This is a genomic window from Enterobacter sp. MG-EB028 (assembly GCF_056673305.1).
Window position 1 is genome coordinate 1,486,111 of the sequence record NZ_CP195079.1, and the last position, 114,480, is coordinate 1,600,590.

Annotated in this window: 106 protein-coding genes and 1 riboswitch (2 of these 107 cut by a window edge); of the genes, 56 read left to right on the forward strand and 50 right to left on the reverse strand. The window is 58.1% G+C overall.

The annotated features are described in order from the left end of the window. Positions 1-1,210, reverse strand: partial view of a putative acyl-CoA thioester hydrolase gene (locus ACR42C_RS07040; protein ID WP_316380469.1) — the 5' portion only. The gene continues 74 nt to the left of window position 1, outside the view; only the first 1,210 of its 1,284 coding nucleotides appear in the window; its start codon is at positions 1,208-1,210; its stop codon lies off the left edge, out of view. 224 nt (positions 1,211-1,434) lie between these two features. Between ACR42C_RS07040 and hutI the strand changes: the two genes are divergently transcribed. The 5 genes from hutI (at position 1,435) to hutH (ending at position 7,677) form a co-directional block, all read left to right on the forward strand. Next, the gene (gene hutI, locus ACR42C_RS07045) at positions 1,435-2,655 is read left to right on the forward strand and encodes an imidazolonepropionase (RefSeq protein WP_479984918.1); all 1,221 of its coding nucleotides are present in this window, start codon (positions 1,435-1,437) and stop codon (positions 2,653-2,655) included. After that, positions 2,652-3,590: a formimidoylglutamase gene (gene hutG, locus ACR42C_RS07050; RefSeq protein ID WP_395313852.1), complete on the forward strand. Its 939-nt coding sequence runs from the start codon at positions 2,652-2,654 to the stop codon at positions 3,588-3,590. Before hutI ends, hutG begins: the two co-directional genes overlap by 4 nt. A 19-nt stretch (positions 3,591-3,609) precedes the next feature. Further along, positions 3,610-4,344 (forward strand): histidine utilization repressor, encoded by a 735-nt coding sequence (locus ACR42C_RS07055; protein ID WP_116343358.1) that lies wholly within the window; start codon positions 3,610-3,612, stop codon positions 4,342-4,344. A 127-nt stretch (positions 4,345-4,471) separates the two neighbouring features. Continuing rightward, positions 4,472-6,160: a urocanate hydratase gene (hutU, locus tag ACR42C_RS07060; protein ID WP_166710495.1), complete on the forward strand. Its 1,689-nt coding sequence runs from the start codon at positions 4,472-4,474 to the stop codon at positions 6,158-6,160. Next, entirely contained in the window at positions 6,157-7,677 is a 1,521-nt protein-coding gene (hutH, locus tag ACR42C_RS07065; RefSeq protein ID WP_479984919.1) for a histidine ammonia-lyase, read from the forward strand. The genes hutU and hutH overlap by 4 nt, the downstream gene beginning before the upstream one ends. A gap of 103 nt (positions 7,678-7,780) precedes the next feature. Here hutH and ACR42C_RS07070 read toward each other — a convergent pair whose 3' ends face one another. Then, positions 7,781-8,257: a kinase inhibitor gene (locus ACR42C_RS07070; RefSeq protein ID WP_479984920.1), complete on the reverse strand. Its 477-nt coding sequence runs from the start codon at positions 8,255-8,257 to the stop codon at positions 7,781-7,783. 48 nt (positions 8,258-8,305) lie between these two features. Beyond that, positions 8,306-9,595 (reverse strand): adenosylmethionine--8-amino-7-oxononanoate transaminase, encoded by a 1,290-nt coding sequence (gene bioA / locus ACR42C_RS07075; RefSeq protein WP_479984921.1) that lies wholly within the window; start codon positions 9,593-9,595, stop codon positions 8,306-8,308. 86 nt (positions 9,596-9,681) lie between these two features. On the opposite strand from bioA, the gene bioB reads away from it, so the two are divergent. Genes bioB through bioD form a run of 4 tightly spaced genes read left to right on the forward strand, consistent with a single transcriptional unit; the run spans position 9,682 to position 13,309 of the window. Further along, entirely contained in the window at positions 9,682-10,722 is a 1,041-nt protein-coding gene (gene bioB, locus ACR42C_RS07080) for a biotin synthase BioB (RefSeq protein ID WP_116343363.1), read from the forward strand. Continuing rightward, positions 10,719-11,876: an 8-amino-7-oxononanoate synthase gene (bioF, locus tag ACR42C_RS07085; RefSeq protein WP_479984922.1), complete on the forward strand. Its 1,158-nt coding sequence runs from the start codon at positions 10,719-10,721 to the stop codon at positions 11,874-11,876. Before bioB ends, bioF begins: the two co-directional genes overlap by 4 nt. Further along, complete coding sequence (gene bioC, locus ACR42C_RS07090) at positions 11,860-12,615, forward strand: malonyl-ACP O-methyltransferase BioC (RefSeq protein ID WP_316380461.1); 756 nt, start codon at positions 11,860-11,862, stop codon at positions 12,613-12,615. Before bioF ends, bioC begins: the two co-directional genes overlap by 17 nt. Beyond that, positions 12,608-13,309: a dethiobiotin synthase gene (bioD, locus tag ACR42C_RS07095; RefSeq protein WP_192982878.1), complete on the forward strand. Its 702-nt coding sequence runs from the start codon at positions 12,608-12,610 to the stop codon at positions 13,307-13,309. Before bioC ends, bioD begins: the two co-directional genes overlap by 8 nt. On the opposite strand, the gene ACR42C_RS07100 is transcribed toward bioD, so the two are convergent. Beyond that, positions 13,272-13,994, reverse strand: a complete 723-nt coding sequence (locus tag ACR42C_RS07100; protein WP_116343367.1) for an ABC transporter ATP-binding protein — start codon at positions 13,992-13,994, stop codon at positions 13,272-13,274. The two genes, bioD and ACR42C_RS07100, sit on opposite strands and share 38 nt — an antisense overlap. Positions 13,995-14,745: 751 nt before the next feature. Here ACR42C_RS07100 and uvrB point away from each other — a divergent pair. After that, positions 14,746-16,761 carry an excinuclease ABC subunit UvrB gene (gene uvrB, locus ACR42C_RS07105; RefSeq protein ID WP_316380460.1) on the forward strand — a complete coding sequence of 672 codons (2,016 nt, stop codon included), beginning with the start codon at positions 14,746-14,748 and terminating at the stop codon, positions 16,759-16,761. Between the two features lie 71 nt (positions 16,762-16,832). Here the strand turns inward: uvrB and yvcK are convergent, their stop codons facing one another. Beyond that, positions 16,833-17,741: a uridine diphosphate-N-acetylglucosamine-binding protein YvcK gene (gene yvcK, locus ACR42C_RS07110; RefSeq protein ID WP_316380459.1), complete on the reverse strand. Its 909-nt coding sequence runs from the start codon at positions 17,739-17,741 to the stop codon at positions 16,833-16,835. Positions 17,742-17,966: 225 nt separating this feature from the next. Next, positions 17,967-18,101: riboswitch (molybdenum cofactor riboswitch) on the forward strand. Here yvcK and moaA point away from each other — a divergent pair. From moaA to ACR42C_RS07140, 6 genes are all read left to right on the forward strand, one after another. Beyond that, positions 18,089-19,078 carry a GTP 3',8-cyclase MoaA gene (gene moaA, locus ACR42C_RS07115; RefSeq protein WP_320721200.1) on the forward strand — a complete coding sequence of 330 codons (990 nt, stop codon included), beginning with the start codon at positions 18,089-18,091 and terminating at the stop codon, positions 19,076-19,078. Its footprint overlaps the riboswitch before it by 13 nt. A gap of 24 nt (positions 19,079-19,102) precedes the next feature. After that, positions 19,103-19,615, forward strand: a complete 513-nt coding sequence (moaB, locus tag ACR42C_RS07120; RefSeq protein ID WP_320721199.1) for a molybdenum cofactor biosynthesis protein B — start codon at positions 19,103-19,105, stop codon at positions 19,613-19,615. Between the two features lie 3 nt (positions 19,616-19,618). Further along, positions 19,619-20,104 (forward strand): cyclic pyranopterin monophosphate synthase MoaC, encoded by a 486-nt coding sequence (moaC, locus tag ACR42C_RS07125; protein WP_320721198.1) that lies wholly within the window; start codon positions 19,619-19,621, stop codon positions 20,102-20,104. Further along, entirely contained in the window at positions 20,097-20,342 is a 246-nt protein-coding gene (moaD, locus tag ACR42C_RS07130; protein ID WP_320721197.1) for a molybdopterin synthase sulfur carrier subunit, read from the forward strand. The genes moaC and moaD overlap by 8 nt, the downstream gene beginning before the upstream one ends. Position 20,343: 1 nt before the next feature. Beyond that, the gene (moaE, locus tag ACR42C_RS07135; RefSeq protein ID WP_479984923.1) at positions 20,344-20,796 is read left to right on the forward strand and encodes a molybdopterin synthase catalytic subunit MoaE; all 453 of its coding nucleotides are present in this window, start codon (positions 20,344-20,346) and stop codon (positions 20,794-20,796) included. Between the two features lie 64 nt (positions 20,797-20,860). Then, on the forward strand, positions 20,861-21,568 hold the full coding sequence (locus ACR42C_RS07140) for a Bax inhibitor-1/YccA family protein (RefSeq protein WP_320721195.1): 708 nt from the start codon (positions 20,861-20,863) through the stop codon (positions 21,566-21,568). An 89-nt stretch (positions 21,569-21,657) separates the two neighbouring features. Here the strand turns inward: ACR42C_RS07140 and ACR42C_RS07145 are convergent, their stop codons facing one another. The 3 genes from ACR42C_RS07145 to ACR42C_RS07155 are packed head-to-tail and all read right to left on the reverse strand — an operon-like array spanning position 21,658 to position 24,616. Next, a complete protein-coding gene (locus ACR42C_RS07145) occupies positions 21,658-22,620 on the reverse strand; it encodes a YbhN family protein (protein ID WP_316379980.1) in 963 nt (320 codons plus the stop codon). Continuing rightward, on the reverse strand, positions 22,620-23,858 hold the full coding sequence (gene clsB, locus ACR42C_RS07150; RefSeq protein WP_320720632.1) for a cardiolipin synthase ClsB: 1,239 nt from the start codon (positions 23,856-23,858) through the stop codon (positions 22,620-22,622). Before clsB ends, ACR42C_RS07145 begins: the two co-directional genes overlap by 1 nt. Next, positions 23,855-24,616 (reverse strand): endonuclease/exonuclease/phosphatase family protein, encoded by a 762-nt coding sequence (locus tag ACR42C_RS07155; RefSeq protein WP_116343376.1) that lies wholly within the window; start codon positions 24,614-24,616, stop codon positions 23,855-23,857. The genes clsB and ACR42C_RS07155 overlap by 4 nt, the downstream gene beginning before the upstream one ends. A gap of 133 nt (positions 24,617-24,749) precedes the next feature. Here ACR42C_RS07155 and ACR42C_RS07160 point away from each other — a divergent pair, with 133 nt between their 5' ends. After that, on the forward strand, positions 24,750-25,160 hold the full coding sequence (locus ACR42C_RS07160) for a YbhQ family protein (protein WP_115874544.1): 411 nt from the start codon (positions 24,750-24,752) through the stop codon (positions 25,158-25,160). Here ACR42C_RS07160 and ACR42C_RS07165 read toward each other — a convergent pair. From ACR42C_RS07165 to cecR, 5 genes are read right to left on the reverse strand one after another with little or no spacing between them, the layout of a single operon-like run. Beyond that, complete coding sequence (locus tag ACR42C_RS07165; RefSeq protein ID WP_479984924.1) at positions 25,122-26,228, reverse strand: ABC transporter permease; 1,107 nt, start codon at positions 26,226-26,228, stop codon at positions 25,122-25,124. The two genes, ACR42C_RS07160 and ACR42C_RS07165, sit on opposite strands and share 39 nt — an antisense overlap. Positions 26,229-26,237: 9 nt before the next feature. Next, the gene (locus tag ACR42C_RS07170; protein WP_163330773.1) at positions 26,238-27,371 is read right to left on the reverse strand and encodes an ABC transporter permease; all 1,134 of its coding nucleotides are present in this window, start codon (positions 27,369-27,371) and stop codon (positions 26,238-26,240) included. Then, positions 27,361-29,100 (reverse strand): ATP-binding cassette domain-containing protein, encoded by a 1,740-nt coding sequence (locus ACR42C_RS07175; protein WP_479984925.1) that lies wholly within the window; start codon positions 29,098-29,100, stop codon positions 27,361-27,363. Before ACR42C_RS07175 ends, ACR42C_RS07170 begins: the two co-directional genes overlap by 11 nt. After that, positions 29,093-30,088, reverse strand: coding sequence for a secretion protein HlyD (gene hlyD / locus ACR42C_RS07180; RefSeq protein WP_479984926.1), 996 nt, complete (start codon positions 30,086-30,088; stop codon positions 29,093-29,095). The genes ACR42C_RS07175 and hlyD overlap by 8 nt, the downstream gene beginning before the upstream one ends. Continuing rightward, positions 30,085-30,762: a transcriptional regulator CecR gene (gene cecR, locus ACR42C_RS07185; protein WP_116343381.1), complete on the reverse strand. Its 678-nt coding sequence runs from the start codon at positions 30,760-30,762 to the stop codon at positions 30,085-30,087. Before cecR ends, hlyD begins: the two co-directional genes overlap by 4 nt. A 205-nt stretch (positions 30,763-30,967) precedes the next feature. On the opposite strand from cecR, the gene rhlE reads away from it, so the two are divergent. Further along, positions 30,968-32,350: an ATP-dependent RNA helicase RhlE gene (rhlE, locus tag ACR42C_RS07190; protein WP_320720630.1), complete on the forward strand. Its 1,383-nt coding sequence runs from the start codon at positions 30,968-30,970 to the stop codon at positions 32,348-32,350. Between the two features lie 97 nt (positions 32,351-32,447). After that, complete coding sequence (gene dinG / locus ACR42C_RS07195; RefSeq protein ID WP_116343383.1) at positions 32,448-34,625, forward strand: ATP-dependent DNA helicase DinG; 2,178 nt, start codon at positions 32,448-32,450, stop codon at positions 34,623-34,625. Here the strand turns inward: dinG and ACR42C_RS07200 are convergent. The 5 genes from ACR42C_RS07200 to ACR42C_RS07220 all read right to left on the reverse strand — a co-directional run bounded on the left by ACR42C_RS07200 (position 34,612) and on the right by ACR42C_RS07220 (position 39,981). Continuing rightward, positions 34,612-35,115, reverse strand: coding sequence for a fimbrial protein (locus ACR42C_RS07200; RefSeq protein WP_116343424.1), 504 nt, complete (start codon positions 35,113-35,115; stop codon positions 34,612-34,614). The two genes, dinG and ACR42C_RS07200, sit on opposite strands and share 14 nt — an antisense overlap. Before the next feature lie 5 nt (positions 35,116-35,120). Next, positions 35,121-36,110: a fimbrial protein gene (locus ACR42C_RS07205; protein ID WP_479984927.1), complete on the reverse strand. Its 990-nt coding sequence runs from the start codon at positions 36,108-36,110 to the stop codon at positions 35,121-35,123. A 22-nt stretch (positions 36,111-36,132) separates the two neighbouring features. Continuing rightward, positions 36,133-38,676, reverse strand: a complete 2,544-nt coding sequence (locus ACR42C_RS07210) for a fimbria/pilus outer membrane usher protein (protein ID WP_479984928.1) — start codon at positions 38,674-38,676, stop codon at positions 36,133-36,135. Between the two features lie 24 nt (positions 38,677-38,700). Beyond that, positions 38,701-39,375 carry a fimbrial biogenesis chaperone gene (locus ACR42C_RS07215; protein WP_116343385.1) on the reverse strand — a complete coding sequence of 225 codons (675 nt, stop codon included), beginning with the start codon at positions 39,373-39,375 and terminating at the stop codon, positions 38,701-38,703. A 69-nt stretch (positions 39,376-39,444) separates the two neighbouring features. Beyond that, entirely contained in the window at positions 39,445-39,981 is a 537-nt protein-coding gene (locus tag ACR42C_RS07220) for a fimbrial protein (RefSeq protein ID WP_061098798.1), read from the reverse strand. A gap of 256 nt (positions 39,982-40,237) precedes the next feature. Between ACR42C_RS07220 and ybiB the strand changes: the two genes are divergently transcribed. Beyond that, positions 40,238-41,200, forward strand: a complete 963-nt coding sequence (gene ybiB, locus ACR42C_RS07225) for a DNA-binding protein YbiB (RefSeq protein ID WP_479984929.1) — start codon at positions 40,238-40,240, stop codon at positions 41,198-41,200. Between the two features lie 115 nt (positions 41,201-41,315). On the opposite strand, the gene ybiJ is transcribed toward ybiB, so the two are convergent. The 3 genes from ybiJ to mcbA all read right to left on the reverse strand — a co-directional run bounded on the left by ybiJ (position 41,316) and on the right by mcbA (position 42,517). Continuing rightward, on the reverse strand, positions 41,316-41,576 hold the full coding sequence (ybiJ, locus tag ACR42C_RS07230) for a DUF1471 family protein YbiJ (RefSeq protein ID WP_014883102.1): 261 nt from the start codon (positions 41,574-41,576) through the stop codon (positions 41,316-41,318). Positions 41,577-41,862: 286 nt separating this feature from the next. Then, on the reverse strand, positions 41,863-42,129 hold the full coding sequence (locus ACR42C_RS07235; protein WP_116343387.1) for a DksA/TraR family C4-type zinc finger protein: 267 nt from the start codon (positions 42,127-42,129) through the stop codon (positions 41,863-41,865). Between the two features lie 121 nt (positions 42,130-42,250). Continuing rightward, on the reverse strand, positions 42,251-42,517 hold the full coding sequence (gene mcbA, locus ACR42C_RS07240; RefSeq protein WP_163330782.1) for a DUF1471 family periplasmic protein McbA: 267 nt from the start codon (positions 42,515-42,517) through the stop codon (positions 42,251-42,253). 243 nt (positions 42,518-42,760) lie between these two features. Between mcbA and rlmF the strand changes: the two genes are divergently transcribed. After that, complete coding sequence (gene rlmF / locus ACR42C_RS07245; RefSeq protein ID WP_163330783.1) at positions 42,761-43,672, forward strand: 23S rRNA (adenine(1618)-N(6))-methyltransferase RlmF; 912 nt, start codon at positions 42,761-42,763, stop codon at positions 43,670-43,672. Positions 43,673-43,715: 43 nt separating this feature from the next. Here rlmF and ybiO read toward each other — a convergent pair whose 3' ends face one another. The 6 genes from ybiO to rhtA form a co-directional block, all read right to left on the reverse strand. Beyond that, positions 43,716-45,929 carry a mechanosensitive channel protein gene (gene ybiO / locus ACR42C_RS07250; RefSeq protein WP_479984930.1) on the reverse strand — a complete coding sequence of 738 codons (2,214 nt, stop codon included), beginning with the start codon at positions 45,927-45,929 and terminating at the stop codon, positions 43,716-43,718. A gap of 124 nt (positions 45,930-46,053) precedes the next feature. Further along, a complete protein-coding gene (glnQ, locus tag ACR42C_RS07255) occupies positions 46,054-46,776 on the reverse strand; it encodes a glutamine ABC transporter ATP-binding protein GlnQ (protein WP_116343390.1) in 723 nt (240 codons plus the stop codon). After that, positions 46,773-47,432 carry a glutamine ABC transporter permease GlnP gene (glnP, locus tag ACR42C_RS07260; RefSeq protein WP_003858462.1) on the reverse strand — a complete coding sequence of 220 codons (660 nt, stop codon included), beginning with the start codon at positions 47,430-47,432 and terminating at the stop codon, positions 46,773-46,775. The genes glnQ and glnP overlap by 4 nt, the downstream gene beginning before the upstream one ends. 84 nt (positions 47,433-47,516) lie before the next feature. After that, positions 47,517-48,260 carry a glutamine ABC transporter substrate-binding protein GlnH gene (glnH, locus tag ACR42C_RS07265; protein WP_014831177.1) on the reverse strand — a complete coding sequence of 248 codons (744 nt, stop codon included), beginning with the start codon at positions 48,258-48,260 and terminating at the stop codon, positions 47,517-47,519. Positions 48,261-48,621: 361 nt separating this feature from the next. Next, complete coding sequence (gene dps, locus ACR42C_RS07270) at positions 48,622-49,125, reverse strand: DNA starvation/stationary phase protection protein Dps (protein WP_008501171.1); 504 nt, start codon at positions 49,123-49,125, stop codon at positions 48,622-48,624. Positions 49,126-49,424: 299 nt separating this feature from the next. Beyond that, positions 49,425-50,312, reverse strand: coding sequence for a threonine/homoserine exporter RhtA (rhtA, locus tag ACR42C_RS07275; RefSeq protein ID WP_116343392.1), 888 nt, complete (start codon positions 50,310-50,312; stop codon positions 49,425-49,427). Between the two features lie 355 nt (positions 50,313-50,667). On the opposite strand from rhtA, the gene ompX reads away from it, so the two are divergent. Continuing rightward, on the forward strand, positions 50,668-51,186 hold the full coding sequence (gene ompX / locus ACR42C_RS07280; RefSeq protein WP_014883110.1) for an outer membrane protein OmpX: 519 nt from the start codon (positions 50,668-50,670) through the stop codon (positions 51,184-51,186). Between the two features lie 550 nt (positions 51,187-51,736). On the opposite strand, the gene ACR42C_RS07285 is transcribed toward ompX, so the two are convergent. Beyond that, positions 51,737-53,317: a phosphoethanolamine transferase gene (locus tag ACR42C_RS07285; protein ID WP_479984931.1), complete on the reverse strand. Its 1,581-nt coding sequence runs from the start codon at positions 53,315-53,317 to the stop codon at positions 51,737-51,739. 269 nt (positions 53,318-53,586) lie between these two features. Further along, complete coding sequence (gene mntS, locus ACR42C_RS07290) at positions 53,587-53,715, reverse strand: manganase accumulation protein MntS (protein WP_014831181.1); 129 nt, start codon at positions 53,713-53,715, stop codon at positions 53,587-53,589. A gap of 183 nt (positions 53,716-53,898) precedes the next feature. Here mntS and mntR point away from each other — a divergent pair, with 183 nt between their 5' ends. From mntR to ACR42C_RS07335, 9 genes are all read left to right on the forward strand, one after another. Beyond that, a complete protein-coding gene (gene mntR / locus ACR42C_RS07295; protein WP_023335001.1) occupies positions 53,899-54,372 on the forward strand; it encodes a manganese-binding transcriptional regulator MntR in 474 nt (157 codons plus the stop codon). Further along, positions 54,369-55,478 (forward strand): anion transporter, encoded by a 1,110-nt coding sequence (locus tag ACR42C_RS07300; protein WP_163330786.1) that lies wholly within the window; start codon positions 54,369-54,371, stop codon positions 55,476-55,478. The genes mntR and ACR42C_RS07300 overlap by 4 nt, the downstream gene beginning before the upstream one ends. A 101-nt stretch (positions 55,479-55,579) precedes the next feature. Beyond that, complete coding sequence (locus ACR42C_RS07305) at positions 55,580-56,674, forward strand: HlyD family secretion protein (protein WP_316379989.1); 1,095 nt, start codon at positions 55,580-55,582, stop codon at positions 56,672-56,674. After that, a complete protein-coding gene (locus ACR42C_RS07310) occupies positions 56,671-58,242 on the forward strand; it encodes a DHA2 family efflux MFS transporter permease subunit (protein ID WP_028012453.1) in 1,572 nt (523 codons plus the stop codon). The genes ACR42C_RS07305 and ACR42C_RS07310 overlap by 4 nt, the downstream gene beginning before the upstream one ends. Next, on the forward strand, positions 58,242-59,765 hold the full coding sequence (locus ACR42C_RS07315) for an efflux transporter outer membrane subunit (RefSeq protein WP_163330788.1): 1,524 nt from the start codon (positions 58,242-58,244) through the stop codon (positions 59,763-59,765). Before ACR42C_RS07310 ends, ACR42C_RS07315 begins: the two co-directional genes overlap by 1 nt. Positions 59,766-59,867: 102 nt before the next feature. Beyond that, positions 59,868-60,908 carry an aldo/keto reductase gene (locus tag ACR42C_RS07320; protein WP_479984932.1) on the forward strand — a complete coding sequence of 347 codons (1,041 nt, stop codon included), beginning with the start codon at positions 59,868-59,870 and terminating at the stop codon, positions 60,906-60,908. A gap of 150 nt (positions 60,909-61,058) precedes the next feature. Then, positions 61,059-62,435, forward strand: a complete 1,377-nt coding sequence (locus ACR42C_RS07325; RefSeq protein ID WP_163330790.1) for a glycoside hydrolase family 1 protein — start codon at positions 61,059-61,061, stop codon at positions 62,433-62,435. Between the two features lie 51 nt (positions 62,436-62,486). After that, positions 62,487-63,809 carry a PTS sugar transporter subunit IIC gene (locus tag ACR42C_RS07330; protein WP_163330791.1) on the forward strand — a complete coding sequence of 441 codons (1,323 nt, stop codon included), beginning with the start codon at positions 62,487-62,489 and terminating at the stop codon, positions 63,807-63,809. A gap of 15 nt (positions 63,810-63,824) precedes the next feature. Next, complete coding sequence (locus tag ACR42C_RS07335; RefSeq protein ID WP_479984933.1) at positions 63,825-64,541, forward strand: GntR family transcriptional regulator; 717 nt, start codon at positions 63,825-63,827, stop codon at positions 64,539-64,541. A gap of 42 nt (positions 64,542-64,583) precedes the next feature. Here ACR42C_RS07335 and ldtB read toward each other — a convergent pair whose 3' ends face one another. Continuing rightward, positions 64,584-65,504, reverse strand: coding sequence for a L,D-transpeptidase (ldtB, locus tag ACR42C_RS07340; protein ID WP_008501186.1), 921 nt, complete (start codon positions 65,502-65,504; stop codon positions 64,584-64,586). Between the two features lie 222 nt (positions 65,505-65,726). On the opposite strand from ldtB, the gene ACR42C_RS07345 reads away from it, so the two are divergent. Beyond that, complete coding sequence (locus tag ACR42C_RS07345) at positions 65,727-67,322, forward strand: ABC-F family ATPase (RefSeq protein WP_479984934.1); 1,596 nt, start codon at positions 65,727-65,729, stop codon at positions 67,320-67,322. Positions 67,323-67,413: 91 nt separating this feature from the next. On the opposite strand, the gene ACR42C_RS07350 is transcribed toward ACR42C_RS07345, so the two are convergent. Both ACR42C_RS07350 and ACR42C_RS07355 read right to left on the reverse strand, forming a co-directional pair. After that, positions 67,414-69,777, reverse strand: a complete 2,364-nt coding sequence (locus ACR42C_RS07350) for a glycoside hydrolase family 31 protein (protein ID WP_479984935.1) — start codon at positions 69,775-69,777, stop codon at positions 67,414-67,416. 17 nt (positions 69,778-69,794) lie between these two features. Next, positions 69,795-71,096 (reverse strand): MFS transporter, encoded by a 1,302-nt coding sequence (locus ACR42C_RS07355; protein WP_116343402.1) that lies wholly within the window; start codon positions 71,094-71,096, stop codon positions 69,795-69,797. A gap of 288 nt (positions 71,097-71,384) precedes the next feature. On the opposite strand from ACR42C_RS07355, the gene ACR42C_RS07360 reads away from it, so the two are divergent. Beyond that, a complete protein-coding gene (locus ACR42C_RS07360) occupies positions 71,385-72,458 on the forward strand; it encodes a LacI family DNA-binding transcriptional regulator (protein WP_479984936.1) in 1,074 nt (357 codons plus the stop codon). Here ACR42C_RS07360 and ACR42C_RS07365 read toward each other — a convergent pair. The 4 genes from ACR42C_RS07365 to ACR42C_RS07380 all read right to left on the reverse strand — a co-directional run bounded on the left by ACR42C_RS07365 (position 72,455) and on the right by ACR42C_RS07380 (position 78,179). Beyond that, complete coding sequence (locus ACR42C_RS07365; protein ID WP_479984937.1) at positions 72,455-73,711, reverse strand: DUF1479 domain-containing protein; 1,257 nt, start codon at positions 73,709-73,711, stop codon at positions 72,455-72,457. The genes ACR42C_RS07360 and ACR42C_RS07365 overlap by 4 nt on opposite strands. 149 nt (positions 73,712-73,860) lie before the next feature. Next, the gene (locus ACR42C_RS07370; RefSeq protein WP_479984938.1) at positions 73,861-74,676 is read right to left on the reverse strand and encodes a Cof-type HAD-IIB family hydrolase; all 816 of its coding nucleotides are present in this window, start codon (positions 74,674-74,676) and stop codon (positions 73,861-73,863) included. A gap of 166 nt (positions 74,677-74,842) precedes the next feature. Beyond that, a complete protein-coding gene (locus ACR42C_RS07375) occupies positions 74,843-77,275 on the reverse strand; it encodes a formate C-acetyltransferase/glycerol dehydratase family glycyl radical enzyme (RefSeq protein ID WP_479984939.1) in 2,433 nt (810 codons plus the stop codon). 4 nt (positions 77,276-77,279) lie between these two features. Then, positions 77,280-78,179: a glycyl-radical enzyme activating protein gene (locus tag ACR42C_RS07380; protein ID WP_479984940.1), complete on the reverse strand. Its 900-nt coding sequence runs from the start codon at positions 78,177-78,179 to the stop codon at positions 77,280-77,282. A 128-nt stretch (positions 78,180-78,307) separates the two neighbouring features. On the opposite strand from ACR42C_RS07380, the gene fsa reads away from it, so the two are divergent. Then, positions 78,308-78,970, forward strand: coding sequence for a fructose-6-phosphate aldolase (fsa, locus tag ACR42C_RS07385; protein WP_008501195.1), 663 nt, complete (start codon positions 78,308-78,310; stop codon positions 78,968-78,970). A gap of 89 nt (positions 78,971-79,059) precedes the next feature. On the opposite strand, the gene moeB is transcribed toward fsa, so the two are convergent. Further along, the gene (gene moeB / locus ACR42C_RS07390; protein ID WP_479984941.1) at positions 79,060-79,812 is read right to left on the reverse strand and encodes a molybdopterin-synthase adenylyltransferase MoeB; all 753 of its coding nucleotides are present in this window, start codon (positions 79,810-79,812) and stop codon (positions 79,060-79,062) included. Between the two features lies 1 nt (position 79,813). After that, a complete protein-coding gene (moeA, locus tag ACR42C_RS07395; RefSeq protein ID WP_479984942.1) occupies positions 79,814-81,046 on the reverse strand; it encodes a molybdopterin molybdotransferase MoeA in 1,233 nt (410 codons plus the stop codon). Positions 81,047-81,234: 188 nt separating this feature from the next. Between moeA and iaaA the strand changes: the two genes are divergently transcribed. Genes iaaA through gsiD form a run of 5 tightly spaced genes read left to right on the forward strand, consistent with a single transcriptional unit; the run spans position 81,235 to position 87,457 of the window. Further along, complete coding sequence (gene iaaA, locus ACR42C_RS07400; RefSeq protein ID WP_479984943.1) at positions 81,235-82,173, forward strand: beta-aspartyl-peptidase; 939 nt, start codon at positions 81,235-81,237, stop codon at positions 82,171-82,173. An 11-nt stretch (positions 82,174-82,184) separates the two neighbouring features. Continuing rightward, complete coding sequence (gene gsiA, locus ACR42C_RS07405) at positions 82,185-84,056, forward strand: glutathione ABC transporter ATP-binding protein GsiA (RefSeq protein WP_479984944.1); 1,872 nt, start codon at positions 82,185-82,187, stop codon at positions 84,054-84,056. 23 nt (positions 84,057-84,079) lie between these two features. Then, positions 84,080-85,618, forward strand: a complete 1,539-nt coding sequence (gene gsiB, locus ACR42C_RS07410; RefSeq protein ID WP_116343412.1) for a glutathione ABC transporter substrate-binding protein GsiB — start codon at positions 84,080-84,082, stop codon at positions 85,616-85,618. Positions 85,619-85,623: 5 nt separating this feature from the next. Then, on the forward strand, positions 85,624-86,544 hold the full coding sequence (gsiC, locus tag ACR42C_RS07415; protein WP_116343413.1) for a glutathione ABC transporter permease GsiC: 921 nt from the start codon (positions 85,624-85,626) through the stop codon (positions 86,542-86,544). Position 86,545: 1 nt separating this feature from the next. Further along, entirely contained in the window at positions 86,546-87,457 is a 912-nt protein-coding gene (gene gsiD / locus ACR42C_RS07420; RefSeq protein ID WP_163330804.1) for a glutathione ABC transporter permease GsiD, read from the forward strand. A 108-nt stretch (positions 87,458-87,565) separates the two neighbouring features. On the opposite strand, the gene rimO is transcribed toward gsiD, so the two are convergent. Then, positions 87,566-88,891 carry a 30S ribosomal protein S12 methylthiotransferase RimO gene (rimO, locus tag ACR42C_RS07425; protein ID WP_032639113.1) on the reverse strand — a complete coding sequence of 442 codons (1,326 nt, stop codon included), beginning with the start codon at positions 88,889-88,891 and terminating at the stop codon, positions 87,566-87,568. A gap of 216 nt (positions 88,892-89,107) precedes the next feature. Here rimO and bssR point away from each other — a divergent pair, with 216 nt between their 5' ends. Beyond that, entirely contained in the window at positions 89,108-89,491 is a 384-nt protein-coding gene (gene bssR, locus ACR42C_RS07430) for a biofilm formation regulator BssR (protein WP_116343416.1), read from the forward strand. Positions 89,492-89,599: 108 nt separating this feature from the next. Continuing rightward, on the forward strand, positions 89,600-90,718 hold the full coding sequence (locus ACR42C_RS07435) for a PQQ-dependent sugar dehydrogenase (protein WP_163330805.1): 1,119 nt from the start codon (positions 89,600-89,602) through the stop codon (positions 90,716-90,718). Here ACR42C_RS07435 and ACR42C_RS07440 read toward each other — a convergent pair whose 3' ends face one another. Further along, positions 90,719-91,345, reverse strand: coding sequence for a glutathione S-transferase family protein (locus ACR42C_RS07440; RefSeq protein ID WP_316380003.1), 627 nt, complete (start codon positions 91,343-91,345; stop codon positions 90,719-90,721). Between the two features lie 241 nt (positions 91,346-91,586). Between ACR42C_RS07440 and dacC the strand changes: the two genes are divergently transcribed. Then, positions 91,587-92,792, forward strand: coding sequence for a serine-type D-Ala-D-Ala carboxypeptidase (dacC, locus tag ACR42C_RS07445; RefSeq protein WP_116343419.1), 1,206 nt, complete (start codon positions 91,587-91,589; stop codon positions 92,790-92,792). 67 nt (positions 92,793-92,859) lie between these two features. On the opposite strand, the gene deoR is transcribed toward dacC, so the two are convergent. The 3 genes from deoR to ACR42C_RS07460 form a co-directional block, all read right to left on the reverse strand. Continuing rightward, on the reverse strand, positions 92,860-93,618 hold the full coding sequence (gene deoR, locus ACR42C_RS07450; RefSeq protein WP_116343420.1) for a DNA-binding transcriptional repressor DeoR: 759 nt from the start codon (positions 93,616-93,618) through the stop codon (positions 92,860-92,862). Positions 93,619-93,686: 68 nt separating this feature from the next. Next, positions 93,687-94,295 (reverse strand): undecaprenyl-diphosphate phosphatase, encoded by a 609-nt coding sequence (ybjG, locus tag ACR42C_RS07455; RefSeq protein ID WP_166710568.1) that lies wholly within the window; start codon positions 94,293-94,295, stop codon positions 93,687-93,689. A gap of 7 nt (positions 94,296-94,302) precedes the next feature. Further along, entirely contained in the window at positions 94,303-95,031 is a 729-nt protein-coding gene (locus ACR42C_RS07460; RefSeq protein WP_479984945.1) for a phosphatase PAP2 family protein, read from the reverse strand. A gap of 168 nt (positions 95,032-95,199) precedes the next feature. Between ACR42C_RS07460 and ACR42C_RS07465 the strand changes: the two genes are divergently transcribed. Continuing rightward, on the forward strand, positions 95,200-96,432 hold the full coding sequence (locus ACR42C_RS07465; RefSeq protein WP_479984946.1) for an MdfA family multidrug efflux MFS transporter: 1,233 nt from the start codon (positions 95,200-95,202) through the stop codon (positions 96,430-96,432). A 493-nt stretch (positions 96,433-96,925) separates the two neighbouring features. Here the strand turns inward: ACR42C_RS07465 and ACR42C_RS07470 are convergent, their stop codons facing one another. Continuing rightward, complete coding sequence (locus ACR42C_RS07470) at positions 96,926-97,738, reverse strand: Cof-type HAD-IIB family hydrolase (RefSeq protein ID WP_479984947.1); 813 nt, start codon at positions 97,736-97,738, stop codon at positions 96,926-96,928. Next, positions 97,728-98,942: an MFS transporter gene (locus tag ACR42C_RS07475; protein WP_116341074.1), complete on the reverse strand. Its 1,215-nt coding sequence runs from the start codon at positions 98,940-98,942 to the stop codon at positions 97,728-97,730. The genes ACR42C_RS07470 and ACR42C_RS07475 overlap by 11 nt, the downstream gene beginning before the upstream one ends. 80 nt (positions 98,943-99,022) lie before the next feature. Here ACR42C_RS07475 and ACR42C_RS07480 point away from each other — a divergent pair, with 80 nt between their 5' ends. After that, positions 99,023-99,574 carry a TetR/AcrR family transcriptional regulator gene (locus ACR42C_RS07480; RefSeq protein WP_126786583.1) on the forward strand — a complete coding sequence of 184 codons (552 nt, stop codon included), beginning with the start codon at positions 99,023-99,025 and terminating at the stop codon, positions 99,572-99,574. 21 nt (positions 99,575-99,595) lie between these two features. Here ACR42C_RS07480 and arsC read toward each other — a convergent pair whose 3' ends face one another. The 4 genes from arsC to ACR42C_RS07500 form a co-directional block, all read right to left on the reverse strand. Further along, positions 99,596-100,027, reverse strand: a complete 432-nt coding sequence (arsC, locus tag ACR42C_RS07485) for a glutaredoxin-dependent arsenate reductase (RefSeq protein ID WP_116341070.1) — start codon at positions 100,025-100,027, stop codon at positions 99,596-99,598. 12 nt (positions 100,028-100,039) lie between these two features. Beyond that, positions 100,040-101,329 carry an arsenic transporter gene (locus ACR42C_RS07490; protein ID WP_479984948.1) on the reverse strand — a complete coding sequence of 430 codons (1,290 nt, stop codon included), beginning with the start codon at positions 101,327-101,329 and terminating at the stop codon, positions 100,040-100,042. 40 nt (positions 101,330-101,369) lie between these two features. Further along, positions 101,370-101,690: a metalloregulator ArsR/SmtB family transcription factor gene (locus ACR42C_RS07495; RefSeq protein ID WP_320720613.1), complete on the reverse strand. Its 321-nt coding sequence runs from the start codon at positions 101,688-101,690 to the stop codon at positions 101,370-101,372. A 253-nt stretch (positions 101,691-101,943) separates the two neighbouring features. Continuing rightward, positions 101,944-103,629 carry an aspartate:alanine antiporter gene (locus ACR42C_RS07500; RefSeq protein ID WP_014169303.1) on the reverse strand — a complete coding sequence of 562 codons (1,686 nt, stop codon included), beginning with the start codon at positions 103,627-103,629 and terminating at the stop codon, positions 101,944-101,946. Positions 103,630-103,908: 279 nt separating this feature from the next. Between ACR42C_RS07500 and ACR42C_RS07505 the strand changes: the two genes are divergently transcribed. Next, a complete protein-coding gene (locus tag ACR42C_RS07505) occupies positions 103,909-104,277 on the forward strand; it encodes an inner membrane protein YbjM (RefSeq protein WP_479984949.1) in 369 nt (122 codons plus the stop codon). 30 nt (positions 104,278-104,307) lie between these two features. Here ACR42C_RS07505 and ACR42C_RS07510 read toward each other — a convergent pair whose 3' ends face one another. Further along, positions 104,308-104,577 (reverse strand): GrxA family glutaredoxin, encoded by a 270-nt coding sequence (locus tag ACR42C_RS07510; protein ID WP_006809455.1) that lies wholly within the window; start codon positions 104,575-104,577, stop codon positions 104,308-104,310. Positions 104,578-104,761: 184 nt separating this feature from the next. Between ACR42C_RS07510 and nfsA the strand changes: the two genes are divergently transcribed. The 11 genes from nfsA to ACR42C_RS07565 all read left to right on the forward strand — a co-directional run. Continuing rightward, positions 104,762-105,484, forward strand: coding sequence for a nitroreductase NfsA (gene nfsA / locus ACR42C_RS07515; RefSeq protein ID WP_479984950.1), 723 nt, complete (start codon positions 104,762-104,764; stop codon positions 105,482-105,484). Positions 105,485-105,553: 69 nt separating this feature from the next. Beyond that, the gene (gene rimK, locus ACR42C_RS07520; protein WP_029739445.1) at positions 105,554-106,456 is read left to right on the forward strand and encodes a 30S ribosomal protein S6--L-glutamate ligase; all 903 of its coding nucleotides are present in this window, start codon (positions 105,554-105,556) and stop codon (positions 106,454-106,456) included. 63 nt (positions 106,457-106,519) lie between these two features. Beyond that, positions 106,520-106,996, forward strand: a complete 477-nt coding sequence (locus tag ACR42C_RS07525; protein WP_003858385.1) for a YbjN domain-containing protein — start codon at positions 106,520-106,522, stop codon at positions 106,994-106,996. Positions 106,997-107,347: 351 nt separating this feature from the next. Further along, on the forward strand, positions 107,348-108,460 hold the full coding sequence (gene potF, locus ACR42C_RS07530) for a spermidine/putrescine ABC transporter substrate-binding protein PotF (RefSeq protein ID WP_479984951.1): 1,113 nt from the start codon (positions 107,348-107,350) through the stop codon (positions 108,458-108,460). A 102-nt stretch (positions 108,461-108,562) separates the two neighbouring features. Further along, a complete protein-coding gene (gene potG / locus ACR42C_RS07535; RefSeq protein WP_045630953.1) occupies positions 108,563-109,696 on the forward strand; it encodes a putrescine ABC transporter ATP-binding subunit PotG in 1,134 nt (377 codons plus the stop codon). Positions 109,697-109,705: 9 nt separating this feature from the next. Then, positions 109,706-110,659 carry a putrescine ABC transporter permease PotH gene (gene potH / locus ACR42C_RS07540; RefSeq protein ID WP_116341058.1) on the forward strand — a complete coding sequence of 318 codons (954 nt, stop codon included), beginning with the start codon at positions 109,706-109,708 and terminating at the stop codon, positions 110,657-110,659. Further along, positions 110,656-111,501: a putrescine ABC transporter permease PotI gene (potI, locus tag ACR42C_RS07545; RefSeq protein WP_061098748.1), complete on the forward strand. Its 846-nt coding sequence runs from the start codon at positions 110,656-110,658 to the stop codon at positions 111,499-111,501. Before potH ends, potI begins: the two co-directional genes overlap by 4 nt. 65 nt (positions 111,502-111,566) lie before the next feature. Beyond that, the gene (locus ACR42C_RS07550) at positions 111,567-112,040 is read left to right on the forward strand and encodes a YbjO family protein (RefSeq protein ID WP_116341056.1); all 474 of its coding nucleotides are present in this window, start codon (positions 111,567-111,569) and stop codon (positions 112,038-112,040) included. A 40-nt stretch (positions 112,041-112,080) separates the two neighbouring features. Continuing rightward, positions 112,081-113,208, forward strand: a complete 1,128-nt coding sequence (gene rlmC / locus ACR42C_RS07555) for a 23S rRNA (uracil(747)-C(5))-methyltransferase RlmC (protein WP_479984952.1) — start codon at positions 112,081-112,083, stop codon at positions 113,206-113,208. 72 nt (positions 113,209-113,280) lie between these two features. Further along, complete coding sequence (locus ACR42C_RS07560; protein ID WP_116341052.1) at positions 113,281-113,988, forward strand: response regulator transcription factor; 708 nt, start codon at positions 113,281-113,283, stop codon at positions 113,986-113,988. After that, positions 113,972-114,480: the start of a sensor histidine kinase gene (locus tag ACR42C_RS07565; RefSeq protein ID WP_479985181.1), read on the forward strand. Its footprint extends 961 nt past the window's final position; the window shows 509 of its 1,470 coding nt (coding positions 1-509); it begins with the start codon at positions 113,972-113,974; its stop codon lies beyond the right edge, outside the window. Before ACR42C_RS07560 ends, ACR42C_RS07565 begins: the two co-directional genes overlap by 17 nt.

A 114,480-nucleotide genomic window follows, 5' to 3' on the forward strand; every position in this document is an offset into this window, starting at 1 on the left:
CGTCGTTCAGGTTGCGCTGCACGTTCCCTTTATCATCCATCGTACCGGTATTGCCGGAGAACGGACGTTTGGAGACAGCGCCATCAGCCCACGGCTTCGCCACGTTAAAGCCTTCGTTGATCACGCTGTCGCGGATAACGACCTGGCCGTTAGTGGCAGAGTCCACGTCCAGAGAGCGGCCCAGCTGCGCCACGCCGTCACCGGCCGCGTTGAAGCGGCTGTTCACGGCCAGGAAGCCGTAGAACAGGTTAGACTGAGTTGCTGGCGCAAACACGTAGCCTTCCTGCTGGGTACGGGAATTCACCACGCGGAAATCAGTGTTATCAAACACTACCGCGCCGCGACCGGACACCAGATCCACGTCACCTTCAACGTAGCTGTTGGTCACCAGCGTACGGGTCAGGCGGTTATTCTGCAGGGTGTTCTGCACGCCGCTGTTGGTCACGAAGAAGGTGTTCTGACGACCCAGAATGTTGACGTTGTTAATCTGCACCTTATCGCCATCGCTACGCAGCGCAACGGCCTGGTGGTTACCGGCATCTACGCTGTCGCCCAGGGTATTCTGGATGGTCAGGTTCTGCAGCTGCAGGCCGTTATTTTGAGACCAGAATACCGCCGAGCACATCACGCCAACGGTGGCGGAACGCTTGCTCTGGCAGTTATCAAACATATACCACGCCGGTTTGCCCGGCATATATTTGCCGGCCGGGTTCACCAGGTGACGCCAGGTGTTGTTGTCAATTTCGGAATCAATCGCCAGGCCAATTTTTACGTCGATCGCTTTTTCGCCCAGACCGTAAATCGTAATGCTGCCCGGGGCCGCCGGAACATACACGGTGCCTTCATATTCACCCGGCAGGATCGCGATGTACTGGCGAGACGCGCTGTGTTTAGTAATGGCCGCGTCAACCGCAGCCTGAATGGAGGTGTGCGTAACGCCCTGCGCACCCGCCGGGCCAACCACGAAGTCAGGCTGTTTGGGCAGGTTAATTGAAGACGGTGTCCACGGCGCGGCGTTAGGATCCATTGCCGAGAAGTAGTGGGCACGGTCGAAGTTCTTCGCTTCATCTGCGGACAAAATCGGGCGGGAAGCAGTACCGGGCGCTACCTGCTCAGAAGGTCGCTGATCCGGTGGTGTTGAACTGCATGCGGATAATGTCACGCCAAAGGCGAGCGCTAACGCCAGACGGGAAATCCTGGAAATGTTCAAGGTGAAGCTCCTGGGTATGCAAGTCTTTACGGGATAGACGAAATAGCCTGCTTTTTTATACTAAGTTGAGCGAAACGGGAAGATAAAAAGGGTAAAAGTTGCATTTTTTGCCATGAGGTGACGGGAAAGTCATCACAAATAAATAACATTTTCCCTCAAGGCGGTTGACAGCAGACGACGTATGCAAATAAATGTCTATACAACCCATGACAAGTGGAATGCCCATGCAGCTTCATCCTGACGACGTAATATGGCGAAATGCGCGACTGGCAACAATGGTTCCCGACACATCCGCGCCCTATGGCCTGAAAGAGCAGCACGCCCTGGTCGTGCGCGGTCAAACTATCCTTGCCGTGATCCCTGAATCTGACATTCCTGCCGGACACCGTCACGTCGTCGATCTTGAGGGACGTCTGGTCACGCCAGGCCTGATTGACTGCCATACCCACCTGGTGTTCGGCGGCGACCGCGCGGCGGAGTGGGAGCAGCGTCTGAACGGCGTCTCTTATCAAACCATCAGCGCCCAGGGGGGCGGGATTAACGCCACCGTGACGGCAACGCGCGGCAGTTCCCCGGAAACCCTGCTGACACTGGCGCAGCAACGGCTCCAGCGTCTGATGAATGAAGGTGTGACGACCGTTGAAATCAAATCGGGATACGGACTCAACGCCGAGGCCGAAGAGAAGATGCTGCAGGTTGCCCGCCAGCTGAGCCTCAATAATCCGATCGATATCAGCGCAACGCTGCTGGCCGCACACGCCGTACCAGCGGAATACCGGCAGGATCCGGATGCGTACCTCACGCTGGTCTGTGAGCAGATCCTGCCCACGCTGTGGCAAAAAGAGTTATATGAAGCAGTAGACGTGTTTTGTGAAAACGTCGGCTTTACCCCGTCGCAAACCGAGCGCCTCTTCCAGGCCGCGACCGCGCTCGGAATCCCGGTGAAGGGACATGTTGAACAGCTGTCGAATCAGGGCGGCGCGGCGCTGGTGAGCCAATATAACGGGCTGTCGGCCGATCATATCGAATATCTCGATGACGCAGGCGTTCAGGCGATGGCGGAAAGCGGCACGGTTGCGGTATTGCTTCCCGGCGCGTTCTATTTTCTTCAGGAGCGCCAGCGTCCGCCGGTTGAACGGCTCAGAAAACAGGGGGTCCCGATGGCCGTCGCCACCGACTATAACCCCGGCACCAGCCCGTTTGCCAGCCTGCACCTGGCGATGAATATGGCCTGCGTCCAGTTTGGCCTCACACCGGAAGAGGCCTGGGCTGGCGTCACGCGGCATGCGGCGCAGGCGCTGGGGCGCGGTGCTACCCACGGGCAGCTGCGGGCGGGGTTTGTCGCTGATTTTATCGTCTGGGATGCTCGCCACCCGGTGGAGATGGTCTACGAGCCGGGGCGCAAGCCGCTTTATCAACGCGTTTTCCGTGGGGAGGCAGTATGAGGTTATGGCGGCCCGTAGCCGAAACCGTCTGGCAGGGGCGCGACGACAGCGCCGAGGCCAGCAATGCAACGCGCATTTTCCAGACGATACACCATCAGGCGCAGTTTACGCCGCTTTCATCCGGCATTGCGCTGATAGGCTTTGAATGTGATGCAGGGGTTAAACGCAATCAGGGCAGGCCTGGCGCCGTACAGGCTCCTGATATCCTGCGCAAAGCGCTGGCAAATATGGCAAGCCATCAGGGGCACGAACGGCTGGCGGATATGGGCTCGGTGTACGTTGAGGGCGATGAGCTGGAAGCGGCACAGCAGGCGTTAAGCGATGCCGTCACGGCCTGCCAGCAGTCCGGGATGCGCACGCTGGTGTTTGGCGGCGGGCACGAAACCGCCTGGGCGCATGGTCGGGGAATTCTGGATGCGTTCCCTGGAGAGCGTGTGACGGTGATAAATCTGGATGCGCATCTTGACCTGCGCAAGGCCGACCGGGCGACGTCCGGTACGCCGTTTCGTCAGTTGGCTAACTACTGCGATGAACGCGGGAGCGAGTTTCGCTACGCCTGCTTTGGCGTCAGCCGCGCGGCGAACACCCAGGCACTGTGGGATGAGGCCGAACGCCTGAACGTCAGGCTGGTAGAGGATCTCCATTTCAGGCGCGAGGCCCTACCGGCGCTGGAAAAGGTGCTGGCGCAGGCCGATCGCGTCTACCTGACGATCGATCTGGACGTTCTGCCCGCAAGCGAAATGCCTGCCGTTTCCGCCCCGGCCGCGTTAGGAGTCCCGGCGCTGGATCTGCTGCCGGTTATCGAACAAATCTGCCGCAGCGGTAAGCTGCAGGCCGCCGATCTGGTAGAGTTTAACCCGCAGTACGATCGGGACGGACAGGGCGCAAAGCTCGCCGCCCGTCTGGCCTGGCAAATTGCTCACTGGTGGGCATAACACTATTTAAGGAGTCATGATGTTTTCACGCTCGCCCCTGCCGCAGCCGAGCCCTCCCGCGCCTTTCTATGAAAAGGTGAAGCAGGCGATCAGCGAAAAAATCGCAACCGGCGTCTGGCGCCCGCACGACCGCATTCCGTCGGAGGCCGAGCTGGTGGCCCAGTTCGGTTTTAGCCGGATGACCGTCAACCGGGCGCTGAGAGAGCTGACCGACGAAGGGCTTCTGGTGCGCCTGCAGGGAGTGGGGACGTTTGTGGCGGAACCGAAAGGGCAATCAGCCCTGTTTGAAATCCGCAGCATCGCGGACGAAATTGCCGCGCGTAATCATCATCACCGGTGCGAAGTGCTGGTGCTTGAAGAGACCCAGGCCAGCGTCGAGCAGGCCGCAGAGCTGAACGTCAAAGAGGGCAGCCGCATCTTCCACTCCGTGATGGTGCATTTTGAAAACGACATTCCGGTGCAGATTGAAGATCGCTGCGTCAACGCAGAGCGGATACCGGACTATCTCAATCAGGATTACACCCAAACTACGCCACATGCCTATCTCTCGCTCGTCGCTCCGCTGACGGAAGGGGAGCACATTGTGGAGGCCGTGCGCGCCACGCCGCAGGAGTGCGAACGGCTGCGCATTAAAGAGCATGATCCGTGCCTGCTGATCCGCCGTCGTACCTGGTCGTCATCGCACATCGTGTCGCATGCCCGGCTGCTATTCCCGGGTAACCGTTACCGGCTACAGGGCCACTTTATGTCATAAGTTTTATAAGCGTGATCGCTAACGCAATATAACAAAATTGTATCTTTTTTGTTAAATACGACCTTGTGTGTGCTTGTCTATACAAGTATATCTAAATGCATCATCTGTCCCTTATGAGGAGCACACAATGTCGTCAGGTAAATACCGTCAGCAGGACGTCCGCGCCGCGCGCGGCACCACGCTTACCGCCAAAAGCTGGCTCACCGAAGCCCCGCTGCGCATGTTGATGAACAACCTCGATCCCGAGGTGGCGGAAAATCCCCACGAGCTGGTGGTCTACGGCGGCATAGGCCGCGCCGCGCGCAACTGGGAATGCTATGACGCCATTGTACAATCCCTGACCGAACTCGAACACGACGAAACCCTGCTGGTGCAGTCCGGCAAGCCGGTTGGCGTGTTCAAAACCCATAAAAACGCGCCGCGTGTGCTGATCGCCAACTCTAACCTGGTGCCGCACTGGGCCACCTGGGAACACTTCAACGAGCTGGATGCGAAAGGGCTGGCGATGTATGGCCAGATGACCGCCGGTAGCTGGATCTACATCGGCAGCCAGGGGATTGTTCAGGGAACCTACGAAACCTTCGTGGAGGCCGGTCGCCAGCACTATAACGGCTCGCTCAAAGGCCGCTGGGTATTGACCGCGGGTCTCGGCGGCATGGGCGGCGCACAGCCGCTGGCCGCCACGCTTGCCGGCGCCTGCTCGCTGAACATTGAGTGCCAGCAGAGCCGCATTGATTTCCGTCTGCGCACCCGCTACGTCGATGAACAGGCAACCGATCTGGACGATGCGCTGGCGCGCATTAAAAAATACACCGCCGAAGGCAAAGCCGTGTCGATTGCCCTGTGCGGCAACGCGGCGGATATTCTGCCGGAGCTGGTTGCCCGCGGCGTGCGCCCGGATCTCGTCACCGACCAGACCAGCGCCCACGATCCGCTGCACGGCTACCTGCCAAAAGGGTGGGCGTGGGAAGAATACCAGCAAAAAGCGGAGACCGACCCGGAAGGCACCGTGCTTGCCGCGAAACGCTCTATGGCCGAACACGTTTCTGCCATGCTGGCCTTCAGCCAGATGGGGATTCCGACCTTTGACTACGGCAACAACATCCGCCAGATGGCGAAAGAGATGGGCGTGAATAACGCTTTCGACTTCCCCGGCTTCGTGCCTGCCTATATTCGCCCGCTGTTCTGCCGCGGCATCGGCCCGTTCCGCTGGGTTGCCCTGTCCGGCGATCCGCAGGATATCTACAAAACTGATGCCAAAGTGAAGGAGATCGTTGCGGATGACAAACATCTGCACCACTGGCTGGACATGGCCCGCGAGCGCATCAGCTTCCAGGGCCTGCCGGCGCGCATCTGCTGGGTTGGGCTGGAGTGGCGGCAAAAGCTGGGCCTCGCCTTCAACGAAATGGTGCGCAGCGGTGAAGTCTCCGCGCCGATCGTCATTGGCCGCGACCACCTGGACTCCGGCTCCGTTGCCAGCCCGAACCGCGAAACCGAAGCCATGCGCGACGGCTCGGATGCGGTCTCCGACTGGCCGCTGCTCAACGCCCTTCTGAACACCGCCAGCGGCGCGACCTGGGTCTCGCTGCACCACGGCGGCGGCGTGGGGATGGGCTTCTCCCAGCATTCCGGGATGGTCATCGTCTGTGACGGTACCGATGAAGCCGCTGCGCGTATCGCTCGCGTGCTGCACAACGACCCGGCAACCGGCGTGATGCGTCACGCGGATGCGGGTTACGAGATTGCCATTGACTGTGCCAAAGAGCAGGGGCTGAACCTGCCGATGATCCCTGCCACACAAGGAAAGCATGAATGAACGCCTTAACACTCACTCCCGGCTCGCTGACGCTCAAACAGCTGCGTAACGTCTGGCGTAAACCGGTCACCCTTTCGCTGGATGAAAGCGCTCACGCCGCCATTAATGACAGCGTCGCCTGCGTTGAAGCCATCGTGGCCGAGGGGCGCACCGCCTACGGGATTAACACCGGCTTTGGCCTGCTGGCGCAGACCCGCATCGCCACGCACGATCTGGAAAACTTACAGCGTTCGCTGGTGCTGTCGCACGCGGCGGGCGTGGGTCAGCCGCTGGATGATGAGATTGTCCGCCTGATGATGGTGCTCAAAATCAACAGCCTGGCGCGCGGTTTCTCGGGCATTCGCCTGAGCGTCATCCAGGCGCTGATGGCGCTGGTGAATGCAGAGGTCTACCCGTGGATCCCGGCCAAAGGTTCCGTAGGCGCATCCGGCGACCTCGCGCCGCTGGCGCACATGTCGCTGCTGCTGCTGGGCGAAGGCAAAGCGCGCTGGCAGGGCGAGTGGCTGCCTGCGAAGGAGGCACTTAAAAAAGCCGGATTAACGCCAATTACGCTGGCGGCGAAAGAGGGGCTGGCACTGCTGAACGGCACTCAGGCATCGACGGCCTTCGCGCTGCGCGGCCTGTTTGAAGCGGAAGATCTGTTTGCCTCGGCGGTAGTGTGCGGTGCGCTGACCACCGAAGCCGTGCTGGGCTCGCGTCGCCCGTTCGATGCCCGCATCCACGAGGTGCGCGGTCAGCGCGGGCAGATTGATGCCGCCGCGATGTACCGCCACGTGCTTACCGACACCAGCGAAATTGCCGATTCACACCATAACTGCGAGAAGGTTCAGGATCCGTATTCCCTGCGCTGCCAGCCACAGGTGATGGGCGCGTGCCTGACGCAGCTGCGCCAGGCGGCAGAGGTGCTGCTGGTGGAGGCCAACGCGGTGTCCGATAACCCGCTGGTGTTCGCCCAGGAAAAGGAGGTGGTCTCCGGAGGCAACTTCCACGCTGAGCCGGTGGCGATGGCGGCGGATAACATCGCGCTGGCGATTGCCGAAGTCGGCGCGTTGTCCGAGCGCCGCATTGCGCTGATGATGGATAAACATATGTCCCAGCTGCCGCCGTTCCTGGTGCGTAATGGTGGGGTCAACTCGGGATTTATGATTGCCCAGGTGACCGCAGCCGCGCTGGCAAGCGAGAACAAAGCCCTGTCGCACCCGCACAGCGTGGACAGCCTGCCGACGTCTGCAAACCAGGAAGATCACGTTTCGATGGCGCCGGCTGCCGGGCGTCGTCTGTGGGAAATGGCCTCCAACACCCGCGGCGTGCTGGCGGTGGAGTGGCTGGCGGCGTGTCAGGGTATCGATCTGCGTGATGGGCTTAAATCCAGCCCGCTGCTGGAGCAGGCGCGTCAGGAACTGCGCGAGCACGTTACGCACTACGATGATGATCGCTTCTTTGCGCCGGATATTGATAAGGCGATGGTGCTGCTGGAAGAAGGGCGTCTGGTGGGGTTATTGCCTTCCGTACTGTGATGTTTCCCCTCACCCCGGCCCTCTCCCCATAGGGGAGAGGGTGTTCAAGTTCCCTCTCCCCTATGGGGAGAGGGCTAGGGTGAGGGGCCATTAACTCGCTCGATTATGAATACATCGCCGTAATCGACGCGCTGCCCAGCGAATGGAAATGCACGTTAAACCCAACCATCGCGCCGCTCGCCTCTTCATCAACCTCAATCTTCTCCACGTCCAGCGCGTGCACCGTGAAGATATAGCGGTGGGTTTCCCCTTTTGGCGGCGCCGCGCCGCCGTAGCCCGCTTTACCAAAATCGGTGCGGGTCTGAATCGCGCCCTCAGGCAGGGCAACCAGATCAGAGCCGGAACCCTGCGGCAGGACGCGCGTGTCGGCGGGCAGGTTCGCTACGATCCAGTGCCACCAGCCGGAGCCGGTCGGCGCGTCCGGGTCGTAGCAGGTCACGACAAAGCTTTTGGTTCCGGCTGGAACCTCGTCCCACGCCAGGTGCGGGGAGATATTATCGCCCTGATACCCCATGCCGTTGAAAACGTGGCGTTCAGGGAGTGTTTCACCGTCGCGCAGATCTTTACTGATGATTTTCATACGGTTTACCCTCGTTATTCACTCGTTCAGGAAGTGTAACGCATGGGGTTAAATCGTGAAATGCGCGGGAATGTTAACGGCTGTTACGACCGCGTCGGTTAATTTACGCAGCTGCTCTGGCGTAATGCTATACGGCGGCATCAGGTAGATAAGCCTGCCGAAAGGCCGCACCCACACGCCCTGGTCCACGAAGAAGCGCTGCAGCGCTGCCATATTCACCGGATGGGTGGTTTCAATCACCCCGATGGCGCCCAGTACGCGCACGTCCGCCACGAAATTCGCACCGGAGGCGGCGCTCAGTTCCGATTTCAGCTGCACTTCTATCGCCGCAACCTGCGTCTGCCACTCGCCGCTCTCCAGAATCGCAAGGCTTTCACTCGCCACGGCGCAGGCCAGCGGGTTGCCCATAAACGTCGGGCCGTGCATAAAGCAGCCCGCCTCGCCGTCGCTGATGGTGTCGGCAACCTGGCGGGTGGTCAGCGTGGCGGAGAGCGTCATGGTGCCGCCGGTCAGCGCTTTGCCGAGACACAGAATATCCGGCGAAATGCCCGCATGCTCGCAGGCAAACAGCTTGCCGGTGCGGCCAAAGCCGGTGGCGATCTCATCGGCAATCAGCAGAATGCCCTCGCGGTCGCACATCTTGCGAATGCGCCTCAGCCATTCCGGATGGTACATCCGCATCCCGCCTGCGCCCTGCACAATTGGCTCCAGGATCACGGCGGCAATCTCATGACGATGCGCCGCCATCAGCCGCGCGAAACCGACCATGTCCATCTCGTTCCACTCGCCGTCGAAGCGGCTCTGCGGGGCCGGGGCAAACAGGTTTTCCGGCAGATAGCCCTTCCACAGGCTGTGCATGGAGTTGTCCGGATCGCACACCGACATCGCCCCGAAGGTATCCCCGTGATAACCGTTGCGGAAGGTAAGGAACCGCTGGCGCGCTTCGCCCTTCGCATGCCAGTACTGCAGCGCCATTTTCATCGCCACTTCCACCGCTACCGAGCCGGAATCGGCCAGGAAGACGCACTCCAGCGATTCAGGCGTCATCGCCACCAGGCGACGGCATAAATCCACCGCCGGCTGATGGGTAATCCCGCCAAACATCACGTGCGCCATCTGGTCAATCTGGGCTTTCATCGCCGCGTTCAGGCGCGGGTGGTTGTAGCCGTGAATGGCCGCCCACCAGGAGGACATTCCGTCAACCAGCCGCTCGCCGCTGGCAAGGTGCAGCTCGCAGCCGTGGGCCGAGGCCACCGGATAGACGGGGAGGGGGCAGGTGGTGGAGGTGTAAGGGTGCCAGATATGCTGCTTGTCGAAGGCGAGATCGTCCTGGGTCATAATCGACTTGTAAACCATTTTGAAAAGTTTTAGGTTTACGAGTATAAACCGAACCGAAAATTAACAAAACCCTTTGGAGAAGCCCGATGGCTCACCACGCACGCTGGACGATGTCGCAAGTTACTGAATTATTCAACAAACCTTTCCTTGAGCTGATGTTTGAAGCCCAACAGGTGCATCGTCAGCACTTCGATCCGCGCCATGTTCAGGTCAGCACGCTGCTGTCGATCAAGACCGGCGCCTGTCCTGAAGACTGCAAATATTGCCCGCAGAGCGCGCGCTACAAAACCGGCCTGGAGTCCGAACGGCTGATGGAAGTGGAGCAGGTGCTCGACTCGGCGCGCAAGGCGAAAAACGCTGGCTCGACCCGCTTCTGCATGGGCGCGGCGTGGAAGAACCCGCACGACCGCGACATGCCGTATCTGGAGCAGATGGTGAAGGGCGTGAAGGAGATGGGCCTCGAAGCCTGTATGACGCTTGGCACGCTGAACGAGGAGCAGGCGCAGCGCCTCTCGGCGGCGGGGCTCGATTACTACAACCACAACCTCGATACCTCCCCGGAGTTTTACGGCAATATCATCACCACGCGCACCTACCAGGAGCGCCTGGACACGCTGGACAAAGTGCGTGGAGCGGGGATCAAGGTCTGCTCCGGCGGTATTGTCGGCTTAGGCGAAACGGTGAAAGACCGCGCGGGCCTGCTGCTGCAGCTGGCGAACCTGCCCACCCCGCCGGAAAGCGTGCCGATCAACATGCTGGTGAAGGTCAAAGGCACGCCGCTGGCGGATAATGACGACGTGGATGCGTTTGATTTTATTCGCACCATCGCGGTGGCGCGCATCATGATGCCAACCTCTTACGTCCGCCTTTCTGCGGGCCGCGAGCAGATGAACGAGCAAACCCAGGCGATGTGCTTTATGGCCGGGGCCAACTCCATCTTCTACGGCTGCAAGCTGCTGACCACGCCGAACCCGGAAGAGGACAAAGATGTTCAGCTGTTCCGTAAGCTGGGGCTGAACCCGCACCAGACCGAGGTGCTGACGGGCGATAACGAGCAACAGCAGCAGCTGGAGCAGCAGATTTTCAACGCCGACACCGACCAGTTCTACAACGCGGCAGCCGTATGACCTGGCAGGCACGAATTAATGCCGCGCTGGAAGAACGCCGGGCGGCAGAGGCGTTTCGCATACGCAGTGTGGTGGAAAACGGCGCGGGCCGTTTTCTGACCCGCGAGGGGCGGCAGTTTTGTAATTTCTCAAGCAATGACTATCTCGGACTGAGCCAGCATCCGGCCATCGTCCGCGCCTGGCAGCAGGGCGCGGAGCGGTTTGGCGTGGGCAGCGGCGGCTCGGGACACGTCAGCGGCTACACCACGGCGCATCAGGCGCTGGAGGAAGAGCTGGCCGACTGGCTTGGCTATTCGCGTGCGCTGCTCTTTATCTCGGGCTTTGCCGCCAATCAGGCGGTCATCGCGGCCCTGATGGGGAAAGAGGACCGCATTGTCGCCGACCGCTTAAGTCACGCCTCGCTGCTTGAGGCGGCAAATTTAAGCCCGGCGCAGCTGCGCCGCTTTGCCCATAACGATGCGTCACAGCTTGCTGCGCTGCTTGATAAACCCTGCGACGGGCAACAGCTGGCGGTCACCGAAGGGGTGTTCAGCATGGACGGCGACAGCGCGCCGCTTGCTGCGCTGCACGAGGCCGCAAAGCGGCAAAACGCCTGGCTGCTGGTGGACGATGCCCACGGGATTGGCGTGATGGGCGATGGAGGTCGCGGCAGCGCATACCAGCAAAACGTGAAGCCCGAGCTGCTGATTGTCACCTTCGGCAAGGGCTTTGGCGCCAGCGGCGCCGCCGTACTGTGCAACGAGTCCGTCGCTGACTATCTGCTGCAGTTTGCCCGGCATTTGATCTACAGCACCAGCATGCCCCCGGCACAGGCCGTGGCGCTGTCTGCGTCGCTGGCGGTGATCCGCAGCGCAGAAGGGGATGAACGTCGCCAGCGGCTGGCAGAGCATATCTCCCGCTTCCGCCAGGGACTGGCGGCTCTGCCCTTCCTCAGTCCAGAGTCGCAGAGCGCCATCCGGCCGGTGATAGTTGGTGAAAACGGCCGCGCGCTGGCGCTGGCACAGGCGCTGCGCGAGCGCGGCATGTGGGTGACCGCCATCCGCCCGCCAACGGTCCCGCCGGGTACCGCACGGCTGCGTTTAACCCTGACGGCGGCGCATGAAGTTCGGGATATCCAGACGCTGCTGGAGGCGCTCCATGACGCCGGTGAATAAACAGGCCGTTGCGGCGGCATTTGGCCGGGCCGCGCGGAGCTATTCTCAGCACGATGAACTGCAGCGCCAGAGCGCGCAGGGGCTCCTGGCCGCGCTTGGCGGGAACCGCTTTCCGCAGGTACTGGACGCCGGCTGTGGTCCCGGCAGTAACAGCCGCTACTGGCGTGAAGCGGGGAGCCAGGTGACGGCCATCGACCTGTCGCCCGCCATGCTGGACGAGGCGCGCCAGCAGCAGGCTGCGCATCACTACCTTGTGGCTGATATCGAGGCTATTCCGCTGGCGGACGCGCAGTTCGATCTGGTCTGGAGCCATCTGGCGGTGCAGTGGTGCAGCAGCCTGGAACAGGCCTTACGCGAGCTTTATCGCGTCGCCCGCCCGGGCGGGAAGGTGGCCTTTACCACCCTGCTGGAAAGCTCGCTGCCGGAACTAAATCAGGCATGGCAGGCAGTAGATGAGCAGCCGCATGCCAACCGCTTCTTATCGCATGAGCAGGTCACGCAGGCGCTGGCAGGCTGGCGCTGTCGCAGCACGGTGCAGACCATCACGCTCAATTTTAGCGACGCGTTCAGCGCCATGCGTTCGCTGAAGGGCATCGGCGCTACGCACCTGCACGCCGGGCGGGAGAAAAAACCGCTGACCCGGGGCCAGCTGCAGCGCCTGGAGCTGGCCTGGCCGCAGCAGCGGGGCTTTTTCCCGCTCTCTTATCAACTTTTTCATGGGATTATCGAACGTGACTGAACGTTATTTTGTTACCGGCACGGATACGGAAGTGGGCAAGACGGTTGCCAGCGCGGCCCTTCTGCAGGCGGCGCGAAAGCTTGGGAAAAACACCGCCGGATATAAGCCTGTTGCTTCCGGCAGCGAGATGACGGCGGAAGGGTTACGCAACACCGATGCGCTGGCGCTCCAGCGTAATAGTACCCTTAAGCTTGCCTATTCAGCGGTCAATCCATACACCTTTGCCGAGCCGACCTCGCCGCACATTATCAGCGCCGACGAAGGCCGTCCGATTGAGTTCGCCGTGCTGTCTGCCGGGTTACGGACGCTCGAAAGCCAGGCCGACTGGGTGCTGGTGGAAGGCGCGGGCGGCTGGTTTACGCCGCTTTCGGACACGCAGACGTTTGCTGACTGGGTGCAGGCCGAGCGGCTCCCGGTCATTCTGGTTGTCGGCGTTAAGCTGGGCTGCATCAATCACGCTATGCTGACCGCGCAGGCCGTACGGCAGGCCGGGCTGCGTCTGGCGGGCTGGATAGCCAACGACGTGGTTGCGCCGGGGAAACGACATCAGGAGTATCTGGCGACGCTCAGGCGCGTACTGCCCGCGCCGTGCCTTGGGGAAATTCCCTGGCTTGCTGACGGCGCGGAAAATGCCGAAACCGGGCGCTATCTCGACCTCAGCGCCTTGCTTCCCGCGACATCCAGTGGGCAATAAGCTCATCGTTCAGTTCGCTAACGTGGCCGTGCGCCACGTTACGCCCGCGATAAAGCATGCAAAACCGATCCGCCACCCGGCGGATAAACGACAGCTGCTGCTCCGCTAACAGCACCGTCATGCCTAACTCCTGGTTTAAGCGCACCAGCAGCTGCGCCAGCTTCTGGGCAAAGCCGTGTCCCGCGCCGTGCATGGGTTCATCCAGAATCAGCATCCGCGGGCGGTTGACCAGCGCATTCGCCAGCGCGAGCTGATACTGATCCTCCGGCGAAAGGGTGTTGCCTCGCGTCTGACGTCGCGCGTAGAGTTCCGGGAACAGATCGTATACGTCGCTTTTCGCTGCCGGGTCGGGTTTCCCCACCGCCCGCATGGCAATATGCAGATTATCCTCAATCGTCAGCTGAGAAAAAATCCGCCTGTCCTGCGGCACATAGCCTATTCCCGGCCCTGAACGCTCTTCTGACGCCTGGCTGAGCAAATCACGCGGCGGTGCACCCGCTTCATGCCAGATGATGGTGCCGCTATCGACGGGCACTTTTCCGGTAATGCAGTTCATGAGGGTGGTTTTGCCCATCCCCGGCAGGCCAACGACGCCTGTGCACATCCCTTGCGGAAAATCTAAATCCACGTTCCACAGCGTATGTTGGCTTCCGTAAAACTGATTCACTGCACGCAGACTCAACATCTTTCTCTCCTTAAAAATGTGTCGGTGACGCTCGTTTATGCTTCTGCAAAACCCCTGCCAGAAAGCGTAAATCGATTAAAAAAACGGCTTTTTTTAGGAATAAGCCACCGGTGAATCGTCTAAACGAACGGGGATTGCACATCGGCGGTGCTGGCGGTGTTGAATGGTGGTGCAGGACGAAAAATGGCGGAAATGTGAGCAGGATCGCACCGGTTGGTTATGAATGACTCAACTGTTTATCGTCAAAAAATAGCTATAAAAATTTTTTGTTGCCGCCTCGTGGGAAAATCCGGGAATTTGCTGAGCGGCGGTCTGCACGGGCTGGAAGCAGTTATCCACTATTCCTGTGGATAACCATGTGCATTAGAGTTAGAAAACACGCGATAAGCGAGAGAAGACGCGGCTTTCGCCCAAATTGACGCGAAACGCGGCTTTAGAAAATATCCTTTATAATTTAATTGGTTAGATAAAAGCAATTACCGTAATGAAAGTGTCACTCGTTGCCATAAAACTATCATTACCTGGCTTGACAAATGTTAAAAAAGAAAAAGTTCTGGGGATAACCCAGCCTGGCTGGTTTTTTATCTCGTCAGAGCCTAAATTTTGTTCGCTAACGCGCTAATGATTCAGCCGCTACGCTAAATATCCTGACACGCCACTGGTTTTTCATCCAGTGTTTTTTACTGGCATTCCTGGCAACAACGAGTAAAATTACTCACCTGCCGCTTATAACGTCATCAGGTCGTCGCCCATGAGTAAACCGTTCAAACTGAATTCTGCTTTCCGCCCATCAGGCGATCAGCCTGAGGCGATCCGTCGCCTTAAAGAGGGGCTGGAAGACGGGCTGGCGCACCAGACGCTGCTGGGGGTAACCGGCTCGGGCAAAACGTTTACTGTCGCGAACGTGATCGCTGACCTGCAGCGCCCCACGATGGTGCTTGCACCCAACAAAACCCTCGCGGCACAGCTTTACGGCGAGATGAAAGAGTTTTTCCCGGAAAACGCGGTGGAGTATTTCGTCTCCTACTACGATTACTACCAGCCGGAAGCCTATGTGCCGAGCTCTGACACCTTCATCGAGAAGGATGCTTCGGTGAACGAACACATCGAACAGATGCGACTGTCGGCGACCAAGGCGCTGCTTGAGCGTCGCGATGTGGTTGTGGTCGCGTCGGTTTCGGCGATTTACGGCCTGGGCGACCCGGATCTCTACCTGAAGATGATGCTGCACCTGACGCAGGGGATGATCATCGATCAGCGCGCGATTTTGCGCCGCCTGGCCGAGCTGCAATACACCCGTAACGACCAGGCGTTCCAGCGCGGGACGTTCCGCGTGCGCGGTGAGGTGATCGACATCTTCCCTGCGGAATCGGACGATATGGCGCTGCGTGTTGAGTTGTTTGACGAAGAGGTGGAGCGTTTGTCGCTGTTCGACCCGCTGACCGGGCACGTTGAGTCGGTGATCCAGCGTTTTACCATCTACCCTAAAACACACTACGTGACGCCACGCGAGCGTATCGTGCAGGCGATGGAAGAGATCAAAGTGGAGCTGGCAGAGCGCCGTAAGGTGCTTCTGGCGAACAATAAGCTGCTGGAAGAGCAGCGCCTGAGCCAGCGCACACAGTTTGATCTGGAGATGATGAACGAGCTGGGCTATTGCTCGGGTATCGAAAACTACTCGCGCTTCCTCTCTGGGCGCGGGCCGGGCGAGCCGCCGCCGACGCTGTTTGACTACCTTCCGGCAGACGGTTTGCTGGTGATCGACGAATCCCACGTCACGATCCCGCAGATCGGCGGGATGTACCGCGGTGACCGCGCGCGTAAAGAGACGCTGGTGGAGTACGGATTCCGCCTGCCGTCAGCGCTCGATAACCGTCCGATGAAGTTTGAAGAGTTTGAGGCGCTGGCGCCGCAAACCATCTACGTGTCGGCCACGCCGGGCAACTACGAGCTGGAGAAATCCGGCGATGAGGTGATTGATCAGGTGGTCCGTCCGACCGGGCTGCTGGATCCGATTATCGAGGTGCGCCCGGTTGCGACCCAGGTGGACGATCTGCTCTCTGAGATCCGGGCCCGTTCCGCCATCAACGAGCGCGTGCTGGTGACCACGCTCACCAAACGAATGGCGGAAGACCTGACCGAGTATCTGGAAGAACACGGTGAGAAGGTGCGCTATCTGCACTCGGATATCGACACCGTGGAGCGTATGGAGATCATCCGCGATCTGCGTCTGGGCGAATTTGACGTGCTGGTGGGGATTAACCTGTTGCGAGAAGGTCTGGATATGCCGGAAGTCTCGCTGGTGGCGATTCTGGACGCCGATAAAGAGGGCTTCCTGCGCTCTGAACGTTCGCTGATCCAGACCATTGGCCGCGCCGCGCGTAACGTCAACGGGAAAGCGATTCTGTACGGTGACAAAATCACCCCGTCGATGGCGAAAGCGATTGGCGAAACGGAACGCCGCCGCGAGAAACAGCAGCGCTATAACGAAGAGCACGGCATCACGCCGCAGGGGCTGAACAAGAAGGTGGTGGATATTCTGGCCCTGGGTCAGAACATTGCGAAGACCAAAGCGAAAGGCCGCGGCAAGGCGCGTTCAGTGGTAGAAGAAGATACCGTCGTGCTGACGCCGAAGGCGCTGCAGCAGAAAATCCACGAGCTGGAAGGGCAGATGATGCAGCACGCGCAGAACCTGGAATTCGAAGAGGCGGCGCAGATCCGCGACCAGCTTCATCAGCTGCGGGATCTTTTCATCGCGGCATCGTGAGTAAACGTTGTTTTCTCCCTCTCCCTGTGGGAGAGGGCCGGGGTGAGGGCATCAGGCCGCACAAAACGAACCTAACCCAACGCCTGAATCGCCTTCTCCAGCGCGTCGCGCAGCAGGTGACGGTCGTGGCGATACTTGATGTCTGAGGCCTCCAGCGGCTCCTGCACCACCAGACGATCGCCAATCCCTGACACATCCACTTTTGGGCCCACGACTACGCCGTCAATGATCTTCTTCCCGACGTAGTGCTCCATCAAATTGAGTTTGTCCGCCAGCGACAGGCTTGCCGCGGCCGGGCTCAGCTCGCGGCCGAGGTTACCGATGTAAACCATCGGGGCAGGGGTGCGACGCAGCGCCTGCGCCAGCTCTTTCACCAGCAGAATTGGCATCAGGCTGGTGTAAAAGCTGCCGGGGCCGATCAGAATTAAATCCGCTTCCCCGATAGCTTCCACCGCTTCACGCGTGGCGGGTACGCTCGGATAGGTCATTAACTCAGTTGGCGGCAGGATGAGCTGGTCAATATTCACCTCGCCATAAACTTCATGCCCTTCGGCGTCGATTGCCATCAAGTCAACCGGTTGTTCGGACATCGGGATCAGGAATGCGTCCACTTTGAGCAGATTACGGATTAAGTTGATGGCTTCCAGAGGCCGTACGCTCAGGTGATCAAGCGCCTTTAACATTAAATTTCCAAGGTTATGCCCGGAAAGTTCGCCATTACCGCCAAAACGGTACTCAAACATCGCCGACGCGACGCTCGGCTCGGTAATTAACTGATTCAGGCAGTTGCGCATATCTCCCCAGGCGATGCCGCCTTCAGCACGACGAATGCGTCCGGTTGAGCCGCCGTTGTCGGTGGTTGTTACTATCCCTGTCAGCCGTGAGCCCAGTGACGACAACGAGGACATAACGCGGCCCAGGCCGTGGCCTCCGCCAAGAGCGACCACTCGGTCAAGATCCGCAAAAGTGCGACTGCGCATACATATTCCTTTTCACCTGTAATCGCGTAACAGTAACCTAACTACCCCTAAAAGACGATGCCTCACCCGACGCAAAATGACGTATATCAATGCGAAAATACGGTTTTTAAGTATTCTGTAGCGAAAATGCACGATTGATTCGCTATATAGATAATTATATAGCGTGAAGTGATAATGGCGCCGCCAGAATTTCCGCGCTACTATCGCTTAAACCACGTTTTCAATGTTGAAAACATACACTCTAGCCCTGGCGCCTGTGTCGAATGATATGGCGCCCTGGCCGTGGCGGATTTGCCACCAGGGTACAGAAAGAAATGACTGTGCCTCCCGTATCTGGAAAGGTGTACATGGCTTCACAACTTACTGATGCTTTCGCGCGTAAGTTTTACTACTTGCGTCTGTCGATTACCGATGTGTGCAACTTCCGTTGCACCTACTGCCTGCCCGATGGCTACAAGCCGGGCAGCGTCACCAATAACGGCTTTCTCTCCGTGGATGAAGTGCGCCGCGTCACGCGTGCGTTCTCTGAGCTCGGTACGGAAAAAGTCCGTCTGACCGGGGGCGAACCCTCCCTGCGTCGTGATTTCCCCGACATCATTGCCGCCGTACGTGAAAACGAACGTATCCGCCAGATTGCGGTGACCACCAACGGTTACCGCATGGCGCGTGACGTGGCGAACTGGCGCGACGCTGGCTTAACCGCTATCAACGTCAGCGTGGACAGCCTCGATGCACGCCAGTTTCACGCCATTACCGGGCAGGACAAATTCCGCCAGGTCATGGACGGCATCGACGCGGCGTTTGCCGCCGGGTTCGAAAAGGTCAAAGTCAACACGGTGCTGATGCGCGACGTTAACCATAATCAGCTGGACACCTTTCTGGCGTGGATCAAACCGCGCCGTATTCAACTGCGTTTTATCGAGCTGATGGAAACCGGAGAGGGCAGCGAGCTGTTCCGCCGTCACCACATCTCCGGCATGGTGCTGCGCGACGAGCTGCTGAGACGCGGCTGGATCCATCAGATCCGCCAGCGCAGCGACGGCCCGGCGCAGGTCTTTTGTCACCCTGATTACGAAGGCGAAATCGGGCTTATCATGCCCTACGAGAAAGACTTCTGCGCCAGCTGTAACCGTCTGCGCGTCTCTTCCGTGGGCAAGCTCCATCTCTGCCTGTTCGGCGACGGCGGCGTGGACCTTCGCGATCTGCTGGCAGACGATGCCCAGCAGGATGCGCTTGAAGCGCGTATTTCCGGGGCACTGGCGCATAAAAAACAGACCCACTTCCTGCATCAGGGCAATACCGGCATTACTCAGAACCTGTCTTACATCGGCGGGTAATCAGGATTTAGAAGGAATCAGAAGATGAGTCAGGTAAGCGCAGAATTTATCCCGACACGCATTGCTATTCTTACCGTTTCCGACCGCCGTGGTGAAGAAGACGATACCTCCGGCCACTGGCTGCGCGAGGCGGCACACGAAGCCGGACACCAGATTGTTGATAAAGCGATCGTCAAAGAGAACCGTTACGCCATTCGCGCGCAGGTTTCGCAGTGGATTGCGAGTGACGACGTCCAGGTGGTGCTGATTACCGGCGGCACCGGCTTTACTGCAGGCGATCAGGCCCCCGAAGCGCTGCTCCCGCTGTTCGACCGCGAAGTGGAAGGCTTCGGCGAAGTGTTTCGCATGCTCTCATTTGAAGAGATCGGCACCTCTACGCTTCAGTCCCGTGCCGTAGCGGGCGTGGCGAACAAAACCCTGATATTCGCCATACCGGGCTCGACTAAAGCCTGCCGCACCGCGTGGGAAAATATTATTGCCCCGCAGCTGGATGCCCGTACCCGGCCCTGTAATTTCCATCCCCATTTAAAGAAATAAGCTATGTCACAACTAACCCACATTAACGCCGCCGGTGAAGCGCATATGGTGGATGTTTCCGCCAAAGTCGAAACGGTGCGCGAAGCGCGCGCGGAAGCGTTCGTAACTATGCTGCCGGAAACGCTGGCGATGATTATCGACGGCAGCCACCATAAGGGCGACGTCTTTGCCACTGCGCGCATCGCGGGTATTCAGGCCGCCAAGCGCACCTGGGACTTAATCCCGCTCTGCCATCCGCTGATGCTAAGCAAGGTGGAGGTGAACCTGCAGGCGCAGCCGGAGCACAGCCGCGTGCGCATTGAGTCCCTGTGCCGCTTAACCGGGAAAACCGGCGTGGAGATGGAAGCCCTGACGGCGGCCTCCGTTGCCGCGCTGACCATCTACGACATGTGCAAAGCAGTGCAGAAAGATATGGTGATTGGCCCGGTTCGCCTGCTGGCGAAAAGCGGCGGCAAATCCGGTGATTTTAAGGTGGACAGCCATGATTAAGGTGCTCTTTTTCGCCCAGGTCCGCGAGCTGGTCAATACCGACAGCCTGATGCTGGACGGCTCTTTTGAAAACGTCGCTGCCCTGCGCGTGCATCTGGCCGCGCAAAGCGACCGCTGGGCGCTGGCGCTGGACGAGGGCAAGCTGCTGGCGGCCGTTAACCAGACGCTGGTGGAGTTCAGCCACCCGCTGGCCGAAGGGGATGAAGTGGCCTTTTTCCCGCCGGTGACAGGGGGCTAAGATGGCGGAAACCCGAATTCTGGTGAGCCCCGAGCGTTTTAACGTGGGGACCGAATACAGCCGGCTGGCGGAACGCGATGAAGACGGCGCGGTCGTCACCTTCACCGGCAAAGTGCGTAACCACAACCTCGGTGACAGCGTAAAAGCGCTGACGCTGGAGCACTATCCCGGTATGACGGAGAAATCGCTCGCGGCAATTGTGGAAGAGGCGCGAGGCCGCTGGCCGCTTGGGCGCGTCACGGTTATCCACCGCATTGGTGAGATGTGGCCCGGTGAAGAGATTGTGTTTGTCGGCGTGACCAGCGCACACCGCGGCAGCGCGTTTGAGGCCGGGGAGTTCATCATGGACTATCTCAAAACAAAAGCGCCGTTCTGGAAGCGCGAAGCCACGCCGGAAGGGGACCGCTGGGTGGAATCTCGCGACAGCGATAAACAGGCCGCCAGCCGTTGGTAGTCGGTTTACGTGGATGTGTTACTCTTAACGTGTGTGTCTTCTTAATCTTAATCAGGAGTGAATCATGGACCGATTTCCGCGTTCCGATTCAATAGTACAGCAGACCCGTAGCGGCCTGCAGACGTATATGGCTCAGGTGTACGGCTGGATGACGGTTGGCCTGCTGCTTACCGCGTTTATCGCGTGGTATGCGGCGAACACGCCTGAACTGATGATGTTTATCTTCTCCAGCAAAATCACCTTCTTTGGGTTGATTATCGCGCAGCTGGCGCTGGTGTTTGTGCTCTCCGGGCTGGTGCAAAAGCTCAGCGCGGGCATGGCAACCACGCTGTTTATGCTCTATTCGGCGCTGACTGGCCTGACGCTTTCCAGCATTTTCATCGTCTACACCTACTCCTCCATCGCCAGCACGTTTGTGGTGACCGGGGGGATGTTTGGCGTGATGAGCCTGTACGGTTACACCACCAAACGTGACCTGAGTGGCTTAGGCAACATGCTGTTTATGGGGCTGATCGGGATTGTGCTGGCGTCGCTGGTGAACCTGTGGCTGAAGAGCGACGCGCTGATGTGGGCCGTGACCTACATCGGGGTGGTGGTCTTTGTTGGCTTGACCGCCTACGACACCCAGAAGCTGAAAAACATCGGCGAGCATATCGACGTGCGCGACAGTTCCAACCTGCGCAAATACTCGATTCTGGGCGCGCTGACGCTCTATCTGGACTTTATCAACCTGTTCCTGATGCTGCTGCGTATTTTTGGCAACCGTCGCTAGGGTTGTTTTGCCGGGTGGCGGCTTCGCCTTACCCGGCCTACGAAACGCGAACCGTAGGTCGGGTAAGGCGAAGCCGCCACCCGACTTATTCACTTCGCTAACATCCTCTCGTTCTTCGCCCTCAGCTTTTTCGCCCGACTCTCCAGCACCAGATAACAGACCGTGGCCAGTGCCAGCGGCAGGAAGTAATAGAGCATGCGGTAGGCTAGCAGGGCGGCAATAATCGTTCCCTGTGAGACATGCTCTCCGGCCAGCAACGCAATAAATACCGCCTCCAGCACCCCAATCCCTGCCGGGATATGCACGATAACGCCGGCGATACTGCTCACCAGCAGCACGCCCAGCACGAAGAAGTAGTTCACGTCCTCGCCAATCAACAGCCAGATGATCGCCCCCATCGCCATCCAGTTGGCGCTGGAAACCGCCATCTGCAGTACCGCGAACTTCCACGACGGCAGTACCAGTTTCTGCCCTTTAATGGTCATATGGCGGCGTCTGGCAAAGGCGCAGGCCCACAAATACACGGCGATGATCAGCAGCAGCACGAAGCCGAGAATGCGCAGCGTGGCTTCGTCGATATACCAGTGCGCGGGCAGCTGCACCACGCCGATGGTGAAAATTACCCCGCCGAGCAGAATATAGCCCAGCCAGTTGGTGGTGATGCTTAATGAGAAAATGCGCGTGATCGTCCCACCCGGCAGGCCAAGCCGCGAGTACAGGCGATAGCGCATGCCAATCCCCCCGACCCAGGTGCTCAGCGTCAGGTTAAAGGCGTAGCAGATAAACGACACCAGCATCACCTGACGTTTAGCCAGCTTGTGTCCGCAGTAGGCGCGGCCGAGCAGGTCATAGCAGCCGTACATCAGGTAGCTCACGATCACCAGCCCAACGGCGCCGAGCAGCACCAGTCGGTTATAGTTGCGGATAACCTTCCACACCTCTTCCCAGTCCACTTTCTGCGCGTAGATCACCAGCAGTACCGCGACCGCGATAAAGAATACCCAGGTGAGGATTTTTTTCGCCAGCCGCCAGCGAGGATGAGATTTTGACATCAGGGTTTGCCTCCATCTTCCGCTTCAACGCGGTCCTGGGTTTCCATTTCGGGTTGTACCGGCGGATCCACCTGCGCCAGCTTCGGCGTATGCGCCGGCAGCCAGCCGACCATCGCCGGGAAGTGGCGCAGGAAGTGGAACACCACCACGCCGACGCCAACGTTCCACCAGCTCCGTTTCGGCACCATGGATTCATCCACCCGCACGCAGTCCTTATTGATAAGTCCCTGAAGGTTATCGCGCAGGGTCTGATTAAACTGGCGGTCGTGGATGATCAGGTTCGCTTCCAGGTTAAGCGACAGGCTCAGCGGATCGAGATTACTGGAGCCAACGGTTGCCCAGTGGTCATCCATCACGGCCACTTTGCCGTGCAGCGGGCGGCGGCGGTATTCATATATCTGCACGCCGCTTTTAACCAGATAGCGGTAGAGCAGACGCGCGCCGACCTTCACAATCGGCATATCCGGCTCGCCCTGCACGATGAGTTTCACCCGGACGCCGCGGCGGGCCGCGTTGCGCATGGCGTGCAGAATGCGGTAGCCGGGGAAGAAATAGGCGTTGGCGATAATCACTTCGCGCTTCGCATTGGCCAGCATCTTCAGGTAGTGACGTTCAATATCGTCCCGATGCTCCTCGTTGTCCCGCCAGACAAACAGTGCCTGCGCTTCGCCGGGCTTGCGGTTCTCTTCCGGGCGATGACGGCGTCGCCACCAGCGGCGAGCGGCCTCTTTACCGGGCAAGTTTTCCAGCACGAACAGCTGGATGTCCTGAACCACCGGTCCCTCAATGCGGATCGCGTAGTCCTGCTTGGCCTCCGGGCCGTAATCCGACATATGCTCGGCGGAGTAGTTAATGCCGCCCACGAACGCCACCGTTTCGTCCACCACAACGATTTTGCGGTGCATGCGGCGGAACAGGTTGGTGCGCATGCCGAACAGGCGAGGACCAGGATCGTAGTAACGGAACACCACGCCAGCGGCGGTGAGTTCATTAACAAATTCATCGCTGAGATCCGGCGAGCCATACCCGTCGAGCAGGGCCTCGATTTTTATTCCGCGCCGGGCGGCATGCAGCAGCGCGCTGTGCAGCTGCCTGCCAACGTCGTCTTCAAACCAGATAAACGTTTCAAGGTAGACTTTCTGCTGCGCGTGGCTAATCGCCTCGAAGACTGCCGGATAAAAGTTATCGCCGTTTTCCAACAGCGTAATACGGTTACCTTCCTGCCATGTGCATTTCATAAGTGGATCTCCGCGCTCAGCGGGGCATGGTCGGAAAGATGTCGCCAGTTAAGTAACGCCAGCGCCGTCGGGCTGCTGGCATGCGCATTTTTCACGTAGATGCGGTCCAGGCGCAGCAGGGGAAAGCGCACGGGAAACGTCCGTGCGGGACGACCGTGTGCCCGGGTGAAAATCTCCTCCAGCCCCGCATTCACCTTCAGAGGATGGTTGGCCCGCTGCCGCCAGTCGTTAAAATCACCGGCCACCACCACGGGGTCGCCTTCGGGAAGCGCATTAGTCCAGTCAGCCAGCATCTGTAGCTGCGCCTGACGGTGGGCTTCACGCAGGCCAAGGTGAACGCAGCCTACGTGAACGGGTACGTCAAGATCCGGCGGTGCGATGCGGCAGTAAAGCAGCCCGCGCTTTTCGCTCTCTCCAACGGAGACGTCCCGGTTCTCGTAATGTTCGATAGGAAAACGCGACAGCACGGCGTTTCCGTGATGGCCTTCCGGATAGACCGCGTTGCGGCCGTAAGCGTAATCGCTCCACATGGTGTCGGCCAGAAATTCGTAGTGCGGCGTATCGGGCCAGTTTTCGAAATGCATGGGATGCACCTCGTGCGCGCCCATCACCTCCTGCAGGCAGACAATGTCCGCGCTGACGGTGCGTACCGCGTCGCGCAGCTCCGGTAAAATGAAGCGGCGGTTAAATGCTGTGAAGCCCTTATGAATGTTTATCGTCAGCACCTTAAGCGAGAAATGCTGCGTTTTTTTGCTCATAAACACCTTCCTGGGTGACTATCCCGATGAAAATAAAGTGTAGTCGGCGTCACAAAAAGATGCGGCGTTACGGAATTTTCCGTAAAGTGCGGTAGTCTGATTAAGCAGAGAAAAATCCTTCAGGAGAGAAGCCATGAAGTGGCAACAACGTGTTCGTGTCGCAACCGGTTTGAGTTGCTGGCAGATAATGTTGCATTTACTGGTCGTGGCCGTACTGGTGATGGGCTGGATGAGCGGCACGCTGGTGCGTGTTGGCTTAGGACTGTGCGTCCTCTATGGCGTCACCGTGCTGTCGATGCTGTTCTTACAGCGCCACCATGAAGCGCGCTGGCGCGAGGTGGGTGATGTGCTCGAAGAGCTCACCACCACCTGGTACTTTGGTGCCGCGATGATCGTGCTTTGGCTGCTGTCACGCGTGCTGCAAAACAACCTGCTGCTGGCCCTGGCGGGTCTGGCAATCCTCGCAGGGCCAGCTGTCGTCTCGTTGCTCACCAAAGAGAAAAAGCTACGCAATGTTGCGTCTAAACATCGCATAGGCCACTGAGCCCGTCGTGGCCGCTATGACCAGTAGCGGCCACAAACTTCCCCAGACAATGTCCAGACTCGCATCCTTCAGATAGATCTGCTTGGTGATATCCGTAAAGTGTCGAATCGGGTTTATCCACGTTAAATCCTGGAGCCACACCGGCATGTTCTCGACGGGCGAAACGTACCCGGAGAGCAGAATCGCCGGCATCATAAAGACGAATACCCCGATAAACGCCTGCTGCTGCGTCGAGCAGAGCGCGGATATCAGCAGTCCAAATCCCACCAGCGACAGCCCGTAAATCACCATCGTGAAGTAAAACAGCGCCAGCGAACCGGCGAACGGGATCTCGTAGGCCCAAATCCCCACCCCCAGCACGATGGTGGCCTGGAACGTTGCGACGATCAGCGCCGGCACCGCTTTGCCGACGAAAATCTGCCAGGTGGCGAGCGGGGAGACCAGCAGCTGATCCAGCGTGCCCTGCTCGCGCTCGCGGGCGACGGACAGGGAGGTGACGATCATTATCCCGATGGTGGTGATCATGGCGATTAGCGACGGGACCACAAACCACTTGTAGTCCAGATTCGGGTTGTACCAGTTGCGCACCACCAGCTCGCTGTTGTTGGGCTTCGGTTTGCCGTCCATCAGCTCCTGCTGGTAATCCTTCACCACCTGCTGCAGATAGTTCGCCGCTATCTGGGCGCTGTTGGAGTTGCGCCCGTCGAGGATCAGCTGCATCGGCGCGGTCTGGAAGGTGTCCAGGTTGCGGGAGAAATCCGCCGGGAAGCGTACCAGCAGCAGCGCTTTTTGCGTGTCGATGGTGGGCTGGATCTCCTGCGGGCTTTTCAGCAGCAGGATGTGGGTAAAGGCCTTCGCGCGGGCGAAACGCTGCGTCAGCTCGACGGCGTGTTTGCCGTTGTCTTCGTTGTAAATGGCAATGGTGGCGTTGGTCACCTCAAGGGTGGCGGCAAACGGGAACAGTAAAACCTGAAGCAGCACCGGCAGCACCAGAATGGCGCGGGTTTGCGGCTCGCGCAGCAGGGATTGCAGCTCTTTGCGGATCAGTGTCCATAAACGGTGAAACATGTGCGCTCCTTAATCCAGTCGCCGTTTGGTTTTCATCCACGTCAACCCGATAAACATCACCGCCGACGCCATCAGAAACAGGGTGTTGACGATCAGCACCACCGGAATATTCCCCGCCAGGAACAGGCTCTGCAGCGTGCTCACGAAGTAGCGCGCCGGAATGATGTAGGTCACGGCGCGGATCACCGCCGGCATGCTGTCTATCTGGAAGATAAACCCGGAGAGCATTATCGACGGCAGGAAAGCGGCGTTCAGCGCCACCTGCGCGGCATTAAACTGGTTGCGGGTGATGGTGGAGATGAGTAGCCCCATCCCCAGCGTGCTGAGTAAAAACAGGCTGGTGATAAAGAACAGCACCACCAGCGAGCCGCGGTACGGCACGCCGAGGATAAAGACTGCCACAAGCATGCAGAGCAGCATCGCCAGCATGCCGAGGAAGTAGTAGGGGATAAGCTTGCACAGCAGCAGCTCGACCCGGGTCACCTCGGTGGAGAGCAGCGCCTCCATGGTGCCGCGCTCCCACTCGCGGGCGATCACCAGCGAGGTGAGGATTGCGCCGATCACCGTCATGATGATGGTCACCGCGCCCGGAATAATAAAATGCTGGCTGATGGCGGCGGGGTTAAACCAGTAGCGCGTCTGCACGTCGATAAGCGGTTCAAACGTCTCGCCCCGGTCTTCCGCGCGCTGCATCTGCCAGAGCTGCCAGATCCCCTCCGCGTAGCCCTGTACGAAGTTGGCGGTATTCGGCTCGCTGCCGTCGGTAATCACCTGGATCGGTGCATTGGTATTCGCCCGCGCCATGTTGGCGGCGAAATCCACCGGGATGACGATCAGGCCGCGAATTTTCCCGGCCTGCATTTTCTGGATCAGCTCCTGCCGGTTGTCGCTGACGGTGGCGTCGATATAGGGCGAGCCGGTCATGGCGTGGGTAAAGTCCAGCGCCTCTTCGCTCTGCTGCTCAAGCAAAATCCCGACCCGCAGCTTGCTGGAGTCGAGGTTAATGCCGTAGCCAAAGATAAACAGCAGCAGCAGGGGGATCACCACCGCAATCAGCCAGCTGCTGGGATCGCGCACGATCTGCCGCGTCTCTTTAATACACAGCGCGCGCACCCGGCGCCAGGATATAGCACTACTGCGCATGGGCATTCTCCTTGTCCCAGTCGTGGATGAGGGTAATAAACGCCTGCTCCATAGTCGGGTCTGGCTGTTCTTCGTCAGCGGCCTGCTCCTTCAGGTCGTCTGGCGTGCCGTGGGCGATCAGCTTGCCGCGATAGACCAGCCCGATACGGTCGCAGTACTCCGCCTCGTCCATAAAGTGGGTGGTCACCATCACGGTCACCCCTTTTTCCACCATGCTGTTGATGTGCAGCCAGAACTCGCGGCGGGTGAGGGGGTCAACGCCGGAGGTCGGCTCATCCAGGAAAAGAATATCGGGTTCGTGCATCAGCGAGCAGGCCAGCGCCAGCCGCTGCTTAAAGCCGAGCGGCAATTCGTCGGTGGCATGGGAAGCAATATTCGTTAACCCAAAGGCGTCGCTCATGCGGCGGATTTTCTCATTCTGCGCGCGCCCGCGCAGGCCGTACACGCCGGAGAAAAAGCGCAGATTCTGCTCGACCGTCAGGTTGCCATACAGGGAAAACTTCTGCGCCATATACCCCAGATGCTGGCGCGCCTTGCCGGAGCTGACCTTCAGATCCATATCCAGCACCAGCGCCTTGCCGGATGTCGGCACCAGCAGGCCGCACATCATCTTAAAGGTGGTGGATTTTCCCGCGCCGTTCGGCCCCAGCAGGCCAAAAATCTCGCCGCGCTTCACGGCAAAATTGACGTTGTCGGTAGCGGCGAAGTCCCCGAATTTTTTGGTGAGGGATTTCGCTTCTATCACCGTTTCGCCCGGCGTGCCTTCCACCGTGTGCAGGATCGCGCCAAGGGGGGATTCCGACGCGCCCGCACCGCCCAGCAGGTCGATAAACGCATCTTCAAAGCGCGGTGCGGTTTCCGTCATGTCGATCTCAGGCATGCCTGGCGCATGGCGAATATCGTCGACGGTAGCCTCTTTTTTGAGGATCGCGCGCACCGAGCGGCCCTGAATCATCCCGTCGCTGACCTGCGGCAGCTTCAGCACCCGCTGGAGCAGCCTGCGGTTCGACTCTTGCGGGCTGTGCAGCAGGAAGCTGCGCCCGGCCATGGTTTGCGTCAGTTCGGTTGGTTCGCCCTGATAGAGCAGTTCACCCTCGTTCATCAGCAGCACGTCCCGACACTGTTCCGCTTCGTCGAGGTAGGAGGTACTCCAGAGGATCAGCATCCCGTCGCCCGCCAGCTCGTGCACCATCTGCCACAGCTCGCGGCGGGAAATCGGGTCCACGCCGACGCCGGGCTCATCCAGCAGCAGCACCTTCGGCTCGCCCACCAGCGTGCAGGCCAGACCCAGCTTCTGCTTCATCCCGCCGGAGAGCTTGCCCGCCAGCCGGTCGGTGAACGGGCCGAGGGAGGTAAACTCCAGCAGTCGGGCGAAGGTTTTCTGCCGCGTTTCACCGGTGACGCTGCGCAGGTCGGCATACAGGTTCAGGTTTTCCATCACCGTCAGATCTTCATACAGGCCAAACTTCTGCGGCATATAGCCGAGCATGGCGTGGAGCGCGCCGTCGTTTTTTATCGGGTCCAGGCCAAGCACGCTGGCCGAGCCTTCGTCCGGCTTGAGCAACCCCGCCAGCATCCGCATCAGCGTGGTTTTCCCCGCGCCGTCCGGGCCGACCAGCCCGGTTACGTAGCCTTTCTGAATGGTGCAGTTCAGCGGCGCGACCGCCGGCTTGTCCATGCCCGCGAAGCGTTTGACCAGACCGTTGAGCTGGATAACCGCATCATTCATGTCGTTCCCCGTCGTTTATGGTCACGGTAACAGGCATGCCCTGACGCAGCGCGTCGTCCGCATCGGTGACGATGATGCGCAGGCGGTAAACCAGGTCGGTACGCAGGTCCGGTGTTTCCACCGTTTTCGGCGTAAATTCAGCGGTAGGGGAGACAAAGCCCACCTTGCCGTGATACGGCTTGTCCGGGCGGCCGTCGGTATAGAGCAGCAGCTCGCGGCCCGGCTGCATCTGCCCGAGGTTCGGCTCGTCAATGTAGGCGCGCACCCACACCGGACGGGTCAGGGAGAGCGTTAAGACGGTACTGCCCGCGCTGAGCATGCTGCCCGGCTCCACGGCGCGGGTCATCAGCGTGCCGTCAGAGGGAGCGATTAAGGTCGTGTCGTGCAGATCCAGTTCCGCCTGCGCCAGCTGGGCCTGCGCCTGTTCAAGGCTGGCTTTCGCCTGGGCAATGTCCTGCTCGCGGTTACCGGAGCGGTACTGGCTTAATTTATCCTGCGCGGACTTCAGCGTTGCCTGCGCCTGGTCCCGGGATGACCGCGCGTTTTCCAGATCGTTGGCGGAAATGGTGCGGCTTTTCCACAGTCCCTGCTGGCGGTTATAGAAGTTCTGCGCATAGTCGTACGCGGCTTTGGCCTGCTTAACGGCGGCGGCAGCCTGGGCAATCTCTTCATCGCGATAGCCTGCCAGCATCAGGTCATACTGCGCCTGCGCGACGGAAACGCCAGCTTTGGCCTGCATCAGCGCGTTCTCAAAAGGGGCTTTATCCAGCGCGCCCAGCGTCTGACCGGCTTTGATGGCATCGCCTTCGTCAACGCTCAGCGAGGCGAGACGTCCGCCGACGCGGAAGCTCATGTTCACCGTGCGAATATCCACGTTACCGTACAGCGTCAGGCCTTTATCCTGCTGGCTCTGATACCACAGCCAGCCACCGACTCCGGCAGCAAGCAACACAACAACCACCAGAATGATGGCGACTGGTTTTTTCATGACTTCAGGCTCCTTTGCGTTAAGCCTTGCAGGATCAGATCGAGATGACAGGCGATGACCTGGCTAATCTGCGCGGCTTTATCCTCATCAAATTGTGTCCAGCCGGTGCGTAACAGGATAGTTTCCCTGCCCAGACGGAAGGCAAGGATTTCACCCAGCAGGGCGTGGGTATGCAAAATAGTGTCGGTATCGCTGGCGTCCCGCCCGGTATACGCGGCGATCAGCCGGGTCAGGTGGGTATGCATCGGGGCAATTACCCGATCATGTACCCGCTGGTAGGCGGCAGTCGGGGAGAGCTGTTCCCGGGAAATAAACTTGCTCAGGTTGAGCGTATCGTCGTGCGTCAGCAGGCGAATCATATTATGGCAGGCTTTGAGAATAAGCTGGCGAACGGCGGCGCGATCGGGTGACGGCTGGCTGAGCAGCGCGGTGGCTTCCTCAACGTGCGGGTGAAACTGCGCGCCGATAAAATCGGCGATCCACTCGGCGCAGGCGAGATATAAATCCTCTTTTGAGCCAAAATAGTAGGGAATGGCCGCAATGTTTTGTCCGGCCTGGGCAGCGATATCCCGCGTGGTCGCATGCAGCCCGTACTCGCCAAACTGCGCCAGCGCGGCGGCGATAAGCTGATTTTTGGCCTGTTCACCTTTGGTTGTTGTGGGTGTCGTATTCATGGCGGCATTAAGAATTAATCAATCGATTGATTAAGATTATGCCTGATTCCCGCTAACGTCGAGGGAATGCTGAGGGATATTTTATGCGCCACGTCACAAAAGCTGCTACACTCCGCCCCTTCGCGACATTGTGGTTTTTGTCCTCCTAATTGTTATATCTCCCTGAAAACTACACCTGTGATGGTCGGGGCGGTTCGGAGTTTTTATGTCTTTTGATTCCCTTGGCCTGAACCCGGAAATTCTGCGCGCCATCGCAGAGCAGGGCTACGTTGAGCCAACCCCAATCCAGCAGCAGGCGATCCCCGCTGTGCTTCAGGGCCGTGACCTGATGGCCAGCGCCCAGACCGGCACCGGTAAAACCGCGGGCTTTACGCTGCCGCTGTTAGAGCTGCTGGTAAAAAACCAGCCGCACGCCAAAGGCCGTCGTCCGGTGCGTGCGCTGATCCTCACCCCAACCCGCGAGCTGGCGGCGCAGATTGGTGAGAACGTGCGTGAGTACAGCCGCTACCTCAACATTCGCTCGCTGGTGGTTTTCGGTGGCGTGAGCATTAACCCGCAGATGATGAAGCTGCGCGGCGGCGTGGACGTTCTGGTGGCAACGCCGGGCCGTCTGCTGGATCTGGAACACCAGAACGCGGTGAAGCTGGATAACATCGAAATTCTGGTGCTGGACGAAGCCGACCGCATGCTCGACATGGGCTTTATCCACGACATTCGCCGCGTGCTGGCTAAGCTGCCCCCGCGTCGCCAGAACCTGCTTTTTTCCGCGACCTTCTCCGACGAGATCAAGGCGCTGGCGGAAAAGCTGCTGCATAACCCACTCGAAGTGGAAGTGGCGCGCCGCAACACCGCCTCCGAGCAGGTGACGCAGCACGTGCACTTTGTGGATAAAAAGCGCAAGCGCGAACTGCTCTCCCAGATGATCGGCCAGGGTAACTGGCAGCAGGTGCTGGTCTTTACCCGCACCAAGCACGGCGCTAACCACCTGGCGGAACAGCTGAATAAAGACGGCATCCGCAGCGCCGCCATTCACGGTAACAAGAGCCAGGGCGCGCGTACCCGTGCGCTGGCGGACTTCAAGTCTGGCGACATCCGCGTGCTGGTGGCGACCGACATCGCTGCCCGTGGCCTCGATATTGAAGAGCTGCCGCACGTGGTGAACTACGAGCTGCCGAACGTCCCGGAAGACTACGTGCACCGTATCGGCCGTACCGGTCGTGCGGCGGCAACCGGTGAGGCGCTCTCTCTGGTCTGCGTGGACGAGCACAAGCTGCTGCGTGACATCGAACGTCTGCTGAAGAAAGAGATCCCGCGCATTGAAACCCCGGGTTACGAAGTGGACCCGTCCATCAAAGCCGAGCCGATTCAGAACGGTCGTCAGGGTGGCGGTCGCGGTCAGGGCGGCGGCGGTCGCGGTCAGCAGCCGCGTCGTTCAGAAGGCGGCGCGCCAAAATCATCGGGCAAACCGCCTCGTCGCAACAGCGACGGCAAGCCGGCGGGTGAAAGCCCGTGGCGCAGCGGCGAAGGCAAGCCGGCAGGGGAAGGGCTGCGCCGACGCCGCCCGCGCAAGCCTGCTAACCCGCAGTAATCTGGAAGCCCGGTCGTAAAGCCGGGCTTTTCTTTTTGCGGCAGAGAAGAGAAAGTGCCACAATAGTGGCTGTTTATACAGTGTTTCAGGTTTTCCAATGGCTTTAACCGCGGCGCTGAAAGCGCAAATTGGCGCATGGTATAAGGCGCTACAGCAGCAGATCCCCGATTTTATCCCCCGAGCGCCGCAGCGGCAGATGATTGCCGACGTGGCAAAAACGCTCGCCGGGGACGACGGGCGACATCTGGCGATTGAAGCCCCAACCGGAGTCGGGAAAACCTTGTCGTATCTCATTCCCGGCATCGCGATTGCGCGGGAAGAGGACAAAACGCTGGTGGTCAGCACCGCCAACGTGGCGCTGCAGGATCAGATCTTCAGCAAAGATTTGCCCCTGCTGCGCAAAATCATCCCCGATCTGCGGTTTACCGCCGCCTTTGGGCGCGGGCGCTACGTGTGCCCGCGTAACCTGGCGGCGCTTGCCAGCAGCGAGCCGAATCAACAGGATCTGCTCGCGTTTCTGGATGACGAGCTGACGCCAAACAATAAGGCGGAGCAGGAGCAGTGTGCAAAGCTGAAAACCGAGCTCGACGGCTATAAGTGGGACGGCCTGCGGGATCACACCAGCCTGGCGATTAGCGACGACTTATGGCGCAGGCTCAGCACCGATAAAGCAAGCTGCCTGAACCGCAACTGTCACTACTACCGCGAGTGTCCGTTCTTTGTCGCCCGGCGCGAGATCCAGGAGGCGGAGGTGGTTGTCGCCAACCACGCGCTGGTGATGGCGGCGCTCGAGAGTGAAGCGGTGCTGCCGGAACCCAAAAACCTGCTGCTGGTGCTCGACGAAGGTCACCATCTGCCTGACGTGGCGCGGGACGCGCTGGAAATGAGCGCTGAAATTACGGCGCCCTGGTTCCGCCTGCAGCTCGATCTCTTCTGCAAGCTGGTGGCGACCTGCATGGAGCAGTTCCGCCCGAAAACCACGCCGCCACTGGCGGTTCCGGAGCGGCTGAGCGAGCACTGCGAAGAGGTTTATAGCCTCATTTCCTCCCTGAACAACATCCTGAACCTCTATCTTCCTGCCGCCCAGGAAGCCGAACACCGCTTTGCGATGGGGGAACTACCGGAAGAGGTGATGGAGATCTGCCAGCAGCTGGCGAAGCATCTGGAAAAGCTGCGCGGGCTGGCGGAGATGTTCTTAAACGATCTGAGCGAGAAAACCGGCTCGCACGACGTGGTGCGCCTGCACCGTATTCTGCTGCAGATGAACCGCGCGCTGGGGATGTTTGAGGCGCAGAGCAAGCTCTGGCGTCTGGCTTCGATGGCTCAGGCGTCGGGGGCGCCGGTCACCAAATGGGCTACCCGCGAAGTGCGGGATGGGCAGGTCCACCTCTTTTTCCACTGCGTGGGCATTCGTGTGGCCGATCAGCTGGAAAAGCTGATCTGGCGCAGCGTGCCGCACGTGGTTGTCACCTCCGCAACCCTGCGCTCCCTGAACAGCTTCTCCAGGCTGCAGGAGATGAGCGGCCTGAAGGAGAAAGCGGGCGACCGTTTTGTGGCGCTGGACTCGCCGTTTAACCACTGCGAGCAGGGCAAGCTGGTGATTCCGCGCATGAAATTCGAGCCGCTTATCGACAACGAAGAGCAGCACATTGCGGAGATGGCGGCCTACTTCCGCGAACAGGTCGAGAGTAAAAAGTATCCCGGCATGCTGGTGCTGTTTGCCAGCGGGCGGGCGATGCAGCGCTTCCTCGAACACGTCACCGATCTGCGTTTACTCTTGCTGGTGCAAGGGGATCAGCCGCGCTATCGGCTGGTGGAAACCCACCGCAAGCGTATTGATAACGGCGAGCGCAGCGTGCTGGTGGGGCTACAGTCTTTTGCCGAAGGTCTGGATCTGAAAGGGGACTACCTGACGCAGGTGCACATCCATAAAATTGCCTTCCCGCCCATCGACAGCCCGGTGGTGATCACCGAGGGGGAGTGGCTGAAGAGTCTTAACCGCTATCCGTTTGAGGTGCAGAGCCTGCCTGCGGCGTCGTTTAACCTGATTCAGCAGGTGGGACGTCTTATTCGTAGCCACGGCTGCTGGGGCGAAGTGGTGATTTATGACAAGCGTCTGCTCACCAAAAACTACGGCCAGCGTTTGCTGAACGCGCTGCCTGTTTTCCCGATCGAACAGCCGGAGGTGCCGGAGGTAAAAAAACGCCCGGCAAAACTGGCCGCCGGGCGTGGTAAAAGCATCCGTGCTAAGAGGCGCGGTCCTACTGGTAAGTGAATGTCACCTGCACTACGCTGCTGAACGTGCCGGCCGTGACGGGTATGGCGGTGGCGTAATAGCGAGCGGACAACGGAAACGTGGCCGTGTGGTCACCTGGATTAATGACGGCGTTAAAGGCCGCCTGCGGGGCAATCAGGATTTTGTCCTGACGGTCTGCCAGCTCCAGCGCCAGCCCTTTTGCGCTGCCGATGTTGGCGAACTTAGTCGGGTGCGCGCTGTCGGCCTGGCCGTAGAAATAGGCCGTGGCAAGGGCGAGCGTGGCCGGGCAATGTGACACTGAAAGGGAAAAATCTTTCCACTCGCCGGTATCGCCCACGTCTTTAAAATCGCCGGATACTGCCTGGCCTAAATCCACCGTCAGGTTGCGGCTGGCGCTGTCGATGATGCAGGTATTGGCGTAAATGTTGCCCGTCATCTGGATCTGAATATCGTCGGCGTGCGCCTGGGCGATCAGCCCCAGCGCCAGAAGTGCGATTGTCTTTTTCATGTCGGTCACTTATAGGCAAGCGTGATGGTGGCAACGGTATTGGCCGGGCCGGGGGTGACCACGTCGCTGACCTGCTCGTAGCGCACCTCAAACGGTATGGTCAGCGTTTCGTTGGCGATGGCTTCGCTTCGGGTGTTAACGTAGGTATCAAAGGTGGCGATATTGTCGTCGAACAGCATTCTTACGCCGACGCCTGTTGCCGCGCCGGGCTGCTGTGTGAGTTTTAGCACCCCTTCAAACGCCGTTTCATAGCCGTTTGCGCTGGTTATTTTCACCTCAGGTTGTACGGTGCTGTTGCAGTTCACCGTAACGTCAAAGTTTTGTGCCGGGGAAGAGAGCATCCCCACGCTGACGAAATCGCTGACCGGGAAGTCCCCCAGATTAACGGTGAGATTTTTCGGCAGGACGGAGCAGGTGACCTCTTTCAGAATAACGTTGCCCGCATAGGAGATGGTGTTGGGATCGCCCAGCCCTTCGTGGTGATAAACCCCGATGCCAAAGCGGGTCTGACTTTGATTCAGCGTGCCTGACGCGACGGTATCGCTGGTTTTGACCAACTCCAGCGTGACGTCGAAATTAAAGGTCTGTTTGCCATCGCTGGAAACATAACCCACCGGCGTTCCCGTAGAAATGCAGTTAACCCCTCCGGCTCCGCTGATGCGCTGCCCACGATCGTTCATCAGCGCCACGCCGACGCCGGGGACGCCCGAATCGTAGACTCCTTTCAGGCCAGGGATCTCAGAACCGGTGCCGTAGTAACAAGAGACAATTTCCAGCCCGTTATCTTCCGAATTGTCACAATAACCGGCTATATGGGCGATCTGCTCTGTACCCGGGATCGTTTCGCCAACGGCCAGCGTGGTCGGAACGGAGATAGAAGCCACGTTGATCATTTTCGGCAGGTCCGGCGTCGTACAGGTTGCCCTTGCATGCGGCATAAATAACGCGGCGGTTCCCAGAACCAGTAAGAAAAAGCATTGTTTAATCAGTTGCATAGTCGTTAGCCTGAACGGTGGATCAGTGACACTGCGCGGCAGCGTTAATGATGCTGGTTTTCTCTTTCTCATCCGTTAGCGCATAGTCAGCGACGCAGTGCTCGCTCGCCTCCTGTCCCCAGGAAACGTTGAGATGCCCTTGCTGTGGCAGACCAGAGAGATAGGTCTGCCCGTCGTTACCGACAATAAACTCGCTGTCCTTATCGTCCGTGGTTACCGTTGCACCGAAGGGCAGCGGCTTACCGTTTTGTGTCAACGTCATCAGGACGCGGTTACCCACGCGGGTATTAAAGCTGGCGCGCACCACGGCCCCGCGGGTTGGGGTCACGATCTGCGCCGCGTGGGTGACGTCGGCGTTGTCCGGCAGCGTTTCGGTATCCAGCGCGATGGTGTTATGGCGATACGCGGTAACAAACGGCACGACGGTGTAGCCGCGGAAGTCGGTCTCAACGCCCGTCTGGTTAGTGATATGGGTTCCGTGCGTGCCCGGCGCTTTCACCAGCGCGATGGTCTCACCGAGCGGCTGGCTCAGGGTTACCCCGTTAGCATGGGCAATGACGCCGCCCTGCAAACCGACGTTCACGGTCTGCTGATATTTGTCCTGACTGACCCCCGCGCTCACTTCACCATAGGTCGCTTTGTAGTCGGCATTGACGCTGGCGGAGTTACCGCTGCCGGTGCTGCTCAACCCTTCCTGAATGTTCCAGTTAAGGTTGTCTTCCTTCAGCGCCGTGCCGTTCAGGCCGATGTTCTGCGTCGTGCCGTCTTTGGTGTTGTTCAGGTTGTAGGTGGCCCAGGTGTTATGCATCCAGTGGTCCAGCGGCACGGAGACGCTCAGCGAGAACTGATTGTCGTTCGTTACCTCATTACCGTCTTCATCGCTGTCGCTGGTGTTTTTATTCATGCTGTAGCTGAGGCTGTAGCTCACGCCGTGCCAGCTGTTGTTGTAGCTGACACTCATGGAGGTCATGTTCTGGCTCTGGCTCCAGTACGTTTCTTTCACCATGCTCAGGGTGACGGATCCCCAGCCTTCCGGCAGCGTCTGGTCGATGGTGGCTTCGGTTCGGGCGCGGCGCTGCTGCGGTGCAGACCAGTCGTCAGAGCGGGTATACGACTCCATGGTGTCTTCGAGGGTGTAAAACCCTTTGCTGTTGTAGCGGTAGCCGGCCAGCGAGAAGTTGGTGCCCGAGCGGGCGATATCTTTGCTGTAGCGCACGCGCCACGACTGGCCTTTGCTGGCCTGCTGTTTTTTCAACAGGGCTTTGGCGCGGGTGACGTCAATGGAGAACGCCCCTAAATCGCCCATGTTTTTCCCGACGCCAGCCGCCTGAGACTGATAATGGCTACTCTGCTGCACGCCGCCGTAGGCGGTAAAGCCGTAGGGTAAACCGTAGATGGCGCTGCCCTGGGCAAACGGGGTCTTCTCCACGTCTTTGTCATAAGAACGATAGCGTCCGGCGGTCACGCTGTAGCGCAGGTTTTTTTCACGCTGCAATACCGGCACGGAGGCAAACGGCACGACGAAATGGCTTTCGCTGCCGTCGGTCTCTTTCACGGTGACCTGAAGATCGCCGCTGCTGCCGGTGGGGTAGAGATCGTTAATTTCGAACGCGCCCGGTGCGACCGTGTTCTGATAAATGATGTATCCGTTCTGGCGTACCACTACCAGCGCGTTACTGTGGGCGGTGCCGCGAATAATGGGGGCGTAGCCTTTTTCACTGTCCGGCAGCATGTCGTTGTCGGATTTCAACTCCACGCCGGTGTAGGGGACGCTGTCAAACACGTCGGATGGGGAGGAACTCTGGCCGACGGTGAGGTCGCTTTTCATCGCCACAATATCGCGCTGCGCGTAGGTATAAACGGAGGTGAATTTCTGTTCCTCCTCCTTACCCGTGGTACTGCGATTCCAGGTGGAATAGTTGCGAACGCGCCACGCGCCAATGTTCAAGCCAGGACGCAGGTTAACGTACTGGCTGCTGTTATCCTGTTCACCCTGCTGGCGCGCATGGCTTTGGCTGGCATTGGCGCTGTAGTTAAGCAGGCCTGCGTTGATCCCTTCGTCAAATTCTTTTGGGTCAATGTAACCGCGAGGTACCTGACCGAGCGCCGACTGGGGAATGCTCAGCAGCAGCTGCTGGTTACGAACGCGGAAAGTTGCGGATGCTGCAGGGATGGCGTGTAAATCGGCGCACTGGCCTTTGGCCATCAGCTGCGGATATTTTTTCGTTTTGATGCCGAGGCTTTTTAAATCGTCCAGGGTGAAGCAAGGTTGCAGCGTGCTGTTACCCTGAGCGTCTTTTTGCAGAGTGAAGGTGACATCGCGGGTATCAATTTTATTGTTATTGATAAATACCGCGACCTGATATTTACCCGGCGCCTGGCCAGGGCCTTTTTCATAGACGGACAAATCGGTTTTCCCCTGCTGGGGATTATCAATATCCAGCAGGGCCGGGTTAAAATAATCATCAGCCATAACCTGCTGCGCAAAGATCGCCATTGCCAGGCCACAGAGAATGACCAGCAATGACGAAAATCGGCAGGTGAACGGCTTTTTATCGCTGTACATGATTATTTTATTACCGGGGAAGTATTAATGAACGGATTTCGACCAGGTATGGCTGATGCTGCCGTAATCAGTAATAATGGAATACGTTAAGTTCGTGCCCCCGACATTGCCAGGTAAAGCAAAATGCGTTTCCGTTTTCGGGACGGCCCAGGTGGCTTTAGTGATTTTCTGACCATTCAACGTAACGGTCTGGAAATTCATATAGAACGGCGTTGGGTTATTCACGACCAGATCGTTACCTTCGCGGCGCCATTCAAGTTTATCGGCCACATCTTCTGGTCTGCCTTTTACCGCGGACGGGCGATAGAGCAATTTAATGCGGGTGTTAATGGCGATTTGCAGCGTGTTTACCCCCTCAACGTGCTTTGAGGAAGGGATCGCTTTAATGTTCAACCAGTACAGGGATTCCCTGTCTTCCGGTAAATTTCCGCCCGTACGCACCACGCGCAGAACGTTATCTTCTTTCGCATCCAGACGGAAAAGCGGCGGGGTGATCAGGAACGGGGCTTTGGCCAGGTTTTTACCGCCGGAATCAACCCAGGACTGCACCAGATAATCCGTCGCATCTGGATTTGAAAGACCAAGAGATGATTCCTTTTTATCTCCCTGATAGACCAGACGGGTGCCATTAATAACGACACCTGCATGTGCAGTGGCGGCTACCAGTAAAAGAGTGCTCAGTAAATAACCGTGGCGCATAAAGATTTCTCAATAAATAGATGAGATATTAATGCCCGCAAAAGCATTAATATCTCAGGATTGATAAGATCAGTTATAAATAACGGTGAAGGTCGATACAGAGTTAGCAGGGCCTGCGGTAATCGCAGCGCCGGTTTGGATATAGCGTGCGCCGAACTCCAGATCGTTAACCGCCGTGCCGGAGGCTAATGGATATTGCTGAGACGGTGTATACAGGGTGACCGGCTGCTCTGACGCGTCAACCAGCTGAATAGCGACACCTGTAGCTGCATCGGTATCTGGCGTTAAGGCCAGCGTGGCGTTGTTATTCGCATCCGGCGTACCGCCGAAGTTAATCGCAGCGGAGGTGACCGTTTCCGGGCAGTTCGTTAACTGAATATCAAACTTCGTCAATGTGCTGGTAGAGCCTGCGCCGGTAAATACCGTTTTAGACACTTTGCCCAGCTGAACATTTAATGGGTTACTCAACCCATTCACGACCTGACAAGCAGAATCGATAATTTCACCGGTGAAATTGATCTGACCTTCACCGTTTGTTGTCGCAAATGCGGATGCAGAACATCCTATCGTTGCGGCGATAATTAAACCTAAAGCAACCTTGTTCATAACAAATCCTGGTATGTTTCTGGTGATAGCGTTGCCTGGACGTTTTCACCGTTGACCCTTAATGACTTTCCGCTGGTTATTTAAACAAATATTGATGCGTTAAGAATCTTCTGCAGAAATCACAAATAATTGAAATAATGCTTGAGTTTCATTTTTCGCCATAAAAACAAAACGTTGATTGTGTCGAAAAAAACTAACGTCCAGACGTTCAACGGGGCTATATTGTTAACAAGATGATATTTTCAGGAGAGATGTCGTGGATTATCGCAAGATTATCAAAGAGGTAGGCCGGGGCAAAAACCACGCCCGCGATCTGGACCATGAGACCGCTCGCGCCCTGTATACCCGTATGCTCAATGGAGAGGTACCGGACCTGGAAATGGGCGGCATCCTGATTGCGCTACGTATTAAAGGCGAGGGCGAAGCGGAGATGCGCGGCTTTTACGAGGCGATGCAGGCGCAAACGCTGCGCTTAACGCCGCCGGTGGCAAAACCGATGCCGATCGTAATCCCCAGCTATAACGGCGCGCGCAAGCAGGCAAACCTGACCCCGCTGCTGGCGATCTTATTACATAAGCTGGGGTTCCCGGTGGTGGTACACGGGGTCAGCGAAGATCCGACGCGCGTGCTGACGGAGACCATTTTTGGCATGCTGGGGATTGAACCCACGCGTCATGCGGGCCAGGCGCAGGCAAAGCTGGAGGGTCATGAACCGGTTTACATCCCCGTTGGTGCTCTGTGTCCGCCGCTGGAAAAGCAGCTTGATATGCGCTGGCGAATGGGCGTGCGTAACAGCGCGCATACCCTGGCGAAGCTGGCGACGCCGTTTGCTGAAGACGCCGCATTGCGCCTTTCCAGCGTCTCACACCCGGAATACGTGGGGCGTGTTGGGACATTTTTTGAGGAGATTGGCGGCAGGGCGCTGCTGATGCACGGCACGGAAGGTGAAGTTTATGCCAATCCACTGCGCTGCCCTCAGCTGATGCTGATCGATTCTGCCGGTACGCGTGCGGTTCTGGAGCGTGGGGAAGAGAATACGGGAGTCATTCTCCCCGAGGCGAAAGATCCGCTCACCACCGCGCGCTGGATTGAACAGTGCCTTGCCGGAAATGTGCCTGTGCCGCATGCCATTAAGCTGCAAATGGCCTGCTGCCTGCTGGCAACCGGGGAAACTGACACGGTCGAGGCCGGTCTGAAACGCGTTGAAGCGGCGTTTTAGGCAAAAAAAAAGCCCGTCCAGTGGCGGACGGGCAAACAAGGGTAACAACAGGGTCAATGAGGGTTGGAGCAGCTCACCAGAGGGTTTGGCGAGGGTACAGCATTCATTCAGGCGATTATTTGTAGATAACCGCAGTACCGCTCAGTTTGTTATTGGTGTTAGCGGAGGTGATGGTATATCCGCTTGCACCGGCAGCCGCCGCTTTCTCAGCCAGCTTGGCTTCCAGACCGTCCAGCGTGGTTGCGCCTTCTGCACTCACCACACCGATTTTATTCATGCTCTGAGCCTGAGTGGATGAAACTGGCTCTACGGCGAATGCGCCAAAAGACAGAGCGGACAGGGCAACAGCAGCTACAGCATATTTAATGGTTTTCATAATTAATCTCTCGCAGGTGTTTTCTGTTAAGGGGACGATGTTCCGTCGATGTGATAAGTATCACGTTTTTTTCGGTGAGATAAAATCGAAGAGAATTGAGGTGGTCAATCAAAAAAATTGAATGACAAATAACTTATTGATTATTAATTAAATCGAAGTTGCGCTTTACATTTCTTGTTAGTGCGCTTTACAGAAGAGAGATGAAGGGCACATTTTGCTACGCGGTTCGCTAAATTTCGTGAGCGTAAAGGTAAGTTCCCTCGCGGTTAACTTAGGTAAAGGAAAGTCAACGTAGCTGGCTGTCTTTCGATCCTCTGCGATTATAACCTGGATGTGAAGCATTTTTTGAATCTTTATCCTGCTGGCAGGTGATGCATAACCTTACGCCGGGGATGGCTTTACGCCGCGCCTCCGGAATCGGCTCTCCACACTCTTCGCACTCCTTTAAACTTTCACCGCGCGGAATCTCACCGCGAGCGCGCGCAACCGCATCTTCAATCGTACTGTTGATCTGTTCGTTAACGGCGTCGTCATTCGCCCAGCCGGAAGCCATAGCATCCTCCTGAAATTGGTTTATACCCTGCTTTTAATATGGGGTTAAAAAATGAACAATCAAGGTGAAGGGGGAAGCGAACTGCATCCGGCAGGCAGATGCAGTTTTATAGAGAGGGAAATTATTTATAGATGGTCGCAGTGCCGTACATATGGTTATCTCCGCCTGCGGAGTTAACCACGAAGCCTTTGGCACCTTCCTGGCGGGCTTTCTCGGCCAGTTTATTTTGCAGATCGTCCAGATTACTTGCGCGGCTTACCGAGACGGTGCCCGCCGGACGCAACTGGCTGGTATCGTTACTCTCGGTCAGCGACTGGACGGCCATTGCAGAAAATGAAGCGGTCGCCAGGACGCCGGCGATAACAGCAAGGGTCAGGTACTTTTTCATAATCACATCCTCATGAGGAAACAACAGGTGATTCCCTCTAAGTTTAGAAGCCTGACGAGTGTGACTTAGCGCAAATATTTGATGATGATCTGCTTATTTTTTGAACGATAAAAACTGACAATTCACTGACAGATCATAGACGTAGAGGTGTTTGATTTACGGTGTTTTTTTAAGCGCCGCAGAGAAAGATTTACCGTTGGGCCAGCACAGGGTATCTTACGCCGCTGTTTAAAGGAGAATGCCATGACTTCCCAAAAGCCGGGATTGCACCCACGAAACCGCCACCGCAGTCGCTACGACATGAACGCCCTGTGCCAAAGCTGCCCTGCGCTGCAGGACTACATTGTCCAGACCCCAGCGGGTGAGCCGTCTGTCAACTTTGCCGACCCGCAGGCGGTGAAAACGCTGAACAAAGCGCTGCTGGCGCATTTTTACGGTGTGGCGCACTGGGATATCCCGGAAGGCTTTCTCTGTCCTCCCGTTCCGGGCCGCGCTGATTACGTTCATCACCTTGCCGATCTTCTCGCCGAAGACCGTGACGGCGCGATCCCGCAGCAGGCTTCCATCCTGGATATTGGTACCGGGGCAAACCTGATTTACCCGCTGATTGGCGTGCATGAGTATCACTGGCGCTTTACCGGGAGCGAAATCGGGGCCGAGGCCTTTGCCAGCGCGCAGGCGATCGTCAGCGCCAATTCCGGCCTGAGCCGCGCTATTCGTCTGCGTCGTCAGAAAGATGCTGCAGCTATCTTCAACGGCATTATTCACAAAAATGAAAGCTATGACGCCACAATGTGCAACCCGCCGTTTCATGATTCGGCGGCAGCGGCCCGCGCGGGCAGCGAGCGTAAACGCCGCAACCTCGGTCAGGCGGAAGACGCCGCGCTGAACTTCGGCGGTCAGCAGCAGGAGTTGTGGTGCGAGGGCGGTGAAGTAGCGTTTATCCTGCGGATGATTGCGGAAAGCAAACAGTTTGGCCGTCAGGTGAAGTGGTTCACGACGCTGGTTTCCCGCGGGGATAACCTGCCGCCGCTCTACCGCGCGCTGACCGAAGCGGGCGCCGTAAAAGTGGTGAAAAAAGAGATGGCGCAGGGCCAGAAGCAGAGCCGCTTTATCGCCTGGTCATTTATGGACGATAACAAACGTCGGAAGTAAGTACCCACAGGCCCGGTAAGCGCAGCGCTACCGGGCAATAGGGTTACAGCGTCGGCTCCTGCGGAGGGAGCGGCGAGGCGGGCGGCGACAATACCTGATACGTCTGCACCGGCGTTCTCACGTTCGCCAGATCGAAGTGCTTCTTCACCATGCTGTCGAGGGCAAAGCGCACCGTCCACTGCTTCAGCGGCTGGGTGGTGAACGACACGCGCAGGGTAAATGCCGTGTTCGTCAGCCCGACGATGCCGGCAAACGACGGCTCGCCAATCACCAGCCCGCGAATATCTTCCATCTGCATCAGCTCTTCCACCGCATCCCGCAGCGCCTGCTTCGCTTTATCCGCATCCTCGTGACGATCCACGTCGTAGTTCGCCACAACGGAGCCAATGCCGCGCACAAAGTTGGCGAAGGTGGTGATCGATGACCACGGAATGATGTGGTACGCCCCGGTATCCTGACGCACGCCTACCGAGCGAATCGACATGCGCTCAACGGTGCCGGTCAACGGCCCGATGGTCACCAGATCGCCCGTGTTCATCCCGTTCTCAAACTGGATAAAGATGCCGGTAATAATATCCTTCACCAGCGTTTGCGAACCGAAAGAGATCGCCAGCCCCAGCGCGCCGGCACCTGCCAGCAGCGGGGCGATATTCACGCCGATTTCCGACAGCACGATCATGATGGTGATGGTGCTGATGATCACCGCCAGCGCATTACGGAACAGGGTCAACAGCGTCCGCGCGCGGGCGCTGGGGAGCGGTCTGCCGTGAATATCGGAGACCAGACGGTTCTCGATAAGGCTTGCCAGCAGCGTCCAGCCGACGGCGGAGAAAAATAATATCAACGCAATACGAATTAAAATATCGACGGTCTTCTCGCCTGCGCCGTTATGTAGCCAGTTCCAGAAATCAAACAGGCTCCACGCGTTCAGCAGCAGCATGATCGCCACGCAGACGGTCAGAATGCGCGCCACCTTGAGCGAGACCGACATCCAGCCGTTCACCCGTTTTTGCAGTTCCGGGTAATTACGCTGTACCTGCGGCGACAGGGTGATGGTTTTCGAGATCCAGCGCGATAATAGCCCCGACACAAAGGCCGCAACGCCGATAATCGCCAGGCTTTTGAACGTCGCCCCCATCATAAATTTCAGGCTATTGCCCGGGTCAAACAGCGAGAAGAAGCACAGCACAATAAAGTACGCGCTTGCCAGCCAGTGCCACACCAGCGCGAAGGCGCGAATAAACAGGCTGAAGAAGGAGAGGGAGCGGTCGGCCAGATGCAGCAGACTCTCGGTGATCGCCTTTTTATTGTGAAAGATAAGGTACAGAGACCAGACGGTTATACAGAGCATGATCAGCACGTTCGCCAGTGCGCCAAACTGCACGTTAACCTGGTTGGAGATAATCGGCACGGCAACCAGCAGGCCGTAGCCTATCAGGCCGCTGAGGACGCTTAGCCGCACGGCCCAGTATTTCGCGCTGTCGTCGCTGATATTGAAAGGGCGAAGCTCAGGCACGCGCGGGCAAAAGATGACGCGCAGCACCGCTTTAAAAAATTCGATGAGCGCAAACGCATTCAGGAAGAGCGCCTGCTGGAAGGCAATGGTTTTGTTGCCTGTATTTAGGCGATCCGCCAGCACCTGACCGACAAACAGCGTTAATGCCAGCAGCAGTAAATCGATGATAAACGCTCCGGCAACCATAGCGGGGAGGTGCAGCCAGCTGTTTCTATGCTGGTTCTTTTTCCGCCCCCAGTGGCCCATCCTGCGGTACAGCGGCCAGGCGCACAGGCGCACCAGCCAGTAAAAAATAAACACGGCCGCGGCCAGCATCAAAAATTGGGTGGCGGCGGCGGTAAAGGTTTGCGGGTTAAACGCCTTGTGCTGGGATCCCATCAGGTTGCGGTAGAGCTGGGCAAAGCTCGCGGAAAGCGCTTCACCGTAACGGCGGCTCACGTCGGTGACGTTTTCCAGCACCGTTTTTTGTTCCTCCACCTGCGGCGGGGTGAGGGTCGGAACGGTTTCCTGCGGCGGCGTGGCGGCGGCTTTGCGCAGCTGCTCGATGAGTTCCTTTCGGGAGGCGTCGTTTTCAAGAACGTCGGCAAGCGCGCTGTAAGCCGCTTTTTTTTGTTCAGCATCCGGTTCCGGAGGAGGAGAACTTTGCTGGGTCGCGGTCGCTCCGGTGGTGACACCGGGTATCGCCACGGCGAGCGATGGCGCACTAAACAGGCTTATCAACAGCAGCAGGATCCAGGGCACGGCGTCCTCCGACAAAAATATCGTGCAAAATGATAAGTATAGAGGGCGAGGGGAGGAGGGGCGTTTTTGGGAACAATCTGGCGTAAAAAAGCCGGGCAAGCCCGGCTTGGTGTAAAGCGAGGGATCAGGAGACGTGCTGCAGGAACTCCTGTAAACGCTGGCTCGGCGGATTCGCGATCAGCGCCTGCGGGTTACCGTCTTCCGCGATACGGCCTTTATCGATGAAGATCAGGCGGGAGGCCACTTTCTCAGCAAAGCCGATTTCGTGGGTCACGATAACCATGGTCATCCCTTCTTCCGCCAGATCCTGCATGACTTTCAGCACCTCGTGGCGCAGCTCCGGGTCGAGTGCGGACGTCGGCTCATCAAACAGCATCATCTTCGGTTTCACCGCCAGCGCGCGCGCAATTGCCACGCGCTGCTGCTGGCCGCCGGAAAGCTCGGAAGGGTAGTGGTGCGCACGCTCCGCCAGGCCAACCTTCGCCAGCAGATCTTTTGCCAGCGCTTCCGCTGCCGCTTTGTTGGCACCGCGCACGCGCAGTGGGCCAAACATTACGTTTTCCAGCGCCGTCAGGTGCGGGAACAGGTAGAACTGCTGGAACACCATGCCCGCTTCCTGGCGAATCAGACGCTCGTCCACTTTCGGGTCGTTCACCTTCAGACCGTCAACGATCAGATCGCCGCTGGTGATCTCTTCCAGCTTGTTAATGCAGCGCAGCAGGGTGGATTTACCGGAGCCGGATGGCCCGATAATCACCACCACTTCACCCTGCTTGATGTTCAGATCGATATTGTGCAGCACCTGGGTTGGGCCAAAGTGCTTGGAAACGTTTTTAAATTCAATCACAGGATTTTCATCCTTCTTTCAAGACGACGCAGAACGAAGCTTAGAACCAGCGTAATGATCAGGTAGACAACGGCGACCGCACTCCAGATTTCCAGCGCGCGGAAGTTGCCTGCAATAATTTCCTGGCCCTGACGGGTCAGTTCGGCCACGCCGATAACGATGAACAGCGACGTATCTTTAATACTGATGATCCACTGGTTACCCAGCGGTGGCAGCATGCGGCGCAGCGCCAGCGGGAGAATAACGTGGCGGATCGTTTCGCGACGAGAAAGACCTAACGCCAGACCCGCTTCGCTGAAACCTTTATGAATCGACAGAACCGCACCGCGGGTGATTTCCGCAATGTAGGCGCCTGAGTTGATCATAATGGTCACGACGGCTGCGCTGAACGGGTCGATGCGCAGGTCGGTGAACGCCATGGGCAGGGCGAAGTAGATGAACATGACCTGCACAACAATAGGCGTGCCGCGGATCACTTCGATGAAAACCAGCGCGATGTGGTTTGCAATCCAGCCACCGTAGGTGCGGGCGAAACCGGCGACAAGACCGATAATCAACCCGCCAACCAGACCGAGGACCGAAATCCACAGGGTCATTTTAGCGCCTTCAAGCAAGAGTGGAATGGCAGGCCAGATGGCGCTCCAGTCAAACTGCATGATAATTTCCTGTTACTGTTACCGTGTTTCAAAAATAGCAGGGGCGAAAGGCCGCCCCTGAGTGAACGTCGTTTTTACGTCTTATTATTTAGGCTCGGTACCGAACCATTTTTTGTAGATCTCGTTGTAGGTGCCGTTCTCTTTCAGTGTCTTCAGCGCGCCGTTAACTTTCGTGCGCAGATCGTCGCTGCCTTTCGGGAACGCGATACCGTACTGCTGAGCTTCCAGAGAGTCACCCACGGCTTTGAACTTGCCGTTACCTGCCGTTTTGATGAAGTACAGGATGTTTGGCGTATCGTGCAGAACAGCGTCAGCACGGTTGGTGCCGAGTTCCATGTACGCGTTGTCGATGTTCGGGAACTGACGCAGGTCTTTGGTTTTAATGTTCGCTTTCGCGTAATCCACAGAACCGGTACCGCTCTTCACCGCGACCACTTTGCCGTCGAGGTCTTTCACGCTTTTAACGTCGTTGTTATCCGCTTTGACCATCACCAGCAGGCCGCTCTTGTAGTAGCCGTCAGAGAAGTCGATCGCTTTTTTACGTTCTTCGGTAATGGTGATACCCGCCAGCGCCAGATCGACGTTTTTGGTTTGCAGTGCCGGGATGATGCCGCTGAAGTCCATTGGCTTCAGGGTGTAGTCCAGTTTGAGTTCTTTGGCGATAGCGGCCCACAGATCAACATCAAAACCAACGTATTTATCACCCTGCTTAAATTCAAACGGAACGAACGCCGTGTCGGTCGCCACAACCAGTTTGTCGGCAGCCTGAGAGGACACCGCAAAAGCCAGGGTAAGTGCAGCCAGTGAAACTTTTAATACAGACTTCATAGCATTTCCTTTTATATCCACGGGGCGATCCCCTGCGAGAACGACTGGCACAATGAAAAAATCGTGCCAACTTTTCAAGCTGTTGTTTTGCAAAGGGGATGGAGTCATGCATTGCACAAAAAACGTGGCAATGATGTCGTGTTGCACCAGGATGGAGCACCGTTTTGGTGCACTTCGTTTGGGTCAACTGACGGGGAGATATTTAGCGTAAATTCTGACGAAAAAACAATCTTCCATTAACGGTTGTGTGAGGTGATTATTACAATTTCTTCACTTTTGCACCGTATCAGGCAAAAACTGTGCACCATAGATGTGCAAAACCCTCACCAGAGGCGAGGGTTTGATAGAAAAGTCGTATGAATTATTCGATGTTAGATTCGATAAACCACAGGAACTGATCCAGGTCGCGGGACGCGGCGGTGAAGATGTCTGCGGTATCTTCATCTTTGGCTTCGCTAATCGCTTTGCGCACGTCATTGGCCACAATCGCGTAGCGGTCCGCCAGCTCTTTCAGGTGATCCTGAACGGTATGAATATCCAGCGGGTAGCTTTTCAGTGGCGTTTTGCTGTTGATCACCTGCGTGGTCCCAAGCGCGACACCACCCAGCTGTACGGCACGTTCAGCCATCGTATCGAGGTGTGTCACCAGTGCTGTGCGGAAGCCATCCAGCATTTCATGAACGGCAATAAAGTTTGCACCGCGCATATTCCAGTGGGCCTGTTTGGTGATCAGCGAAAGATCGATGAACTGGATCACCTGGCGATTCAGCAACTCAATGGTCGCCTTTTTGTCGCTATCCGATACATCGTTACGGGTATAAAGCAGATTAGACGCTTTCGTTTTCACCAGTTTAGCGGTACTCATAATCTCATATCCTCTTGATGTTTATGTCCCAGGTAATTACGGAACTAAGTATAGCACCGGATTTTTTCTCTGCGGTCTGGCTGTGCCTATCGGTTTAATAGTAAGAAGGAGTTTGATAATTTAATTGCTTGAAATGAATGGGTAATTTTGAAATTGATACAGATCAATCTTAATTCACCGGAAGGGGAACAGGTGGGAAAGGATATTTCGATAATATGACCAGGTATGTAAGAAATTATAACGTATGAATTTCTGGCCTTTATTCTGCATGGCCGTGAAGCCATGCAGAATATATGGCATTAGCTGATGTCGATTTTCTCTACTTTGGGCTCCGGGCGCATGGTGAGCGTTGAACCCATTGACGCCGCGATAATTGAGCAGAGCGCCAGCGTCTGGGTAAACGTCAGCGTTTCGCCCAGGAACACCATCCCGGAGATCGCCGCAAGGGCGGGCTCCATGCTCATCAGGGTGCCAAATATGCGCGTCGGCAGACGCGTCAGGGCGATCATCTCCAGAGAATAGGGGAGAGCCGTTGAAAGAACAGCGACCGCCAGCCCGATGGGCATGACTGACCATTGCCAGATAGACTCCGTGGCCTGCGCCATACCGATCGGCACAAAAACGATAGCCGCAATCACGGAACCCAGGGCAACCGTTGCCGGGCCATGTTCTTCACCCGCGCGCTGCCCGGTGAGGATATAGACAGCCCAGCAGGCCCCTGCTCCCAGAGCCAGCGCTGCGCCCGTGAGATCAATCTCAGAGACATTCTGGCCGAGCGGCAGCAGGAACCATAAGCCCAGAACGGCCAGCACGACCCAGATAAAATCCACCGGACGACGGGAGGAGAAAAGCGCCACCGCCAGCGGGCCGGTAAACTCCAGCGCGACGGCGATCCCGAGCGGAATGGTCTGGATGGAGAGGTAGAACATATAGTTCATTGCCCCGAGGGAGAGACCATAAAAAAGCAGGGGGAGACGCTGCTCTTTTTTGAAGCGCAGACGCCAGGGTTTGAAAATGACCACCAGTATCGCCGTGCCCAGCACGATACGCAGGGCCGTCACCCCGGGGGCACCCACCAGAGGAAAAAGCGATTTTGCCAGCGAGGCACCGCTTTGGATAGACAACATGGCAATGAGTATGACGGCTACCGGCAACCAGACCGACGACGTGCGGGATAACCCAGGCATCCTTTCTCCTGTCAGCTAATGTCAAATGGAGTAAAGGTTGCAGTGTAAAGGAAATATACAGCTACGGTTGAGACTCTGTTGAAAAAAAAGGCCCGTGAAATCCGTAAAATGGTTAAGCGCTGGTGGATTTATCGCCTGAAAGATTAGGAATAATCTGGATGAATGTAACGGCGCAGACGCGCAATATGGGCGTTTAGTAGGAAAAATCGCATGTGATTTGAAAGAGTTAGCTGATGTTGGAAACGTTCTGTTACAGGAAAGGCCTCATTAGACATCACGAATCACAAAGAGTTTCGCAAATTTTTTTGATATATTTAAAACTTACGGACTTACTTGAAGCACATTTGAGGTGGTTATGAAAAAAATTGCATGTCTTTCAGCACTGGCCGCTGTACTGGCTGTTTCCGCAGGTACCGCTGTAGCTGCTACTTCTACTGTAACCGGTGGTTACGCTCAGAGCGATATGCAGGGCGTGATGAACAAAACCAACGGTTTCAACCTGAAGTATCGTTACGAGCAGGATAACAACCCGCTGGGCGTGATCGGTTCTTTCACCTACACCGAGAAAGATCGTACTGAAAACGGCGCATACAACAAAGGCCAGTACTACGGTATCACCGCTGGTCCAGCTTACCGTCTGAACGACTGGGCAAGCATCTACGGTGTTGTAGGTGTTGGCTACGGTAAATTCCAGCAGACCGAAAACCAGGGTCTGAACCGCACTGCAAGCACCAGCGACTACGGCTTCTCCTATGGCGCAGGCCTGCAGTTCAACCCAATCCAGGACGTGGCTCTGGACTTCTCCTATGAGCAGAGCCGTATCCGCAACGTTGACGTTGGCACCTGGATCGCGGGCGTAGGTTACCGCTTCTAATCACTCCGGTGATGAAATAAAAAATCCGCCCAATGTGGCGGATTTTTTTTTTGCCTTTTCCCTCTCCCTGCGGGCTGAGGAATCCCCAGTAATTTTTAAGCAGAAGCAATAAGGTTGTTTCAGAACGATTTAAGGTTTTCAGCGACGCCCTGGTCCGGCTGTAAATCGCCGAAGCGTTTCCGTAAGGCCGGGGCGAGGCGCACGGATGCGCCGAGAGGGCGTGGCCTGCAGGGATGCAGGCTCATGCCCGACCCGATAGCCTGAAGGAATAAGCTGAGGGCACCGCGAAGCGGCGATTTACCGCCGGGAGCCCGGGTCGCCAGGGCGGTGGCGATTGAGCCGCCCTGGCACGTTCACCGGTCATGTCCTTACAGAGTAGCAAGGAACATAAAGTGAACGGAATGACCACCGGAGCCGTAAGTTCCCCTCACCCCAGCCCTCTCCCTCAAGGGAGAGGGGGGCGTCCATGCAAACATTATTTTGTGGGGATCCCTCAGCCCTGTGGGAAAGGGCCAGGGTGAGGGCATCAGACCGCACGAGACGGCAGAAACTACTTACTCTTAATATCAAAAATATCCGTACCCAGATGGTTGTAGTCAACTTTCTGTAACTTGAAGTTGGTAACGTACACTGGGGGCGCTTTCTTGTTGGAGATAAACGGGTAACTATTTTTTATCTCTTTGGCCTTAATCCCCGTCCACTGTGAGAAGAACTGCAGGAAATCATTCGCCGAGCGCCGCGCTTTAATGACGCGATGCGTTTTATCATCACTCGACAGCACCATAAACGGCACCTGGAAGTTCTGCTGGAACTGGTCGTCGTGCGCCAGATACTGGACTTCTTTGCCACGCTCTTTAAACGCCAGCCCGTGATCCGAGAAATAGACCACAGAGAAGCTTTCGCCCGTGTTGCGCAGCTGATCATACAGCTTGCTGAGAAGATCGTCAGTTTGCGTCATGGTGTAGAGATAACAAGAGGTCTCTTTTGACTGCACAAACTCTGCGTATTTCCCGCCAGTGCGATCGCAGGCCTGCGGGTGCGATCCCATCAGGTGGAGAACAATCAGCTGAGGCTGGGTGCGCGGGGTAGCAAAGACCTGCGCCGTCATCTTCAGCAGCGCCTCGTCTTTGGTGTTTTTGTCGGCTTCAAAGTCGCCGCTCTTCAGGAACTGCACTTCGTCAGCACGCTTAGCAATACTGGCGATGGCCGTGTCGTATTCGCCAATTTGCCCCTGATTGGAGAACCACCAGGTCTGAAAACCGGCGCGGTTGGCCAGCGTAACAAAATTATCCTGATACTGAGGTTTGCCATCCACCACGCGGTTCAGCGTCAGGCCAAGCGATTTCTGCGTCGAGCCGCTGGCCGCAACATAATCGGTAAACAGGGTGCCGTTGACCGAGCTGGCAAACGGCGTGTTATTCCAGTGCCCGCCGAAGGCACCCAGTGCGTCGCGACGTGCGCTCTCGCCAATCACCACCACGTAGGTATGATATTTCGGCTTAACCGCCAGCACGTTCCAGGTGTCTTTCATATTGGAAAGTTCAGCCATGCGCGCCTGCTCGTCGAGAACCTCTTTATTGTTGACAACGACGTCTTTAACGAAGCGGAAAACCGGATAGCCGATATTGATGAGCCTTAGCTTACCGTCCCAGGGAATATTCTGGATGGGGGCGACGAACGCCACGGCAAGGCTGAAGACCAGACAGAGTATTTCGATTTTACCCCAGGATTTTTTCTCGCCCGACCGACGGCGGATGGCGATAACGCCCAACGCGAAGATGAATAACCCTACCACGTAGCTGTACCACGGGAAGATCGTCAGGATCTCCGTCGACTCTTCCATGTTGGTCGAGTGCAGCGCCAGCAGGGTATTAAAGTTTGGCGAGCCGTAGGCCTGACCAAACGGGAAATACATCGCAGCAACCAGCGAACAGACCCCCACAAACGCTTTCTGCACGCGCGGGGCACTCCTCCACAGTACGTGGAGCACACAGGTGAAAGCCACCGCATAAAGCAGGCTGAAGGGATAGCCGAGCGCAAAGTTAATCAGCAGCGACTGCAAAAAGTAAAATCCCGTCCACGGGCTTAACCGGCTGCGGGTAACGATGGTATCTATCAGGGTTACATTCATAGGTCACTATCACAAAAACGCCATGTGCTCACCCTGGCGCCAAGGGTCAAAGCCTGCCGGACAGTGCGTGGAAAGGGAATGAGAGGTCCGCTTCAGCGAGCCGCAAATTGTGCAGGGCTGCAAGAAGATAGTGCGAGCGTGAATTAAGGTCAACAGTTGCTAAACAGATGTTTTGCGAAGGGGGCTGCAAATCCGCAAAAATAATCGGGAATTGGTCAGTTTACAGCGGAAATGTGACAGAAAAATGAAGCGGCGTACCGCAACGCCGCTTAGTGGGAAGGTTTGTCGTCCTGATGCGGTTTGTTGTTAAACATATCGCACAGCATGTTCAACAGCATTAAGCGCACTTTAAAAGGAGAGTGGGTAAACACGGTCATACACCTCTTGAATTCGTTCATAAGACCTCCTGATTTTTGATCCCTTCGATCCGTGAAGGGTGACTGCATTACATACAGATATAGCACAGGCTATATTGTATAGCTATGGCTATTTCGTTAATTTTTTGTGCTTGCAGAGCTATGGTTTACAATGTGCGCTCTCGATACCGGGCGCTGGAAGCGTCACCCCACTGAGGAAGTACAATGAACCGTCGTGCAGGTAAGCCAACAATGAGGAAAACGACGCAACTGGTGAATGTTGAAGAACATGTCGAAGGTTTTCGCCAGGTCCGTGAGGCGCACCGGCGTGAACTAATTGATGATTATGTTGAGCTGATTTCCGATCTGATCCGCGAGGTCGGGGAAGCGCGTCAGGTTGATATGGCCGCCAGGCTGGGGGTTTCGCAGCCGACGGTCGCGAAAATGTTAAAACGTCTGGCCTCGGTGGGCCTTATTGAAATGATCCCCTGGCGCGGCGTGTTTCTGACGCCGGAAGGGGAGAAGCTTGCGCAGGAGAGCCGCGAGCGTCACCAGCTTGTCGAGAATTTTTTGCTGGTGCTGGGCGTCAGCCCGGAAATTGCCCGCCGGGATGCGGAAGGAATGGAACACCACGTTAGCGAAGAGACGCTGGTGAAGTTTCGTGAGTTTACCCTTAAATATGGTCCCTCCGCTGAATGAAAATCCCTGGACTGCAGGCCCTGTCACGCGATCGTTTCTTCCATCTCTTATTAATTATTGGCGCAGCGTTAAGCCTGTTTGTGCCGTTTGCGCCACAGGCCTGGTCTGCGGCGATTGACTGGCGCACCATCATTACCCTGAGCGGGTTAATGATGCTGACCAAAGGGGTCGAGCTGAGCGGCTATTTTGACGTGCTGGGCCGTAAAATGGTGCGCCGTTTTGCCACCGAGCGCAGGCTGGCCCTGTTTATGGTGTTCTCCGCTGCGGTATTGTCAACGTTTCTGACCAACGACGTGGCGCTGTTTATCATCGTGCCCCTCACGCTCACGCTGCGTAAGCTGTGCGAGATCCCGGTCAGCCGCTTGATCATCTTTGAAGCGCTCGCCGTTAACGCGGGTTCTCTGTTGACCCCTATCGGCAACCCGCAAAATATCCTCCTCTGGGGACGTTCCGGTCTGTCGTTCGCTGCCTTTACCTGGCAGATGGCGCCTCTCGCGCTGGTGATGATGCTGTCGCTGTTGGCAGTGTGCTGGTTCGCGTTTCCGGATAAAAAGCTGCAATACCATAGCGGGACCACGGGCCCGCAGTGGCAGCCGCGGCTGGTCTGGAGCTGCCTCGGGCTGTATATCGTCTTTCTGTTTGCCCTGGAGCTGAAGTACGAGCTGGCGGGCGTCCTGCTCGTCGCTGCGGGCTTTGTCGTACTGGCACGGCGCGTGCTGGTGAGCGTGGACTGGACGCTGCTGCTGGTCTTTATGGCGATGTTTATTGATGTGCATCTTCTTATCCAGCTTCCGGTACTGCAAAACGTTCTGCACAGCGTCAGCGGCTTGTCGCAGCCGGGGCTGTGGCTGACGGCGATTGGCCTGTCGCAGTTTATCAGCAACGTGCCTGCCACCATTCTGCTGCTCAACTACGTTCCGCCGGACACGCTGCTGGCCTGGGCGGTTAACATTGGCGGGTTTGGGCTGCTGCCCGGCTCCCTGGCAAACCTGATCGCCCTGCGCATGGCCAACGACCGCCGCATCTGGTGGCGCTTCCATCTCTGGTCGATTCCGATGCTGCTCTGGGCTGCGGCGATCGGTTTCGGACTATTCCTTCTCATATAGTGCGCAATTTGTCAGTTTTTCCTGGCAAACGTATAGCAACGTCCTAGCTTTAGTGAACGGCATAGTGTGATGCCGCTCACTGACAGGACCGTTGCTGAACTATGGCTGAAGATCAAAACCCGCCTGCTGACGAGCAGGACAGAAACAATAATGAGCGTAAGCGCCCGGGCAAGAAACCGTTAATTATCCTCGGCATTGTCGTGGTGGTAATGGTCGTTGTGGCGCTGGTCTGGTGGTTTTTAACCCGTAACGAAGAGACGACCGACGACGCCTTTACCGACGGCGATGTGGTGACGATTGCCCCCAAGACGGCGGGCTACGTTACCGAGCTGCGCGTGCGCGATAACCAGCGTGTGAAAAAGGGCGACCTGCTGGTAGTCATCGATCCGCGTGATACCACCGCGCAGCGCGATCAGGCTCAGGCGCAGCTTGGGCTGGCTATCGCGCAGCTCCATCAGGCCCAGGCGCAGCTGGCGCTCTCAAAAGTGCAGTATCCCGCCCAGCGTGATGAAGCTAAAGCGCAGGTGCTGAAAGCGCAGGCCGATCTGGCGAACGCGCAGGCAGAGTACCGTCGCCAGCGCGGCGTCGACCCGCGCGCGACCACCCAGCAAAGTATTGATTCCGCGAATGCTCAGCTACGCAGCGCCCAGGCTGGTCTGGCCAGCGCCCAGGCGCAGCTGGAAGTGGCGGAGCAGGTTCAGCTGCAAATTCGACAGCAGGAGACCAACGTCGAAGCCCGCGAGCGTCAGGTCGATCAGGCCAAAGCGCAGCTGGAAACCGCCAACCTGAACCTCTCTTACACCGAAGTCCGCGCTCCGTTCGACGGCTTTGTCACCAAACGCAACGTGCAGCCCGGCACGCTGGTGCAGGCGGGCACCGCGCTGTTCTCGCTGGTTTCCCCGAACGTGTGGGTGGTGGCGAACTTTAAAGAGTCCCAGCTTGAGCGCATGAAGCCCGGCGATAAGGTCAGCGTCTCCGTGGATGCCTGGCCGGATATGGAACTTGAGGGCCATATCGACAGCATCCAGCAGGGCAGCGGTTCGCGCTTCTCCGCCTTCCCGTCGGAAAACGCCACCGGTAACTTTGTGAAGATTGTTCAGCGCGTGCCGGTAAAAATCGTCATTGATAAAGGTCTTGATCCAAACAAGCCGCTGCCGCTGGGGCTGTCGGTTGAACCGAAGGTTACCGTGGAATGACGGATCACAGCCACGATAACTGGAAGCCCGCCAGCAATCCGTGGGCGGTGGCGATTGTCGTCACCCTGGCGGTGTTTATGGAAATTCTGGACACCACCATCGTCAACGTCGCGCTGCCGCACGTTGCGGGGTCGCTCTCGGCCAGCTATGACGAATCCACCTGGGTGCTGACCAGCTACCTGGTGGCGAACGGCATCGTGCTGCCCATCTCGGCGTTCCTGAGCCGGCTGTTTGGCCGCAAGCAGTTCTTCCTGATCTGCATCGTGATGTTTACCATCTGCTCGTTCCTGTGCGGCATTGCCACCGAGCTGTGGCAAATTATCCTGTTCCGCGTGATGCAGGGCTTCTTTGGCGGTGGGCTACAGCCCACCCAGCAGTCGGTGCTGCTCGACTACTTCAAGCCGGAGGACAGGGGCAAAGCGTTCGGGCTTTCCTCGATCGCGATTATCGTTGCGCCGGTGCTCGGCCCGACGCTGGGCGGCTGGATCACTGACAACTACTCCTGGCGCTGGGTGTTCTTTATCAACATCCCGGTGGGGATTGTCACGGTGCTGGCGATCTACCAGTTGCTGGAAGATCCGCCGTGGGAGAGCAAATCAAAAGAGAAGCTGACAATTGACTGGACAGGGATCGGCCTGATCGCCCTTGGTCTCGGTTGTTTGCAGGTGATGCTCGACCGGGGCGAGGATGACGACTGGTTCTATTCGAACTTTATCCGCACCTTCGCGGTGCTGACGCTGGTCGGCATTATCGGCGCAATCTACTGGCTGATGTATGCCAAAAAGCCAGTGGTGGATCTGCACTGCATGAAGGACCGCAACTTCGCGATCTCCAGCCTGCTGATGGCGGGGATGGCGATGATCCTCTACGGCAGCTCGGTGGTGATCCCGCAGCTGGCGCAGCAGGATCTGGGCTATACCGCCACCTGGTCCGGGCTGGTGCTCTCGCCCGGGGCGGTGCTGATTGTGTTAACCATCCCGCTGGTGCTGAAGCTGATGCCGGTGGTGCAGACGCGCTGGATCATCGCCTTTGGCTTTACCTGTCTGGCGGTGTCGTTCTTCTGGTCGCGCACGCTGACGCCGGATATCGACTTCGAAACGCTGGTGCTGTTCCGCAGCGCCCAGTCGATAGGTCTGGGGTTCCTGTTTGTGCCGCTCACCACCATCGCCTTTATCTCGATACCGAGGCGGCTCAACGCCGATGCGGCGGCTCTGTTTACCATGTTCCGCAACGTGGCGGGGTCCATAGGGATTTCGCTCTCGACGGCCGCCATCACCGAGCGCGCGCAGGCGCACAGCGCGCACCTTGCGTACCACGCCTCGCCGTTCAACGAGCAGTTCCAGCTGGCGATACGCGAGAGCGCGCAGGCTATTCAAAACTTCACCACCCAGGTGGGTGACCCTACGGGAATAGCCACCGGGAGGATGTACCAGACGATGATCGAGCAATCGCGCTTTTTGGCCTACATCGACGTCTTCACCATCCTGAGCGCGGTGGCCTTGTTACTGATTCCGTTTTGTTTGTTGCTCTCGCCGGTTAAGAGCGAGGGGAGTGCAGGAGCACATTGATGATACACAGACGTTTACACCCCCTGATGATAGTGATGCTGCTGGTGGGCTGCGCCGTCGGGCCGGACTACCAGCAGCCTGCGCCGCCCGCCGTTACGCACTGGAACGATAAGGGCGACAGCGCGGTGAAATCGCAAACCACCTCCGCCGCGACCAATCCCCGCTGGTGGAAAACCTTCGGTTCGCCGCAGCTCGACAGCCTGGTTGAGCGCGCCATCGCCGGAAACCTGACCCTGCAGCAGACGGTGCTGCGCATCGCCGGGGCGCGTGAACAGATTAACCAGGCGGGCGGGGCATTTTTCCCGTCGGTGAACGGCAATCTGCAGGCGACGCGCCAGCAGCTCGGGCTGGAAGGGGAGCTGAAATCCCACGGCGTTTACGACCAGCTGGATAATGTCGATCCTGAACTCAGAGGCGCGCTGGGGCCGCTGACGCAGCCGATTAACCTCTACCAGGGCAGCTTCGACGCCCAGTGGGAAATCGACCTGTGGGGCAAGGTGCGCCGTCAGGTGGAGGCGGCGGAGGCTCAGCAGAAGGCGGCTATAGAGCAGCGTAATGACGCGCTGGTGTCGCTGGAAGCCGAAGTGGCGCGCGCGTGGCTACAGCTGCGCGGGGCGCAGAGCATTATTGCCACCCTGAATACCCAGATTAAAAGCGCCCAGCAGACGTTGGATCTGACCGAAAGCCGCCAGCGGGGCGGGCTGTCGCCGCAGATGGATGTGGAAAACGCCCGGGCGCAGCTGGGCAACCTCGAAGCGCAGCTACCGCAGTATCAGGCGCAGGAGCGCCAGGCGATGAACGGCCTGGCGATCCTGCTCGGCAAGCCGCCGGGAGCGCTGGATGCGGAACTGCAAAGCGTGCAGCCAATGCCCGCGCTGCCGGATATCGTGCAAACGGGTATTCCGTCCACGCTGGCGCGCCGCCGTCCGGACGTGCGCGAAGCGGAGGCGAACCTTCACGCCGCGACGGCGCAAATCGGCGTCTCGGTGGCGGAGCTTTTCCCGAGCTTTACGCTCTCCGGGCAGTTTGGCCTGCGCAACAGCGAAAGCAACTGGCTGACCGACTGGAGCAGCCACTTCTACAGCTTTGGGCCGCAGGTCTCCATTCCCATTTTCCAGGGCGGGCGGTTGGTCTCCAGCGTTAAGGTGGCGCGCGCGCAGCAGGGGGCGGCGGTGCTGGATTATCGCCAGACGGTCCTGACGGCGCTCGGGGATGTCGAAAACGCGCTGGTAAGTTACCGTACCGACCAGCAGCGTGAAGCGGGTCTCGCTAAAACGATTGACGCCCTGCAAAACGCCTTTGATTTAGCGAGCGACAGCTACCGGCAGGGGATCGCCAGCTTTATTGACGTGCTGGACGCCCAGCGTCAGCTGGCGCAGGCCGAGCAGCAGCGCGCTCAGGCGCAGGTGCAGAGTGCGCTCGATCTGGTGGCGCTCTACAAGGCGCTCGGCGGCGGCTGGGAGCCCTATCAGCAGGTGCAGCTCCCGGATTACAGCGTCTTTGGTGACGCCCCGCGCGGATAAATTCAGAGGATTGGGCAAGAAACGGACAGGAACGCCACATTCGCGATGACTGAGGGGCGGGTATAACTATCGGGTACCCAATCGACATGCGAGGATTAACTTATGCGTTATCAAAAACTGGGCAACACCGGACTGTTTGTTTCTGAACTGTGCCTCGGCACCATGACCTTCGGCGGTGAAGGCGGCATGTGGGGAAAAATTGGCCAGCTGCAGCAGAGCGAAGCCGAACAGCTGGTAGGGCGCGCGCTGGACGCGGGTATCAACTTTATCGATACCGCCGACGTCTATTCGGAAGGGCGCTCGGAGGCGATCCTCGGGCAGGCGCTGAAAAACCTCAACGTCCCGCGCGAGAATGTGGTGGTTGCCACCAAGGTGTTCGGCGAAACGGGCACCGCGGGGGTGAACTCGCGCGGCAGCTCGCGCTATCACATCATCAGCAGCGTGAAGGAGAGCCTGCGTCGCCTGCAGCTGGATCATATCGATCTCTACCAGCTTCACGGCTTTGACCCCGTAACGCCGATTGAAGAGACGCTCTATGCGCTGGATAACCTGGTGCAGCACGGCCACGTGCGCTACATCGGCGTCTCGAACTGGGCGGCGTGGCAGATAGCCAAAGCGCTCGGGATTTCCGAGCGTCTGGGGCTGGCGCGTTTTGCGTCATTGCAGGCCTACTACACCATCGCCGGGCGCGATCTTGAGCGCGAGCTGGTACCGATGATGCAGAGCGAAGGCGTCGGGCTGATGGTCTGGAGCCCGCTGGCGGGTGGCCTGCTGAGCGGAAAATATGGCCGCGACGGGACGAGCGAAACCGGAGGCCGCCGTCTGGAGTTCGACTTCCCGCCGGTGAATAAAAACCGCGCCTTCGACTGCGTGGACGTGATGCGCACGATTGCCGAAAGCAAGGGCGTCTCCGTCGCGCAAATCGCGCTGGCGTGGCTGCTGCATCAAAAAGCCGTGACCAGCGTGATTATTGGTGCGAAACGTGTCGATCAGCTGGACGACAACATCGCCGCGACCGGGATCCGCTTAAGCGAAGACGAGCTTAAGCAGCTTGATGCGGTGAGCGCGCTGCCGCGCGAATATCCGGGCTGGATGCTGGAGCGGCAGGGAGAATATCGCCGCAATCAGCTCGCACAGCAGTAACCTTCCTTTTCCCCGGTGACGCTTCGCTTACCGGGGCTTTTTTTCCGCATCGCTCACAAAAAACGATCCTCCTCTTTGATCGCCATTTTATCTTCGACTATATGACTAGTCATGAATATTTAAATGACTAGTCATATAGGGAGAGAGAGCATGAACAAATCGCTGCCGGCCAATTTTTTATGGGGCAACTCGGTATCCAGCATGCAGACGGAAGGGGCCTGGAACGAGGGCGGGAAGGGCATGTCGGTGTACGACATTCGCGAAGCCGGGGAAAACATCTCCGACTGGAAAGTGGCGACCGATTCGTACCATCGCTACCGGGAAGATTTTGACCTGATGCAGGATCTGGGCATGAACTGCTACCGCTTCCAGATCTCCTGGAGCCGCGTGTGTCCGCAGGGTGACGGCGCGTTCAACGACGAAGGCATCGCGTTTTACGACCGCTTTATTGACGATCTGATCGCCCGCGGCATCGAGCCGATGATCTGCCTGTACCACTTCGATATGCCGCTGGCGCTGGCGCAGGAGTACAACGGCTTCAACGACCGCCGCGTGATGGACGCCTTTATCCGCTACGGCAAAAAGATGATCGACTGCTTCGGCGACCGGGTGAAGTACTGGCTGACCTTCAACGAGCAGAACATCTTCCATATGCCGGAAGCCTTCCGCATTTCCGGCTACATGAAAGGCGAGAAAACCTTGCGCGAGCTCTACGAGTTGCAGCATCACACCATGGTGGCGCACATGGCGCTGACCGAGTATCTGCACCAGACCAAACCGGGCAAGCTGATGGGCGGCATGCTGGCGCACCAGCTGATCTACCCGGCCACCTGCAAACCGCGCGATATCTTCTGCGCCCAGCAGTACGACGAGTTCCTCAACCAGAACCTGCTGCGCGTCTTTGCCGGGCAGGGCTACAGCCCGGCGGTGATGGCGGTGGTGGAGCAGGAGGGTTTTGGTGATATCTATCGCGCCGAGGATTTAGCACTTCTCGCGCGTACCAGAAACGACTATATGGCCTTCAGCTACTACGCCAGCAAAACGCTGGACAGCGATGCGATCCCGGAAGGCACGCCGGTGAACTATTACCTCCTGCACGGCGATAAAAACAACCCGTACCTGAAGGCCACCGAGTGGAACTGGCAGATCGATCCGCTGGGCTTTCGCACCATCATCACCCGCTACGCCAACGACTGGCGGATGCCGGTATTCCCGATCGAGAACGGTATCGGGGTGATTGAGTCCTGGGACGGCGTGAACCCGATTGAGGACACCTACCGCATCGACTACCACCGGGCGCATATCGACGCGATGAAGGCGGCGATGTTCGAGGACGGGGCGGAGGTGATCGGTTACCTCGGCTGGGGCTTAATCGACATTCTCAGCTCCCAGGGTGACATGCGTAAGCGCTACGGCGTGGTCTACGTCAACCGGGAAAACCACGACCTGAAAGACCTGAAACGCGTGCCGAAGAAGAGCTACGCGTGGTTAAAACAGGTTATTCATACCAACGGACGCGAGATGTAAGCCGTACGCTGCCGGGCCGTTTTTGTGACTGATTGATGGGAACTATCCGCTATGTCTGAAGCAAAAATAACACCGCACATGCAGTCCTTTGTCGATAAATTTGTTGAGTTCTCGGCGCGCCTGGCAAACCAGGTGCACCTGCGCTCCCTGCGCGACGCCTTCGCCACGGTGATGCCGATTTTCATCCTCGCCGGTCTGGCGGTGCTGGTGAACAACGTGGTGTTTCCGTGGATTTTTCACGGCGAGACGCTCGTGCAGTTTAAGGTGTGGGGCGAGGCGATTATCAACGGCACGCTGAACATCGCCGCGCTGCTGCTGGCGCCGATGATTGCCTGGTCGCTGGCGCGCAACAAAGATTTCGACAATCCGGTCTCGGCAGTGGTTATCGCCGTCAGCAGCTTCATCATCATGATGCCGATGCGCCTGCAGCTTACGCCCGTCGGTAGCGACGCCGCGGTGAACGTCACTCAGGTACTGACGTTCGCCAACATTGGCTCAACCGGGATTTTCGCCGGGGTGCTGATTGGGCTGCTCTCAACGGAACTGTTTATCGCTATTTCGCGCCTGAAGGCGCTGCACATTTCGCTGGGTGAGAACGTGCCGCCGGCGGTGAGCAAATCCTTTACCGCGCTGATCCCAACCATTCTTACATTGTCGGTGTTCGCCGTGCTGGCGGCGCTGCTGGCAAACGTTCTGCACACGGACCTGATCCATCTCATTACGACCTTTATCCAGCAGCCGCTGCGGCTGATCAACACCAGCCTGCCGGGGACGATTTTCATCTACAGCTTCGGTAACTTTCTGTTCACCCTCGGTATTCATCAGTCAGTCGTTAACAGCGTGGTGCTGGAGCCGTTCCTGCTGATCAACACCAACGAGAACATGCTGGCCTTCGCCAACGGTCAACCCATCCCGCATATCATCAACAACATTTTCGTGCCGACGTTTGGCATGGTGGGCGGCACGGGCAGCACAATATCGCTGCTGATCGCCATCTTTATCTTCTCCCGACAAAAGTCGGCTAAGCAGGTGGCGCGTCTGTCGCTGGCGCCGGGTCTGTTCAACATCAACGAGCCGGTCATTTTCGGCCTGCCGATCGTGTTTAACCTGCCGCTGATGATCCCGTTTGTGCTGCTGCCCGCCATCGGCATTTACTTCGCCTGGCTCTGTACCACGCTGGGATTAATGTCGCGCTGCGTGGTGATGATACCGTGGACCACGCCGCCAATTCTCAGCGCCTGGCTGGCGACGGCGGGGGACTGGCGCGCGGTGGTGGTGCAGTTGGCAATCATCGTATTTGGTGTATTCTTCTACCTGCCTTTCCTCAAGATTGCCGAGAGAGTGGCGATGAAAAACAGCGGGATAGAAAACTAACTGAAAGGAAGGACGATGGCGGCGAAGTACATCACCATAGCGCGGGAAATTAAAAAACGCATCATCAGCCAGCAGTACGCCGCCAATGAACCGCTGCCGGACCAGTTTGCGCTGGCGGCGGAGTTCAGCACCAGCCGGATGACCATTCAGCAGGCGATGCGCCAGCTGATCGTCGAAGGTCTGGTCTATACCCGCCAGGGACAGGGAACGTTTATCCGCAAAAACTTCCTTCAACTCTCGCAGTGGGATCTCTCCGGCAGCGACTACTTCGGCGCCACCAAAACCTGGGAGCATCTGGGCACGGTCACCAGCCGGGTGGTGCATTTTGAACTGCGCTTCCCGAACGAGAAAGAGCAGGCGTCGCTGATGATTAACGCCGATGCGCCTGTCTATGACTTTATTCGCCTGCGCTTACTAAACGGTGAACCCATGTCGCTGGATTCCACGGTAATGCCGATGAATCTGGTGCCCGGCTTGACGAAAAGCCATCTTGAAGGTTCGGTGTTCCAGTACGTTCAGGAGACGCTGGGGCTGAAAATTATGGGATCGTACCGGGTGGTGAGGGCGCTAAAGCCAAACACGCTGGACAGAGAGCATCTGGTCTGCGAGCAGACCGACCCGGTGCTGGAAGTGGAGCAGGTGATTTATCTGGAGGACGGCACAGCGCTGGAGTATGCCCACTGCCACTATCGCTACGACCACGGCGGGATCGTGATCGTGAATAACGGGTAAAAAAAAGCGGGCATCGAAGCCCGCTTTTTTAATTTTTCTCTGTTAATTCAAACGAACCGGCATACCGGAGCGGTTCTGAATCGCCTGGTCGACGATGGTGGTTTCCACGTCAGGCTGAGAGGTCACGGACTGCACCGCGCTGTTCAGCGTAATCGGTACGATCTCGTTGTTATTGATCTGGTCTTCGCTGGTGGACAGCGGGTTGTGCACTTCAATGTAGCGGCTGCCGTCTGGCTCAGAGGTCGCTTTCACCGGTTCGTTGATGAACTGCACGCGCGTGCCGACCGGCACGTTTTCAAACAGGAACTTAATGTCGTCGTTACGCAGGCGCACGCAGCCGTGGCTTACGCGCAGGCCGATACCGAAGTTGGCGTTGGTGCCGTGGATAGCGTACAGGCGGCCAATGTACAGCGCGTACAGTCCCATTGGGTTATCCGGTCCTGCCGGCACAACGGCTGGCAGCGGTTCGCCCGCAGCGATGTATTCCGCGTGCATTTTGGCGGTTGGGGTCCAGGTTGGGCCCGCTTTCTTACGCTCGACTTTGGTGGTCCAGTTCAGCGGGGTGTCTTTGCCCAGCTGGCCGATGCCGATTGGCAGCACGATAACGGTGTTGGTGCCTTTCGGGTAGTAATACAGACGCATTTCGGCGCTGTTGATTACGATACCTTCATGAACGGTATCCGGCAGGATCAGCTGCTGAGGAATATTCAGCACGGTACCCGCTTTTGGCAGATACGGGTCAACGCCCGGGTTCGCTTCCAGCATGTTAGACAGGCCCAACTGGTACTGTGCGGCGAAATACTCCAGCGGCTGAGAGTTACCCTCAGGTACCGTCACTACCTGATTTTGACCCACCAGACGGCTTCCGTCGGTCGGCAGGGGATACGTCACCGCAGACGCGGTCTTACAAAAACCTACTACGGCTAACGCCGCCGCAAAAAGCGTTGTTAATTTCATGTTCATGTTGTGCGAGGTATCTAAGCCATTCTGGCGATGAGTTGATAAGTCTGAATCTGTGATGGGAGCGCATTATATGTGCATTCCCGCTAACAGGGAATTCAGATGTGTACGAAATCACATTTTTTTCGATTTTGTTAAAGTTTAGTGGATTGCCGCAACACGGGATCTCAATTCGGAATTGTGGCATAATGCCGTGTTTATCACACTTTTCGCAGGAATCTCCCCGTGTTAGTTACCAGCAACGTCACTATGCAGTTTGGCAGTAAGCCGCTGTTCGAAAACATTTCCGTCAAATTTGGCGGCGGCAACCGTTACGGCCTGATTGGCGCCAACGGTAGCGGAAAATCCACCTTCATGAAGATCCTCGGCGGCGATCTGGAGCCAACGCTCGGCAACGTGTCGCTCGACCCTAACGAGCGCATCGGTAAGCTGCGTCAGGATCAGTTCGCCTTTGAAGAGTTCACCGTGCTGGACACCGTGATCATGGGGCACGCGGAGCTGTGGGAAGTGAAGCAGGAGCGCGATCGCATCTACGCGCTGGCCGAAATGAGCGAAGAAGACGGCTATAAAGTGGCCGATCTGGAAACGCAGTACGGCGAAATGGACGGTTATTCTGCGGAAGCGCGTGCGGGCGAGCTGCTGCTGGGCGTAGGCATTCCGGTTGAACAGCATTACGGTCCGATGAGCGAAGTCGCCCCAGGCTGGAAGCTGCGCGTGCTGCTGGCACAGGCGCTGTTCTCTAACCCGGACATCCTGCTGCTCGACGAACCGACGAACAACCTGGACATCGACACCATCCGCTGGCTGGAGCAGACGCTGAACGATCGCGACAGCACTATGATCATCATCTCGCACGACCGTCACTTCCTGAATATGGTCTGTACGCACATGGCGGATCTGGACTACGGCGAGCTGCGCGTTTACCCGGGCAACTACGACGAGTACATGACGGCGGCCACCCAGGCGCGTGAGCGTCTGCTGGCGGACAACGCCAAGAAGAAAGCGCAGATTGCGGACCTGCAGTCCTTCGTCAGCCGCTTCAGTGCCAACGCCTCTAAGTCGCGTCAGGCGACCTCACGTGCGCGTCAGATTGATAAAATCAAGCTGGAAGAAGTTAAAGCCTCCAGTCGTCAGAACCCGTTCATCCGCTTCGAGCAGGACAAGAAGCTGTTCCGTAACGCGCTGGAAGTGGAAGCCCTTACCAAAGGCTTCGATGAAGGCCCGCTGTTTAAAAACTTCAACCTGCTGCTGGAAGTGGGCGAGAAGATTGCCATCCTCGGCGCCAACGGCGTGGGTAAATCCACACTGCTGAAAACCCTGGTCGGCGAACTGCAGCCGGATAACGGCACCGCGAAATGGTCCGAGAACGCGCAGATTGGCTACTACGCGCAGGACCATGAGTACGAGTTCGAAAACGACCTCACCGTCTTCGACTGGATGAGCCAGTGGAAGCAGGAAGGCGACGACGAGCAGGCGGTGCGCAGCATTCTGGGGCGTCTGCTGTTCAGCCAGGACGACATCAAAAAGCCGGCCAAAGTGCTCTCCGGTGGCGAGAAAGGCCGCATGCTGTTCGGCAAGCTGATGATGGAAAAACCGAACATCCTGGTGATGGACGAACCGACTAACCACCTGGATATGGAATCTATCGAATCGCTGAATATGGCGCTGGAGATGTATCAGGGCACCCTGATCTTCGTCTCTCACGACCGTGAGTTCGTCAGCTCGCTGGCGACCCGCGTGATCGAAATTACGCCTGAGCGCGTGGTGGACTTCACCGGAAACTACGAAGACTACCTGCGCAGCAAAGGCATCGAGAACTAAAAAAAAGCCGGGTGGCGGCTTCGCCTTACCCGGCCTACGTTCTATCCCCTCTCCCTGTGGGAGAGGGTTAGGGTGAGGGCATCAGGCCGCACTACACCACCCATTCGCCCCCTTCAACCCCGTTCACCAGCAGCTTACGTTTTTCCCCTACAGGCAACGACACCTTCAGCGCTTTCCACGCCGGACGATAATCCCCGCGTGCGTTGATCTTCAGGTTGACGGTTGCGCCATCGCACACCATTTCCCATTCCACCCATAGCGCATTGCCGTTCTGATAGCCCCAGCTTTCGCCGTCGTCTTCAAACAGCAGCCCGGAGGTGGTGCCGACGCCCTTCACCGGGAACAGCTTCAGCTCGCGGGTGTCGTCTTTTTCAGCGGATACGTGGGTAATGCGCTCGCTCAGCGGCAGACCGGCACCGGCGCGCACCAGCAGCGGCAGTTTTTCCAGCGGCGCGTCGAGAACGATCGACTGGCCGCCCGCATACCACGCGTGGGTGTAAAAATCGTACCAGCCGGTGGCATTATCCGGCAGCCAGACGCGGCGCTCGCGCTGCCCGGCTTCGACGACGCTGGCAACCAGCAGGTCGCGGCCCAGCAGGAAGTCATCGCACTCTACGAAGGTCTGCGCATCGTGCTCGTGGTCGAGGAAGGTCGGGCGCAGCATCGGCTCGTCGTCGGCGTGCGCCTGCCAGAGCAGGGTGTAGAGGTACGGCAGCAGGCGGTAGCGCAGCTCAATCGCGCCGCGAATAGCAGGCGTGACGCCCGGATACATCCACGGCTCGTTCACCGTGTGGTCATCGTTCCATGAGTGAATGGTAAAGCGCGGATGCATCACGCCGTTCTGCACCCAGCGCACGAACAGCTCGGCGTCCGGCTTATCCCCGGAGAAACCACCCACGTCGTGGCCGACGTTGAACAGCCCGGACAGGCTCATGCCCAGCCCCATGCGGATGTTATAGCGCAGGGTGTCCCAGTTGGTGCGGTTATCGCCGCTCCAGGTCTGAACGTAGCGCTGCATCCCGGCGCAGCCGGAGCGGGAGATGAGATACGGACGTTTCTCCGGCGCAAAGCGCTGCTGCGCTTCCAGCGAGGCGCGCATCATCAGCAGCGGCATTACCGGACGAATGTGCTTGATGGCGATCTCCTTGCCGAAGCCAAAGCAGCGCGCTTCCCCGTCCCACACTTCATATTCGTTGTTGTCGTTCCAGGTGGAGTCGATGCCCATCTCCAGCAGTTGGGTAGTGACGCCGTTCTGCCACCACTTCACCGTCTGCGGGTTGGTAAAGTCGAGGTGCGAGCCTTCGTCATCCCAGAAGCTTGAACGTTCTGGTGCATCAGTTTCTGAATCACGAATGAACAGGCCGCTCTCCGCCACTTCGTTATAGCGCGGATGGTCCTGCAGCAGGCACGGCTTGATGTTGGCCGCAAGCTTCAGTCCCGCGTCGTGGAAGGCCTGGCTCATCACCTTCGGCTGCGGCACCTTGTCATAGTTCCAGTTGAAGACGTAGCGCTTGCCGTTGATGGAGGTATATCCGGAGGAGAGCTGGAACGAGTCGCACGGAATGGCGTGCTCTTCGCACAGGCGGATAAAGTTCATCAGCTGGTTCTGGGCGTCCGGCGCGTCGGTGTAGTGCATGGTTGAGCCGCTATAGCCCAGGCTCCATTTTGGCCCAAACAGCGTTTTCCCGGTCAGGCGCACGAAGGCTTTGGTGACGTCCAGCACGCGCCTGCCGGTAAAAATGTAGTAATCGATATCGCCCGCTTCCGCCTGCCAGCGGCGGTAGGCGGTGTGGTAGTTGTCGATCTCGTTGCCCAGATCCAGCCAGCAGCTGCTCAGGTTGTCGTAGAACAGGCCGTAGCTGACGTCGTCGCGGCGGGCGATAGTGAACGGGATGTGCTTGTAGAGCGGGTCGGTGCTGGCCGCGTTGTACCCCATTGCATCGAGGTTGCGCATCTCATAGCGCTTGCCGTTGCGCTGCAGATCGCCCGCTTTCTCGCCCAGGCCGTAGAAACGCTCGTCCTTGCGACGGCTGAGGTAGTGCGCCACGCCGTCGCCGTGGGCGTTCAGCAGGTAGGCGCTGGTCGGACGGTCATTAACCAGCGGCTGCCATTCGCCCGCCTCATTGCGGTAGTGCCACTCCATCCATAGCGGCTGGTGGACGGTCACGCGCAGCTGCTCCGTTGCCACCGTCACGGCATCATCCTGCTGCGTCAGGGTCCAGGCCGGGCAGGAGAAACCGCTTATATCGTCACGACGACGGCCTTCCCACGGCACGTCTTTTTCCGGTGCGATGCTCCAGGTGCGGTCCAGCGCCAGCTCGCCTTTGCGCTTAATCAGCACGCGGAACAGGTTCTCTTCCAGAACATACAGGCACAGGCGGTGCTGGTTATCGACCAGCAGTTCCAGATGGTTTGCCGACTGCTTATCTACGGTCCAGTTTTTCAGGGTTTTCATATGCAATACATCCACTATCAGGCGCGCTTGGCGCGACGTTCAGCAATAAATGCTACCAGGAAGACAGCGCCAATCAGGTCAAAGAAGCCCATGGCAATAAAGAGCGGGTTAAAGCCGATTTTGTCGGCGGTCACACCGATTAACAGCGAGAACAGGAAGCTGGCGATCCACGCCGCCGAGCCGCGCATGCCGTTGACGGTCGCCATCTGGCCTTTGTCGAACGACTCCACGACCAGGGCGCTCAGCATGCAGGAGATGATCTGGTGCCCGAAGCCGCCGATGGAGATCAGCACGATGGTGATATACGGGTCGCGGGTAATGGCGACGATGGCCAGCGAGATCATCAGGAACGCGCCGGTGACGGAGCTTGCCACCACCGAGTTTACGCGGGAGCAGCCGAACCAGCGGGTGTAGAGGCGCGTCAGGTAGCCGCTCGCCACGCTGCCGAGGTCGGCGGCGAGGAAGGGCAGCCAGGCAAACATCGCAATCTGCTTCAGATCCATGCCGTGCTCTTTGGCGAGGTACAGTGGCACCCAGAAGCTCAGCACGGCCCAGGCCGGTTCCGCCATAAAGGCCGGAATGGCGATACCGTAGAAACGTTTGTTTTTCGAGACGGTTTTCAGCGCGGTCAGAAACGGCAGTTTCACCGCGGGCGGTTCGTTATCCTGCTTGATAAACGCCAGCTCGTCCTTGCTCAGGTTCGGGTGCTGCTCCGGGTTGTGGTAAAACGCCCACCACAGGATCACCCACAGCAGCGCCAGCACGCCGGTAAACATAAACGCGCCCTGCCAACCGAACGAGGCGTGAGCAAAGTAGATGATAGGCGGAGCCAGCATCGCGCCGATGGAGAAGCCCACGCCCGCCCAGCCGGCGGCAACGGGGCGCTCTGATTTCGGGAACCATTCGCCGATGGTTTTGGCGTTCGCCGGGGTGGCGGCGGCCTCAGAGGCCCCCATAAAGAAGCGCAGAATCGCCAGGTGCAGCCAGCTTCCGGCGCCCGCGTGGAAGATACACATCAGCGCCCAGATCCCGGCGCAGACCATAAAGCCAATCTTCAGGCCGATAACGTCAATCAGCCAGCCGCACAGGGGCTGGAAAATGGTGTAGGCGATCTGGAACGCGCCGACGATCCAGGAGTACTGCTCGGTGGTGATCCCCAGGCTCTCTTTCAGTTCCGGGGCGAGGATCCCGAGCGAGTTACGGGTGATGTAGTTAACGGTGACGCCAAGTAAGAACAGCACCAGTACGTACCAGCGCAGGTTCTTGATGACGCGACGGGTTTTGCTTGTCGCAACGGTATTATTGATGTCCTGACTCATTTGACTCTCCACAAGACGGACGGTAAGGGGACGGAGGTTCAGGTGTCACACAGATTTTTATGCCTTTGATTTCTATCCGTTTAAACTGCTTAAGTTGCTATACAACTAGTATGGAAGTTGTGTGACAGGTTCACCTTAAGGGAGAAAATGAGAGGGCAAAAGTGGATTTTGTGCAAAATTTCTCATAACTAACGAAAACACTCTGGCATGATGGCGTTCATGGCAGTTTTTGCCTGACGGATACGCTATGAAAATTTTTTCATTTCGCAAATGGAGCCAGATCACAAAATGGACAAAAGGCTAAAAATCACCGAAATCGCGGCCCGCACGCAGCTCTCCATCAGCACGGTTTCCCGCGTGCTGGCGGGTAAAGCGAATACCAGCGAAAAGGCGCGCGCAAAGGTGCTGGCGTGCGCGCGGGAGCTGGGGGTGATGGACGGCATGGCGGCAGGGCGTTTGCTGCTTAACAGCCTGGTGGTTTTTGCCCCGCAGCGGGCGTTTGACGAGCGGTCCGACATCTTTTATTACCGCGTGATCCAGAGCGTGAGCAAAGGGCTTGCCTCGCACGAGGTCCGGCTGCGCTACTGCGCACTGGAGGAGAACGACAGCGACGCCCAGCTGTTTCTGGCGCGCATGAACGAGCCGGATACCCAGGCGGCCATTCTTCTCGGCATCGACGATCCGCATATTCACGACCTGGCGGTGGACGTGGGGAAACCCTGCGTGCTGATTAACTGCCGGGACCGCCGCATGCGCCTGCCTGCCGTCGCCCCGGATCACCGCACCATTGGCGAGCGGGCGGCGGAGTACCTGTTCGAGATGGGGCACCGCGAGGTGATGAACGTGCTGTGCCTGCGCCGCTACACCATGGAGCTGCGCCTGGCGGGGATCCGCGATGCGTGGCAGTCTCATAACCTGAAATTCAACGATAAACGCGATCTGCTGGTGGTGCCAAGCTTCAGCGCCAGAGAAACGGAGCAGCTGGTGAGCGAGTGGCTTAACCAGCAGAAGGGAAAAGACCTGCCGACGGCGTTTCTGGTCGGCGGCGACTTTATGGCGGCGGGCACCATCAGCGCATTACAAAACCACGGTCTGCGCGTGCCGCAGGACGTGTCGGTGATGAGCATCGACGGATTTAATCTGGCGGCAATCCAGGACGTGCCGCTGACGGCGGTGCATGTGCCCCGCGACGAGCTGGGAACCGAAGCGGTGCATATGCTCCAGCAGCGGCTGATGCGCCCGGACGCGCCGGTGGGAACGTTGTTGCTTAACGGCACGCTGACCGTGCGGGAATCGGTACGGCGGATACGTCAGGGGAAACGACGCACCGCCGTAGAGCGGGAAGGACTGTACGACAGTTAGACCATGCCCAGCGCGCGCTTGCCGTGGATGTTGAGATCGTTCACGGTAAAGCGGTCCTGCCAGCTTTTTTCATAATCCTCGCGCGGGAAGTCTCCCGGCGACGCGCCGGTTTCCAGCGCTTCCTTGACCTTTTTCGCATAGGCGAGGTTTTTCTCGCACATCGGCGCGGCAGGGATGTACATCACGTTGCCCCAGCCCTGCTGATTTTCCACCGGCGCGACGGAGTGGATCACATCGCAGTGCCACCATACGGAATCGCCCGCCTCGAGTGCCGGAATGCTGCTTAATGCCTCGATGAGCAGCGGGTGCCACTTCTCGGAAACCGGCAGCACGCGCCCTGGTGCCACGCCGCACAGCTCGTCTTCCGGCACGTCGTCCAGCAGTGGACGCAGCAGAATGTACGCCATCGCCTCCGGAATTGGCACCACGTGCAGCAGTCCCTGACCGGGGATCATGTCCGACAGCGCCGTCCAGCCCTGGAAGGTGCGGAACACCGAGCATTTGGTGGTGTTATCGACGGTGTACTCTTCCACTTCGGTACGGTGCGCGGCGTTCCACGGATCGTACTTATCGACGTTGCCGTCAAACACGCGGGCAAACACCTGTTGATAAGCCGGAAGCAGCCAGCGCTCCAGCGCGCCGGAGTCGGTATGCGCGCCCAGCCCTTTCGAGGTGGTTCCCGGCGGACGGCGGCGAATACGGTCCGGGTAAATCACGCTCACGTCCGGGTCGAACCACTGCTTGCCGTTGCTCTCGAAAGTCCATAAACGGTTCAGGAACGACTGCACCTGCGCCATCTCTTCGCTCTGGCGCGCCTGCATCTGCGCCTGCGACCAGTAAATCGGGTAAATCTCCGGGCGGGAGGCCGTTAAGGTGCCGAAGAAGTTATCGCCTGGCCCTTTGTACACGTCGTCAAATTTGTTCAGATCGAGATAGTCGAGCATCGACCGATCCCACGCCAGCGCCTGCTCGCGCGGGAAATGACCTTTAATCACCGCGCAGCCGCGGCGCTTAACGGCCTCGCGCTGTGCGTCGGTAATCGTGCCGTTTTTCACGTCCGCAAACGGGATCTCCGGCCAGACGGTTTCGCCTTTGTTCTTAAGGGCGTTGATCTCCGCCACGCGGGTGGCAATTTTATCGCTGAGCTTATTAAACACCGCCTGCACGTCGCCGATCTGCGCGCGCAGCTCACGTTTTAACTGACGGATTGCCGCTTTGTGATCCGCCGGCAAAGTTTCACTGGTAAAGGTCATAACCGCCTCGCATCTTTCATTCGAAAGTAAAAATATCTACAAGTGATACTTTAAGTTAAAAATAAGTTAATGCAAGTTTAAAAACTTGACGCAAGCCACAGGACGGAAAAAGAGTGAGAGGCCGGAGCGAGGCTCCGGCGAGGAGAGGATCAGGCGTCGAACGGGGAATGGTTGTCGAGCACGGCCTGAATGACGTTCAGCGCGCCCTGAAGGTTGTTGTCGTCAGTGCTGTAGCGGCTGATTTCTTTGATGCTCTCTGCCGCGTTGCCCATCGCAAAAGAGTATTTCACCAGCTTCAGCATCTCGGCATCGTTGCCGCTGTCGCCAATGCCGACGCACTCCTGCGGGGAGATTTTCCAGCGTTTCAGCAGGCGGCTGATGCCGTTGGCCTTGTGCAGGCCGGGGATAATCAAATCCACAAAGCCAAAGCCGCTGGTGACCGGCTTCATAATGCCGTCCAGGGAGACGTGCAGTTTATCCACCAGAGTTGGGATATCGCTGTCCGGCAGGTTCAGGGAGAATTTAAACAGCACGTCGTCAATGTCGCGGTAATCGCTGATGCGCTTTAAGCGGTGGTAGTGCTTTGACATCAGCGCCACGAACGCGTCCGGGGCCTGGTCGCTGACGTAGGCGCTCTCCAGACCGCAGGCCACGAAGTTCAGCCCTTTGTCTTTCAGTAGTTCGCCAATGACGATCTGCGACTCATGGCGGGTCAGTTCGCCGTGGAAAACCTGTTCGCCGTGGTCGAACACCAGCGCGCCGTTTTCCGCCACGAAGGAGATCTGGTCTTTCAGTTCGGGGAAGAAGGAGATGAGCTGGTAATACTGATTGCCGCTGGCGACAACGAATTCGATGTCGCGGGATTTAAGCTGCTCAAACTGTGCCTGGAAGCGGTCACGATCGTACTGCTTGGCATCATCAAGGAAAGTTCCGTCCATATCGGTGACGATAACTTTAACGGTCATACTGTGCTCCTGGGTCACTGCGTTTTGAAACATTCTAATAACAAGGTGACGGGGAGCACAAATTTAATTTCGAATGAAAGTCAGAAAGCCGGGTGGCGGCTTCGCCTTACCCGGCCTACGGGGAGACTCTGTAGGCCCGGTAAGCGCAGCGCCACCGGGCGTTTTCTTACAGCGTATGCTCAGTACGCGCAATAATATCGTCCTGCGCATCCGGCGACAGGGCGGTGAAGAATGCCGAGTAGCCCGCGACGCGCACCACCAGATCACGATACTGGTCCGGGTGTTTCTTCGCTTCCAGCAGCGTTTCGCGCGAGACGATGTTGTACTGAATATGCCAGCCCTTATGCACCTCGAAGAAGGTGCGCAGCAGCACCATTAGCTTCTGGCGATCGCTGTCGTTTTCCAGCGTCGACGGGTTCAGTTTCTGGTTCAGCAGTACGCCGCCAAGAATCGCTTCCGTCGGCAGTTTACCGACCGAGCCGATCACCGCCGTCGGGCCGAGGTGGTCCGTACCGGAAGCCGGGCTTGCCCCTTCCGCCAACGGGGTGTGCGCCTTACGTCCGTCCGGGGTCGCCATCGTTGCCGCGCCAAACGGCACGTTGGCGGAGATGGACGACGTTCCCGCGTAGTAGTTACCGCCAATCGGGCCGCGGCCGTGGCGCGGGTTGTGGTACTGCTTCAGCTCTTCGATGTAGGTCTGATAGGCGCGCGTCAGCAGCATGTCCACGCTGTCGTCGTCGTTGCCGTACTTCGGCGCACCGTTAATCAGACGCTGGCGCAGCTGCTCGTGAGTCAGCCCGTCGAAGTCATCCGCCAGGGCGGCCGCCAGCTGCTGCTGACCGATAGTGCCCTGTTCGAACACCAGCTTCTTGACCGCCGCCAGGCTGTTGCCGAGGTTGGCGATCCCCACCTGCAAGCCGGAGACCCAGTCATACTTCGCGCCGCCCTGCTTGATGCTTTTCGCGCGCTCGATGCAGTCGTCCACCAGCGCCGAGCAGAGAATATCGTGGACGTTCTCCTCCAGCATGGTGTCCACGACGTACTCAATCTCGATGGATTTGCGGGTGTAGTAGCGGATCTGTGTATCCCAGGCTGCCATCACTTCGTCGAAGTTGTCGAAGTTACCGGCGGAGAGCGCTTTCTCCTGCGGCAGGAATACCTTGCCGCTGGTGGCATCGCGGCCGCCTTCCAGCGCGGCGAGCATCACGCGGGCAAAGTTGATAAAGCTCATGCCGGTGCAGCGGTAGCCCCACTTGCCGCCCACCGCGGTTTCGATGCAGCCGATGGCCGCGTAGTCGTAGGCGTCGTCGCGTTCAACGCCGAGCTTGATGAATTCCGGGATTACGATTTCATCGTTGTTGAACGCCGGCATCCCGAAGCCGCAGCGGATCACCTGCACGCAGGCGTCGAGGAAGTCGTTGCTCATCCCCGCGTGGTAGCGCACGCTCAGGTTAGGCTGGGTGGAGCGCAGGCGACCGCAGGATTCCAGAATCGCGTAGGAGAGCGGGTTCACCGCGTCCATCGGCTCACCGTTGACCAGCTTCTGGCCGCCAATGGTGACGTTCTGGTACAGCGGGCTACCGGCGGAAGCTTTCGAGTGCGAGCCGGAGCGGATTTTGTTCACTTCCAGCAGCTTCAGCCAGCAGCTGTGCAGCAGCTCGATGGCGTGCTCGCGGTCCAGGCTCTGGTCCAGCTCCACGTCGCGGCGGTAGTACGGGTAGAGATACTGATCCATTCGGGCAAATGACACCGAGTGACCGTTAGATTCAATCTGCAGGATCAGCTGAATGAAGTAGCACAGCTGCAGCGCCTGCCAGAAGGTTTTTGGCGGCTCGTGAGCAATCACGTCGCAGTTTTCCGCCATCGCCAGCAGCTCGTCGCGGCGGCTTTCGCTGGTTTCCGCAGACGCCATCTCACGCGCCAGATCGGCGAAGCGTTTGATGTGCAGGCTGACGGCTTCCAGCACGATATCAATCGCCTTCAGGAACTGGTCGCCGTGCAGGTCTTCCAGCACCGTCAGGTTGATGCGCGAGCGGCGCTCGGCCACTTTGGCGCGCAGGCCGTCGAGACCTTTTTCCAGCACCAGCGGGAAGTTCACCGCCAGGTGCGCGTCGCCGGAGGTCATGTTGCCCTCGGCTTTGATAATGCCGGTTTCCAGCAGGCCTTTCTGCTCGTCGGTAAACATGCCGTAGCAGCGATCCTGCACCGTCTGGCCGCGCCACCACGGGCAGATTTCATGCAGTACGCGCTTGTTCTCTTCGCTCACTGCAAAGCCCGCGCCCGGGCGGTCCGCCAGATCGTCAATCTCTTTCTCAATCCAGGAGACGGTGTATTCCGGGAAAATCGGCGCGGCGCGCACTTCGCTTGCCTGGTTACCAATAATCAGCTCGTCGTGTTTGATCCAGATGGTGCGTTCAGCCAGGTGATGCGCCAGCGCCAGAGCGCGACGCACCGGGATCGGCTTGTCCATGTGCTGCTGGTACATCTCGGTGTAATGCTGTGCGCGCTCGGTGCAGACCGGCGGCTTAACGATATGCACCAGCGCCATTTTATGCGCTTTAATGCGCTCGCTGAGGGTGTTGAGATTCAGGGTGGTCATAGGTTTATCCTCGTAAGGTCGCGGTTAACCCTTTCTGGCAGGCGTACTGCTGCGCGAAGTCCAGCAGGGCAGGGTTATCCAGCGGTTTGTCAGGGGCAGAGTAGGGTTGGCCGAGCAGGCTGTATTTGTTCATGCCCAGCGTGTGATACGGCAGAAAATGAATATCCTCGACGCCAAGTTCATCGGCGGCGAAATTGGTAATGGCGGTAATGGACGCTTCATCCGCGTTGAAGCCCTGGATCAGCGGCACGCGAATGGTGATCTTTTTCCCGGCAGCCGCGAGGCGCTTCAGGTTATCCAGGATCCGTTTGGCCGAGCCGTCGGTCCACTGTTTAAACACTTCGCTATCCACATGCTTCAGGTCGGCGAGGAACAGATCGACGTACGGTAATGACGGCTCGATATAATGCCACGGCACGTGAAGGCAGGTTTCGACGGCGGTGTGGATCCCCTGTTCGTGGCTGGCTTTAAACAGGGCGTGCGCCAGCTCCGGGTTCATAAATGGTTCGCCGCCGGAGAGGGTGATGCCGCCGCCGCTGCGGTCGTAGAAGGGTTTATCGCGCAGTACGGTCGCCATGATCTCCTCGACCTGCTGTTCTTCACCGCAGACGGTCAGCGCCTGCGTCGGGCAGCAGTCGGTCAGGGCATTAAGCGTCTCTTCACTCAGCTTTTCGCGATGGATGACCAGCCCGTTCAGCGCGCGTTCGATGCAGCCCGGTGCCGCCTGCTGGCACAGGTCGCAGCCTTCCAGGCACAGACGCGAATCAAATAGCACGTCCCGGCTGCGGGAGCGGCTTTCCGGGTTCTGGCACCAGCGACAGCCCAGCGAGCAGCCTTTCAGGAACACCACGGTTCGAATACCGGGGCCGTCGTGGGTAGAGTAACGCTGAATATTGAAGATCATGATTTCGCCTCTCATCTTGCATATGAAGATTAAATTACTTTCGAATGAAATTTATCTTGATGCAGGTCAACTCTTGAGCAGGTTTTGTCGTGATAGGGTAAGTGCAGGCTAATTTTGAGGGTGACATCATGGAACTTTATCTCGACACATCTGACGTTGCGGCAGTCAAAAAGCTGGCGCGTATCTTCCCGCTGGCGGGCGTGACCACCAACCCAAGCATTGTGGCGGCAGGTAAAACGCCGCTCGACGAGCTGCTGCCCGCGCTGCACGACGCGCTGGGTGGTAAAGGGCGCCTGTTCGCCCAGGTGATGGCGACCACCGCCGAAGGGATGGTGGAGGACGCGCGTAAGCTGCGGGCCATCATTAACGATCTGGTGGTGAAAGTGCCGGTGACCGCAGAAGGGCTGGCTGCCATTAAAATGCTGAAAGCGGAAGGGATCCCGACGCTGGGCACCGCGGTGTACGGTGCCGCGCAGGGAATGTTGTCCGCGCTGGCGGGGGCGGAGTATGTGGCCCCTTACGTCAACCGCGTGGACGCGCAGGGCGGGGATGGGATCCAGACGGTGATTGAGCTGCAACAGCTGCTGACGCTGCACGCCCCGCAGTCAAAGGTGCTGGCCGCGAGCTTCAAAACGCCGCGTCAGGCGCTGGACTGCCTGCTGGCAGGGTGCGAGTCCATCACGCTGCCGCTGGACGTGGCGCAGCAGTTTATTACGTCTCCGGCTGTGGATGCGGCGATTGTGAAGTTTGAGCAGGACTGGCAGGGGGCGTTTGGACGGACGTCCATCTGACGGGTGCGGCCAGATGCCCTCACCCCAACCCTCTCCCACAGGGAGAGGGAGCAAACACTAAAACGGCAACCTGAAGGTTGCCGTTTGCTTTAACCTCCACAAACCTCACACCCCGGGTTACGCATCAGCTTCATCTCGCGGAACTGGCAGGTCATCGCGTCATACATCACGATTTTCCCCGCGGCAGGCGTGCCGTAGCGCGCCAGCACTTTGATCGCTTCCATCGCCTGCAATGAACCAATCACGCCAACGAGCGGCGCCATCACGCCCGCCTCGACGCATGTTAGCGCGTTCTCACCGAACAGGCGGCTCAGGCAGCGATAGCAGGGGTCACCTTCGGCGTACGTGAAGACGCTGATTTGCCCCTCCATACGGATGGCCGCGCCGGAAACCAGCGGGGTTTTGTGAGCAAAACAGCCCGCGTTGAGCTGATTACGGACGGTGACGTTATCAGTGCAGTCCAGGACCAGATTGTGCCGGGCAATCTGCGCGGAGAGCGCGTCGTCATCCAGCATTGCGTCAATCAGGGTGAACTGGATGTTCGGGTTAATGCGCGCCAGCGCCGCTCTGGCGGATTCCACTTTCGGCTGGCCCACCGTCGCGTCGCTGTGCAGCGTCTGGCGCTGCAGGTTGGACACCGACACGGTATCGAAATCCAGCAGCGTCATCCTGCCAACGCCCGCTGCGGCAAGGTACTGCGCGGCGGCGCAGCCCAGCCCGCCGAGACCGACGACCAGCACATTGGCTGCCTTGAGCGCTTCCTGGCCCTCAAAGTCAAACCCGCGCAGCACGATCTGGCGGTTGTAGCGCATCATCTCCTGGTCGCTCAGCTCCACCGTCATGTCAGCCTCCGAACAGGTGGTTAAAGCGCTCGACCTCGACCCATTCGCCGGCTTCCACGTTGCCGCGTTCGCGCTCCAGCACGATGAAGCAGTTGCCCAGACTGAAGGAGCTAAAAATGTGCGAGCCCTGATGTCCGGTTGTGCTCACTTCAAGCTCACCGTCCGCGTTGCGCGCCAGAATACCGCGCTGGAAATCGAGACGGCCCGGCGATTTTTTCAGACGCGTGGCGGCACGCACGCGCAGGCGTTCCGGCAGCGGGCTGGCTTTGTTGCCGGAAAGCTTCGCCAGCAGCGGGATCGCCAGCTGGTAGAAGGTCAGCGCGGCAGAGACCGGGTTACCCGGCAGGCCGCAGAACCAGCTGTGCGGAAGCCTGCCAAAGGCGAACGGTTTGCCCGGCTTGATCGCCAGTTTCCAGAAGGCGATTTCGCCCAGCTCTTCGAGAAGGGTTTTAGTGTAATCCGCTTCGCCAACCGATACGCCGCCGGAGCTGATGACCACATCGGCGGCGTTATCCGCCTCGATAAACGCGGCGCGCAGTTTTTCCGGATCGTCAGGAATAATGCCGAGGTTAATCACCTCGCAGCCCAGCTGCTCCAGCATCAGGTGTACCGCCAGGCGGTTGGTATCGTAAATCTGACCGTCCTGCAGCGGCTGGCCCGGAAGCTGCAGCTCGTCGCCGGTGGAGAACACCGCCACGCGCACCTTGCGGATAACGTCGACGTCGGCGATGCCCAGCGAGGCCAGCACAGGCAGTTCACCCACCGTCAGCTTCTGCCCGGCGGCAAAGACCGTTGCGCCAAGCGTGATATCTTCGCCCGTGCGACGGATGTTTTGGCCCGCTTTAACGCTCGCAGTAAAACGCACGCCGTCGTCGGTCTGTTCGGTCTCTTCCTGCATCACCACGGCGTCGCAGCCTGCCGGAACCGGCGCGCCGGTCATGATGCGTACGCAGGTGCCCGCAGGCCACTCACCGCTAAACGGCTGACCCGCAAAGGCTTTACCCGCCACCGGCAGGGCGTTACCCGTCCGGAGATCCGCCATGCGCACCGCGTAACCGTCCATCGCGGAGTTATCGAACCCCGGTACGTTAAGCGGAGAGACGATATCGCGCGCGGCAATGCGGCCAAAACAGTGCACAAGCGGCAGCGTTTCGACATCGTGCAGGGGAGTAATGCGGTCAAGCATCTGCGAGAGTGCCGTCTCAAGCGGCATCAGTCCGGCGGTAAAATCCATGGTGGGCTCCTGCGGAGTAACAACGAAAGCGCTCATTATGGCAGAAAAGTGCGGCTAACTGTATGACCCGATGGGTGTACGCTTTACATCACTGTTGCGTCTTTCTATATTCAAAAATCATCTGAAGTTTCATCGACGATAATGATATTTATAGAAAAAGCCGCAAATCAGGCTAACGGGTGATGCGAATGGTTAATGCGGTAATCGCAATTCATGGTGGCGCCGGGGCAATCACCCGTGCGCAGCTCAGCCCCGAGCAGGAAAAGCGCTACATTGACGCTCTGTACGCCATTGTGGAAACGGGCCAGAGAATGCTGGAAGCGGGCGAGAGCGCGCTGGATGTGGTCACCGAGGCGGTGCGCCTGCTGGAAGAGTGTCCGCTCTTTAACGCCGGAATCGGTTCGGTCTTTACCCGGGATGAAACCCACGAGCTGGACGCCTGCGTGATGGACGGCGTCACCCTGAAGGCGGGTGCCGTGGCGGGCGTGAGCCATCTGCGAAATCCGGTGCTGGCGGCGCGACTGGTGATGGAGGAGAGCTCGCACGTTCTGCTGGCGGGCGCCGGAGCGGAGAAATTTGCCTTTGAGCACGGCATGGAACCGGTATCGCCGGATCTGTTTTCCACGGAAGAACGCTATCAACAGCTGCTGGAAGCCCGAACGGCGGGCATGACGCAGCTTGACCATAGTGCGCCGCTTGATGAAACCACCAAAATGGGCACGGTCGGTGCGGTGGCGCTGGATAAGGCCGGAAACCTCGCGGCGGCGACGTCAACGGGCGGGACGACCAACAAGCTGCCCGGACGCGTCGGCGACAGCCCGCTGCCGGGCGCGGGCTGCTATGCCAATAACGCCACGGCGGCGGTGTCGTGTACCGGCACCGGGGAAGTGTTTATCCGCGCCCTGGCGGCCTACGACATCACCGCGCTGATGGATTACGGCGGCTTAAGCCTGAGCGAAGCCTGCGAGCGCGTGGTGATGGAGAAACTGCCTGCCCTGGGCGGCGTCGGCGGGCTCATTGCCGTGGATCGTGAGGGCAATGTGGCTCTGCCGTTTAACAGCGAAGGGATGTATCGCGCCTGGGGTTACGCCGGTGATGAGCCGAGCACGGGCATCTATCGTGAATAAGGGGGCAGCGCGTGCCGCACAGTGAAGAGCTGGACAACCGCGAGGTGCTGGCTGTCCACCAGCTGAATATTGCGTTTCAGGAAGAGCGGCAGTTCATCCCCGCAGTACAGAATTTATCGTTCTCGCTCAGGCGCGGCGAGACGCTGGCGATTGTTGGCGAGTCCGGTTCCGGTAAATCGGTCACCGCGCTGGCGCTGATGCGCCTGCTGGAACAGACGGGCGGGCAGATCGGCAGCGAGAAAATGCTCCTGCGCCGCCGTAACCGTCAGGTCATTGATTTAAACGAGCTGAGTGGCGCGCAGATGCAGGGCGTGCGCGGGGCAGATATCGCGATGATCTTCCAGGAGCCAATGACCTCGCTCAACCCGGTTTTCCCGGTCGGGGAGCAAATTGCCGAGTCCATCCGGCTGCATCAGGGTCTGAGCGGCGATGAGGCGCTGAAAGAGGCCCGACGGATGCTGGAGCTGGTGCGCATTCCGGAGGCGCAGGCCATTCTGGGGCGCTACCCACATCAGCTCTCCGGCGGCATGCGCCAGCGGGTAATGATTGCCATGGCGCTCTCCTGCCGTCCGGCGGTGCTGATTGCCGATGAACCGACGACGGCGCTGGACGTGACGATTCAGGCGCAGATCCTGCAGCTCATCAAAGTGCTGCAGCAGGAGATGGAGATGGGGGTGATCTTTATCACCCACGATATGGGCGTGGTCGCCGATATTGCCGATCGGGTGCTGGTCATGCACAAGGGCAGCGCGGTGGAAACTGGCCCGGTCGAGCAGATCTTTCACGCGCCGGTTCATCCTTATACCAAAGCGCTGCTGGCGGCGGTACCGCGCCTGGGGGCGATGAACGGCAGCGATTTGCCGCGCCGCTTCCCCCTGATTTCTCTCGAGGCGTCTGAGCCGCAGGAGGATGAGCGCGAGCAGGACACCGTGGTGCCGGGTAAGCCCATTCTGGAAGTGCGCGATCTGGTCACCCGTTTTCCGCTGCGCAGCGGAATTTTCAACCGCGTAAAGCGCGAAGTGCACGCGGTGGAAAACGTCAGTTTCGATCTCTGGCCGGGCGAAACGCTGGCGCTGGTGGGGGAGTCCGGCTGCGGGAAATCCACCACCGGGCGGGCGCTGCTCAGGCTCGTGGAGACGCAGGAGGGGACGATAACCTTTAACGGTGAACGTATCGACACCCTGCCAGATAACAAATTACAGGCGGTGCGGCGGGATATTCAGTTTATCTTCCAGGATCCGTATGCCTCTCTCGACCCGCGCCACACGGTGGGGTATTCGATTATGGAGCCGCTGCGGGTACATAACCTGCTCGACGGCGAGGCGGCACAGCGTCGCGTGGCATGGCTGCTGGAGCGCGTCGGCCTGAAGCCGGAACACGCCTGGCGTTATCCGCACGAGTTTTCCGGCGGACAGCGTCAGCGTATCTGCATCGCCCGCGCGCTGGCGCTGAACCCGAAGGTGGTGATTGCCGATGAGTCCGTCTCGGCGCTGGATGTTTCCATCCGGGCGCAAATTATCAACCTGTTGCTGGATTTACAGCGGGATATGGGAATTGCCTTCCTGTTTATCTCGCACGATATGGCGGTGGTGGAACGCATCAGCCACCGAGTGGCGGTGATGTTTATGGGGCAAATAGTCGAGATTGGGCCGCGAAGGGCGGTGTTTGAAAACCCGCAGCATCCGTATACCCGCAAGCTTATCGCGGCGGTCCCGGTTGCCGATCCGGCGCACCGTCACGGCCAGCGCGTGCTGCTGCAGGATGAAATGCCGAGCAACATACGTAAACGCGGCGAGGCCGTGGAGCGCGTGACGCTGCGCGAGGTCGGTCCTGGCCACTTCGTGGCTCCCCCGCGTCAGGACAATGCGTTTTCGCGGTTATAACTTACAACAGGCAGGAGAACACAATGGTTACTTTTGTAGCGCGTAGATGGTTGTTAGCCGCGAGCGTGACGGCAGCCCTGGCCGCTGCCCCCGCGTTCGCCGCCAAAGATGTGGTGGTCGCCGTCGGCTCCAACTTCACCACGCTCGATCCGTACGACGCCAACGACACGCTCTCTCAGGCGGTGGCAAAATCGTTCTATCAGGGCCTGTTTGGCCTGGATAAAGAGATGAAGCTCAAAAACGTGCTGGCGGAGGGATACACCGTGTCCGAAGACGGGCTGGTTTATACCATCAAGCTCAGAACCGGCGTGAAGTTCCAGGACGGGACAGATTTCAATGCGGAGGCGGTGAAGGTTAACCTCGATCGCGCCAGCAATCCGGAAAATAGCCTCAAGCGCTATAACCTGTATAAAAATATCGCCAGCACCGAGGTGGTCGACCCGGCGACGGTAAAAATCACCCTGAAAGAGCCGTTCTCCGCGTTTATCAATATTCTGGCGCATCCGGCAACGGCGATGATTTCCCCTGCCGCGCTGAAAAAATACGGCAAGGAGATCGGCTTCCATCCTGTTGGCACTGGTCCTTACGAATTGCTCACCTGGAACCAGACCGATTTTGTGAAGGTGAAGAAATTCGCGGGATACTGGCAGAAAGGGCTGCCGAAGCTGGACACCATCACCTGGCGTCCGGTGGTGGACAACAACACCCGCGCGGCGATGCTGCAAACCGGCGAGGCGCAGTTTGCCTTCCCGATCCCGTACGAGCAGGCCGCCATTCTGCAGAAAAACAGCAAGCTGGAACTGGTCGCCAGCCCGTCGATCATGCAGCGCTACATCAGCATGAACGTCACGCAAAAGCCATTCGATAATCCGAAGGTGCGTGAGGCCATCAACTATGCCATTAACCGGCAGGCGCTGGTGAAGGTCGCTTTTGCCGGCTATGCTACCCCGGCGACCGGCGTGCTGCCGCCGGCTATCGCCTATGCGCAAAGCTATCAGCCGTGGCCGTACGATCCGGCCAAAGCGCGCGAGCTGCTGAAAGAGGCGGGCTTCCCGAACGGTTTCAGCACCACGCTGTGGTCGTCGCATAATCACAGTACTGCCCAGAAGGTGCTGCAGTTTACCCAGCAGCAGCTGGCGCAGGTGGGGATTAAGGCGCAGGTCACCGCGATGGATGCCGGGCAGCGTGCGGCAGAAGTGGAGGGGAAAGGGCAGAAAGAGAGCGGCGTGCGGATGTTCTACACCGGCTGGTCAGCCTCGACCGGTGAAGCCGACTGGGCGCTGTCGCCGCTGTTTGCCTCGCAGAACTGGCCGCCAACCTTGTTCAACACCGCGTTTTACAGCAATCCGCAGGTGGACAAAGACCTGGCCGATGCCCTGAAAACCACCAAACCGGAAGAGAAAGCGCGCCTCTACAAAGACGCGCAGGATATTATCTGGAAAGAGTCGCCGTGGGTGCCGCTGGTGGTGGAGAAACTGGTGTCAGCCCATAACAAAGCGTTGACCGGGTTCTACATCATGCCGGACACGGGTTTTAGCTTTGACGATGCGGATTTAAAATAAACCTCATGCTGAACTATGTTTGTAAACGCCTGCTGGGGCTTATCCCGACGCTGCTGATTGTGGCGGTGCTGGTGTTTCTGTTTGTCCACATGCTGCCGGGCGATCCGGCGCGTCTGGTTGCCGGGCCTGAAGCGGATGCCACCGTCATTGACCTGGTGCGTAAGCAGCTTGGCCTCGACCAGCCGCTGTATATGCAGTTCATCCATTATATCTGCAACGTTCTGCAGGGCGATTTTGGTATCTCGATGGTGTCGCGCCGTCCGGTGTCGGAGGAGATTGCCAGCCGCTTTATGCCGACGTTCTGGTTAACGATAGCCAGCATGAGCTGGGCGGTGGTGTTTGGGCTTGGCGCCGGGATTGTCGCGGCCGTCTGGCGCAACCGCTGGCCGGACAAGCTCGGCATGGCGCTGGCGGTGACCGGCATCTCCTTCCCGGCGTTCGCGCTGGGGATGCTGCTGATGCAGATCTTCTCCGTCGAGCTGGGCTGGCTGCCGACCGTCGGGGCCGATACCTGGAAGCATTATATTCTGCCCTCCATGACGCTGGGCGCGGCCGTGTCGGCGGTGATGGCCCGCTTTACCCGCGCCTCGTTCGTGGACGTGCTTAGCGAAGATTATATTCGCACCGCGCGGGCGAAAGGGGTCAGCGAGAAGTGGGTCATTCTCAAGCACGGGTTCCGCAATGCGATGATCCCGGTGGTGACGATGATGGGGCTGCAGTTTGGCTTCCTGCTGGGCGGCTCTATCGTCGTGGAAAAGGTCTTCAACTGGCCGGGGCTGGGACGTCTGCTGGTCGATTCCGTCGAGATGCGCGACTACCCGGTGATTCAGGCGGAAGTGCTGCTTTTCTCGCTGGAGTTTATTCTTATCAACTTAGTGGTGGACGTGCTCTACGCCGCCATTAACCCGGCCATCAGGTACAAGTAAGATGCGATTGTTGAACTGGCGGCGTCAGGCCGTTTTGAGCGCGATGCCGGGGCTGAAACCGGAGCATGTCCGCACGCCGTGGTCCGAATTCTGGCGGCGTTTTCGCCGTCAGCCGGTCGCGATGGCGGCGGGGCTGTTTGTGCTGCTGCTGATCGCGGTGGCGATCGTTGCGCCCTGGGTGGCGCCGTTTGATGCGGAGAACTATTTTGACTACGACCGTTTGAACGACGGACCGTCGATGCTGCACTGGTTCGGCGTGGACTCCCTCGGTCGCGATATCTTCAGCCGCGTGCTTGTGGGGGCGCAGATTTCTCTCGCCGCCGGAGTGTTCGCGGTGCTGATCGGCGCGGCCATCGGGACCGTGCTGGGGCTTGTCGCCGGGTATTACGAAGGCTGGTGGGACCGCATCATCATGCGCATCTGCGACGTGCTGTTTGCCTTCCCCGGCATTCTGCTGGCGATTGCCGTGGTGGCGATCATGGGCAGTGGTATGGCGAACGTGATTATCGCCGTCGCGGTGTTCTCAATCCCTGCATTTGCGCGCCTGGTGCGCGGCAACACGCTGGTGCTGAAACAGCAAACCTTTATCGAATCCGCCCGCAGCATGGGGGCAAGCGATGCTACCATCCTCTTTAGCCATATTCTGCCGGGCACGGTATCGTCCATCGTGGTCTATTTCACCATGCGTATCGGGGTGTCGATTATCTCGGCGGCCAGCCTGTCGTTTTTAGGGTTGGGGGCTCAGCCGCCGACGCCGGAGTGGGGCGCGATGCTGAACGAGGCGAGGGCGGATATGGTGATTGCGCCGCACGTGGCGATCTTCCCGAGTCTGGCGATTTTTCTGACCGTGCTGGCGTTTAATTTGCTGGGGGACGGGCTGCGCGACGCGCTGGATCCGAGGATTAAGGGGTAGGTTTATTGCCCCTCACCCTAACCCTCTCCCCGGAGGGAAGAGGGGACTGCTCGGTGCGGTTTTCTCCCTCGCCCCTTTGGGGAGAGGGCCGGGGTGAGGGGAATGTAATTAAACCCGGCTACCCCACAGGTCATACTCGTCGGCGTTTTCAACCTTCACGCGAATAATATCGCCCGGCTTAACGTTGGTTTCGCCATTCAGGTACACCGCGCCGTCGATTTCAGGGGCGTCCGCCATGCTGCGGCCAATCGCGCCTTCTTCGTCCACTTCGTCGATGATGACCATAATTTCGCGGCCCACTTTTTCCTGCAGACGCTCGGCAGAGATCTGCTGTTGCAGCTGCATGAAGCGGTTCCAGCGCTCTTCTTTCACCTCTTCCGGCACCTGGTCCGCCAGCTCGTTGGCGGTTGCGCCTTCTACCGGGCTGTATTTGAAGCAGCCGACGCGGTCAAGACGCGCTTCTTTCAGGAAGTCGAGCAGCATCTGGAAGTCTTCTTCGGTTTCACCCGGGAAGCCGACGATGAAGGTGGAGCGCAGGGTCAATTCCGGGCAGATCTCGCGCCACTGCTTGATGCGCGCCAGCTGGCGGTCAACCGAGCCAGGGCGCTTCATCAGCTTCAGGATACGCGGACTGGCGTGCTGCAGCGGGATATCCAGGTATGGCAGGATTTTGCCTTCCGCCATCAGCGGGATCACGTCGTCAACGTGCGGGTACGGGTAGACGTAGTGCAGACGCGTCCAGATACCCAGTTTAGACAGCTGCTCGCACAGGCCCACCATGCTGGTTTTCACCGGCTCGCCGTTGTGGAACCCGGAGCGGTGCTTAACGTCCACGCCGTACGCGGAGGTGTCCTGGGAAATCACCAGCAACTCCTTCACGCCCGCGTCGGCCAGGCGTTTAGCTTCCGCCAGCACTTCGCCAATCGGACGGCTCACCAGATCGCCACGCATGGACGGGATAATGCAGAAGGTGCAGCGATGGTTGCAGCCTTCAGAAATTTTTAAGTAAGCGTAGTGGCGCGGCGTCAGCTTCACGCCCTGTTCCGGCACCAGGCTCAGGAACGGGTTGTGCTTGGGTTTTGGCACGTAGTGATGAACATGTTGCAGCACCTGCTCGTAGCTGTGCGGGCCGGTGATCTCCAGCACCTTCGGGTGCACTTCGCGGATCTGGTCTTCTTTCGCACCCAGACAGCCGGTCACGATCACTTTGCCGTTTTCGGTCAGGGCTTCACCGATGGCTTCCAGTGACTCCTGCACCGCGCTGTCGATAAAGCCACAGGTGTTCACTATCACCATATCGGCGTTGTCGTAGCTTGGCACCACGTCATAGCCTTCGGTGCGCAGTTCGGTCAGGATGCGTTCGGAATCCACCAGGTTTTTCGGGCAGCCCAGGGAGACGAAGCCGATTTTCGGCTGGTGCGTAACATTGCTCATAGGTTAAAAATTCATCAATTATGGAGTTATCAGGGCGGGATTTTACAGCGTATCGCGTGGGATTTATACACTCTTTGCAAGCGGGATGGGCCGGGTAGAGGTTGTAACATTGTAAATAATGTTAATTGGTTAAGAATAATTGATCTCAGGCATTAAACTGTACAAAAAATGAACTTATTCTGAATGTGCAATATGGCTGACAGAGGAGGAAATAGCATGTCCGTTGACAGACTGAAACGCGATCTGCTTAACAAGCTGATCAACGCCCGAATCGACCTGGCCGCCTATCTGCAGCTCAGGAAGGCAAAGGGCTATATGTCAGTCAGCGAAAGCGAACATCTGCGTGATAACCTGTTTGAACTGTGTAATTTCATGCGTGAAAAAGCACCAACCCTGAAGGCGGAATACGATGAATGCGAGCTAATGGCGCTGCGCCGTGCCGCTGAGGTGCTCTCCATTGCAGGGGTATGTTTGATGAACGGACGCCACGACTGCCCGAATTTTATCGCTGTTAACGCGGAGAAGCTTGAAAACTGCCTGACAACGCTCTCTCTTTGCATCATGTGCCTGAATAAGCACGAGACGCTTTCACAGCACTGAGCCCGGGGGGAGACAACTCCCCCCATCTGATTAAGCTTTTGTAAAAGTGGTAACGCGCCCGGAGGTAATGGCTAATCTTTATGCCATATGCCGAAAAAGGAGCGCGTTATGCCTCGATCCTCGTTGATTTTCCTGCCTGCGTTATTCATTCCGTTTTCGCTTATTGCCGCGCCAGAGGCGGTGAAGGTTGAGGTGCTGCAAAACCGACTCGATCACCCGTGGTCGATGGCGTTCCTGCCGGGCAATAACGGTTTACTGGTCACCCTTAAGGGCGGGCAGCTCAAGCGCTGGCAGGCCGGGAAAGGGCTTTCCGATCCCATTGTCGGCGTGCCGAAGGTGTGGGCGAACGGCCAGGGAGGACTGCTGGACGTGGTGCTGGCGCCGGATTTTGAAAAGTCGCGTCGCGTCTGGCTGAGCTATGCCGAAGCCGGGCAGGACGGCAAGGCCGGAACGGCGGTGGGCTATGGCCGCCTGAGCGACGATTTTTCCCGCATCGAGGGATTTCAGGTGGTGTTCCGCCAGATGCCGAAACTCTCTACCGGAAACCATTTTGGCGGGCGACTGGTGTTCGACGGAAAAGGGTATCTCTTTATCGGACTCGGCGAGAACAACCAGCGCCCGACGGCGCAGGATCTGGACAAGCTGCAGGGTAAAGTGGTGCGCCTCACCGAAGACGGCAAAGTGCCGCCGGATAACCCGTTTGTGAATACCTCCGGCGCGCGGCCTGAAATCTGGTCTTATGGTATTCGCAACCCGCAGGGAATGGCGATGAACCCGTGGAGCGACACGCTGTGGCTGAACGAGCACGGCCCGCGCGGCGGGGATGAAATCAACATCCCGGAGAAGGGCAAAAATTACGGCTGGCCGTTGGCGACGCACGGCATCAACTACAGCGGGCTGAAAATCCCGGAGGCCAAAGGCGAGCACGTTGAGGGCGCGGAGAAGCCACTGTTTGTCTGGAAAGTGTCACCCGCCGTCAGCGGCATGGCGTTCTACAACAGCGACGTGTTCCCGCAGTGGAAAAACAAGCTGTTTATCGGCGCACTGAAGGAGAAGGACGTTATCGTGCTGAGCGTGGACGGCAACAGGGTCACGGAGGACGGTCGGATCCTGGGCGACCGGGAACAGCGCATTCGCGACGTGCGGGTCGGGCCGGACGGGTATCTGTATGTACTGACGGATGAAACGGACGGGCAGCTGTTGAAAGTCAGCCCGTCCGGAGCGTAATCAGGTGACCGGGATCATCACCACGTTACGGTATGCCGGGCGATCGCTCAGCTGTTTAAGCCAGCGCTCAAGGTGCGGGCGCGGGGTCCACTTCAGACCGAGGTTGGTCAGGTTCCAGACGAACGGCGCAACGGCAATATCACCCACGCCGAACGCCTCACCGGAGAACCAGGCGTGGTTCGCCAGTTCGTCATCCATCATGGCAAACAGGTTTTCGCAGGCATCCTGCGCGGCATGAATAGCAGGGTAGTCGCGCTCGGCTTCAGGGGTCCTCACCAGCCCCATCAGGATCACGCGGTGAACGGGGGAGAGCGTCTGGTTTGCCCAGTCCATCCATTTCTCACCCTGGGCGCGCTGCGCCGGGTTTTCAACCCACAGGCGGCCAAGACCGTACTGGGCGGCGAGGTAACGCACAATGGTGTTGGACTCCCAAAGCGTCGCGTCTGTTTCGTCATCGCGCAGCAGCGGCACCAGGCCGTTCGGGTTCATGGCCAGAAAGTCGGCCTCTTTGTTCACGCCAAACGCCATTCCAGCCATGATTTGATTAAACGGTAAATCCAGCTCTTCCAGCGTCCAGAGCACTTTCTTAACGTTGGTCGAATTGTTCCTGCCCCACAGCGTAATCATATTTTCTCCTGATGAGATGTGAATCCGGGTCGGCTTTTCGCCATGGTGAGATAAACCTAACAATTACGCAACAGAAGACAAAAAAATCGCCTGAATCAAAGCGTAAATGAATGTTATTGCATAAACTTTAATAACTTTACCCTCGTTGGGTTTCTTTAACCGTTTTAGTGCGCTATTACTCATCGCTTCTTGCGACACGGTGATGTGACGTAATTTTTGAATGGACACTCGGGTGGCATTTATGACGCGAAAAATGACTTCTCTGCGCAGCCTGGCGGCAGGCTCTGCGCTCCTTTTCCTGTTTGCACCAACGCTCTACGCGGCTGAACAGGCTGCGCCCGAAGCGCCGCCAGTGGACGCGCGCGCCTGGATACTGATGGATTATTCCAGCGGTAAAGTGCTGGCGGAAGGCAATGCCGATGAGAAACTCGATCCGGCGAGCCTGACCAAAATCATGACCAGCTATGTCGTCGGGCAGGCGTTAAAAGCGGGCAAGATCAAGCTGGACGATATGGTTACCATCGGGAAGGATGCCTGGGCGACCGGAAACCCGGCGCTGCGCGGCTCGTCGGTGATGTTCCTGAAGCCTGGCGATCAGGTCTCCGTCTCCGATCTGAATAAAGGGGTAATCATTCAGTCGGGAAATGATGCGTGCATCGCGCTGGCCGATTACGTTGCCGGCAGCCAGGATTCTTTCATTGGTTTAATGAATGGCTATGCGCAGAAGCTCGGCTTAACCAACACCACCTTCAAAACGGTTCACGGTCTGGATGCGCCGGGACAATTCAGTACCGCGCGCGACATGGCGCTGCTGGGGAAAGCGCTGATCCATGACGTGCCGGATGAATACGCCATCCACAAAGAGAAAGAATTTACCTTCAACAAAATTCGCCAGCCGAACCGCAACCGTCTGCTGTGGAGCAGCAACGTCAACGTGGACGGAATGAAGACCGGCACTACGGCCGGTGCGGGCTATAACCTGGTGGCCTCCGCGACGCAGGGCGATATGCGTCTGATCTCGGTGGTGCTGGGCACCAAAACCGACCGCATCCGCTTTAATGAATCAGAAAAACTGCTGACCTGGGGCTTCCGCTTCTATGAAACCGTGACGCCGATTAAACCGGATGCCACGTTCGTCAGCCAGCGCGTCTGGTTTGGTGACAAGAGCGAGGTGAATCTGGGGGCAGGTGAGGCCGGTTCCGTGACCATTCCGCGCGGCCAGCTGAAAAACCTGAAGGCCAGCTATACCCTGACTGACCCGCAGCTCACCGCGCCGCTGAAAAAAGGCCAGGTGGTCGGGACGATTGATTTCCAGCTAAACGGCAAGTCGATTGAACAGCGTCCGCTGATTGTGATGGAAGCGGTAGAAGAGGGCGGTTTCTTTAGCCGGATGTGGGATTTCGTGTTGATGAAATTCCACGGGTGGTTTGGCAGCTGGTTTAGTTAAATCTTGTGGGTTTTCTCCCTCTCCCTTTGGGAGAGGGCCGGGGTGAGGGCGTCAGGCCGCACCCCTCTTAATACATCAACTTCACCTGCTGCGCCTTTGCATGGGCCACGATCTCGTCGTCCGGGCGGCAATCGCTGACGATGGCGTCAAACTGCGCCAGCTCGCCCATTCTTGCCGAACGCACCTTGCCAAACTTACTGTGATCGACCACCAGCACATGGTACTGCGCGGCGTTTAACGCCCAGTGCTTCACCGGCAGCTCTTCCAGATTAAAGCAGGTTGCACCCTGGCGCACGTTCACGCCTGCGGCAGAATAAAACGCGATGTCCGGGCATAAATTGCTGAGCGTGTCCTGCAGGTTAAGCGGCTTGAAGATGGCGTTGCTGGCGTGAAACTCGCCGCCGCAGAGGATTACCCTGCACTCGGGTTTCTCCTGAAGCGCCAGAAAGGTGTTGAGGGAGTAGCACACGGCGGTAAAAGGAATGCTGCTGTCGATGGCTTCGATAATCCACGGCGTGGTCGTTCCGCAGTCAAAAAACAGCGTCTGGTGCGGCTGTACCAGCGTGGCCGCAAGGCGCGCGGCTTTGCGTTTCTCGTCCACCAGCCGCGTCTTCTGGTCGCTGATCAGATAATGGCTGGCGCTACGCGGCTCAAGCACAATATACCCGCCCAGCAGCACCACGGGAGCGCTGTCGCTGTTCAGATCCCGACGAATGGTCATCTCTGAGACGCCGAGGAGGTTGGCGGCTTCCTTAAGATGCAGCTTATCGCTGCGCTTCAGCGCCTGTAGCAGCTGAGCAATGCGGTCATCGCGACGTGTTTCCATAGTTCCTCGGGATAAAAAAAGTGAACCCCCGCAGGGCGGGGGTTCAAGTGTAACCTGTCAGGTTGGGGTTAGTCACGTATCCAGCCTTTGCGGATCGGGATAGCGAAAATGGCACGATAGAGTGAAGACAGCGTGCGGTAGAGCGCTTCACCGAAGAGGCTCCACAGGATAGCCGCGCTCACGCAGCCAATCAGCCCGACCAGGAAACCGCCCACCATATCGAGCGGCCAGTGAACGCCCAGGTAAACGCGAGACCAGGCGATTGCCAGGGCCGCCACCATCAGGACTGCACCAGACCACAGGCGATGCCAGAACAGGAAAGCCAGCGCGAAGGTGAAGATAACCGTACCGTGATCGCTCGGGAATGAGTCATCCGGCGCGTGGTGCAGGAAGGTATAGCCGATGCGATCGACAAACGGACGATCGTGTGGGAACGCGTGGCCGAGAATATAGCTAACCAGTACGCTTACTCCGAGTGCCATCGCCACTTTAATCACCAGCTGGCGCTGCGCCTTGACCTGGCTGCGGGGCCCCCACAGCCAGAGAATGGCTGCCAGCGCAGGCACAATACTGATAAGGTCTTTCGCCAGAAAGGTGGCAAAATCGATCATCCACTCTGGCGAGGCCGGGGTGGCGTTGATCAGATAAAACAGCTGATAATTCAGATTCTCTAGCATAGCGTTATCACTCTTTTGCAAACCGGGTGGAAACCAGCCCGTAGACTGCCACCTGGGAAAACCAGACCCACCACCCGGCCCACAGGTTGTGAGAGAAAAAATGTGCCCCGCGCATGACCTGACCGAAGCCCATCGCCAGACCGAGCAGCACGCCGAGGGCAACAAAACTCCAGGCGAGACGCGGACGCTCGCGCCAGAAGGCAAAAAACAGCCCCATCACCATAAAGCCGCTGGAGGAATGACCTCCTGGGAAACAGCGCCCCGGACCGCTGTCTGCCGGAACGGAACTGAACAGAGGGTAAGACACGGCCTTACCGCCATATTCCACCAGATCCCACGGACAGCTATGGTGGCTCATGCTTTTCAGCACGCCGACCACCAGCGCGCCAAGCCCCATCAGCAGCGCAGCGGTGACCAGCCTTGCATTACGTTTATAAGCGCCGTAAAACAGCGCCATGGCGCCTAAGGCGATCGCAATGTACTTCGCCAGACGATGGTTCAGCAGATCCAGCAGGTGGTCTTTCTGCAGCGGGAAAGTCTGTGTCGCCGAGTCATACCAAAAGCCGGTGATCCATCTGTCGAACGCTTCATTGCGCGATAGCCACGTAAACACCACGGTAAGGGCTATTAGCACTAAAAGCTGATAACCATAAAAGCGGGGCGGTAAGCGGTAAAGTCGTTTTGTCTTATTTGTCTGTAAGTTAGACAATTCTGAACGGCTGGAGGTGAGTGCCATAATATGAGGTCGTTGACGAATAATCGGGCTATCATAAATCTGTCAACTTAAGGAAACCTTAAACGAAGACGATATGTGCTTTATTTCTGTTTATCCTCGATAAATTACTATCTCGGGCTGCGGCATTTCATTACACTCGTCGCGATTTTGTCATCATAAAGAGATTGCATGTTAAACCGTTCTACTTCTGGTTCACGTCTGGGTCGTCAGGCGTTGCTTTTCCCCCTGTGTCTGGTGCTCTACGAATTCTCTACCTATATCGGCAACGATATGATCCAGCCCGGTATGCTGGCCGTTGTGGAGCAGTACAACGCGGGAATTGAGTGGGTGCCGACCTCCATGACCGCCTACCTGGCCGGCGGCATGTTTTTACAGTGGCTGTTAGGCCCGCTGTCGGATCGTATTGGCCGCCGCCCGGTCATGCTGACGGGTGTGGTGTGGTTTATCGTCACCTGTCTTGCTACGCTGCTGGCACAAAACATTGAGCAATTTACCCTGCTGCGCTTCCTGCAGGGGGTCAGCCTGTGCTTTATCGGCGCCGTGGGGTATGCCGCCATTCAGGAGTCGTTTGAAGAGGCGGTGTGTATCAAAATTACCGCGCTGATGGCGAACGTGGCGCTGATCGCCCCCTTACTCGGGCCGCTGGTGGGGGCCGCATGGGTGCACGTTGCACCGTGGGAAGGGATGTTTGTGCTCTTTGCCGTTTTCGCCGCTATTGCGTTCTTCGGCCTGCACCGTGCGATGCCGGAAACGGCTACCCGTCTGGGCGAAAAACTCTCGTTGAAAGAGCTGGGCCGGGATTACAAAGCTGTGCTGAAAAATGGCCGCTTTGTGGCGGGGGCGCTGGCGACCGGATTCGTTAGCCTGCCGCTGCTGGCGTGGATCGCGCAGTCACCGGTGATAATCATCAGCGGTGAAAAACTCAGCAGTTACGAGTACGGCCTGCTGCAGGTGCCGATCTTTGGCGCGCTGATTATCGGTAACCTGGTGCTGGCCCGTCTGACGTCTCGCCGCACCGTGCGTTCCCTGATTATTATGGGCGGCTGGCCGATTGCGGCAGGTCTGATTCTTGCTGCGGTGGCGACCGTCGCGTCATCCCACGCCTACTTGTGGATGACGGCGGGGCTGAGTATTTATGCTTTCGGGATTGGCGTGGCGAACGCCGGCCTGGTGCGCCTGACGCTGTTTGCGAGCGAGATGAGTAAAGGCACGGTGTCCGCGGCGATGGGGATGCTGCAGATGCTGATTTTTACCGTCGGTATCGAAGTGAGCAAGCATGCCTACGCTCTGGGCGGCAACGGTCTGTTCAGCCTGTTTAACCTTGCCAACGGCGTGCTGTGGGTTGGCCTGATGGTGGTGTTCCTGAAGGACAAACGCGTCGGAAACGCCCTGCAACCCTAATTATTATTCCCTCTACCCGTGGGCTGAGGGATCCCCAGTAATTTATAAGCAGAAGCAATAAGGTTGTTTCAGAACGAGTTAAAGCTTTCAGCGACGCCCTGGTCCGGCTGTAAATCGCCGAAGCGTTTCCGTAAGGCCGGGGCGAGGCGCACGGATGCGCCGAGAGGGCGTGGCCTGCAGGGATGCAGGCTCATGCCCGACCCGATAGCCTGAAGGAATAAGCTGAGGGTACCGCGAAGCGGCGATTTACCGCCGGGAGCCCGGGTCGCCAGGGCGGTGGCGATTGAGCCGCCCTGGCACGTTCACCGGTCATGTCCTTACAGAGTAGCAAGAAACATAAAGTGAACGGAATGACCACCGGAGCCGTATGTTTCCCCTCACCCTAACCCTCTCCCTAAAGGGGCGAGGGGATTACTCACTGCTCGCATTAATTTGTGGGGATCCCTCAGCCCTGTGGGAGAGGGTCAGAGTGAGGGCACCAGACCGCACGCGGTCAATTAAACGGCGCCTCCCCATCCAGCGCCTTATCAATCACGTCTAAAACGCCTTCATCGTTATTGTGCGGCGCTTCAAAACGCGCCGCCGCTTTAATATGCGGTCTGGCATTCGCCATCGCAAAGCTGAACCCGGACTGGCGCAGCATCTCCACGTCGTTGCCGCTGTCGCCGAAGGCAACCACTTCGCTATCGTCTATACCCCAGCGCTTTTGCAGGATCCGCAGACCGTTGGCTTTATGCACGCCGGGGATAATCAGGTCAATGCTGCCGTGACCGGTGGTGACGGGCACCATAATGTCGCTCAGCTTTTCATGCAGCAGCGCCTGAATGCGCGGAATTTCATCATCGGAAACGTTGAGCCCGAACTTGAAGAAGATGTCGTTCAGGTTGTCGAAATCCTGCACCCTTTCGAGGCGGTGATAATATTTTGACGCGATATCAATGAAGGCATCGTCATAGGCCTTAAGGGTGTAGGCGCTGCCTTTCCCGCAGGCGATAATCTCAATGCCGGGAACATCGTTCAACACGGTGGCTACGGTGCTGAAATGCGCTTTTGTCAGCTCGCCGTTGAATACATCTTCCCCGGCATCGACCACCCAGCCGCCGTTTTCGGCGACGAACGCAATTTCATGCGCGATCTCCGGGAAAAAGGAGATCAGCTGGTAGTACTGGTTACCGCTGGCGACCACGAAGCGAATGCCTTGTGCCTTCATGCGCGCATACTGCGCCAGAAAGCGCGGGCGGTTATAGGTCTTGGCATCACTCAGGAATGTGCCATCCATGTCGACGGCGATCAGTTTAACGCTCATATCCCTTCTCCAGTGTCGTTTGATTCGTTTCCGGCTTTGCCACCGCGCGCGCCACCAGCGCCGCGATGATGACCAACCCTAATACCACCAGCATGGCGCTGCGCAGCCCGTAGTGCTCGCCGAGGAAGCCGAGCAGCGGTGGCCCGACCAGGAAGGCAAGATAGCCCGTGGTCGCCACCACGCTGACGCGCGTCGGGGCATCCGGGCCGGTATCGCTGGCGGCTGAAATGGTCAGCGGGAAGCCGAGCGACGCGCCCAGACCCCAGAGGATCACCGAGACCCCGGCAATCCAGTCCACGTCCACAAAGACGATCATCGCAATACCCAGGCCGCCCAGCAGGGCGCTGGCGCGCACCACCGCCACGCGGCTGTAGCGGTCGATAAACCAGCCGCCGGTGAAGCGCCCGACGGTCATCCCCAGCGTAAACCCGGCGTAAATCAGCGAACCGGAGGTCGGGCTAAAGCCGTGACCGTCCACCATCAGCAGCGGCAGCCAGTCGTTGGCGGAACCTTCCGCGAAGGCCATCGCCAGCACCACCACGCCGATGAGCATCAGCTGGAAATCGCGGTAGAAGGGCAGCCCTTTTTCCGCCGAATGCTGTTCTTCAGCGGAATTCTTGCCGGTGCCGTTCGGGATCGCCCGGATGCCGGTCAGGATCGGAATGATGCACACCAGCGCCGCCAGCAGAATATGCAGATTCGCGCTCACGCCGGTGGCCGTCAGCGCCATCCCCACACCCGCACCGGCGAGGGTGCCGAGGCTGTAAAAGCCGTGCATCATCGGCAGCACGGTTTTATTCATCTCGCGCTCGACCGCAGCCCCTTCAACGTTGATGGCAACCTCAGCCGAACCGAAGCTGCCGCCAAATACCGTCAGCCCCAGGGCAAACAGCACCGGCGAGGCAAACCACAGCGCCACGCTTAATATCACCATCCCGAACACCGCGAAGCACATGGTGGTGCGGATCACCGCCCGCGTACCGAAGCGCTTAACCAGCCAGGCAGAGCAGAGAATGCCGCTCATGGAGCCTATCGACAGGCCGAACAGGACGATGCCCATCTCAGCGGTAGAAACGGACAAAATATCGCGAATGGCGGGGGTGCGCGTGGCCCAGGAGGCCATCAGCAGGCCGGGAATGAAGAAGAACATAAACAGCGCCCACATGCGGAGCTGCAGGGCTTTACGGGGAGAGGTCAGCGTCATTGGGGAGCACCAGAAGTACAACGATAGCGACAACACTAGCAAGTTTGTGTACATTTGTACATAAACCACGTGAGGAATTTATGAGCAGACCACCGAACGATCCGCATCGCCGGGAGAAGATCCTGCAGGCCACGCTCGATACCATTGCCGAGCACGGGATTCACGCCGTCACGCACCGTAAAATCGCCACCTGCGCGGGCGTGCCGCTGGGGTCGATGACCTACTATTTCGACGGTATGGAGCCGCTGCTGGAGGAGGCCTTCACGTGGTTTACCCGACAGATGTCGCAGCAGTACCGGGATTTCTTCGCGGGCGTCACCGGGCCGGAAATGGCGTGCGAATCCATCACCACGCTGATCCACAGCTCGCAGGTGACCACGCCGCACAACATGGCGCTGATGTATCAGCTCTACGCCTTTATGCACCGCAGCGCGGCGCTCAAAACGGTGATGCAGGATTGGATGAAGATGAGCCAGACCACGCTGGAGCAGTGGTTCGACCCGGTTACCACCCGCGCGCTGGACGCGTTTATCGAAGGGATGACGCTGCACTATGTCACTGACCGGGCGCCGTTAACCCGCGAAGAGATCCGGGCGATGGTGGGGAGAATTGCGGGCGAGGGGAACCTTTAGGCATCACTCGCCCTGCCAGTTTTACCTGGGTTCGATTTTGTTCCCGCTGGCGTCCACGACGGCTTCGCCATCCTCTTTCGTAAACGCCCCTTTCTGCGCCTCCGGCAGAATGTCGAGCACGACTTCAGACGGGCGGCACAGGCGGGTGCCAAGCGGCGTCACCACGATTGGACGGTTAATCAGGATCGGGTATTGCAGCATAAAATCGATAAGCTGGTCGTCGGTGAAGGTATCTTCGGCAAGGCCGAGCTGTTCATACGGCTCCACGTTTTTACGCAGCAGATCCCGTACCGAAATGCCCATATCGGCAATCAGAGTGGTCAGCTTCTCGCGCGACGGCGGGGTTTCCAGATAGAGGATAATCTCCGGCTCCGCGCCGCTGTTGCGGATCATCTCCAGCGTATTGCGCGACGTGCCGCAGGCGGGGTTGTGATAAATGGTGATGTGGCTCATATCAGTGGCTCATTACAGTGTGAAGGACAGACGTAGCGCCAGCGCGGCGAGCGTCACAAACAGGACCGGCAGCGTCATGATGATGCCCGTCCGGAAATAGTAGCCCCAGGTAATCGTCATGTTTTTCTGCGCCAGCACGTGGAGCCAGAGCAGGGTGGCGAGGCTACCGATAGGCGTGATTTTTGGCCCCAGATCGCAACCAATCACGTTGGCGTAAATCATCGCGTCCTTGATCAATCCCGTCGCCGTACTGCCCTCAATGGAGAGCGCGCCAATCAGCACTGTGGGCATATTGTTCATTATGGATGACAGAAACGCGGTGATGAACCCGGTTCCCAGCGTGGTGGCCCACAGTCCGTGTCCGGCCAGGCTATTCAGTACACCTGTGAGAGAGTCCGTCAGCCCGGCATTGCGCAGGCCATACACCACCAGATACATCCCCAGCGAGAAGATAACAATTTGCCACGGTGCGCCGCGCAGCACTTTTCCGGTGTTTATCGCATGTCCGCGTTTTGCGACAGCGAATAAAATCAGCGCGCCGACGGTCGCGATGGCGCTGACCGGAATGCCGAGAGGTTCAAGCACAAAGAAGCCGACGAGCAGAAGCAGCAGCACGATCCAGCCCGTTCTGAACGTCGGGAGATCGTGAATGGCCCGCGCGGGCTCCTGAAGTTTCGCCAGGTCATATTTCGGGGGAATTTCCTTGCGGAAGAAGAGATGCAGCATCACCAGCGTTGCGGCAATCGCGGCGATATCTACCGGGATCATCACCGAGGCGTATTCGCTGAACCCCAGCTTAAAGAAGTCTGCCGACACGATGTTGACCAGGTTGGAGACAATCAGCGGCAGGCTGGCGGTATCGGCGATAAAACCTGCCGCCATCACAAACGCCAGCGTGGCCTGCTTGCTGAACCCCAGCGCCAGCAGCATGGCGATAACGATAGGCGTGAGGATCAGCGCCGCACCGTCATTGGCAAACAGCGCCGCCACGGCCGCACCCAGCAGTACGATATAAGTAAACAGCAATCGACCGCGACCGTTTCCCCAGCGGGCAACGTGCAGCGCCGCCCATTCGAAAAAGCCAGACTCATCCAGCAGCAGGCTGATGATGATGACGGCGATAAACGTTGCCGTGGCGTTCCAGACGATATTCCACACCACAGGTATATCGTTAATGTGGATCACGCCGCTTGCCAGCGCCAGCACAGCGCCAATGGTCGCGCTCCAGCCGATACTGAGCCCCTTTGGCTGCCAGATGACCAGCACCAGCGTAAACAGAAAAATAGCCCCTGCCAGAAACATCTTTTACTCCGTTATATCTGCTTTTATGAATGTATTGTTATCAGCACGAGCCCGGAAGCCGGTTTTTAAGCTTCATGCGCGTCTCTTCCCGCAGGCAGTTCCAGCTGTTGTCGATAACGGTTGCCGCCCATGCAGGCATGTTGGGAGAGAGACGGTAATGGACCCATTTGCCCTCGCGACGGTCGATAACCAGCCCGGACTCGCGCAGCAGGGCCATGTGGCGGGAGACTTTAGGCTGCGACTCGTTGGTCGCGGTGCAGAGATCGCAGACGCACAGTTCGCCGGCTTCACGGAGCAGCATGACGATGGCGAGCCGCGTTTCGTCGGAGAGGGTTTTGAAGAGCTGGAGGGGATGGAGCATGCGGATTCCTGCTAGCGGATTAACTCATATGTGTTTAATCATATATGTTTTGATGGTAAGAGAGAAGGTTAGATTAGAGGAAGGGGAATTTCAGGCAACAAAAAACCCATCAACCTTGAACCAAAACGGCGGGGTTGATGGGCTCCACAAATTGGGGACATCAAAGAAAAGCAGTGGCACTAGTTATGACTGCCCCCTGCAAAAAAAGTTCTGCGCGTAACAAAAATTTTTTCATTACGCGCAAACTTAGGAGTTATCCGAGTCCCGGCCAGATGATGATAATCAGCGTACCCGCCAGCGTCAGCAGCACGTTAGCGATAGCGTAGGTGCCTGCATACCCCAGCGCCGGGATGTTGCTGCGCGCGGTATCGCTGATGATTTCCATAGCAGGCGCACAGGTACGCGCCCCCATCATCGCCCCGAAGAGCAGGGCGCGGTTCATGCGCAGCACGTAGGCGCCGAACAGGAAGCAGATCACCACCGGCACCAGGCTGACGATAAGGCCGGAAACCAGCATCTGCCAGCCGACGGCGCCCAGGCTGTGGCCGATACCGCTGCCCGCGCTTAAGCCGACGCCTGCCATAAACACCATCAGACCGAACTCTTTCACCATGTTCAGCGCGCCCTGCGGGATGTAGCCGAAGGTCGGGTGGTTGGCTCGCAGGAAGCCCAGCATGATCCCGGCGAACAGCAGCCCGGCGGCGTTACCGATGCCGAAGCTAAAGTTGCTGAACTGGAAGGTGATCATCCCGATCATCAGGCCAACGATAAAGAAGGCGCAGAAGGCCAGCAGGTCGGTGACCTGGCTGTGAATGGAGATAAAACCGATGCGGTCGGCAACGGTTTTTACGCGTCGCGCGTCGCCGCTGACCTGCAGAACGTCGCCTTTGTTGAGCACGACGTTATCGTCGATGGGCATCTCAATCTGACTGCGGATCACGCGGTTGAGGAAGCAGCCGTGGTCGGTCAGCTTCAGCTGCGCCAGACGGCGGCCCACGGCGTTGTGGTTTTTCACCACGATCTCTTCGGTGACGATGCGCATATCGAGCAGGTCGCGGTCGAACACCTCTTTGCCGTTACGGAAGCTCGGGTCGAGACGGGCATGGGCGTCCGGGTAACCCACCAGCGCGATGTCGTCGCCCATCTGCAGCACCGCGTCGCCGTCCGGGTTCGCCAGAATGCCGTTGCGGCGGATACGTTCGATGTAGCAGCCCGTCTGGCGGTAAATCCCCAGTTCGCGAAGATTTTTGCCGTCAGCCCACGCCACCAGCTCCGGCCCGACGCGGTAGGCGCGGATCACCGGAAGATAGACTTTACGTTTGGAATCGGTATCCAGGCCGCGCTCGCGGGCGATTTGCTGGGCGCTGGTCTGCAGATCCTGGTGCTGCAGTTTTGGCAGGTAGCGTGCGCCAACGATCAGGCTCACCAGACCAATCAGATAGGTCAGGGCGTAGCCGAGGCTCAAGTGGTCGAGGGCGGTAGAGAGCTGCGCGCCCGCCATGCCGGAATGGCGCAGGGTATCACCGGCACCCACGAGCACGGGGGTGGAGGTCATGGAGCCTGCCAGCATACCGGCCGTAAGCCCGATATCCCAGCCAAACAGTTTGCCCAGCCCTAACGCGATCAGCAGCGCGCTGCCGACCATCACCAGCGCCAGCATCAGATAATTTTTGCCGTCGCGGAAGAAAATTGAAAAAAAGTTAGGTCCCGCTTCTACGCCAACGCAAAAAATAAACAGCATAAAACCTAAGTTGAGCGCGTCCGTGTTAATGCTGAAGTGCTGCTGGCCTAATAATAAGGAGACGACTAAAACGCCAATGGAATTACCGAGTTGAACCGAACCCAGGCGCAATTTACCCAGGCAAAGACCCAGCGCCAGTACCACAAATAATAACAGGATGTAATTCCCATTTAACAAGTCTGCGACGTTTATATTCACGGAGGCTAACTTCTTGTTTACCAGTAAGTTGTTGAATGAAAGGACTTTTTGGGCTACTGTTTTCTGGGTCAGGGAAAGGCGTTAACGCTCCCTGTTTCCTGCTTTATTCCCTAAAACATTAGCTGGCGTGTAGTTTAATCGTATTAGCTACTGACAGCTACTGATTATCGCATCACCCTGTGCGTACTTTGGCATGGATTGCCGCACTGCTTTATCTGACTGGGCGTCTACCCGACGAATGTGTATTTGATAGAGATAAGTCAGGAGGATAGTTTGAATATGAAACGAAACTGGGCGGGGGTGATCAGCTGTTTTTTGCTGTTCACGGTCGTGTGCATGTCGCTCGCATTTAATGTGAAGGGCGCGTTCAGGGCGTCCGGGCATCCTGAGCTGGGGTTGCTCTTCTTCACGCTGCCGGGGGCTGCCGCCAGTTTTCTCTCCCGCAAAGGGGAGGTGATGAAACCGCTTCTCGGTGCCATACTCGCAGCGCCGCTGTGTCTGCTGATGATGCGCCTGCTGTATATTTCAACGCGGAGTTTCTGGCAGGAGCTGGCGTGGCTGCTGAGCGCGGTGTTCTGGTGCGCTCTTGGCGCGCTCTGCTACCTGTTTGTGCGCAGTCTGGTTCAGCACCGACGGCACCACAAATAAAAACGCCCTCACGGTGAGGGCGCCTTTTCATTACTGAGCGGCAAACAGGCCCAGATGTTCTTTGGCGTAGGCTTCAAAGTCGGTGCAACCGCCGATGTGTTTCTGATCGAGGAAGATCTGCGGTACGGTTTCAACCGGCTTACCGACGGTTTTTTCCAGATCGGCTTTGGTGATGCCTTCCGCGTGGATGTCCACATAACGGAAGTTGAAGTCATCGCGCTCTTCGGTCAGTTTCTCAGCCAGCTCTTTCGCGCGAACACAGTAAGGGCACCCTGGACGACCAAAAATTACTGCAAACATTTCTCTCTCCTCAAAAAACAAGCCTGACGGCGAATAGCACGTATAGTGCCCGATAACCTGTCGTCATTAAAGAAGGTTTCGCCTGTCGTTATAATATCTATGAGCTATGTTTCGCCAATTACACCGCGCATATCATTGCCTATACTGGCTGCCATACGTATTAAGCACGACAAAGAGAGACAAGATGACGCCAACCATAGACCTGCTCCTTTCCCACCGTTCCATTCGCCACTTCACCAATGAGCCGATTACCGAGGCGCAGCGCGAAGCGATTATTAACAGCGCAAGAGCGACCTCCAGCTCCAGCTTCCTGCAGTGCAGCTCGATTATCCGCATTACCGACCCGGCCATGCGTGAACAGCTTGTCACGCTGACCGGCGGGCAGAAGCATGTGGCCCAGGCGGCAGAGTTCTGGGTGTTCTGCGCCGACTTTAACCGCCACCTGCAGATCTGCCCTGAGGCCGAGCTGGGGCTGGCCGAACAGCTGCTGCTGGGCGTGGTGGATACCGCGCTGATGGCGCAAAACGCCTTTACGGCGGCGGAGTCGCTGGGATTAGGCGGTGTTTATATTGGCGGGCTGCGTAACAACATTCAAAGCGTGACCGATCTGCTGAAACTGCCAAAACACGTGCTGCCGCTGTTTGGCCTGTGCCTCGGCTGGCCTGCGGATAACCCGGATCTGAAGCCGCGCATTCCTGCCGCGATGCTGGTGCACGAGAACCACTACCAGCCGGTCGATCAGAACGTCCTGAATCAATATGATGAAGAGCTGGCCAACTATTACATGACGCGCGGCAGCAATAACCGTCGCGACACCTGGACTGACCATATTCGTCGCACCATCATCAAAGAAAACCGCCCGTTTATTCTTGATTACCTCCACAAACAGGGGTGGGCGACGCGATAGTCCATTCCTCCTGCGCCTGCCTGCGTATATGATATGCAGGCTTTTTCCATGTCTTCAGAGAGGTGCAGGGTGAAAATTGCCATATTGTCCCGGGATGGAACGCTCTATTCATGTAAGCGCCTGCGAGAAGCGGCGGCGAAACGCGGGCATCAGGTTGAGATCCTCGACCCGATGTCCTGCTATATGAACATCGACCCGGCCGCCTCGTCGATTCACTACAAAGGCCGCAAGCTGCCGCATTTTGATGCGGTGATCCCCCGCATCGGCTCCCAGATCACCTATTACGGCACCGCCGCGCTGCGCCAGTTCGAGATGCTGGGCAGCTATCCGCTCAACGAGTCCGTCGCTATTTCCCGCGCCCGCGACAAGCTGCGCTCGCTGCAGCTGCTCGCCCGTCAGGGAATCGATCTTCCCGTCACCGGGATTGCCCATTCCCCGGACGACACCAGCGATCTTATCGATATGGTGGGCGGCGCGCCTTTGGTGATCAAGCTGGTGGAAGGCACACAGGGCATTGGCGTGGTGCTGGCGGAGACCCGTCAGGCGGCGGAGAGCGTAATTGACGCCTTTCGCGGTCTGAATGCGCATATTCTGGTGCAGGAGTACATCGAAGAGGCGAAAGGGCGCGATATTCGCTGCTTTGTGGTAGGTAACGAGGTCGTAGCGGCTATCGAGCGTCAGGCCAAAGAGGGCGATTTCCGCTCTAACCTCCACCGCGGCGGCGTGGCGCGGGTGGCTGATATCAGCGACCGCGAGCGGGAAATTGCCGTCAAAGCCGCGCAAACCCTCGGGCTGGACGTGGCAGGCGTGGACCTTCTGCGGGCGACGCGCGGGCCGCTGGTCATGGAGGTGAATGCCTCGCCGGGGCTGGAAGGCGTGGAAAAAACCACAGGGGTCGATATTGCAGGTAAAATGATCGCATGGATCGAACGTCATGCGACGCCGGGCTACTGTCTTAAAACGGGCGGTTAAATGGATTACCGCGCGCTTTTTGAGTACCCTATGCGAAGTTTTTATTAAAGAGGCTGCACAGCGATGGATTTACAGGTCGTTCCTACACTGGATACGTTACGTCAATGGCTTGATGATGCCGGGATCACGTTCTTTGAATGCGATTCCTGCCAGGCGCTGCATCTGCCTCACATGCAGAATTTCGATGGCATTTTCGATGCCAAAATCGATCTGATTAACGACGTGATCCTATTTTCCGCGCTGGCCGAAGTGAAGCCGTCCGCGCTGCTGGCGCTGGCCTCCGATCTCTCGGCGATCAACGCCAGTTCTTTGACGGTGAAAGCATTTCTCGATATACAGGATGATAATCTGCCGAAACTGGTGGTTTGCCAGTCTTTATTCTCCGGTGCCGGGCTGTCGTTCAAGCAGTTCGCCTGGTTTATGCGCTTGAGTGAAGAGCAAATTTCCATGGTAATGATGGAAGCCAATGCACACCATCTGCTGTATAGCGCGGAAGATGATGCAGAGAATAATGATGCATCTCCCAATTTTCTTCACTAAGCCTGTCTGACTTTTGCGCAGTCGCTGCCAGAGCGGCTGCATAAGGCCATTTTTTCTGCTGCTTTTAACCTTTCTTTAAAGAATATTTCACCTCCTCAAAGGCCATTTCGGCTTATCACGTAGACTTAACCTGCATAAAAAATTGATAAAAGGCGTTTTTTCGTCTGGGCTATAGCCGGAGACACGGGCTACAGTTATTCTTGCGATGCTTAAAAAAGCGAGCGGAAGCTGCCGGGTAAAGAGGTTTCTTTTTATTTTGAGCAGAGCGACAAACTATGCATGATTTTTGCATATATCCAGATTGCACAGTTTTAGTTCGTTTGTTAACGAGCTTTCAGAAGGAATAACACTATGATCGCCTTGAATAAAAAATGGTTATCGGGTCTGGTTGCGGGTGCTCTGATGGCCGTCTCTGCCGGCACGCTCGCTGCGGAACAAAAAACGCTGCACGTTTACAACTGGTCTGACTATATTGCGCCGGACACGGTGGCAAATTTTGAAAAAGAGACCGGCATTAAGGTGGTTTACGACGTTTTCGATTCCAACGAAGTGCTGGAAGGAAAGCTGATGGCGGGCAGCACCGGGTTTGACCTGGTCGTGCCTTCCGCGAGCTTCCTGGAGCGTCAGCTGACGGCGGGCGTGTTCCAGCCGCTGGATAAAAGCAAATTATCGAACTGGAAAAACCTCGATCCGGAAGTGCTGAAGCTGGTCGCCAAGCATGACCCGGATAACAAATACGCCATGCCTTACCTGTGGGCGACCACCGGTATCGGCTACAACGTGGATAAAGTCAAAGCCGCGCTGGGCCCGGACGTCAAGCTGGACAGCTGGGACGTGGTGCTGAAGCCGGAAAACCTTGAGAAGCTGAAAAGCTGCGGCGTCTCCTTCCTCGATGCGCCGGAAGAGATTTTCGCCACCGTGCTGAACTACCTGGGCAAAGACCCAAACAGCAACAAGGCCAATGACTACACCGGTCCGGCGACCGAACTGCTGCTCAAGCTGCGTCCAAACATTCGTTACTTCCATTCGTCTCAGTACATCAACGACCTGGCGAACGGCGACATCTGCGTCGCGATCGGCTGGGCAGGGGACGTGTGGCAGGCGGCTAACCGCGCGAAAGAGGCGAAAAACGGCGTGAACGTGTCTTATTTCATTCCGAAAGAGGGTGCCCTTGCCTTCTTCGACGTCTTCGCGATGCCGGCTGATGCGAAAAACAAAGACGAAGCGTATCAGTTCCTTAACTACCTGATGCGTCCTGAGGTGATCGCCCACATCAGCGACCACGTGTACTACGCGAACGGTAACAAGGCCTCCGTGCCGCTGGTAAGCGAAGCGATCCGCAGTAACCCGGCAATCTATCCGCCGGCGGACGTGTTCGCCAAGCTGTTTACCCTGAAGGTTCAGGATCCAAAAATTGACCGCGTCCGTACCCGTGCGTGGACTAAGGTGAAAAGCGGTAAATAATTTACCGTGAGTCGTAGGCCGGGCAAGCGCACCGCCCCCGGCAACGGGCGCACCGTTCTGGTGCGTCTGCACCATGATTTGATTTATGCCGGAGAGCACCCCGTGAATGACGCGATCCCCCGCCCGCAGGCGAAAGTCCGTAAAGCGCTGACCCCGCTTCTTGAAATTCGTAACCTCACCAAATCTTTTGATGGCCAGCATGCCGTGGACGACGTCAGCCTGACTATCTATAAAGGCGAAATATTCGCGCTACTGGGCGCCTCGGGCTGCGGTAAATCGACCCTGCTGCGTATGCTGGCCGGTTTTGAACAGCCCACCGCCGGGCAGATTATGCTCGATGGCGTGGATCTCTCCAGCGTGCCGCCGTACCAGCGTCCGATTAACATGATGTTCCAGTCCTACGCGCTGTTTCCGCACATGACGGTGGAGCAAAACATCGCCTTTGGCCTGAAGCAGGACAAGCTGCCGAAAGCCGAAATCACCGCGCGCGTGGCAGAAATGCTAAGCCTCGTTCACATGCAGGAGTTCGCGAAGCGTAAGCCGCACCAGCTTTCCGGCGGCCAGCGTCAGCGCGTGGCCCTGGCGAGAAGCCTGGCGAAACGCCCGAAGCTGCTGCTGCTCGACGAGCCGATGGGGGCCCTGGACAAAAAGCTGCGCGACCGCATGCAACTGGAAGTGGTGGATATCCTCGAGCGCGTGGGCGTGACCTGCGTGATGGTCACCCATGACCAGGAAGAGGCCATGACCATGGCCGGACGCATTGCGATTATGAACCGCGGTAAGTTCGTGCAGATTGGCGAGCCGGAAGAGATTTACGAGCATCCGACCACCCGCTACAGCGCGGAGTTCATCGGCTCGGTCAACGTCTTCGAAGGGCTGCTGAAGGATCGTCAGGAGGATGGTCTGGTCATCGAATCGCCGGGGCTGCAGCATCCGCTTAAGGTCGATCCTGACAGCTCGGTAGTGGACAACGTGCCGGTCTACGTGGCGCTGCGCCCGGAGAAGATCATGCTCTGTGACGATCCGCCTGCCGACGGTTACAACTTTGCCGTCGGCGAAGTGGTGCACATTGCCTATCTGGGCGATCTGTCCATCTACCACGTGCGCCTGAAAAGCGGACAGATGCTCAGCGCCCAGCTGCAGAACGAACATCGCTACCGGAAGGGCCAGCCGACCTGGGGCGACGAAGTGCGCCTGTGCTGGGACGCGGACAGCTGCGTTGTGCTGACGGTATAAGGAGCGATCATGAGCACACTTGAACCTCCAGCCCGTGCAGCCAAACCGGGCGGCTTTGCCCACTGGCTGACGCGCCTTAAGATGAACCACGGCCGCAAGCTGGTGATCGCCATGCCGTACGTGTGGCTGATCCTGCTGTTCCTGCTGCCGTTCCTGATCGTGTTTAAGATCAGCCTGGCGGAGATGGCCCGGGCGATCCCGCCGTATACCGATCTGTGGGAGTGGGCCGACGGACAGCTGACGCTGACCTTGAACCTGGGTAACTTCCTGCAGCTCACCGAGGATCCGCTCTATTTCGAAGCGTATCTGCAGTCGCTGCAGGTGGCGGCGATCTCGACGCTCTGCTGTCTGGCGATGGGCTACCCGCTGGCGTGGGCGGTGGCGCACAGCAAGCCATCGACGCGCAATATCCTGCTGCTGCTGGTGATCCTGCCGTCGTGGACCTCGTTCCTGATCCGCGTTTACGCGTGGATGGGGATCCTGAAAAACAACGGCGTGCTGAATAACTTCCTGATGTGGCTCGGGGTTATCGATCAGCCGCTGACGATCCTGCACACTAACCTTGCGGTCTATATCGGCATTGTGTACGCCTATCTGCCGTTTATGGTGCTGCCGATCTATACGGCCCTGACGCGGATTGATTACTCGCTGGTGGAAGCGTCGCTTGACCTCGGCGCGCGTCCGCTGAAGACCTTCTTCAGCGTGATCGTCCCGCTGACCAAGGGCGGCATTATCGCCGGGTCGATGCTGGTCTTTATTCCGGCGGTTGGGGAGTTTGTGATCCCGGAACTGCTCGGGGGGCCGGACAGCATCATGATTGGCCGCGTCCTGTGGCAGGAATTCTTCAATAACCGCGACTGGCCGGTGGCATCGGCGGTGGCGATTATCATGCTTCTGCTGCTGATCGTCCCGATCATGTGGTTCCACAAGCATCAGCAGAAACAGATGGGAGATCGCGGATGAACAACCTACCGGTAGTACGCTCCCCGTGGCGAATTCTGATCCTCATTATCGGCTTTACCTTCCTGTATGCGCCGATGCTGATGCTGGTGATCTACTCGTTCAACAGCTCTAAGCTGGTGACGGTCTGGGCGGGCTGGTCGACGCGCTGGTACAGCGAGCTGTTTCACGACGACGCGATGATGAGCGCGGTGGGGCTGAGCCTGACCATTGCTGCCCTGGCGGCCACGATGGCCTGCGTTCTGGGCACCATCGCCGCGCTGGTGATGGTGCGCTTCGGGCGTTTTCGCGGGTCGAACGGGTTTGCCTTTATGATCACCGCCCCGCTGGTGATGCCGGACGTGATAACCGGCCTGTCGCTGCTGCTGCTGTTCGTGGCGCTGGCGCACGCCATCGGCTGGCCGGCGGATCGCGGTATGCTCACCATCTGGCTGGCGCACGTGACTTTCTGTACCGCGTATGTCGCGGTGGTGATCTCTTCGCGCCTGCGCGAGCTGGATCGCTCCATCGAAGAGGCGGCGATGGATCTCGGCGCCACGCCGCTGAAGGTCTTCTTCATCATCACGCTGCCGATGATCATGCCGGCGGTGATCTCCGGCTGGCTGCTGGCGTTCACGCTGTCGCTGGACGATCTGGTTATCGCCAGCTTTGTCTCCGGCCCGGGCGCGACGACGCTGCCGATGCTGGTTTTCTCCAGCGTGCGCATGGGAGTCAACCCGGAGATCAACGCCCTGGCCTCTATCATCCTCGGCGTGGTCGGAATTGTCGGATTTATCGCCTGGTATTTGATGGCGCGCGCGGAAAAACAGCGCGTGCGCGATATCCAGCGTGCAAGACGCGGCTGAAGCATTTAAAATTTCCAGTGATGTGCCGCGCATGACGCGGCACTGTTTTTCAGGGAAGTAAAACATTGGGATTATTAAAAAAATCACGTCTTACGCACGCCCGTCCTAACGTTCCTGCGCTGGTGCAGGTGGCGGCGCTCGCCATTATTATGATCCGCTGCCTGGACGTGCTGATGATTCTGAATACCCTGGGCGTGCGCGGCATCGGGGAATTCATTCACCGCAGCGTGCAGACGTGGAACCTGACGCTGGTCTTTTTGAGCAGCCTGGTGCTGGTGTTTATCGAGATCTACTGCGCGTTTTCGCTGGTTAAAGGGCGCAACTGGGCGCGCTGGGTCTATCTGCTCACGCAAATTACCGCCGCCAGCTATCTGTGGGCCGCCTCGCTGGGCTATGGCTACCCGGAGCTGTTCAGCATTGCCGGTGGCTCAAAGCGCGAGATTTTCCATGCGCTGGTCCTGCAGAAGCTGCCGGATATGCTGGTGCTCTGCCTGCTTTATATTCCTGCCTCCAGTCGGCGGTTCTTCCGTCTGCAATAATGTGTATAATCGCAGCCCTCGTTTTCCTTAAGGTTTTCATATGCAGTGCGCACTCTATGACGCCGGACGCTGTCGCTCCTGTCAGTGGATAGAACAGCCGGTCTCTCAACAACTCACCGCCAAAATGGCCGACCTGCAACAGCTGCTGGCAGAACGCGCGGTGGGCGAGTGGTGCGCACCCGTCAGCGGCCCTGAGCAGGGTTTTCGCAACAAAGCCAAAATGGTGGTCAGCGGCAGCGTTGAAAAACCATTGCTGGGGATGCTGCACCGCGACGGCACGCCGCAAGACTTAACCCACTGCCCGCTGTATCCCGCCTCGTTTGAGCCGGTTTTTGCCGCACTGAAGCCGTTTATCGCTCGCGCGGGGTTAACGCCTTATAACGTCGCCCGCAGGCGCGGCGAGCTGAAGTACCTTCTCCTGACCGAAAGCCAGAAAGACGGCGGGATGATGCTGCGCTTCGTGCTGCGTTCGGAAGCCAAGCTGGAGCAGCTGCGCGCGGCGCTGCCTTGGCTGCAGGAACAGCTTCCCCAGTTAAAGGTGATTACCGCAAATATTCAGCCGGTGCATATGGCAATCATGGAAGGGGAGAAAGAGATTTTCTTCACCGACCAGCACGCGCTGGCGGAGAGCTTCAACGGCGTGCCGCTGTGGATCCGCCCGCAAAGCTTCTTCCAGACCAACCCGACCGTGGCAAGCAGCCTGTACGCCACCGCCCGCGACTGGGTGCGCGCGTTAAACATCAAGCATATGTGGGATCTGTTTTGCGGCGTGGGCGGTTTTGGTCTGCACTGCGCCACGCCTGAGATGCAGCTCACCGGAATTGAGATCTCTGCCGAGGCGATTGCCTGCGCGAAACAGTCCGCCGCTGAACTGGGGTTAACCAATCTGCACTTCCAGGCGCTGGACTCCACGCAGTTTGCCACCGGTCAGGGCAACGTGCCGGAGCTTGTGCTGGTCAATCCGCCGCGCCGTGGCATTGGAAATGCGCTGTGCGACTACCTGAGCCAGATGGCGCCCGATTTTATCGTCTACTCCAGCTGCAACGCGCAGACCATGGCGAAAGACATCGCCAGCCTGCCGGGCTACCGCATTGAGCGGGTACAGCTTTTTGATATGTTCCCGCACACCGCGCATTATGAAGTGCTGACGTTGCTCGTGAAATCTTAAACAAAATGTGAACTCTGCCGGCCCACAAAATCAGGTAAGCTTACGTCATAAGAGATGAATAAAGGCTTACCCATGAAGCAGATCCTGCTGGTGGAAGATGACCACGATATCGCGGCGCTTCTGCGACTCAATTTAGAAGACGAAGGCTACGCCATTACCCACGAGCCCGACGGGGGCAACGCCCTGCAGCGCCTTGAAAAACAGCCGTGGGATGCGGTGATCCTCGACCTGATGCTGCCCAACGTTGACGGCCTGGAAATTTGCCGCCGCATCCGTCAGATGACCCGCTACCTGCCGGTGATCATCATCAGCGCCCGCAGCAGCGAAACCGACCGCATCACCGGGCTGGAAACCGGCGCCGATGACTACCTCGCCAAACCCTTTTCGGTGCAGGAGCTGATCGCCCGCATCAAAGCGCTGTTCCGCCGCCAGCAGGCGATGGGGCAGGCGCAGGCTGACGGGCAAATTCAGGCCCACGGCCTGACGATCGATCCGCTGGCGCGCAGCGTGCTGCTTCACGGCCAGGCGGTGGATCTCACCCCGCGCGAATTCGAACTGCTGTACTTCTTCGCCCGCCATCCCGGCGAGGTGTTTTCCCGTCTGGCGCTGCTGGAGCAGGTGTGGGGCTATCAGCACGAAGGCTATGAGCACACCGTCAACACCCATATCAACCGCCTGCGCATCAAGATTGAGAAGGACGCCGCCGAGCCGGAGATTATTCGCACCGTCTGGGGCAAGGGCTATAAATTTGCGGAGCCAAACCATCATGCGCCGCTTTAGCCTGAGCCAGCGCCTGACACTGCTGTTTGTCCTGCTGATGATGCTCTGCGCCACCGTCGCCTGCGCGGTACAGCTCTACAGCAGTATGCAGTACGGCAATGCGATGGTGCAGCGGTTGTCGGGCGGCCTGGCGCAGCAGATCGTCCAGCGGGAACCGATTCTGGACGGGCAGGGCAGGGTCGACCGCAGCGCGCTGAAACCGCTGTTTGACCGGCTGATGACCTTTAATCCGAGCGTTGAGCTGTACGTCGTCTCCCCGGATGGTGATATTCTGGCCGACGCCGCACCGCCGGGCCATATTCAGCGGCAAAAAATCGACCTGGCACCGGTTCAGACCTTCCTGGGCGGTACCGCCATACCGGTACTGGGCGACGATCCGCGCAGTCAAAATAAAAAAGTGTTCAGCGCCACGCCGCTGCGACAGGATGGCGAGCTTAAGGGCTACCTGTACATTATTTTGCAGGGCGAGGAGTCGAACGCGCTGGCGGAAAT

Bases quoted from the DNA above. Each gene is read 5' to 3' on its own strand.
- ACR42C_RS07300 (WP_163330786.1), top strand. From the start codon at position 54,369: ATGAAAATCCCTGGACTGCAGGCCCTGTCACGCGATCGTTTCTTCCAT.
- ACR42C_RS07525 (WP_003858385.1), top strand. From the start codon at position 106,520: ATGGATTTACAGGTCGTTCCTACACTGGATACGTTACGTCAATGGCTT.
- ACR42C_RS07560 (WP_116341052.1), top strand. From the start codon at position 113,281: ATGAAGCAGATCCTGCTGGTGGAAGATGACCACGATATCGCGGCGCTT.
- clsB (WP_320720632.1), bottom strand. From the start codon at position 23,858: ATGAAATGCACATGGCAGGAAGGTAACCGTATTACGCTGTTGGAAAAC.
- hlyD (WP_479984926.1), bottom strand. From the start codon at position 30,088: ATGAAAAAACCAGTCGCCATCATTCTGGTGGTTGTTGTGTTGCTTGCT.
- ACR42C_RS07460 (WP_479984945.1), bottom strand. From the start codon at position 95,031: ATGGCACTCACCTCCAGCCGTTCAGAATTGTCTAACTTACAGACAAAT.
- ACR42C_RS07505 (WP_479984949.1), top strand. From the start codon at position 103,909: ATGAAACGAAACTGGGCGGGGGTGATCAGCTGTTTTTTGCTGTTCACG.
- rhlE (WP_320720630.1), top strand. From the start codon at position 30,968: ATGTCTTTTGATTCCCTTGGCCTGAACCCGGAAATTCTGCGCGCCATC.
- ACR42C_RS07350 (WP_479984935.1), bottom strand. From the start codon at position 69,777: ATGAAAACCCTGAAAAACTGGACCGTAGATAAGCAGTCGGCAAACCAT.
- dacC (WP_116343419.1), top strand. From the start codon at position 91,587: ATGACGCGAAAAATGACTTCTCTGCGCAGCCTGGCGGCAGGCTCTGCG.
- glnP (WP_003858462.1), bottom strand. From the start codon at position 47,432: ATGCAGTTTGACTGGAGCGCCATCTGGCCTGCCATTCCACTCTTGCTT.
- mntS (WP_014831181.1), bottom strand. From the start codon at position 53,715: ATGAACGAATTCAAGAGGTGTATGACCGTGTTTACCCACTCTCCTTTT.
- moaE (WP_479984923.1), top strand. From the start codon at position 20,344: ATGGCGGAAACCCGAATTCTGGTGAGCCCCGAGCGTTTTAACGTGGGG.
- rimO (WP_032639113.1), bottom strand. From the start codon at position 88,891: ATGAGCAATGTTACGCACCAGCCGAAAATCGGCTTCGTCTCCCTGGGC.
- ACR42C_RS07145 (WP_316379980.1), bottom strand. From the start codon at position 22,620: ATGTCAAAATCTCATCCTCGCTGGCGGCTGGCGAAAAAAATCCTCACC.
- ACR42C_RS07200 (WP_116343424.1), bottom strand. From the start codon at position 35,115: ATGAAAAAGACAATCGCACTTCTGGCGCTGGGGCTGATCGCCCAGGCG.
- ACR42C_RS07235 (WP_116343387.1), bottom strand. From the start codon at position 42,129: ATGGCTTCCGGCTGGGCGAATGACGACGCCGTTAACGAACAGATCAAC.
- ACR42C_RS07435 (WP_163330805.1), top strand. From the start codon at position 89,600: ATGCCTCGATCCTCGTTGATTTTCCTGCCTGCGTTATTCATTCCGTTT.
- ACR42C_RS07380 (WP_479984940.1), bottom strand. From the start codon at position 78,179: ATGATCTTCAATATTCAGCGTTACTCTACCCACGACGGCCCCGGTATT.
- ACR42C_RS07210 (WP_479984928.1), bottom strand. From the start codon at position 38,676: ATGTACAGCGATAAAAAGCCGTTCACCTGCCGATTTTCGTCATTGCTG.
- ACR42C_RS07335 (WP_479984933.1), top strand. From the start codon at position 63,825: ATGGCGGCGAAGTACATCACCATAGCGCGGGAAATTAAAAAACGCATC.
- bioB (WP_116343363.1), top strand. From the start codon at position 9,682: ATGGCTCACCACGCACGCTGGACGATGTCGCAAGTTACTGAATTATTC.
- ACR42C_RS07375 (WP_479984939.1), bottom strand. From the start codon at position 77,275: ATGACCACCCTGAATCTCAACACCCTCAGCGAGCGCATTAAAGCGCAT.
- ACR42C_RS07330 (WP_163330791.1), top strand. From the start codon at position 62,487: ATGTCTGAAGCAAAAATAACACCGCACATGCAGTCCTTTGTCGATAAA.
- ACR42C_RS07155 (WP_116343376.1), bottom strand. From the start codon at position 24,616: ATGAGCAAAAAAACGCAGCATTTCTCGCTTAAGGTGCTGACGATAAAC.
- potH (WP_116341058.1), top strand. From the start codon at position 109,706: ATGAGCACACTTGAACCTCCAGCCCGTGCAGCCAAACCGGGCGGCTTT.
- bssR (WP_116343416.1), top strand. From the start codon at position 89,108: ATGTCCGTTGACAGACTGAAACGCGATCTGCTTAACAAGCTGATCAAC.
- ACR42C_RS07440 (WP_316380003.1), bottom strand. From the start codon at position 91,345: ATGATTACGCTGTGGGGCAGGAACAATTCGACCAACGTTAAGAAAGTG.
- potI (WP_061098748.1), top strand. From the start codon at position 110,656: ATGAACAACCTACCGGTAGTACGCTCCCCGTGGCGAATTCTGATCCTC.
- ACR42C_RS07100 (WP_116343367.1), bottom strand. From the start codon at position 13,994: ATGTTGAGTCTGCGTGCAGTGAATCAGTTTTACGGAAGCCAACATACG.
- ldtB (WP_008501186.1), bottom strand. From the start codon at position 65,504: ATGAACATGAAATTAACAACGCTTTTTGCGGCGGCGTTAGCCGTAGTA.
- rlmF (WP_163330783.1), top strand. From the start codon at position 42,761: ATGACTTCCCAAAAGCCGGGATTGCACCCACGAAACCGCCACCGCAGT.
- ACR42C_RS07370 (WP_479984938.1), bottom strand. From the start codon at position 74,676: ATGACCGTTAAAGTTATCGTCACCGATATGGACGGAACTTTCCTTGAT.
- deoR (WP_116343420.1), bottom strand. From the start codon at position 93,618: ATGGAAACACGTCGCGATGACCGCATTGCTCAGCTGCTACAGGCGCTG.
- ACR42C_RS07490 (WP_479984948.1), bottom strand. From the start codon at position 101,329: ATGTTTCTGGCAGGGGCTATTTTTCTGTTTACGCTGGTGCTGGTCATC.
- moaD (WP_320721197.1), top strand. From the start codon at position 20,097: ATGATTAAGGTGCTCTTTTTCGCCCAGGTCCGCGAGCTGGTCAATACC.
- ACR42C_RS07320 (WP_479984932.1), top strand. From the start codon at position 59,868: ATGCGTTATCAAAAACTGGGCAACACCGGACTGTTTGTTTCTGAACTG.
- ACR42C_RS07355 (WP_116343402.1), bottom strand. From the start codon at position 71,096: ATGAGTCAGGACATCAATAATACCGTTGCGACAAGCAAAACCCGTCGC.
- ACR42C_RS07205 (WP_479984927.1), bottom strand. From the start codon at position 36,110: ATGCAACTGATTAAACAATGCTTTTTCTTACTGGTTCTGGGAACCGCC.
- ACR42C_RS07305 (WP_316379989.1), top strand. From the start codon at position 55,580: ATGGCTGAAGATCAAAACCCGCCTGCTGACGAGCAGGACAGAAACAAT.
- ACR42C_RS07285 (WP_479984931.1), bottom strand. From the start codon at position 53,317: ATGAATGTAACCCTGATAGATACCATCGTTACCCGCAGCCGGTTAAGC.
- uvrB (WP_316380460.1), top strand. From the start codon at position 14,746: ATGAGTAAACCGTTCAAACTGAATTCTGCTTTCCGCCCATCAGGCGAT.
- ybjG (WP_166710568.1), bottom strand. From the start codon at position 94,295: ATGCTAGAGAATCTGAATTATCAGCTGTTTTATCTGATCAACGCCACC.
- nfsA (WP_479984950.1), top strand. From the start codon at position 104,762: ATGACGCCAACCATAGACCTGCTCCTTTCCCACCGTTCCATTCGCCAC.
- gsiB (WP_116343412.1), top strand. From the start codon at position 84,080: ATGGTTACTTTTGTAGCGCGTAGATGGTTGTTAGCCGCGAGCGTGACG.
- moaC (WP_320721198.1), top strand. From the start codon at position 19,619: ATGTCACAACTAACCCACATTAACGCCGCCGGTGAAGCGCATATGGTG.
- bioC (WP_316380461.1), top strand. From the start codon at position 11,860: ATGACGCCGGTGAATAAACAGGCCGTTGCGGCGGCATTTGGCCGGGCC.
- yvcK (WP_316380459.1), bottom strand. From the start codon at position 17,741: ATGCGCAGTCGCACTTTTGCGGATCTTGACCGAGTGGTCGCTCTTGGC.
- bioA (WP_479984921.1), bottom strand. From the start codon at position 9,595: ATGACCCAGGACGATCTCGCCTTCGACAAGCAGCATATCTGGCACCCT.
- ACR42C_RS07160 (WP_115874544.1), top strand. From the start codon at position 24,750: ATGAAGTGGCAACAACGTGTTCGTGTCGCAACCGGTTTGAGTTGCTGG.
- ACR42C_RS07140 (WP_320721195.1), top strand. From the start codon at position 20,861: ATGGACCGATTTCCGCGTTCCGATTCAATAGTACAGCAGACCCGTAGC.
- bioF (WP_479984922.1), top strand. From the start codon at position 10,719: ATGACCTGGCAGGCACGAATTAATGCCGCGCTGGAAGAACGCCGGGCG.
- mcbA (WP_163330782.1), bottom strand. From the start codon at position 42,517: ATGAAAAAGTACCTGACCCTTGCTGTTATCGCCGGCGTCCTGGCGACC.
- ACR42C_RS07365 (WP_479984937.1), bottom strand. From the start codon at position 73,711: ATGACCTTTACCAGTGAAACTTTGCCGGCGGATCACAAAGCGGCAATC.
- dinG (WP_116343383.1), top strand. From the start codon at position 32,448: ATGGCTTTAACCGCGGCGCTGAAAGCGCAAATTGGCGCATGGTATAAG.
- ybiJ (WP_014883102.1), bottom strand. From the start codon at position 41,576: ATGAAAACCATTAAATATGCTGTAGCTGCTGTTGCCCTGTCCGCTCTG.
- ACR42C_RS07315 (WP_163330788.1), top strand. From the start codon at position 58,242: ATGATACACAGACGTTTACACCCCCTGATGATAGTGATGCTGCTGGTG.
- hutI (WP_479984918.1), top strand. From the start codon at position 1,435: ATGCAGCTTCATCCTGACGACGTAATATGGCGAAATGCGCGACTGGCA.
- ompX (WP_014883110.1), top strand. From the start codon at position 50,668: ATGAAAAAAATTGCATGTCTTTCAGCACTGGCCGCTGTACTGGCTGTT.
- rhtA (WP_116343392.1), bottom strand. From the start codon at position 50,312: ATGCCTGGGTTATCCCGCACGTCGTCGGTCTGGTTGCCGGTAGCCGTC.
- ACR42C_RS07220 (WP_061098798.1), bottom strand. From the start codon at position 39,981: ATGAACAAGGTTGCTTTAGGTTTAATTATCGCCGCAACGATAGGATGT.
- hutG (WP_395313852.1), top strand. From the start codon at position 2,652: ATGAGGTTATGGCGGCCCGTAGCCGAAACCGTCTGGCAGGGGCGCGAC.
- ACR42C_RS07170 (WP_163330773.1), bottom strand. From the start codon at position 27,371: ATGCGCAGTAGTGCTATATCCTGGCGCCGGGTGCGCGCGCTGTGTATT.
- ACR42C_RS07480 (WP_126786583.1), top strand. From the start codon at position 99,023: ATGAGCAGACCACCGAACGATCCGCATCGCCGGGAGAAGATCCTGCAG.
- ACR42C_RS07495 (WP_320720613.1), bottom strand. From the start codon at position 101,690: ATGCTCCATCCCCTCCAGCTCTTCAAAACCCTCTCCGACGAAACGCGG.
- gsiD (WP_163330804.1), top strand. From the start codon at position 86,546: ATGCGATTGTTGAACTGGCGGCGTCAGGCCGTTTTGAGCGCGATGCCG.
- gsiC (WP_116343413.1), top strand. From the start codon at position 85,624: ATGCTGAACTATGTTTGTAAACGCCTGCTGGGGCTTATCCCGACGCTG.
- iaaA (WP_479984943.1), top strand. From the start codon at position 81,235: ATGGTTAATGCGGTAATCGCAATTCATGGTGGCGCCGGGGCAATCACC.
- glnH (WP_014831177.1), bottom strand. From the start codon at position 48,260: ATGAAGTCTGTATTAAAAGTTTCACTGGCTGCACTTACCCTGGCTTTT.
- ACR42C_RS07310 (WP_028012453.1), top strand. From the start codon at position 56,671: ATGACGGATCACAGCCACGATAACTGGAAGCCCGCCAGCAATCCGTGG.
- ACR42C_RS07070 (WP_479984920.1), bottom strand. From the start codon at position 8,257: ATGAAAATCATCAGTAAAGATCTGCGCGACGGTGAAACACTCCCTGAA.
- ACR42C_RS07475 (WP_116341074.1), bottom strand. From the start codon at position 98,942: ATGACGCTGACCTCTCCCCGTAAAGCCCTGCAGCTCCGCATGTGGGCG.
- moaB (WP_320721199.1), top strand. From the start codon at position 19,103: ATGAGTCAGGTAAGCGCAGAATTTATCCCGACACGCATTGCTATTCTT.
- mntR (WP_023335001.1), top strand. From the start codon at position 53,899: ATGAACCGTCGTGCAGGTAAGCCAACAATGAGGAAAACGACGCAACTG.
- fsa (WP_008501195.1), top strand. From the start codon at position 78,308: ATGGAACTTTATCTCGACACATCTGACGTTGCGGCAGTCAAAAAGCTG.
- ACR42C_RS07465 (WP_479984946.1), top strand. From the start codon at position 95,200: ATGTTAAACCGTTCTACTTCTGGTTCACGTCTGGGTCGTCAGGCGTTG.
- moaA (WP_320721200.1), top strand. From the start codon at position 18,089: ATGGCTTCACAACTTACTGATGCTTTCGCGCGTAAGTTTTACTACTTG.
- ACR42C_RS07055 (WP_116343358.1), top strand. From the start codon at position 3,610: ATGTTTTCACGCTCGCCCCTGCCGCAGCCGAGCCCTCCCGCGCCTTTC.
- ACR42C_RS07510 (WP_006809455.1), bottom strand. From the start codon at position 104,577: ATGTTTGCAGTAATTTTTGGTCGTCCAGGGTGCCCTTACTGTGTTCGC.
- moeA (WP_479984942.1), bottom strand. From the start codon at position 81,046: ATGGATTTTACCGCCGGACTGATGCCGCTTGAGACGGCACTCTCGCAG.
- dps (WP_008501171.1), bottom strand. From the start codon at position 49,125: ATGAGTACCGCTAAACTGGTGAAAACGAAAGCGTCTAATCTGCTTTAT.
- rlmC (WP_479984952.1), top strand. From the start codon at position 112,081: ATGCAGTGCGCACTCTATGACGCCGGACGCTGTCGCTCCTGTCAGTGG.
- potF (WP_479984951.1), top strand. From the start codon at position 107,348: ATGATCGCCTTGAATAAAAAATGGTTATCGGGTCTGGTTGCGGGTGCT.
- hutU (WP_166710495.1), top strand. From the start codon at position 4,472: ATGTCGTCAGGTAAATACCGTCAGCAGGACGTCCGCGCCGCGCGCGGC.
- cecR (WP_116343381.1), bottom strand. From the start codon at position 30,762: ATGAATACGACACCCACAACAACCAAAGGTGAACAGGCCAAAAATCAG.
- ACR42C_RS07175 (WP_479984925.1), bottom strand. From the start codon at position 29,100: ATGAATGATGCGGTTATCCAGCTCAACGGTCTGGTCAAACGCTTCGCG.
- ACR42C_RS07215 (WP_116343385.1), bottom strand. From the start codon at position 39,375: ATGCGCCACGGTTATTTACTGAGCACTCTTTTACTGGTAGCCGCCACT.
- ACR42C_RS07470 (WP_479984947.1), bottom strand. From the start codon at position 97,738: ATGAGCGTTAAACTGATCGCCGTCGACATGGATGGCACATTCCTGAGT.
- hutH (WP_479984919.1), top strand. From the start codon at position 6,157: ATGAACGCCTTAACACTCACTCCCGGCTCGCTGACGCTCAAACAGCTG.
- arsC (WP_116341070.1), bottom strand. From the start codon at position 100,027: ATGAGCCACATCACCATTTATCACAACCCCGCCTGCGGCACGTCGCGC.
- ACR42C_RS07325 (WP_163330790.1), top strand. From the start codon at position 61,059: ATGAACAAATCGCTGCCGGCCAATTTTTTATGGGGCAACTCGGTATCC.
- ACR42C_RS07360 (WP_479984936.1), top strand. From the start codon at position 71,385: ATGGACAAAAGGCTAAAAATCACCGAAATCGCGGCCCGCACGCAGCTC.
- ACR42C_RS07165 (WP_479984924.1), bottom strand. From the start codon at position 26,228: ATGTTTCACCGTTTATGGACACTGATCCGCAAAGAGCTGCAATCCCTG.
- moeB (WP_479984941.1), bottom strand. From the start codon at position 79,812: ATGACGGTGGAGCTGAGCGACCAGGAGATGATGCGCTACAACCGCCAG.